The 115,343-nt window shown below is 73.5% G+C and carries 75 protein-coding genes (2 of these 75 only partly in view); 35 read left to right on the top strand and 40 right to left on the bottom strand.

Going from position 1 to position 115,343, the window contains the following annotated elements; translation table 11 throughout:
* Both kdpA and kdpF read right to left on the bottom strand, forming a co-directional pair.
* A protein-coding gene (kdpA, locus tag ABTY62_RS03650) for a potassium-transporting ATPase subunit KdpA (RefSeq protein ID WP_352127700.1) crosses the window boundary here: on the bottom strand, positions 1–931 show its 5' portion. The gene continues 734 nt to the left of window position 1, outside the view; 931 of the gene's 1,665 nt are visible here — the first part of the coding sequence; the start codon lies at positions 929–931; its stop codon lies off the left edge, out of view.
* Positions 928–1,020: a K(+)-transporting ATPase subunit F gene (gene kdpF / locus ABTY62_RS03645; RefSeq protein ID WP_311723175.1), complete on the bottom strand. Its 93-nt coding sequence runs from the start codon at positions 1,018–1,020 to the stop codon at positions 928–930. Before kdpF ends, kdpA begins: the two co-directional genes overlap by 4 nt.
* 303 nt (positions 1,021–1,323) lie before the next feature.
* On the opposite strand from kdpF, the gene ABTY62_RS03640 reads away from it, so the two are divergent.
* The 3 genes from ABTY62_RS03640 to ABTY62_RS03630 are packed head-to-tail and all read left to right on the top strand — an operon-like array spanning position 1,324 to position 4,925.
* The gene (locus tag ABTY62_RS03640; RefSeq protein ID WP_352127699.1) at positions 1,324–3,600 is read left to right on the top strand and encodes a DUF4118 domain-containing protein; all 2,277 of its coding nucleotides are present in this window, start codon (positions 1,324–1,326) and stop codon (positions 3,598–3,600) included.
* A 39-nt stretch (positions 3,601–3,639) separates the two neighbouring features.
* The gene (locus ABTY62_RS03635; protein ID WP_311723177.1) at positions 3,640–3,978 is read left to right on the top strand and encodes a PadR family transcriptional regulator; all 339 of its coding nucleotides are present in this window, start codon (positions 3,640–3,642) and stop codon (positions 3,976–3,978) included.
* Positions 3,975–4,925, top strand: a complete 951-nt coding sequence (locus tag ABTY62_RS03630) for an HAAS signaling domain-containing protein (RefSeq protein ID WP_352127698.1) — start codon at positions 3,975–3,977, stop codon at positions 4,923–4,925. Before ABTY62_RS03635 ends, ABTY62_RS03630 begins: the two co-directional genes overlap by 4 nt.
* A gap of 16 nt (positions 4,926–4,941) precedes the next feature.
* Here ABTY62_RS03630 and ABTY62_RS03625 read toward each other — a convergent pair whose 3' ends face one another.
* From ABTY62_RS03625 to ABTY62_RS03610, 4 genes are read right to left on the bottom strand one after another with little or no spacing between them, the layout of a single operon-like run.
* Positions 4,942–6,441 (bottom strand): AMP-binding protein, encoded by a 1,500-nt coding sequence (locus ABTY62_RS03625; RefSeq protein WP_352127697.1) that lies wholly within the window; start codon positions 6,439–6,441, stop codon positions 4,942–4,944.
* Complete coding sequence (locus ABTY62_RS03620) at positions 6,438–6,740, bottom strand: phosphopantetheine-binding protein (protein ID WP_352127696.1); 303 nt, start codon at positions 6,738–6,740, stop codon at positions 6,438–6,440. Before ABTY62_RS03620 ends, ABTY62_RS03625 begins: the two co-directional genes overlap by 4 nt.
* A 30-nt stretch (positions 6,741–6,770) precedes the next feature.
* Positions 6,771–7,799: a 3-oxoacyl-ACP synthase III family protein gene (locus tag ABTY62_RS03615; protein WP_352127695.1), complete on the bottom strand. Its 1,029-nt coding sequence runs from the start codon at positions 7,797–7,799 to the stop codon at positions 6,771–6,773.
* A 38-nt stretch (positions 7,800–7,837) separates the two neighbouring features.
* The gene (locus ABTY62_RS03610) at positions 7,838–9,205 is read right to left on the bottom strand and encodes an MFS transporter (RefSeq protein ID WP_352127694.1); all 1,368 of its coding nucleotides are present in this window, start codon (positions 9,203–9,205) and stop codon (positions 7,838–7,840) included.
* Between the two features lie 600 nt (positions 9,206–9,805).
* Here ABTY62_RS03610 and ABTY62_RS03605 point away from each other — a divergent pair.
* Positions 9,806–11,227: a helix-turn-helix domain-containing protein gene (locus ABTY62_RS03605; RefSeq protein WP_352127693.1), complete on the top strand. Its 1,422-nt coding sequence runs from the start codon at positions 9,806–9,808 to the stop codon at positions 11,225–11,227.
* Between the two features lie 20 nt (positions 11,228–11,247).
* Here ABTY62_RS03605 and ABTY62_RS03600 read toward each other — a convergent pair whose 3' ends face one another.
* From ABTY62_RS03600 to ABTY62_RS03575, 6 genes are all read right to left on the bottom strand, one after another.
* Positions 11,248–12,996, bottom strand: coding sequence for an acyl-CoA dehydrogenase family protein (locus ABTY62_RS03600; protein ID WP_352127692.1), 1,749 nt, complete (start codon positions 12,994–12,996; stop codon positions 11,248–11,250).
* Positions 12,993–14,633 (bottom strand): cytochrome P450, encoded by a 1,641-nt coding sequence (locus ABTY62_RS03595; RefSeq protein WP_352127691.1) that lies wholly within the window; start codon positions 14,631–14,633, stop codon positions 12,993–12,995. Before ABTY62_RS03595 ends, ABTY62_RS03600 begins: the two co-directional genes overlap by 4 nt.
* Positions 14,634–14,680: 47 nt before the next feature.
* Positions 14,681–15,451, bottom strand: coding sequence for an SDR family NAD(P)-dependent oxidoreductase (locus ABTY62_RS03590; protein WP_352127690.1), 771 nt, complete (start codon positions 15,449–15,451; stop codon positions 14,681–14,683).
* A 52-nt stretch (positions 15,452–15,503) separates the two neighbouring features.
* Positions 15,504–16,583, bottom strand: coding sequence for a guanitoxin biosynthesis L-enduracididine beta-hydroxylase GntD (gntD, locus tag ABTY62_RS03585; RefSeq protein ID WP_352127689.1), 1,080 nt, complete (start codon positions 16,581–16,583; stop codon positions 15,504–15,506).
* Positions 16,584–16,783: 200 nt separating this feature from the next.
* The gene (locus tag ABTY62_RS03580) at positions 16,784–23,320 is read right to left on the bottom strand and encodes a non-ribosomal peptide synthetase (protein WP_352127688.1); all 6,537 of its coding nucleotides are present in this window, start codon (positions 23,318–23,320) and stop codon (positions 16,784–16,786) included.
* Positions 23,317–26,598, bottom strand: a complete 3,282-nt coding sequence (locus tag ABTY62_RS03575) for a non-ribosomal peptide synthetase (protein WP_352127687.1) — start codon at positions 26,596–26,598, stop codon at positions 23,317–23,319. Before ABTY62_RS03575 ends, ABTY62_RS03580 begins: the two co-directional genes overlap by 4 nt.
* Before the next feature lie 277 nt (positions 26,599–26,875).
* Between ABTY62_RS03575 and ABTY62_RS03570 the strand changes: the two genes are divergently transcribed.
* Entirely contained in the window at positions 26,876–28,516 is a 1,641-nt protein-coding gene (locus tag ABTY62_RS03570) for an AMP-binding protein (RefSeq protein WP_352127686.1), read from the top strand.
* Positions 28,517–28,586: 70 nt separating this feature from the next.
* Here the strand turns inward: ABTY62_RS03570 and ABTY62_RS03565 are convergent, their stop codons facing one another.
* Positions 28,587–29,603 carry a ferritin-like domain-containing protein gene (locus ABTY62_RS03565; protein ID WP_352127685.1) on the bottom strand — a complete coding sequence of 339 codons (1,017 nt, stop codon included), beginning with the start codon at positions 29,601–29,603 and terminating at the stop codon, positions 28,587–28,589.
* Between the two features lie 204 nt (positions 29,604–29,807).
* Here ABTY62_RS03565 and ABTY62_RS03560 point away from each other — a divergent pair, with 204 nt between their 5' ends.
* The 7 genes from ABTY62_RS03560 to ABTY62_RS03530 all read left to right on the top strand — a co-directional run bounded on the left by ABTY62_RS03560 (position 29,808) and on the right by ABTY62_RS03530 (position 43,843).
* On the top strand, positions 29,808–30,599 hold the full coding sequence (locus tag ABTY62_RS03560; RefSeq protein WP_352127684.1) for a thioesterase II family protein: 792 nt from the start codon (positions 29,808–29,810) through the stop codon (positions 30,597–30,599).
* Positions 30,600–30,664: 65 nt separating this feature from the next.
* The gene (locus ABTY62_RS03555; RefSeq protein WP_352127683.1) at positions 30,665–31,624 is read left to right on the top strand and encodes a TauD/TfdA family dioxygenase; all 960 of its coding nucleotides are present in this window, start codon (positions 30,665–30,667) and stop codon (positions 31,622–31,624) included.
* Positions 31,625–31,854: 230 nt separating this feature from the next.
* Complete coding sequence (locus ABTY62_RS03550) at positions 31,855–38,229, top strand: non-ribosomal peptide synthetase (RefSeq protein ID WP_352127682.1); 6,375 nt, start codon at positions 31,855–31,857, stop codon at positions 38,227–38,229.
* Between the two features lie 34 nt (positions 38,230–38,263).
* The gene (locus ABTY62_RS03545; protein ID WP_352127681.1) at positions 38,264–39,427 is read left to right on the top strand and encodes a glycine amidinotransferase; all 1,164 of its coding nucleotides are present in this window, start codon (positions 38,264–38,266) and stop codon (positions 39,425–39,427) included.
* A 357-nt stretch (positions 39,428–39,784) separates the two neighbouring features.
* A complete protein-coding gene (gene fusA / locus ABTY62_RS03540; RefSeq protein WP_502997394.1) occupies positions 39,785–41,896 on the top strand; it encodes an elongation factor G in 2,112 nt (703 codons plus the stop codon).
* 146 nt (positions 41,897–42,042) lie between these two features.
* Positions 42,043–42,996 carry an ACP S-malonyltransferase gene (gene fabD / locus ABTY62_RS03535; protein ID WP_352127680.1) on the top strand — a complete coding sequence of 318 codons (954 nt, stop codon included), beginning with the start codon at positions 42,043–42,045 and terminating at the stop codon, positions 42,994–42,996.
* A gap of 34 nt (positions 42,997–43,030) precedes the next feature.
* Entirely contained in the window at positions 43,031–43,843 is an 813-nt protein-coding gene (locus tag ABTY62_RS03530; protein WP_352127679.1) for a M20/M25/M40 family metallo-hydrolase, read from the top strand.
* A 16-nt stretch (positions 43,844–43,859) separates the two neighbouring features.
* Here ABTY62_RS03530 and ABTY62_RS03525 read toward each other — a convergent pair whose 3' ends face one another.
* Genes ABTY62_RS03525 through ABTY62_RS03515 form a run of 3 tightly spaced genes read right to left on the bottom strand, consistent with a single transcriptional unit; the run spans position 43,860 to position 53,652 of the window.
* Positions 43,860–45,008, bottom strand: a complete 1,149-nt coding sequence (locus tag ABTY62_RS03525) for a hypothetical protein (protein ID WP_352127678.1) — start codon at positions 45,006–45,008, stop codon at positions 43,860–43,862.
* Positions 45,005–47,758, bottom strand: coding sequence for a right-handed parallel beta-helix repeat-containing protein (locus ABTY62_RS03520; RefSeq protein ID WP_352127677.1), 2,754 nt, complete (start codon positions 47,756–47,758; stop codon positions 45,005–45,007). The genes ABTY62_RS03525 and ABTY62_RS03520 overlap by 4 nt, the downstream gene beginning before the upstream one ends.
* Positions 47,755–53,652, bottom strand: coding sequence for a putative T7SS-secreted protein (locus ABTY62_RS03515; protein ID WP_352127676.1), 5,898 nt, complete (start codon positions 53,650–53,652; stop codon positions 47,755–47,757). Before ABTY62_RS03515 ends, ABTY62_RS03520 begins: the two co-directional genes overlap by 4 nt.
* A gap of 204 nt (positions 53,653–53,856) precedes the next feature.
* Here ABTY62_RS03515 and ABTY62_RS03510 point away from each other — a divergent pair, with 204 nt between their 5' ends.
* Together ABTY62_RS03510 and ABTY62_RS03505 are read left to right on the top strand one after the other, a co-directional pair.
* Positions 53,857–54,843, top strand: a complete 987-nt coding sequence (locus tag ABTY62_RS03510) for a hypothetical protein (RefSeq protein ID WP_352127675.1) — start codon at positions 53,857–53,859, stop codon at positions 54,841–54,843.
* Positions 54,844–54,862: 19 nt separating this feature from the next.
* On the top strand, positions 54,863–55,168 hold the full coding sequence (locus tag ABTY62_RS03505) for a hypothetical protein (RefSeq protein WP_352127674.1): 306 nt from the start codon (positions 54,863–54,865) through the stop codon (positions 55,166–55,168).
* Positions 55,169–55,243: 75 nt separating this feature from the next.
* Here ABTY62_RS03505 and ABTY62_RS03500 read toward each other — a convergent pair whose 3' ends face one another.
* The 5 genes from ABTY62_RS03500 to ABTY62_RS03480 all read right to left on the bottom strand — a co-directional run bounded on the left by ABTY62_RS03500 (position 55,244) and on the right by ABTY62_RS03480 (position 63,681).
* The gene (locus tag ABTY62_RS03500; RefSeq protein ID WP_352127673.1) at positions 55,244–59,842 is read right to left on the bottom strand and encodes an FtsK/SpoIIIE domain-containing protein; all 4,599 of its coding nucleotides are present in this window, start codon (positions 59,840–59,842) and stop codon (positions 55,244–55,246) included.
* 8 nt (positions 59,843–59,850) lie between these two features.
* Positions 59,851–61,353 (bottom strand): hypothetical protein, encoded by a 1,503-nt coding sequence (locus ABTY62_RS03495; RefSeq protein ID WP_352127672.1) that lies wholly within the window; start codon positions 61,351–61,353, stop codon positions 59,851–59,853.
* Positions 61,354–61,437: 84 nt separating this feature from the next.
* Positions 61,438–62,649: an MAB_1171c family putative transporter gene (locus ABTY62_RS03490; RefSeq protein WP_352127671.1), complete on the bottom strand. Its 1,212-nt coding sequence runs from the start codon at positions 62,647–62,649 to the stop codon at positions 61,438–61,440.
* A complete protein-coding gene (locus tag ABTY62_RS03485) occupies positions 62,642–63,103 on the bottom strand; it encodes a hypothetical protein (protein ID WP_352127670.1) in 462 nt (153 codons plus the stop codon). Before ABTY62_RS03485 ends, ABTY62_RS03490 begins: the two co-directional genes overlap by 8 nt.
* Positions 63,104–63,174: 71 nt before the next feature.
* Positions 63,175–63,681, bottom strand: a complete 507-nt coding sequence (locus ABTY62_RS03480; protein WP_311723213.1) for a helix-turn-helix domain-containing protein — start codon at positions 63,679–63,681, stop codon at positions 63,175–63,177.
* 594 nt (positions 63,682–64,275) lie between these two features.
* Here ABTY62_RS03480 and ABTY62_RS03475 point away from each other — a divergent pair.
* Together ABTY62_RS03475 and ABTY62_RS03470 are read left to right on the top strand one after the other, a co-directional pair.
* The gene (locus ABTY62_RS03475; RefSeq protein ID WP_352127669.1) at positions 64,276–65,097 is read left to right on the top strand and encodes a thioesterase II family protein; all 822 of its coding nucleotides are present in this window, start codon (positions 64,276–64,278) and stop codon (positions 65,095–65,097) included.
* A gap of 174 nt (positions 65,098–65,271) precedes the next feature.
* Positions 65,272–65,922, top strand: a complete 651-nt coding sequence (locus ABTY62_RS03470; RefSeq protein WP_352127668.1) for a TetR/AcrR family transcriptional regulator — start codon at positions 65,272–65,274, stop codon at positions 65,920–65,922.
* Between the two features lie 43 nt (positions 65,923–65,965).
* Here ABTY62_RS03470 and ABTY62_RS03465 read toward each other — a convergent pair whose 3' ends face one another.
* Positions 65,966–66,613, bottom strand: coding sequence for a TetR/AcrR family transcriptional regulator (locus tag ABTY62_RS03465; RefSeq protein ID WP_311723216.1), 648 nt, complete (start codon positions 66,611–66,613; stop codon positions 65,966–65,968).
* A gap of 242 nt (positions 66,614–66,855) precedes the next feature.
* Here ABTY62_RS03465 and ABTY62_RS03460 point away from each other — a divergent pair, with 242 nt between their 5' ends.
* The 3 genes from ABTY62_RS03460 to ABTY62_RS03450 all read left to right on the top strand — a co-directional run bounded on the left by ABTY62_RS03460 (position 66,856) and on the right by ABTY62_RS03450 (position 71,517).
* Complete coding sequence (locus ABTY62_RS03460; protein WP_352127667.1) at positions 66,856–67,620, top strand: SDR family NAD(P)-dependent oxidoreductase; 765 nt, start codon at positions 66,856–66,858, stop codon at positions 67,618–67,620.
* 154 nt (positions 67,621–67,774) lie between these two features.
* Positions 67,775–68,530: an NPP1 family protein gene (locus tag ABTY62_RS03455; protein ID WP_352127666.1), complete on the top strand. Its 756-nt coding sequence runs from the start codon at positions 67,775–67,777 to the stop codon at positions 68,528–68,530.
* Positions 68,531–68,691: 161 nt separating this feature from the next.
* Positions 68,692–71,517 (top strand): beta-L-arabinofuranosidase domain-containing protein, encoded by a 2,826-nt coding sequence (locus tag ABTY62_RS03450; protein ID WP_352127665.1) that lies wholly within the window; start codon positions 68,692–68,694, stop codon positions 71,515–71,517.
* A 49-nt stretch (positions 71,518–71,566) separates the two neighbouring features.
* Here the strand turns inward: ABTY62_RS03450 and ABTY62_RS03445 are convergent, their stop codons facing one another.
* The gene (locus ABTY62_RS03445; RefSeq protein ID WP_352127664.1) at positions 71,567–72,013 is read right to left on the bottom strand and encodes a hypothetical protein; all 447 of its coding nucleotides are present in this window, start codon (positions 72,011–72,013) and stop codon (positions 71,567–71,569) included.
* Between the two features lie 100 nt (positions 72,014–72,113).
* Here ABTY62_RS03445 and ABTY62_RS03440 point away from each other — a divergent pair, with 100 nt between their 5' ends.
* A complete protein-coding gene (locus ABTY62_RS03440; protein ID WP_352127663.1) occupies positions 72,114–72,914 on the top strand; it encodes a carbon-nitrogen hydrolase family protein in 801 nt (266 codons plus the stop codon).
* A 40-nt stretch (positions 72,915–72,954) separates the two neighbouring features.
* On the opposite strand, the gene ABTY62_RS03435 is transcribed toward ABTY62_RS03440, so the two are convergent.
* Both ABTY62_RS03435 and ABTY62_RS03430 read right to left on the bottom strand, forming a co-directional pair.
* A complete protein-coding gene (locus ABTY62_RS03435) occupies positions 72,955–73,440 on the bottom strand; it encodes an HIT family protein (RefSeq protein ID WP_352127661.1) in 486 nt (161 codons plus the stop codon).
* 26 nt (positions 73,441–73,466) lie between these two features.
* Positions 73,467–74,771 carry an SLC13 family permease gene (locus ABTY62_RS03430; RefSeq protein WP_352127660.1) on the bottom strand — a complete coding sequence of 435 codons (1,305 nt, stop codon included), beginning with the start codon at positions 74,769–74,771 and terminating at the stop codon, positions 73,467–73,469.
* A 188-nt stretch (positions 74,772–74,959) separates the two neighbouring features.
* On the opposite strand from ABTY62_RS03430, the gene ABTY62_RS03425 reads away from it, so the two are divergent.
* Positions 74,960–75,661: a FadR/GntR family transcriptional regulator gene (locus ABTY62_RS03425; RefSeq protein WP_352127659.1), complete on the top strand. Its 702-nt coding sequence runs from the start codon at positions 74,960–74,962 to the stop codon at positions 75,659–75,661.
* Positions 75,662–75,694: 33 nt separating this feature from the next.
* On the opposite strand, the gene ABTY62_RS03420 is transcribed toward ABTY62_RS03425, so the two are convergent.
* Entirely contained in the window at positions 75,695–76,270 is a 576-nt protein-coding gene (locus ABTY62_RS03420; protein WP_352127658.1) for a helix-turn-helix domain-containing protein, read from the bottom strand.
* A gap of 63 nt (positions 76,271–76,333) precedes the next feature.
* Here ABTY62_RS03420 and ABTY62_RS03415 point away from each other — a divergent pair, with 63 nt between their 5' ends.
* Positions 76,334–77,602 carry an alpha/beta hydrolase gene (locus ABTY62_RS03415; RefSeq protein ID WP_352127657.1) on the top strand — a complete coding sequence of 423 codons (1,269 nt, stop codon included), beginning with the start codon at positions 76,334–76,336 and terminating at the stop codon, positions 77,600–77,602.
* A gap of 14 nt (positions 77,603–77,616) precedes the next feature.
* Here ABTY62_RS03415 and ABTY62_RS03410 read toward each other — a convergent pair whose 3' ends face one another.
* Entirely contained in the window at positions 77,617–78,771 is a 1,155-nt protein-coding gene (locus ABTY62_RS03410; protein ID WP_352127656.1) for a Gfo/Idh/MocA family protein, read from the bottom strand.
* Between the two features lie 111 nt (positions 78,772–78,882).
* Between ABTY62_RS03410 and ABTY62_RS03405 the strand changes: the two genes are divergently transcribed.
* Positions 78,883–79,878 (top strand): LacI family DNA-binding transcriptional regulator, encoded by a 996-nt coding sequence (locus ABTY62_RS03405; protein WP_352127655.1) that lies wholly within the window; start codon positions 78,883–78,885, stop codon positions 79,876–79,878.
* Positions 79,879–79,906: 28 nt separating this feature from the next.
* Here ABTY62_RS03405 and ABTY62_RS03400 read toward each other — a convergent pair whose 3' ends face one another.
* Positions 79,907–80,812 carry an EamA family transporter gene (locus ABTY62_RS03400; protein ID WP_352127654.1) on the bottom strand — a complete coding sequence of 302 codons (906 nt, stop codon included), beginning with the start codon at positions 80,810–80,812 and terminating at the stop codon, positions 79,907–79,909.
* Between the two features lie 86 nt (positions 80,813–80,898).
* Between ABTY62_RS03400 and ABTY62_RS03395 the strand changes: the two genes are divergently transcribed.
* Positions 80,899–81,753: a LysR family transcriptional regulator gene (locus ABTY62_RS03395; RefSeq protein ID WP_352127846.1), complete on the top strand. Its 855-nt coding sequence runs from the start codon at positions 80,899–80,901 to the stop codon at positions 81,751–81,753.
* Positions 81,754–81,769: 16 nt separating this feature from the next.
* Here ABTY62_RS03395 and ABTY62_RS03390 read toward each other — a convergent pair whose 3' ends face one another.
* Positions 81,770–82,645, bottom strand: coding sequence for a LysR substrate-binding domain-containing protein (locus tag ABTY62_RS03390; RefSeq protein ID WP_352127653.1), 876 nt, complete (start codon positions 82,643–82,645; stop codon positions 81,770–81,772).
* 161 nt (positions 82,646–82,806) lie between these two features.
* Between ABTY62_RS03390 and ABTY62_RS03385 the strand changes: the two genes are divergently transcribed.
* The 3 genes from ABTY62_RS03385 (at position 82,807) to ABTY62_RS03375 (ending at position 86,634) form a co-directional block, all read left to right on the top strand.
* On the top strand, positions 82,807–83,985 hold the full coding sequence (locus tag ABTY62_RS03385; RefSeq protein WP_352127652.1) for an L-talarate/galactarate dehydratase: 1,179 nt from the start codon (positions 82,807–82,809) through the stop codon (positions 83,983–83,985).
* 108 nt (positions 83,986–84,093) lie between these two features.
* Positions 84,094–85,059: a 5-dehydro-4-deoxyglucarate dehydratase gene (locus ABTY62_RS03380; protein WP_352127651.1), complete on the top strand. Its 966-nt coding sequence runs from the start codon at positions 84,094–84,096 to the stop codon at positions 85,057–85,059.
* Positions 85,060–85,296: 237 nt separating this feature from the next.
* The gene (locus tag ABTY62_RS03375) at positions 85,297–86,634 is read left to right on the top strand and encodes a gluconate:H+ symporter (protein ID WP_352127650.1); all 1,338 of its coding nucleotides are present in this window, start codon (positions 85,297–85,299) and stop codon (positions 86,632–86,634) included.
* Between the two features lie 96 nt (positions 86,635–86,730).
* On the opposite strand, the gene ABTY62_RS03370 is transcribed toward ABTY62_RS03375, so the two are convergent.
* Positions 86,731–87,639: an oxidoreductase gene (locus ABTY62_RS03370; RefSeq protein ID WP_352127649.1), complete on the bottom strand. Its 909-nt coding sequence runs from the start codon at positions 87,637–87,639 to the stop codon at positions 86,731–86,733.
* Positions 87,640–87,768: 129 nt separating this feature from the next.
* On the opposite strand from ABTY62_RS03370, the gene ABTY62_RS03365 reads away from it, so the two are divergent.
* Positions 87,769–88,710, top strand: coding sequence for a helix-turn-helix domain-containing protein (locus ABTY62_RS03365; protein WP_352127648.1), 942 nt, complete (start codon positions 87,769–87,771; stop codon positions 88,708–88,710).
* On the opposite strand, the gene ABTY62_RS03360 is transcribed toward ABTY62_RS03365, so the two are convergent.
* The gene (locus ABTY62_RS03360) at positions 88,682–89,194 is read right to left on the bottom strand and encodes a peptidoglycan-binding domain-containing protein (RefSeq protein WP_352127647.1); all 513 of its coding nucleotides are present in this window, start codon (positions 89,192–89,194) and stop codon (positions 88,682–88,684) included. The two genes, ABTY62_RS03365 and ABTY62_RS03360, sit on opposite strands and share 29 nt — an antisense overlap.
* A gap of 130 nt (positions 89,195–89,324) precedes the next feature.
* Here ABTY62_RS03360 and ABTY62_RS03355 point away from each other — a divergent pair, with 130 nt between their 5' ends.
* Positions 89,325–90,245, top strand: coding sequence for a DUF2690 domain-containing protein (locus tag ABTY62_RS03355; RefSeq protein ID WP_352127646.1), 921 nt, complete (start codon positions 89,325–89,327; stop codon positions 90,243–90,245).
* On the opposite strand, the gene ABTY62_RS03350 is transcribed toward ABTY62_RS03355, so the two are convergent.
* From ABTY62_RS03350 to ABTY62_RS03330, 5 genes are all read right to left on the bottom strand, one after another.
* Entirely contained in the window at positions 90,181–91,101 is a 921-nt protein-coding gene (locus ABTY62_RS03350; protein WP_352127645.1) for a helix-turn-helix domain-containing protein, read from the bottom strand. The two genes, ABTY62_RS03355 and ABTY62_RS03350, sit on opposite strands and share 65 nt — an antisense overlap.
* Before the next feature lie 165 nt (positions 91,102–91,266).
* Positions 91,267–92,277 (bottom strand): LLM class flavin-dependent oxidoreductase, encoded by a 1,011-nt coding sequence (locus ABTY62_RS03345; RefSeq protein ID WP_352127644.1) that lies wholly within the window; start codon positions 92,275–92,277, stop codon positions 91,267–91,269.
* Between the two features lie 122 nt (positions 92,278–92,399).
* On the bottom strand, positions 92,400–92,618 hold the full coding sequence (locus ABTY62_RS03340; protein WP_311723238.1) for an MbtH family protein: 219 nt from the start codon (positions 92,616–92,618) through the stop codon (positions 92,400–92,402).
* A gap of 91 nt (positions 92,619–92,709) precedes the next feature.
* Positions 92,710–93,723, bottom strand: coding sequence for a Gfo/Idh/MocA family oxidoreductase (locus tag ABTY62_RS03335; RefSeq protein WP_352127643.1), 1,014 nt, complete (start codon positions 93,721–93,723; stop codon positions 92,710–92,712).
* A 32-nt stretch (positions 93,724–93,755) separates the two neighbouring features.
* Complete coding sequence (locus tag ABTY62_RS03330; protein WP_352127642.1) at positions 93,756–94,538, bottom strand: TIM barrel protein; 783 nt, start codon at positions 94,536–94,538, stop codon at positions 93,756–93,758.
* Between the two features lie 224 nt (positions 94,539–94,762).
* Here ABTY62_RS03330 and ABTY62_RS03325 point away from each other — a divergent pair, with 224 nt between their 5' ends.
* Entirely contained in the window at positions 94,763–95,917 is a 1,155-nt protein-coding gene (locus ABTY62_RS03325; protein WP_352127641.1) for a LacI family DNA-binding transcriptional regulator, read from the top strand.
* Here ABTY62_RS03325 and ABTY62_RS03320 read toward each other — a convergent pair.
* Entirely contained in the window at positions 95,865–96,803 is a 939-nt protein-coding gene (locus ABTY62_RS03320) for a fumarylacetoacetate hydrolase family protein (RefSeq protein ID WP_352127640.1), read from the bottom strand. The two genes, ABTY62_RS03325 and ABTY62_RS03320, sit on opposite strands and share 53 nt — an antisense overlap.
* A gap of 137 nt (positions 96,804–96,940) precedes the next feature.
* Here ABTY62_RS03320 and ABTY62_RS03315 point away from each other — a divergent pair, with 137 nt between their 5' ends.
* Both ABTY62_RS03315 and ABTY62_RS03310 read left to right on the top strand, forming a co-directional pair.
* Positions 96,941–97,324, top strand: a complete 384-nt coding sequence (locus ABTY62_RS03315) for a tautomerase family protein (protein ID WP_352127639.1) — start codon at positions 96,941–96,943, stop codon at positions 97,322–97,324.
* Positions 97,325–97,437: 113 nt separating this feature from the next.
* Complete coding sequence (locus ABTY62_RS03310) at positions 97,438–98,457, top strand: alpha/beta fold hydrolase (RefSeq protein ID WP_352127638.1); 1,020 nt, start codon at positions 97,438–97,440, stop codon at positions 98,455–98,457.
* A gap of 37 nt (positions 98,458–98,494) precedes the next feature.
* On the opposite strand, the gene ABTY62_RS03305 is transcribed toward ABTY62_RS03310, so the two are convergent.
* Positions 98,495–99,100 (bottom strand): GOLPH3/VPS74 family protein, encoded by a 606-nt coding sequence (locus tag ABTY62_RS03305; RefSeq protein WP_352127636.1) that lies wholly within the window; start codon positions 99,098–99,100, stop codon positions 98,495–98,497.
* Between the two features lie 237 nt (positions 99,101–99,337).
* On the bottom strand, positions 99,338–100,336 hold the full coding sequence (locus ABTY62_RS03300) for a D-cysteine desulfhydrase family protein (protein WP_352127635.1): 999 nt from the start codon (positions 100,334–100,336) through the stop codon (positions 99,338–99,340).
* 117 nt (positions 100,337–100,453) lie between these two features.
* Between ABTY62_RS03300 and ABTY62_RS03295 the strand changes: the two genes are divergently transcribed.
* Complete coding sequence (locus ABTY62_RS03295; RefSeq protein WP_352127634.1) at positions 100,454–102,871, top strand: glycoside hydrolase family 44 protein; 2,418 nt, start codon at positions 100,454–100,456, stop codon at positions 102,869–102,871.
* Between the two features lie 64 nt (positions 102,872–102,935).
* Here the strand turns inward: ABTY62_RS03295 and ABTY62_RS03290 are convergent, their stop codons facing one another.
* Positions 102,936–104,465 (bottom strand): glycoside hydrolase family 43 protein, encoded by a 1,530-nt coding sequence (locus tag ABTY62_RS03290; RefSeq protein WP_352127633.1) that lies wholly within the window; start codon positions 104,463–104,465, stop codon positions 102,936–102,938.
* Between the two features lie 169 nt (positions 104,466–104,634).
* On the opposite strand from ABTY62_RS03290, the gene ABTY62_RS03285 reads away from it, so the two are divergent.
* Both ABTY62_RS03285 and ABTY62_RS03280 read left to right on the top strand, forming a co-directional pair.
* Positions 104,635–106,371, top strand: a complete 1,737-nt coding sequence (locus ABTY62_RS03285) for a fatty acyl-AMP ligase (RefSeq protein WP_352127632.1) — start codon at positions 104,635–104,637, stop codon at positions 106,369–106,371.
* Between the two features lie 3 nt (positions 106,372–106,374).
* Positions 106,375–115,343, top strand: the 5' portion of a protein-coding gene (locus tag ABTY62_RS03280; protein WP_352127631.1) for an SDR family NAD(P)-dependent oxidoreductase. 5,677 nt of this gene lie beyond the right edge of the window; 8,969 of the gene's 14,646 nt are visible here — the first part of the coding sequence; the start codon lies at positions 106,375–106,377; the stop codon falls past the right edge of the window.

Genomic DNA, 115,343 nt, shown 5'->3' with positions numbered 1-115,343 from the left:
GGCCGGCCTGACTGCTGACGCTGTGCAGCTCGCTCGCGGTCACGATCGCGACCGAGGCCGCCCAGATCAGGGCCATGACCGCGACGATCACGTATCCCTGGCGGTCGTCCCCGACCATCCGGCCGAAGGTGCGTGGCAGGGAGAACGAGATCACCAGCAGCAGATAGATCTCCAGCCAGTTGGTGAAGGGGTTGGGGTTCTCGAAGGGGTGGGCGGAGTTGGCGTTGTAGAAGCCTCCGCCGTTGGTGCCCAGCTCCTTGATGACCTCCTGTGAGGCGACCGGGCCGCCGGTGAGGCTCTGGTGGTCCCCGGCGAGGGTCGGGATCGACTCGACGCCATGGAGGTTCTGGATCGTCCCGCCCGCGACCAGCACGATCGCGAAGACGAACGCGAGGGGCAGCAGCACCCGCAGCACGATCCGGGTCAGGTCCACCCAGAAGTTGCCGACCCGGTCGGTCTTCTCGCGGGTGAAGCCGCGGATCAGGGCGGCGACGACGGCGATGCCGACGGCCGCGGAGGCGAAGTTCTGCACCGCGAGCCCGGCCATCTGCACCAGATGGCCGAGCGCCACCTCGCCCGAGTACGACTGCCAGTTGGTGTTGGTGACGAAGGACGCCGCGGTGTTGAAGGCCTGGGCCGCGGGCATCGGCTCTCTGCCCAGCGACAGCAGCAGATGGTTCTGGAGCCGCAGGAACGCGTACAGAAAGAGGACGGACACCGCGGAGAACGCGAGCACGCCGCGCAGATAGGCCGGCCACCGCTGGTCGGCGTCGCCGTCCACGCCGCCGAGCCGGTAGACCAGCCGCTCGGCGCGCAGATGCCCGGGGGCGGTCAGGACATGGGCGAGGTAGTCGCCCAGCGGCCGGTACGACAGGGCCAGCGCGGCCACCAGCGCGAGGATCTGAAGCCACCCCGCGAGGGTGCCGTTCACGAGAACTTCTCGGGGAAGAGCAGCGCCACCACGAGGTAGACGAGGAGGGCCGCGGCCACGACGAGCCCGATGACGTTCTCGACGCTCACAGCCGCTCGACCCCCCTCGCCACCAGTCCGATGACGGCGAACACCGCGACGGTGACCGCGATGAACAGCAGGTCCGGCATAGGGGCACCACTCCGACCAGTCGTGAGGCGACGCCCCTTGTTAGCGCGCCCCCGATGCCAGGCCCGAGGACCTCGACGGTGCCTCGCCGTAAATCCGGCCGATGGAGTGAGCGCGCCGCGCCCCTCGGACGCCAGGGTGTCGCCGCGAGCGCACCATGGAGGTGCGGGGCGCGTGATCGCGCCATGTCGCAGAGCCGAGAGCAGAGCCGACAGGAGTCCGCCGATGGCCCGTGGACGGTTGCGGATCTATCTCGGGGCGGCCCCCGGGGTCGGCAAGACGTACACCATGCTCCAAGAGGGCCAGCGGCTGCGCTCCCTGGGGACCGACGTGGTCGTCGGACTGGTCGAGCCGCACGGGCGGCGCCCGACGGCGGCGCTGGCGGAGGGTCTGGAGACCGTGCCCCGGCGCACCGTGGTCCATCGCGGGGTGTCCCTGACCGAGATGGACCTCGACGCGGTCCTGGCCAGGCGACCCCAGGTCGCCCTGGTCGACGAGCTGGCCCACACCGATGTGCCGGGGTCGCGCAACGCCAAGCGGTGGCAGGACGTCGAGGAGCTCCTCGACGCGGGCATCGACGTCGTCACCACGCTCAACGTCCAGCACCTGGAGTCGCTGAACGACGTGGTGCGGCAGATCACCGGGGTCACCCAGCACGAGACGCTGCCCGACGAGGTGGCGCGCCGCGCCGACCAGATCGAGCTCGTCGATCTGCTGCCCGAGACGCTGCGCCGGCGTCTGGTGCACGGCGATGTCTATCCCCCGGACCGGATCGAGACGGCCCTCACCCACTACTTCCGGGTGGGCAACCTGACCGCGCTGCGCGAGCTGGCCCTGCTGTGGCTGGCCGACCGGGTGGAGGAGGGCCTCCAGCGCTATCGCGCCGAACACGGCATCACCGCCCCGTGGGAGACCCGGGAGCGCATTCTGGTCGGCCTGACCGGCGGCCCGGAGGGCGAGACCCTGATCCGCCGCGCCGCCCGGATCACCGGGCGCACCCCCGGCAGCGAGCTGCTGGCCCTCCATGTCGTGCCGGGCGACGGGCTCGTGCGGACCGACCCGGCCGCGCTGTCCCACCAGCGCGCCCTCGTGGAGTCGCTGGGCGGCGGCTATCACCAGACCACCGGCGAGGACATCCCCGAGGCGCTGCTCCAGTTCGCGAAGGCCGAGAACATCACCCAGATCGTGCTCGGCGCCAGCCGGCGCGGCAGGTTCTCGCTGCTGCTGCGGGCGGGCGTGGGGCAGCGCACCATCCACCGCTCGGGCCCCATCGACGTCCACATCGTCACCCACGAGGCGGCGGCGGGCGCCTCCGTGCCCCGGCCGCCCCGGCCGATCCGCGGCACCGGACCGGTGCGGTACTGGTCCGCGATCGCCGGGGCCGCGCTGCTGCTGCCGCTGCTGACCCTCGTCCTCACCGCGCTGCGCGGCACCCTCGGACTGCCCGGCGCACTGGTGCTCTACATGCTCGCCGTCGTGCTGACCGCTCTGGTCGGCGGGCGCCTGCCCGCGCTGCTCACCGCGCTCGCGGCGGCCCTGCTCACCGACTACTACTTCACCCCGCCACTGCACTCCCTGAAGGTCGAGCGCGTCGTGGACATCGTCGCGCTGGTGGTGTTCTTCGCCGCCGCGTGGCTGGTGGGCACCGCGGCGGGGGTGGCCGCCCGCCGTACCCACCAGGCCATGCGCGCGACGTCGGAGGCGCGGGCGCTGAGCCGGATGGCGGCGGCCATGATGCGCGGGGAAGCCCTGCCGACCCTGCTGGAGCAGGTGCGGGAGAACTTCTCCCTCACCGCGGTCAGCCTGCTCGAACGCGATCCGGAGCACGGCCCCGAGCCCCGCTGGTACGTCGTCGCCAGCGCCGGGGCACGGCCGCCGGAGCGCCCGTACGACGCGGACGTCGAGGCGCGCGTCGACGACCGGCTCACCCTGGCCGCCCGCGGCCGCGGCCTGAGCGACGACGACCGCAGCATCCTCGCCGCGTGTGCCACGCAACTCGGCATCGCGCGCACCCGGGGCGGGCTCGCCCGGGGCGCCGCGGGGGCGGAGCCCGAGGAGCCGGGCCGGCCGCGCGCCGGAGCTCTCTATCTGCGCCCGGTCGACCTGGACGAGGCGCTGACCGCGGCGCTCGACGACCTCGGCCCCGGCGGCCACTCCATCCTGCTGCGGCTGCCGGAACGGCTGCCCGATGTCATCGCCGACGCCGCCCTCCTCGCCCGGGTGCTGGCCACCCTGGTGGCCGACGCCCTGCGCCACAGCCCGCCCGACGCCACGCCGGCCCTCACCGCCGAGGTGGAGCCGGACCGGGTGACGGTCCGGATCTCGAGGCCGACCGCCGACGACGCGGCCGGCGCGCCGGCGGGGCGCGAGGGCGAGGGCTCCGCGCTGCGGCTGTCCCGGGATCTCGTCGAGGCCATGGGCGGCACCCTGGAGCACACCACCGACGGCGCCCCCTCGGTGACGATCACGCTCCCGACCTCGGCGCCGCACCCCGGCCCGTAGGGGTGACATTAGTGTGTGCCGCACAGTATCGTGTGACGTGTGTCCGTAGAAGATCTGACCCTTGCCCAGGCTCAGGAGCTTCGCCGCGGGACGGTCGTGCTGGCCTGCCTGGCGCTGCTCCGGAAGCCGAGTTACGGCTACGCGCTCCTGGAAACGCTCAACGACGCGGGGGTTACCGTCGACGGCAACACCTTGTACCCCTTGCTGCGCCGACTGGAGAAGCAGGGCCTGCTCACCAGTGAATGGAACACCGACGAGTCCAGGCCGCGGAAGTTCTACCAGGTCAGCCCCGATGGCTCCCGGGTCCGCAGCGGCCTGGTGCGCGAGTGGCAGGACCTCGTCGCCTCGATTTCACGACTTACGGAGGAAAGTGGATGAGTACGAGTGTGCTCACCGAACGCTATGTGCACGAGGTCGTCCGGCGGCTCCCGGCCGACCAGCGGGAGGACATCGCCGAGGAGTTGCGCACCACCATCGCCGACACCGTCGAGGGGCGCGGTCCGGCCGACCCGCGCGTGGCGGAGCGCGAGGTGCTCAGTGAGCTCGGCGACCCGGTCCGGTACGCCGCTCGGTACTCGGAGCGCCCGCTCGCCCTGATCGGGCCCGACCTCTACTCCACCTATATCCGGCTGCTGGTCACGCTGTTGTGCACCGTCCTGCCGGCGATCACGTTCGGGGTCGTCGTGCTGGATGTGCTGGACGACGACGACCTGGGCGCGGCGATAGGCGGCGGCATCAGCACGTTGTTCACGCTCGGCTGTCAGATCATCGCCGTGCTCACCGTGGTGTTCGGCGTGCTGGAGCGGGTCCGCCACCGCAAGGGCGTGGTCGACGCCGCCACCTGGACACCCGACGATCTGCCCGAGGTCCGGGAGCCGGACAAGGGCGGCGTCGCGGCCTGCGCCGCGGCGGTGTGGGTGACGCTGCTGTTCGGGCTGATCGTCTGGCAGCACACCGCCGAGCCCTACCGGATGGACGGCGCGGGCGGGGACGGCAAGCGGATCGAGGTGCTCGACCCGGGACTGTGGTCGGGCTGGATCTGGCCGATGCTCGCCGGGCTCGCCGGGCTCGCCGTGGTCCAGCTGGCCCGGGTGGCTGCGCGCGGCTGGACCATCCCGCTGGCCACCGGAAACGCCGTCGCCCAGGCGCTGTTCACGCTGCCCCTGGCCTGGGTCCTCTACCAGCGGGACTTCTTCAACCCGGACTTCCTCAAGGACGCCGAGACCCTGTGGTCGTCGTCGGACCAGGCCTATGCCGGGACGGCGCTGATCGTGCTCGCCGTGGGTGTGAGCGGAGTGTTCAAGAGCTTCCGCGCGGCGCGGTGACGTTCAGCGGTGACGTTCAGTGGGCTTCGGCGGCGAGCAGGGACTCCCTGATCCGATTCCGGTCGACCTTGCCGGTGGAGGTCCTGGGCAGCGGGTCGGTCACCGTCTCGATCACGCCCGGGATCGCCGCCCGAACCGTGCGCTCCGCGCAGTACTGCCGCAGGACCAGCACCCCCACGGAGCCCGGCTCGGCGAGGCGCAGCCGCGCGTGCAGACGGTGTCCGGCCACCGGGTCGGGGAGCGCGACGACGGCGGCCTCGGCCACCGCCGGGTGCTCCAGCAGGATGGACTCGACCTGCTGGGTGCTCACCTGGAAGCCCCGCACCTTCACCATGAAATCGGTGCGTCCGAGCACGCTGAGGGAACCGTCCTCGTGCCGGGTGGCGATGTCGCCGCTGCGGTAGTAGACGAGGCCGGGGACGCCGTCCGGGTGCGGGGCGAACTTCGCGCCGTTCGGCACATTCGCATAACCCGTGGTCTGGAACGGGGTGTTGACGAGGAGCTCGCCCTGTCCTGGGCCGGTCAGGGCGCGCCCGTCCGCGCCGACGATCAGCCAGCTCACACCGGGCAGCGGGCGGCCGATCGGCAGCGGGACGCGGACGGGCCGGTCGCGGTCCACCTCGTGGAGGAAGCTGTTGTTGGTCTCGGTGCAGCCGTAGTTGTTGTACCAGCGGGCGTACGGGAAGACGGCGGAGAGGCCGGCCAGCACCCGCGCGGGCATGCTGTCACCGGCGAAGACGAGATGCCGGGCCACCTCCAGCGGCTCCTCGCCGGCCGACGCCTCCACGAGCAGTTGGAAGAGCAGCGGCACGCCCTGGATCAGCGAGACGCGGTGGTCCGCCACCAGATCGCGCAGATAGCCGGCCGAGGCGCCCCGGTCGGGGTCGGCCAGCACGACGGTGCCGCCGTACGTCAGGGTGGTCCACACATCCAGCAGGCACAGGTCGAAGTTGAGTGGCGCGTAGTTGAGGACGGTGGTGCCCTCGGCGATCCCGAAGGTCTCGGCCCCCCACGCCGTGAACCGGGTGACCGCGCCGAACGACAGGGGCACGATCTTCGGGAGGCCGGTCGAGCCGGAGGTGGTGAGCATGAAGCCGATGGCGTCGTCGTCGACCGGGGCGGGCGGCAGGTGTTCCCCGGCGTCCCCGGACACCGCCTCCGGGTCCACCACCCGGTCGATCAGCGGGCCTTCGGCCAGGCCGAGCACGGCCTGGCAGCCCGCCTGCTGGTACAGCTCCTTCGCCGGTGTCTCGGGCAGTTCGTGGGACGGCAGCAGCAGGCGGCGGCCCGCCATCAGAGCGCCCAGCACCAGGGCCACCGCCCCGGGGGACTTGCGCATCCGCAGACCCACCGGCCGGGCGGCGTCCGGGGCGGCGGTCTCCACCTGGGTACGCGCCCGGCAGGCCATGGCGTACAGCTCGCCGTAACCGACCGCGCGGCCCTCCCAGATGAGTGCGGGGACGGTGGGCCGGGCGGCCGCGTGGCGCGCGAACTCCGTCACGAACGTGCGGGTCATGCCCGCCCCTCCCCGGCCGCCGCGCGCTCGGCCGTGATGCGGATGGCGCGCACCGAGCGGAAGCCCCGGGTGGTCAGCGCCTCGTCGGGGACGGCGACGCCATGGCGGTCGGCCAGCCATGCGGCGATCCGCAGCACACCGAGGCTGTCGATCACGGCGGTGGCCAGCAGGTCGTACTCCGCGTCGAGCTCGGCCGGGTCGACGCCGGGCAGAAACCGCTCGACGACGAAGGCGGCGATGTCGTCCTCGGAGACGGCGGGCGCGGTCGCCGGAGCGTCGGCGTGGGGCTGTGCGGGCATGGGGTTTCCCTCCACTGGTCGCTGACGTCCTCACACCTCGATGAGCGTGCAGAACCAGTGCATGCCCGGCGCTGCCACACCCACGAGGGCCACCAGATCCCCCGGCGACACCTCTCCGGCCTCGAGGTGCCGACGCAGACAGATCAGCTGGTCGGCGGCGCCCATGTGGCCCAGTTCGCGGGCGAGTCCGGCGTTGGTGCGCTCGATGGGGAGGCCGACCGCCTCGGCGGCCTCGCGGATCGTCTGCTGGTTGTCGTTGAGGTAGATGAGGCGGGAGAGCTGGGTGCGGCCCTTCCCCGCGCGGGCGAGGGCCTGGTCGACCACGTCCGCGATCCGCCCGCTGATCTCCTTCATGAACACCTGGAAGCGCTCGGGGTCGCGGCCGAAGTGGCGGAAGATCCCGGCCATCGGGTCCGCGTGCAGATCGGCCCGGCCCGCGGGCGGCAGCGGAGCGGCGGAGCCGCCGAACTCGACGCGGAAGAAGTCCGCGTACTCGGGGTTGGTGAAGTGGGCCGAGGAGAGCCGCCGCAGGCGTGGATGGCCACGCCGCAGCACGGCCGCCACGGCGCCGTCGCTGGCGATCGCGCCGTTGAAGTCCATCCGGTTGGTGTGCGCCTCGCTGGCCACATTGACCAGGGCCACCAGCACGGTGTCGGTGTCGGCCGAGAGGGCCATCGCGCCCGCCGCGTGGTCGAGCGCCACCGACCAGGCGGCGCACACCTGGGTCATCAGCACGGTGGGGGTGCCATAGGCGCCCAGCGCCCTGGCCACGGCCGCCGAGGAGTCCCAGCCCAGGTACTCGGGGATGTCGGAGTGGCCGACGACGATCAGGTCGATGTCGACGATGTCGAGCTCCGCCTCGGCCAGGGCCGACCTGGCCGCCTCGGCGGCGAGGTCGGTCGCGGTGACCCCGCCGGCCACCCGGTGGTAGGTCTCGTACCCGAGGGTGCCGACGACCTCGGGATCGGGTACGTACTCGGCCGCCGTCCCGGCCACACCACGGCGTTCGCCGAAGGCCGTGCCCGTCACGACGATGCCCATCTCCACTGAAGTGGCCACGTGTTGTCCCTTCGCTCCCACGGTGGGTGTTCACCGCTTCAGGGTCGAGCCCCGGCGTGCGGGTGATCGGGTTCGGGTTCGGACGGACGGCCGGCCGCCGGGGGCGGGGCCGGAAGTTCGGCCACCTCGGCCAGCGGGACATCCAGAACGCTCAGTTGGCGCCGGGCTGTGTGCAGCGCGATCGCCAGCAGGGCCATGGCCACGGCCAGGATCAGCACGGCCGCCTCCACCCCCAGGGCGTCGGCGAGGACCCCGGCCGCCAGCGGGCCGATCCACTGCATCGCCTGGAAGAAGAACTGGCCGGTCGCGGCGACCCGGCCCAGATACGCGTCCGGGACCAGCCGCACCTCGTACGACTCGATCACGACGTTCATCGGCACCATGCTGGTCATGCCGAACATCAGCACCAGGCCGATCTGCCACGGCTGGGGCACCAGCGCCACGACGGCGAAGGACGCCACGAAGACCCAGGCGGACAGCAGCAGAACCCGCCGCGCGCCCAGCCTCCGCATCAGCCACGGCCCCGCGACGGCCCCGATGACACCGCCGACGACCGCGAGCGAGGTCGCGACGCCGACCGCCGTCGGCCCGCCGCCGCGGTGCCGCACCAGCACGATGAACAGAAGGGTGAGCCCCTGCGCCACGGTGTTGAGCAGCGCCCCCCACGCGAGGGTGAACACCAGGTAGTCGCTGCGTCTGATCAGGCGGAAGCCGTCTCTCATGTCCGCGGCCAGACCGGTCCGCCGCTCGCTGTCGGCGCGCCGGTCCGGGCCGAGGGGGCGGCGGATGAGGAGCGAGCTCAGGGTGATGAAGACGAAGGAGACGGCGTCGAAGAGGAACGGGATCCAGCGGGCCATGGAGTACAGCAGCCCGCCGAGGGGGGCGCCCACGAGCTGGACCACCATGTCGCGGCCCATGCTCTGCGCGGTCGCGTCGGCGATCTGCTCCTTGGGAACGATCCGGCGCAGCACCGGCGTCGAGACGCCGATCTTCAGCCCGGCGGCCAACCCGCCGACCAGCGCCAGCGCGTCGAGCGCCAGGACCGATGGATCGCCCCGGTACACCAGCAGCGCGACGGCGGCCATCGAGGCCGCCTCGGCCAGGGGGACCAGACACAGGATGGCGCGGCGCGACACCCGGTCCGCCAGCGCTCCGCCCACCGCCAGGGTGGCGAGTTTGCCGAGCATGTGCAGGACGGTGATGGTGCCCGCCTGCGTCGCCGACCCGGTGGTGTAGAGCATGAGCAGGGGGAAGGCGAGCGTGGAGACGCTGGTGCCCAGCGTGGACAGGCCGTTCCCGGACCACCAGTACAGATAGTCGCGGTCGCGCCACAGCGACGGCGGGCTCCCCTGAGCGCTCTGTGTCTCCTCGGCCTTCTCGGGCCCCTCGGGACGTGACCGCGCCATCGTCTCCGCCCCCCTGTCCGTTCACCGTGTCGCCCGTCCGGGCCTGCGCAGTGGATCTCGCGCAGCATGCTGGTCGATGCGTCACGACGCGGGCCAGGCAGTACACCGGCAACTCACGGGGGAAATTGCCGCTCGTCGAGGGGGCAACGAAGGGAGCGCCGGGGAATGCGACTCTGCGATGGCGAACGAATGTTTTGGGAGCGCGGAATGCCGGAATGCCGAGATGTCGGGGCGGCGGGATGTCTCGATACAGCCGCATCGGCGGATTTGTCAACTAGTGGACAAGTGGCGCCTTCCTGTCAAGGCTACCACTCCCACTCGGGCGAGTTGTCGAGTAGGGTCCGGTTCTTGCCACACCGGAACACCCTGGAAGTCGCGCCAATTGGAACGATCCGATGTCACGCGGTCCGTGGTTCGGATTCGGTGCCCCTTGCTGCCCTTCACGGGGACGTCGTCATTGCGTGCGTGTGACTTATCGGGTTCCCGCGCATGCACAAGCGGGGAAGCGGGCCCATCCTTCGGGCCCCGGGTCAACGGGTGGCGCACGGTACGAGATGCGCAGGGGCAGCGCATGTGTCATCGCTAAGGGGGATTAACTCAATGGCAATTCCGAATGACTTCATGTCGTTCGACAGGACCGACACTCATCAGCTGCGGGACTTTCTCCTCAGTCAGCGCAGGATCTCCGGCTGGACGCAGGAGGAGCTCTCCGAGCGCTCCGGTGTCAGCGTGCGGACGATCCGTAATCTGGAGACCGGCTCCAATACCAACCCGCGCAGAACGTCGGTCGCACTGCTGCTCAGCGCCCTGGGCGCGGGGCCCGCCCCGCTCCCTGAGGCGGCTTCCTGGGGCGGTGACGACATGACGGTGGTGCCCGACCAGCACCAGCACGCGCAGCCGCACCGCACGGCCGAGCTCTCGCCGTGGCACGGCCCCCGGCCCCTGGGCGATCCATTAGTGGGCAGACAGACCGATATGCGCCACATCCTGGCTTCCGCGCAGCGCAGCCGGCTGGTCGTGGTCACCGGGCCCGGCGGTGTGGGCAAGACGCGGCTGGCCCTCGCGGCGGCGTCCCGGCTGCGCCCACTGTTCCGCGACGGGGTCGCGGTGGTCGAGTTGCACGACTGCCCGCCCGAACACCTCGACCCCGCTTACGCGGGAGCCGAGTTGACGCGCGTCACACGGGAATTCACCAACGAATCGGAATACTTGCCACGAAGGGTGCACAGCGGGCGAAGACTGCTCATCCTGGACGGCGCCGAACACGTCGCGCAGCAGACCGCCCGTCTCGCACGGCAGTTGCTCGACGAACATCCCGGGCTCCATCTGCTGGTCACCTCGCGCCGCGCGCTGGCCGCCAGCGCGGCCGAGACCTGGGAGGTCGAGCCGCTGCGCGTGGACGGGCCCAAGGGCCGCGACATGCCGGTGCCGAGCGCGGTGGAGCTTCTTCTGCGCCGGGTGCAGGCCGGGCTGCCGACCCTGGATCTCGCCCATCACCTCCCGATGGTCACCAGGTTGTGCCGGCTCCTCGACGGCGTACCGCTGGCCATCGAGATCGCCGCCCAGCGGCTCAGATCGCTGCCGCTGACCTCGCTCCTCCAGGAGGACACGCTCTTCCATCTGCTCGACCAGGCCGACACGGGGGGCCTGAGCGCCCATCGCACGCTGTCCGACAGTGTGCGATGGAGTTACGACCTGCTCCCCGCACCGCACCGGCAACTGCTGCGCGACCTGGTGGCCCTGCCGGACGGCTTCACGCTGGACGATGTGCTGACCGCGCAGCCGAGCCGCCGCCCGGACCTGGTGCGGGTGGCGCATCTGCTGGCCGAGCTCGTCGACGCCTCGCTCGTGCAGACCCACCGGGAGCGGCAGTACACCTACCGCGTGCACGCGCTGGTACGGCATGTGGTGACACAGCTGGAACGGCAACACCCCCAGCACACCGCCGCGTCCGCCGACGCCGGCACCGCCCGGTCGGCCGAGCCGCTGCCCCTGGGCCGCGCCGGCCGGCCCGCCGCCTGACCGGGGGCCGGCCATCCCGCTCAGCCTGCCGCCGTTCCGGCGGCTGCCTTGACGGCCCGGAGGGAGAAGTACTCCGGGCCGTCGAGGCAGGCGAACATCAGCTCCTCCAGCCACGGCAGCAGCGCCTCGTCCGGCTCGGCCGTGGGGTCGAGCCGCCACAGCAGCCGTTGCAACACGAGGACCAGCCATCCGGTGCCCCCGGCCCGGGTCCGCTCCTCCGCGAAGGAGTAGAGCCAGGTGTACAGGCACGAGGCGGCCGCGTGGTGGACGCAGTGCTCGGCGGCCCGGTCCTGACCGTCCGTCGTCGTCGCGTCGAGCGACTCTGCGGCGATCCGCGTGTAGAAGGCCGCGCGGCGCGCCGACAGCGCGTCAAGAACCTTGACGAGCGCGTCGGCCTCGGGCGGCGAGAGCTCGCGCTCCGCGATCAGCCGGGCCTCGGCCGCGGCCGGGCCCCACCCCCGGGTGATCTCGTCCTCGGTGGCGTTGGTCAGCCGCAGCGCCCGGCCCGAGGGGCGCCACACCGGGGCCTCCTCGGACCAGTCGAAGAGCGGGCGCAGCACGGCCTCCTGGCCGGGGGCGGGACGGTCGGCCACCCGGGCCACGGCGGGCAGCTGCGAGGCGATGCCATGGAGGTTGACGTGTGTGGTGCCCTCGAAGACGCTCGCGATCGCGTGGTCGCGCTGGAGCTTCTGGAAGGCGCCCGAGGCCACCCCTTCGCGCAGATAGCCGCGTGCCCCCAGGACCCGGGCGGCCTCCTGCACGACCTCCTCGCCCAGCGTGGGCACCAGGTACTTGACCACGGACGACCACAGGCTGAGCCGCGACGGGGCGACCGACAGCGAGCGGGCCACCGGCAGCGTCACGCACTCGGCGATCAGCAGGTCGAGGTGTGAGCGCACCAGGTGCCGCCGGATGACGGGGATGCCGTAGATCTCCCGCCCGTACAGCACCCGCTCCCGCGCGTGGCGCAGCGCGATCCGCAGCACCGAGTCCATGGTGCCGAGCGACAGCGCGCCGATCGCCGTGCGGGTGATCTGGAGCACCTGAAGGATCTGGGCCAGGCCCCCGCCGGGGCGGCCGAGCAGCGCGCCGGCGGGCACCGCGGTCCGGCGGAAGGTGATCCCGCTGAGGTCGTGGCCGCGCAGGCCCACGGTCCGCACGACGGGGTGGTTGTCCCAGTCCCCGGCCGCCAGCCGTCTCTTGTCGACCAGCAGCAGGGACGGGCCGACGCCTTCGACGGCCGCGTAGACGGTGAGGAAACGGCCCCGGGTGGCGTTGCCGACGGGCCACTTCTCCCCGGTGAGGACATACCCGTCGCCGTCCGGCGCCGCGGTGGTCTCATTGGTGCCCAGGTCGCTGCCGTGGTCGGGCTCGGACACCGCGAAACAGGCGAGGTCCCCGTCGAGGAGGCCCCGCGCCACCCGGGCCCGCTGCTCCTCCTCGCCCCACAGCCACACCGGGTTGACGCCAAGGAGCGCCGAGCCGAACATCACCGAGACCGTCAGATTGCGGCGGGCGAGCGAACGGGTCAGCAGGACCAGCTGTTCCAGGTTGCGCAGCCGGCCGCCGAACTCCTCGGGCACCAGAAAGCCGCTGAACCCCCAGGACCGGACCAGCTCCACCGCCCCCGGGGGCAGCTCGCCCAGCTCCTCGTGCGCCACCGTCTCCGCGTGGCTGAACGGACCGCCCGGTGCCGCCGGGTCGCCGAGCACCCGCTCGAAGTCCGCGGCCAGCGCGTAGGAGGGGCGGTCGGACGCCTCGTCGGTCATGCCGTGGGGGCCGCGGGGGCGTCGGCGCCGTAGCGGGCGAAGAGGGCGGCGACCTCGTCGTCGGGGGGCAGTTGCGCCCGGCCGCTCGCCACCTCGGTGGAGACGAACTCGATCACGTCCCGGACGCGCTCCAGTTTCATGGTCTCCTCGGGGGTCAGCGTCCGGAGGCCGTACAGGTCCTCCAGGTTGTAGCCGAGTTCCGCGAGCACGAGGGAGTGGAAACCGAGGTCGCCGACCAGCCGGTGGTCGAGCTCGACCTGGTCGAGCTTGCGCGGGGCGACCAGGCGGACCATGCCGCACACCACGGGGGAGACCGCTTCGGCGCCGACGGCGGCGGGAGTGTGAGTCATGTTTCCGACGGTAAGCGCGGCCGAGGACGCCTCCCAGGCAACGGGCCCGGCAAGCACTCGGCAACTCGGCGTGAGGACGACCGGCAGAGCCGACATGCCGCTCAGGAAGTTGGAGTACACATACCGCGGCGGGCCCGCCGGCTCGGCCTTGGCGACGAGTTGCCGCAGGCTCTCCAGCAGGGCCGTCAGCTCGGCGCGGGCCAGGAACGCGCCGAGGCAGAAGTGCGAGCCATGGGCGAACGACAGGTGTTTGTTGGGGCTGCGGGACAGGTCGAAGTCGTCCGGCCGGTCGAAGACCCGCTCGTCGCGGTTGGCGGAGGCCAGCCAGGTGACCACGATGTCGCCCTCCTCGACGAACCGGTCGTCCAGGAGGACGTCCCGGGTCGCGGTCCGGCCGCTGTGCAGCGCCGGGGTGGTCCAGCGCAGCACCTCCTCGACGGCCGGGGCGATCTCGGCCCGGCCGCCGGACAGCGCCCGCCACTGGTCCTCGCGCTCCATCAGCGCGTGCAGCCCGCCGACCATCGCGAAGCGGGTCGTCTCGTGTCCGCCCATGATGATGCTGTAGCAGTTGAAGACGATCTCCTCGTGCGTCAGCGGCCTGCCGTCGATCTCCCGGGTCACCAGGAGGCTGACCACGTCGTCGTACGGTGTGGCGCGGCGCTGCGCGGCCAGTTCCGAGAAGTAGAGCAGCAGGCCGTTCCGGGACGCCCAGGTCGCTTCCTCGGTGGGCGCGCCGTCCGCGGAGGACAGCGCGCCGGAGGTGAGGTCGATGATGTGCCGCCGTTCGGAGGCCGGGACGCCGAGCAGATCGCAGATGGCGGCGAGCGGGATGTGCGCGGCCACATCGGCGGCGAAGTCCACCTCGCCCCGCTCCACCGCCTCCTCGACCAGCGCGTGGGTGCCACGCCGGACGCTGTCGACCACCACCTCCAGGGAGCGCGGCGAGAACGGCTTCAGCAGGGCGCTGCGGAGCGCCTGGTGCGGCCTGCCGTCGGTGACGGCGAGCATCTTCCCGGCCGCCGAGTCGCCGCCCGCCAGCAGGGTGTCGAGCACATTGCCGCGCTCGGAGGTGAAGGTCTCGCTGTCGTTGAGCACCGAGACGACATCGGCGTAGCGGCTCACCACCCAGAACCCCGGGCCGCGCGCGGTCTCGGGCTGCCAGTGGACGGGGGCCTCGGTGCGCAGCCGGCGCCACAGCGGCCCCAGGTCGTGGTGGGCGTGCAGCAGGGGGTCGGCGAGATCCAGCTGGTCGGGCGGTTGTGGGGCGGGAGCCCGGCGGGTGTCCATGGCGATGTCCTCGGCTCGGCGGCGGCGGGGGGCGGGTGAGGGTGTGCTCAGCCCAGCGGCTTGGTGGGGCCGGGGAAGAACGCGGTGGTCGCCCCGGCGGTCTCGGCACCGTCCACCACGAACTGCTGGCCCGAGACGAACGACGCCTGCGGGGAGGCCAGGAAGTGGAACACGTCCGCGATCTCCTCGGGGAGGGCGTGGCGGCGGGCCGGGATGCGCTCGTTGACCTCGTCGAGCATGGCGTCGGTGTACTCGGCGCGCTGCATGGGTGTCAGCACCGCGCCGGGCGCCACACAGGCGGTCCTGATCAGCGGGGCCAACTCGACGGCGAAGGTCTGGCACAGCGAGGCCACCCCCGCCTTGCTGGCGTTGTAGTCCGCGTAGAGCGGATAGCCGCGGGAGCCGTTGACCGAGGCCGTCGCGAGCAGCACGCCCTCGCCGCGGCGCAGCATGTGCGGGACGGCGTGGCGCCACAGGGCGAGGACGCCCATCAGGTTGACGTCCAGGGTGCGCCGCGCGTCGTCCTCGGTGAGGTCGAGGATGCCGTGCCGGACGCTGATGCCCGCGTTGGCGATGACGACGTCGAGGGCGCCGCGCTCGGCGTGCACCTGGTCGACGGCGGCGCGGACGCCCGACCAGTCGGCGACGTCCAGCTCGATCCAGCGGACTTGGCCGCCGCCGTCGCGGGGGCCGTCCGCAGTGCCCGGGGCGGGCGGCTGGATGTCGAGGTTGACCACATGGTCGCCGGAGCGGGCGAACCGCTCGGCGGTGGCGTGGCCGATGCCGCTGGACGCGCCGGACACGATGACGGTGCGCATGGGGTGTGGCTGCCTTTCCGTGGAGGGCCGCGGGGCGGTGCCAGGACCGGTTTCAGACGATGACACGGGGGTGTTCCAGGGCGTATCCGCTGAGGTTGCGCCGCAGGTTGCGGCTGACGGTGAGCTTCTTGAGCCAGCGGTCGGTCCCGTCGTACCGCGGAGTGAAGGGGCGGCGGCCGTGCACGGCGCGGTAGTTGTCCACGACCAGCAGCGAGCCGGGGCCCACCGGGATCTCCCGCTGCACCCGCCGCAGTTCGTCCATGAGCCGGTCGAGGGCGGCCGCGGCCCCGGTGTCCTCGGAGGCCACGCGCATGAAGGGCCGGTCGATGCGCAGATACGGGTTGAGCCGGTCGCCGAACAGCACGGCGGTGGGCACGGGCCGGTCCGCCATTTCACGCAGCCTGGCCAGCGCGGGGTGGCGGGGCGCGGAGGCCTCCAGCTGCCGGATGTGTTCGGTGTCCGGCAGGATGTGGAAGCGCTCCTCGGCGAGCACCGTGCGGTCGTGTTCGCTCAGCCGGACATCGCGCACGGACGCCACGACGGTCGGCACCAGGTCCGGGTTGCGCAGGCCCAGCAGCAGCAGATAGTCGCAGCGGTTGGGGTGGAAGCCGTCCTCGGTGTGGAACTCCAGCAGGCTCTCGCTACCGTAGCCGCTCTGGCGCCGCTCGTCGCCGCGGATGGGCAGGATGTTCTGGATGATGCGGCCCTCCTGGAGGGTCGCCCAGCCGAACGGGTCGCCCAGCGCCAGCCCGCACATCGCCAGCCACAGCTCCTGCTCCCTGGCCGCCTCGCCTTCGATGGCCTCGCGCCAGTGGCCGGGGGTGGGGCCGATCCGGGCGTCGTCCACCGGGAAGCCGTGCACCAGGCACGCGGCCGTGCTCTCGGTGCGGCGGTAGGAGAGCAGGAAGCCGCGCAGCCCCGCGGGCAGCAGTTCCTCGGCCGCGTGGCCGCCGTCGTAGAACTCCGGCCGGTCGGGCGCCCCGTGGGCGTGCGCGAGCCGCGCGGCGGCGGCCCGCAGCTCGGCCGCTTCCTCGGCGTCGAGGTGGTATTCGAGCGGGGTGTCCGGGCTGTCGGGGACCGGGTCGGCCGCCTCCTGGCGGAGGGCGGCAACGGCTGAATAGGTGCTTGTCATGTCGATGGTCCTCCACCGGGTCGTGACCGCTCGGGTCGTCCGTCGTTCGGTCCTGTGCGGCCCGCGCACCGCTGCCGGGCCGCGTGGTGGTGCCTCACGGGGCCGACCGAGCAGGGTCCCGGCCGTGTTGGCCCAGTGGTCGTGCGATCGTGGTGTCCGGCCACCGCCGAAAGGGGGCTCCCCCGGCGGTGGCCGGTGGCTCAGACCGGCTCCTGCCAGTCCTCGGCGAAGGCGTCGAGTTCGTGCTGGTCCAGGGTGACCAGCGGCTCGTCCGGATCGGCCGCGCCCGTGTCCGCGTCCGGGGCGAGTTCCTTCACCGCCTCGGCGAGCGCCGCCACGGTCTTGTGGGTGAACACATCGCGCGGCGCCATGTCCAGGCCGTCGGCGTGGGCCAGGGTGACCAGCTTGACGGAGCTGATCGAGTCGCCGCCGAGGTCGAAGAAGCTGTCGTCGATGCCGACCCGCTCCACCTGGAGGGCCTGTGCGAACAGCGCGCACAGCCGCTCCTCGCGGGCGGTGCGGGGGGCTCGGCCGGCGGGGGCGCCGGAGAAGTCGGGGGCGGGCAGGGCGCCCCGGTCGAGCTTGCCGCTGGGCGTGACCGGCAGCCGGTCGAGGACGACCACGGCCGCGGGCACCATGTGGTCGGGCAGGGCGGCCGCGACCCGCCGGCGCAGGGCCGCGGGGTCGGGCCGGGCGCCGGCGGCCGGGGCGGCGTACGCCACCAGGCGCCGGCCGGCCGCGTCCTCGTGGACGACCACGGCCGCCTGCGCGACCGACGGGTCGTCGGCCAGCACCGTCTCGATCTCGCCGGGCTCGATCCTGAAGCCGCGCACCTTGACCTGCTGGTCCGCCCGGCCCAGATACTCCAGCGCGCCGTCCGGCGTGCGGCGCGCCAGGTCGCCGGTGCGGTACATCCGCGACCCGGCGGGGCCGAACGGATCGGCCACGAAGCGCTCCGCGGTGAGCGGGGCCCGGCGCAGATAGCCCCGCGCCAGCCCCTCGCCCGCCAGATACAGCTCACCGGGCGCGCCCGCCGGCACCGGCCGCAGCGCGCCGTCCAGCAGATGGACGCGCGCGCCCGCGACCGGATCGCCGAGCGGCGGTCTGGTCCGGCCCGTCAGCGGGCGGCTCATCGTCGCCATGACGGTCGCCTCGGTCGGGCCGTAGGCGTTGACCATGCGGCGGCCGGACGACCAGCGTTCGACCAGCTCGGGCGGGCACGCCTCGCCGCCCACGACCAGGGTGACCTCGGGCGGCAGTGCGCCCTCGGGCAGCACGGCCAGCGAGGACGGCGGCAGCAGCAGTGCGGTCACGCCGTGCCGGGCCACGGTGGCCGCCAGGGCCTGTCCCGGCAGCAGTGCGTCGGCGGGCGCGACGACCGCGCTCGCCCCGGTCAGCAGGGCGGTGGCGAGCTCCCACACGGAGGCGTCGAAGCTCGGCGAGGCGAACAGCAGCACCCGCTCGTCCGTGCGCAGCGCCAGGCCCGTGCGCTGCTGGGCGACCAGGGCGGCGATGCCGTGGTGGGGCACCAGCACGCCCTTGGGGCGGCCGGTGGACCCGGAGGTGTAGATGAGGTACGCGGTGTTGTCGGGCCGCAGCGGCGCCACCCGGTCGGCGTCGGTCAGGTTCGCCTCCGACAAGCCGTCGGTCAGCGCGTCGGCCCGCTCGACGGCCCGCGCGTCGGCCGGATCGTCGGGCCCGTCCAGGCACAGGGTCCGGCCGGCACCCGCCTCGGCCACCAGGCCGGCCGCGTCGGCGGTGGTCAGCACGAGGGCGGGCCCGGCGTCTTGGACGACCTGGCGCAGCCGCTCCAGCGGGTATCCGAGGTCCAGCGGAAGATAGGCGGCGCCGGCCTTGAGGACGGCCAGGACGGCGAGGAGCGAGCGGGCCGACTTGGGGATCGCGACCGCCACCACGTCCTCGGGGCCGACACCGCGGGCCACCAGCGCCCGGGCCAGCCGGTTGGCCCGCGCGTTGAGGTCGGCGTAGCCGATGGCCAGCGGCCCGTCGTACACCGCGACGGCCTCGGGCCGCGCCCGTACCCGCTCCTCGAAGAGCTCGGGGAAGGTGGCCGGGGCGGCCGTGTGCGAGGGGCCGTCGGCCGTGGCGCGGAACAGCTTGTGCTCCTGCGCCGTGAGCAGGTCGATCCGGCCCAGCGGCGCCGCCGGGTCGGCGACGAAGCCGTCGAGGACCTTGCTCACCCGGGTGAGGAGGGCCTGGCTCGCCTCTGCGGTGAAGAGGTCGGCGCGGTAGCTGAGTTCGAGGCTCAGCCGCTCGCCCGGCACCACGACCAGGCTGAGCGGATAGTGGGTGGCGCCGGGCACGGGCCGGTCGTCGACGGAGATCCGCAGGCCGGGGACGTGCTTCTGCACAGCTTCGCCATCAACGGGGGTGTTCTCGAACCCGACGACGGTGTCGAAGAGTTCGCCGAGGCCCAGAGCCCGCTGTAGTTCGGCGAGGCCCAGGTGCTGGTACGGGCCCAGCTCGGCCTGTTGGCGCTGGAGGTCGGCCAGGATCCGGACGAGCGGGCGCGCCGGATCGAGCCGCACCCGCACCGCCACGGTGTTCATGAGCAGGCCGACGATGTCCTCGGAGCCCGGCAGCTCCGGCGGGCGCCCGGCGCAGGTGGCGCCGAACACGATGTCGTCGCGGCCCAGCAGCTGGCCCAGCGCCGCCGCCCAGGCGCCCTGGATCACGGTGTTGAGGGTCAGGCCGGCGGCGCGTGCCGCGGTGGACAGCGCGGTGGTCCGCTCGGGGTCGAGGAGTTCGGTCGCCAGGTGGGGCACGGTCGCGGCGGCGGCCTCGGCGTCGGGGGCGACGAGGGTGGGCTCGTCCAGTCCGGCCAGCGCCTCGGTCCAGGCCCGCACCGCCCGTTCCCCGTCCTGGCCGTCGAGCCAGCGCAGATAGTCGGCGAACTGCACCGGCACCGGGCCACCCGCCTCGCCACCGCTCGCGTAGAGGGCGAACAGGTCGCGGAAGAACAGCGGCAGCGACCAGCCGTCCAGCAGCCCGTGGTGGTAGGACACCAGCAGCAGATGGTCGTCGGCGGCGAGCCGGACCAGGGTGACCCGCAGCAGCGGCGGCTTCGCGAGGTCGAAGCGCCGGAGCCGGTCCTCGTCGATCAGCTCGGCGAGGCGGTGGCGGCGCTCGTCCTCGCCGAGGGCCGAGAGGTCGGCCTCCCGCCACCCCACGCTCACCTCCTCGTGCACCGCCTGGACCAGACGGCCCGAGCTCAGGAGGGTGAAGGAGACCCGCAGGGCGCCGTGGCGGGCGACCAGCGCCCCGACGGCCTCGCGCAGCGCGGCGGGCGAGAGCGGGCCCTCGAGCCGTACGGGCGCCTGGGCGGTGTAGACGTCGACGCCATCGGCGGCCAGCAGGGCGTGGAAGTGCATGCCCTGCTGGAGGGGGGTCAGCGGCAGCACATCGGCGATCCGCCGGCCGCCCTCGGCCAGCTCCGCCCGCTCGGCGTCGCTGAGCGGGACCAGCGGCCCCGCGGGTGCGGTGTTCCGGCCCCGCGACTCGCCGCGCGGGCCGGTGTCCCGGGCCACCTCGGCGAGCCCGGCGATGGTCGGGTGGAGGAAGATGTCCTTGGTGCTGACGACCAGTTGGGCCCGGTGGGCGCGGGCCGCGAGCTGCATGGCGACGATCGAGTCGCCGCCGAGGTCGAAGAAGCTGTCGTCCACCCCGATTTGGGGGCGGCCGAGCACCTCGCGGAACACCTCGTGCAGCACCCGCTCCCGCTCGGAGGAGGGCGCCCGGTACGCGTTCGCGGCCTCGAAACTCGGCGCGGGCAGCGCCGCCCGGTCCACCTTGCCGTTCGGCGTGAGCGGCACCGCGTCGACCACCATGACGACCGCCGGGACCATGTACGCGGGCAGTCGGCGCGCCGTGAACTCGCGCAGCGCGGCCGGGTCGGGGCGGGCGCCGGGCGCGGGGCGTATGTACCCCACGACGCGCCGCGCGCCCGACGGGTCGGCGGACACCGCGGCCACCGCCTGCGCCACCGAGGGCGCCGCCGCCAGCGCGGCCTCGATCTCGCCCGGTTCGATGCGGTGGCCGCGTATCTTGACCTGGGAGTCCGCGCGCCCGCGGTACTCCACGACCCCGTCCGGACGGCGGCGTCCGAGGTCGCCGGTGCGATACATGCGGGCGCCCGCGGGGCCGAACACATCGGCCACGAAGCGCTCCGCGGTCAGGTCCGGGCGGCCCAGGTAGCCGCGGGCGACCCCGTCGCCCGCGATGTACAGCTCGCCGACCACCCCGTCCGGCACCGGACGCAGAAATCCGTCCAGCACATAGACCCGGGCGTTGTCGGCGGGCCGGCCGATGGCGGGCCCGCAGTCGCAGTCGCCGTCGCCATCGCCGTCGCCGTGCCAGAGCATCGCGTCGACCGTGCACTCGGCGGGGCCGTAGAGGTTGTACACCGACAGGCCGGGCACGCCGCGCAGTTCGGTCCACAGGTCGTCGCCGACCTCCTCGCCGCCGAGCGCCAGCACGCCGATCCGGTGCCGCTCCCCCGACGCCTCGAACATGCCCGCGGCCAGCATCTGGCGGGCGACGGACGGCGTGGTGTCGAGCACGTCGACCGCCGCCGCCATCGCGTGGTCGACCAGGGCCAGGGCGTCCCTGCGCACGGTGTCGTCGACGATGTGCAGCGCGTTCCCGGCGACCATCCACAGGAGCTGGCTGAACGAGGCGTCGAAGCCGAGCGAGTTGGTGAGCGCCGCCCGCAGCGGCCGGCCGCCCGCCCGGGCGCGCTCCGGTTCGAAGAAGTTCGCCCGGTGGCTGTGGAACATGTTGGCCAGGTTGCGGTGTTCGACGGCGACCCCCTTGGGGCGGCCGGTGGAGCCGGAGGTGTAGATCACATACGCCAGGTGGCCGGGCAGCGGCGGGCCGGGGCCTTCTCCGGCGCCCGGGTCCGTGGCCTCGTCGAGCGGTTCCGCCTCGTCGACCCGGAGCACGGGCACCCCTTCGGGCACCGTGTGCGCGGTGGCGGCGGTGGCCAGGACGAGGGCCGGTGCGGCCTCCGCGCAGATGGCCGTAATCCGTTCCAGCGGGTGCTCGGTGTCGAGGGGCAGATAGCCGGCGCCCGACTTCCAGACCGCCCAGATCGCCGTCACCGCGGCCGCGGTACGGGGCAGGGCGACGCCGACGAGCCGGTCCGGGCCCGCGCCGTGGGCGACCAGCAGCCGGGCCAGCCGGTCGGCGTCGGCGTCGAGCCGCTCGAAGGTCAGGGTGGTGGCGCCGTCGGTGACGGCCACCGCGTCGGGTGTCGCGCGCACCTGCTCCTCGAACAGCTCGGGCAGCGTCCGGTCGGGGTGCGCCACGCTCCGGCCGCTCGACGCCCGCAGGACGGTCCGCCGCTCGGCGTCGGAGCACAGCGGCAGCCGCCCGGCGGGCAGCTCGGGCCGGTCGGCGATGTCCCGCATCAGGGCGCACAGCCGGCGCAGCACCTCGGCCGCCGCCTCGCCGGTGCAGACGTCGTCGCGGTAGTTGAGTTCGAAGCGGAGCCGGGCGCCGGGGTGGACGGCCAGGCTCAGCGGGTAGTGGGTGCCCTCGAACGCGTCCTCGACGGCGTCCCGCAGCAGGGTCACCGCGAGCCCCTCGACCGAGGAGCCCTGGACGGCCTGTTCGACGGGGACGTTCTCGAAGGCGACGGTGGTGTCGAAGAGCTCGGTGGCGCCGACGGCTCGGTGAATGTCGGCGAGGCCCAGATACTCGTGCGCGGTCAGGGCCGCCTGCTCGCGCTGGATGCGGGCCAGCAGGTCCGCCACGGGCTCGGCCGGGTCCACCCGCACCCGGGCGGGCACCGTGTTCATCATCAGCCCCACCATGCGCTCGCTGCCCGGGAGCTGGGGCGGGCGCCCGGCGACGGTGTTGCCGTAGACGACGTCCCGCCGTCCGGTGAGCAGTGTCAGCAGCAGCGCCCAGGCGCCCTGGACCACGGTGTTGGTGGTGAGCTCCCGCGACCGGGCGGCGGCGGTGAGCCGTGCCGTCTCGGCTTCGGTCAGCTCGGCGACGACGCGCTGCTGGCCGCGGTCGGAGGTGCCGGTGCCCGACCCGCCCGCCACCAGCGTCGCGCCGTCGAGCCCGGCCAGCGCGCTCCGCCAGGCGCGCTCGGCCTCGGCGTGGTCCTGTGCGGAGAGCCAGCCGAGGTATTCGCCGAACGAGGGGGCGGGCTCCAGCCGTTCGGCGGTGCCGCCGTCCCGGTAGATGCGGAACAGGTCGGCGAGGACCAGGGGCAGCGACCAGCCGTCCAGCAGGATGTGGTGGTTGGTGAGCACGAGGACGTGCCGCTCGGGCGCCAGCCGCACCAGGGTGAACCGCAGCAGCGGCGGCCTGGTCATCTCGAACCGCCGGGAGCGGTCCTCGGCCAGCAGCCGGGCGAGCCGCGCCCGGACCTCGTCGGGGTCGCGGCCGGAGAGGTCGGCCTCCTCCCACGGCGGCTCGACCGCGCGGGCGACGGCCTGGACGGCCTCGCCCGAGCGCCGCCGCAGAAACCCGGCGCGCAGGCTCGCGTGGCGGGCCGGCAGGGCGAGGCAGGAGCGGCGCAGCACCTCGGTGTCGAGCGGGCCGGTCAGTTCCAGGGGGGTCTGCACGGTGTAGAAATCGACAGGGCCGCCGGGACCGCCGGGGCCTCCGCCTTCGGTGTCCCCCTCGTCGAAGAGGGCGTGGAAGAGGATGCCCTGCTGCAACGGCGAGAGTGGCAGCACCGTTTCCAGGGATGTCTGTTTCACCGTGTTGTCTCCCACTGGGCTTCGAGCTCGTCGAGTTCCTCCGCGTCGAGTTCCTCGGCGTCGATGCGCACCAAACTCTCGGCGTTCCCGGGTGTCGCGGCCTCCGGCCCGGTGTCCTGGGCCACTTCGGCGAGCTGGGCGATGGTCTTGTGGCGGAAGATGTCGTTGCTGGTGACGGCGAGGCCCGCCGCGTGGGCGCGGGCCGCGAGCCGCATGGCGACGACCGAGTCGCCGCCGAGGTCGAAGAAGCTGTCGTCCACGCCGATCCGGGGACGGCCGAGCACCTCGCAGAACACCTCCTGGAGCACCCGCTCCCGCTCGGAGGACGGCGCCCGGTACTCGTTCGCGGCCTCGAAACTCGGCGCGGGCAGCGCCGCCCGGTCCACCTTGCCGCTCGGTGTGAGCGGCACCGCGTCCACCACCACGACCACCGCCGGGACCATGTACGCGGGCAGCCGCCCCGCCATGAACTCGCGCAGCGCGGCCGCGTCGAGCCGGGTGGGCGCGGCCGGGTCGGTGTCCGCCGCGGCGACGGCGTAGCCGACCAGGTGTCTGATCCCCGGCCGGTCCTCGCGGACGGCCGCGACGGCCACGCCGACACCGGGCGCCCGGGCGAGGACGGCCTCGACCTCGCCCAGTTCGATGCGGTGGCCGCGCAGCTTGACCTGGCCGTCGGCGCGGCCCAGATACGTCAGCCCGCCCTCCGCCGTCCACCGGGCCAGGTCGCCCGTCCGGTACATCCGGGCGCCGGGCGCGCCGAACGGGTCGGCGACGAACCGCTCCGCGGTGACCCGGGGGCGGCCGAGGTAGCCGCGGGCGAGCCCGTCGCCGCTCAGATACACCTCGCCCGCCACCCCGGGCGGCACCGGCCGCAGCGCGGAGTCGAGCACCCGGAGCCGGCCGCCGGGGACCGAGTGGCCCATGGGCGGGACGGTCCGGCCGGACAGCGGCCCGGTCTGGGTGGCGATGACCGTCGCCTCGGTGGGGCCGTAGGCGTTGACCATGTGCCGCCCCGGGGACCAGCGGGCGACGAGTTCGGGCGGGCACGCCTCGGCGCCGACGACCAGATTGACGCCCTGGGGCAGGCTGTCGGGTGGCATGGCGGAGAGCGCGGAGGGGGCGAGCAGCAGGCAGTCGACCCCCAGTTCGGCCACGAGGCCGGCCAGCGGTGGCCCGGGCACCAGCCGTTCGGACGGGGCGACCACCGCGGCGGCGCCGGTGAGCAGCGCCACGCACAGCTCCCACACCGAGGCGTCGAAGCTCGGCGAAGCGAACTGGAGCACCCGGGTGTCCGGGGTCAGCCGGAGCAGGTCCTTCTGGTGTCGCAGCAGGGCGGCCAGGCCCGTGTGGGTGACGACGACGCCCTTGGGGCGGCCGGTCGAGCCGGAGGTGTAGATGACATACGCCGGGTGTTCCGGCCGCAGCGGCGCCCGGCGGTCGCGGTCACCGAGGTCGGTGTCGGTGTCGGTGGGCGCGTCGGCGTCGTCCAGATCCAAACCCAGATCCAGACCCAGATCCGGATCCAGATACAGCCGGGGCACGCCCGGGGCCCGCGTACCGTCGTCGGCCGCGCGGGTGGTCAGCAGGAGCAGCGGCTCGGTGTCATCGAGCATGGCGGCCACCCGCGCCCGCGGATAGTCGAGGTCGACCGGGAGATACGCGGCGCCCGCCTTCATGACGGCGATCACGGCCGTCAGCGCGGCGATCCCGCGCGGCAGGGCGACGGCCACCAGGCGCTCGGGCCCGGCACCCCGCTCGACCAGGGCCTTGGCGACACGGTTGGCGCGGGAGTTCAGCCCGGCGTAGTCGAGCGAACCCGCGGCGGAGATGACCGCGGGGGCGTGCGGGGTGCGGCGGACCTGCTCCTCGAACAGGTCCGGGAAGGTCCGCGGCGCGATGTGCCGCGCCGGCCTTGGGGGTCGGCCGACGGCGAGCGCCCGGCCGCGCTCGGCCGCCGTCAGAACGTCCGCCCGGGCGAGCGGGAGGTCCGGCGGGGCGGCCAGGAACCGGGGCAGGAACTCGCCGAACCTGGCCTGGTGCGCGGCCAGTTCGGCGGCGGTGTAGCGGTCGGGGTTCGCCTCGAACTCCACGCGCGCGCCCCGGCCGTCGGGTCCGGGGTGGCAGGTGATGTTGAGATCGGTGACCGGGCCGCCGGACAGCGCGGTCAGGCGCGCCTCCAGTCCGGTGAACGCGGTCTCGGAGCCCGACGGAACGATGTTCACCAGCACGCCGAACAGCTGCTCGTCGGTGCCGAGGAGGCGCAGGTCGCGGCGGAGTTCGTCGTACGGGTAGCGCTGGTGCGTGAGGAGTTCACCGAGCCGCCGCGCGACCTGCCGGACCAGCGCCGCCCGGCCCCCCGCCGGGCTGACGGCGAGCCGCAGCGGAAGGGTGTTGGACAGCATGCCGGGCACGTTGCGCGACCGGGCGCCGACGCGCGCGGTGACCGGGACGCCGATGGTGAGGTCCACGGCCCCGGTCATGCCCTGGAGATAGGCGGCGACCGCCGCCAGCATCGGCACCGTCCACGGGGCGCGGGCGTCCCGCCCGGCGTCCCGCAGCGCCCGCAGCTCGTCCGGGGACAGGGCCGTGGTCGCCGAGAACGCGCGCCCGGCGGCGCCCGTCGGCACCCCCGGGGCGAGCGAGACGGTCTCGGGCCGGTCCGCGAAGGTCCCCGTCCAGTACTCCCGGTCCGTGGCGTGGTCCTGGGACGCGCCGTACTCCGCCTCCTCGGCCAGGAGGTCCCGCAGCCGGCCCAGCGGCTCGCCGGCCGGCTCCGTCCCGGCGGCCAGGGCCTCGTAGACGGCGGCGATCCTGCGCGAGTGCAGCACCGAGCCGAAGGCGTCGGACAGGATGTGGTGGCTGCGCTGGTACCACAGATGGTGGTCGGCGCCGATCCGCATGAGCACATGCCCGGACAGCGCGTCCTCGAACAGGTCGCGCGGGGTGGCGCGGTCGCGGTCGACCAGCGCCCGGGCCGTCGCGAGGGGATCCGGCTCCCCGCCGAGGTCGAGCTGCCGCCATGTCGAGCGGCCGGGCGCGGCCGGCCGCTGGTACAGGCCGTCCGGCCGCTCCACCAGCTCGACGTCCCAGCTGCCGCTCTCCCCCTCCGCGCGGCGGATCGCCCGCCGCAGGAGCTCCCCGTCCACCGGTCCCCGAAGCTCCATGACGGCCACCGTGTTGTAGGCCGGGTTGTCGGGCTGGAGGCGCTGCGCGTGGAACACGCCCCGCTGGGCGGCCGTGAGCGGAAGCAGGCCGGGCTCGGTGTCGCGTGAAGTCATCGGGTTCGTAACCGCTCTCTCCTGCGCTCCGGCGGACCGCTCCGACGGACAAGGGCTCGAATCTCGGTCGAATGCTGCACCGGCCGCGCGGCCACTCACCAGGCAATCGACCGGCAATCGCGGTTGCTGGTCGAAATGCCGCCCGGCCGCGGGCGAGTTACCGGCCCCTTGCCTGGCGACCCGCGGGGCCCCGTGGCGAAGCTGTGCGGCAGCCGGGCACGGGGTCCGATCGGCCCCGGGACGTACCCGGCGTGGCCACTTGGAAAGGACGGGGACGTTGGGAAACCCGGACCGAGGCCTGCTCGACTGGCTGGACGAGGCGTCCGCCGAGCGTGGCCTGTACTACGCGAACCACGAGGACGGCTGGGACTTCTGGTCCTACCGCGACCTGGGCCGGCTGGTGCTCACCACGGCCGCCGCACTGCGGGCGGACGGCGTCCGGCCGGGCGATGTGGTGGCGCTGGTGCAGCGCTCCAGCCCGGGCTTCGTCGCCACGTTCTTCGGCGCCCTGGCCGCCGGCGCGACACCGTGCTCCATCGCCCCGCCGTTCGCCTATCAGCGGGCCGACGAGTACGAGAGGCACGCCGCCCAGCTGCTGGAGACCGTGCGCCCCGCCGCCGTCGTCTGCGACGACGAGTCGCTGGAGCGCATCCGCAAGGTCGCCGCCGAAGTGGGCCTCGGCGAGCCGGTGGTCTTCGACCGGCTCGTCGCGGACGCCGAGCCGCTGGAGCGGCCGCTGCCGCTCCCGAAGACGGCTCTGCTCCAGTTCACCTCGGGGTCGAGCGGCTTCTCGCGCGGGGTGCGGATCTCCGCCGAGGCCCTGCGGACCAACATCGGCGGGATGGGCGTCTGGCTGGGCTGCTCCCCTGAGTACCCCGCCGCCAGCTGGCTGCCGGTCCACCACGACATGGGCCTCGTCGGCTTTCTGCTGAACGTCGTCGTCACCGGATTCGACGGGTGGATGCTCCAGCCGGACGACTTCATCCGCTCGCCGCTGCGGTATCTGCGCTGCCTCAGCGACCGGCGCATCGTCCTGACGGCCATGCCCAACTTCGGCCTGTCGTACATCCTGCGCCGGGTGCGCCCCGCCGATCTGGAGGGGCTGCGGTTCGACGCCCTGCGGGCCGTGATCATCGGCGCGGAGCGGGTCGACCCGCGGGTGCTGCGCGACTTCCACGCGCTGCTGGGGCCGTACGGCCTCGACCGCGGGGCGCTGGTCCCCGCGTACGGAAGCGCGGAGGCGACCCTGGCGGTGACCGGTCTGCCCCCGGGCGAGGGCTGGACGACGGGACACCCCGGCAACGCTGACGACGGCGACGCCGCGTCCCTGGCCGGGACGGCGGTGGTCGGCTGCGGGCGTCCGCTGCCGGACCGGACGGTGACCGTCGTGTCCGAGGACGGCGCCGAACTCCCGGACGGGCAGGTCGGCGAGATCGTCGTCAGCGGGGTGTCGATCGCCGACGGCTATCTCGGCGACGCCGGTTCCGCCTCCGGCACCAGCCTCGGCGGCCAGGGGCTGTGGACCGGCGATGCGGGGTTCCTGCGCGACGGACAGCTGTTCGTGATCGGCCGGCTGGGCGACGGGCTCAAGGTCAGCGGGAAGATGGTCTTCGCGGAGAGCCTGGAGACCCTGCTGCACCAGCGGGGTGTGCCCGAGCGCCGGGTCGCCGTCCTCCTCGGGGTCCGCGACGGCACGCCCACGGGGGCGGCCGTGTTCGCCGGGGTCCGGCCCGAGTGGCGGCGGATCGCCCACGAGGTGCTGTCCGCGTGGCTCGGCGACGCGGAGCTGCTGTCCGTCGAGGTGCCCCAGGGCGGCATCGCGGTCACCTCCAGCGGAAAACCGCGGCGCCGCGTCATCTGGCAGGCGCTGTGCGCCGGCGTGCACGACGCGCAGACCCGGCCGTTGACCGCGGACTGACCCCGCGCGAACGCCCCGCTGCCCGGCGCACGGTGTGCGCCGGGCAGCGGGGCGTTGTCGACGGCCCGGGTCAGCGGCTCGTCATCACCTCGGGGCGGACCAGATTCTCCGCGAGCAGCAGTTCCTTCACCCGCTCCGACAGCAGGCCCAGCTGCCGGAGCACATGGATCACCTGCTGGAACAGCAGCTGCCGATAGGTGGCCATCATCGGGTTGGTCCGCGCGAAGCGCAGCCCCTTGTCCACGTCGAGGTCCATCCGCTCCCACACCTCACGGAGCATGAAGCGGCGGGACATCAGCCGGATGGACTCCAGCAGGAAGTCCTCGCGCTCACGGATCTCCGCCGTGGTCGCCTGCTCGTACGTGCCGGTGAGCGAGGTGACGCCGAAGGCGATGTGCCGGGCCTCGTCGCTCGCGACCATCTTGGTGATCTGCCGGATCAGCGGATCGCCGAAGCCGCTGCTGGCGAGCCTGAGCCCGGTGATCGCCAGGCCCTCCATGACCACCTGCATACCGAGGTAGACAATGTCCCACCGGGACTCCGACAGCACATCGTGGAGCAGCGTCCCGAGCCCGGGGTTGACCGGGTAGACGGTGCCCAGCTTCTCGTCCATGTAGCGCGCGAAGGCCTCGACGTGGCGCGCCTCGTCGGCCACCTGGGAGGCGGCGTAGGTCTTGGCGTCCATGTCGGGCACGGTCTCCACCAGCCGGGCGGTGGTCACCAGCGCGCCCTGCTCGCCGTGGAGGAACTGGCTGCACATCCACGCCTGGTACTCCCAGCGGAACCGGGTGAGCAGCTCGCGCGGCACCGGGCTGCCCTCGCCGACGACGAAGCCGGCCAGCCGGGCGCCGTTCTCCTCCGTCAGCTCGGCGCCGAACTGGACGTCGTAGTCCCAGTCGATGTCGGTCGAGGCGTTCCACTGAGCGGCCTTGTTCTTCTCGTAGAGGCTCCAGACACGGCTGTCACGCTTCCCGTAGTCCCAGTTCAGACACGCCTGAGTGAGGGATTCGACCTTCATCAGGTCCGCCTTCACGGCGTCCAGGACAAAGAGAGGCGAGTCGGCTGCCTCGTCAGGAACAGCGGTCATGGAAGTGCGATCCCCTCGGGCACAAGGGCGGGATGGTCGGCACGATCCTCATCGCGCGGGAGGCCCACCGGCCAGGCAGGCTCGGGGCAATTGGGCGGCAGACCGGTTGCCGGTCCCCGTGCCTGGCCAGGCCGCCCCCGGCGCCCCAGGATGGCCCGCCGGGGCCACCGCCCCGAGTGCGTGCCGGGCGACGAAAGGAGCGGGATGCGAACCCATGCCGCCGAACGAGCCTCCCACCCCGCGAGCACACCGGCGCACGGGGCGGACACTCCGTGGATCGTCGGCCGGGTGACCGCGCCCAGCGCCCGGCTGCGGCTGATCTGTCTGCCCCAAGCGGGCGGCAGCGCCGGGTCGTTCGCCCCCTGGCGGCTCGCCCCGCCCGACGGCATCGAGCTGGCGACGGTGGAGCTGCCGGGCCGCGGGGTGCGCAGCGCGGAGCCCGTGCCTGGCACGCTGGAGGAGCTGGCCGACGCCGTGCTCGACGGCATCTCGGACGAGTTCGACGACCTGCCGTACGCGCTGTTCGGCCACAGCTTCGGCGCGCTCCTCGGCTACGAGCTCACCGGCCGGGCCGCCCGGCGCGGCCTGCCCGCGCCCCGCGCGCTGCTGGTCTCCGCGTGCCGGGCGCCGCACGCCGCGGTGCCCAAGCGGATCTCGGACCGGGACGACCAGGGGCTGCTGGCCTGGCTGGAGGGGTTCGGCGGGTTCCCTCCCGGCCTTCGGGAGTATCCGTCGTATCTGAGCTACGCGCTGCGTACGGTCCGCCGCGACCTGGCCCTCGCCGAGGCGTACCGGAGCGTCGGGCCGGTGCCGGTGGGCTGCCCGCTGCATGTCCTCGGCGGTGCCGAGGACCCGCTGGTGGGCCGGGCCCAGCTGGAGCGCTGGCGCGCGTGTGCCTCGGGCGGCTTCACGCTCCAACTGCTGCCCGGCGGGCACGACTACCTCTTCGCCGACGCTCCGGCCGTGCTCGGCGCCGTCGCCGCGGTGCTCGGCTGACCGGTGGCGTTCTCACCGATTCCGGGGCACCGGCACCGGGCCCCTTCTCCAGGGAGTTGTGACGAGTGGACGAGCTGACCGGCATCACCGTGTTGCGGGCCGACGGCGAGCGGCTGGGGCCCTTTGTGCGCCGGCACCTCCCGGCGATCGACCGGGCCGTCGCCGAGACCGGCGTGGCCCTGATCCGGGGGGCGGACGCCGAGGGCGTCGGGGACTTCCAGCAGGCCCTGGACGGGCTCGGGTTCCGGCCGCTGGAGTACACGGAGCGCTCCACGCCGCGCAGCGAGGTGGGCGACGGGGTGTTCACCTCCACCGAGTACCCGGCGCGCGAGGTGATCCCGCAGCACTGTGAGTCGTCGTACGCCGGTGCCTGGCCGGGCCGGCTGGCCTTCTACTGCGCCACCCCGGCGGCCACCGGCGGCGCCACCCCGATCACGGATGTCGCGCGGGTGCTGGAGGACATCCCCGCCGAGGTGCTGCGCACCCTGGAGGCGCGGGGGCTGCGCTATGTGCGGAACTACGGCAGCGGCGTGGGCCTCGACTGGCGCGAGGCGTTCCAGACCGACAGCCGCGGCGAGGTGGCCCGGTTCTGCTCGGCCGGCGGGCTGGAGTGGGAGTGGCCGGAGGAGGACCGGCTGCGCACGGTGCGCCGGGCCCCGGCGACCCTCGTACACCCCCGCACCGGGCACCGGGTGTGGTTCAACCACCTGGTGCTGTTCCATCAGTCCTCGCTGCCGAAGGGGTTGCGGGCCGACCTGGTGGCGCTGTTCGGGGAGGACGGGCTGCCCAATGACGTCCTGTTCGGCGACGGGGGCCGGATCCCGGACGAGATGGTCGCCGCGGTCCGCGCGGCCTTCGAGCGCCGTGCGCGGCGCTTCGGCTGGCGGCGCCACGACCTGCTGGTGATCGACAACATGCGCTGGTCGCACGGCCGGGAGGCGTTCACCGGGGAACGCCGGGTGCTGGTCTCCATGTCGGACCTGATCACGAGGGCCGACCGGCCGGAGCCCGCCCTGCGCGGCTGAACCAGCACTGTTGGACGCCGAGTTGGACCGCGCGCACCGGCAACGTCGCCCGCCCGCAGGGCCGTCGGCGGGCAGGGAAGCTGCCGGTCGGCTGCCTGGCCCGCGCCACGGCCGCGCGAAATCATCGTGGCAGATGGCCGAAATCGGTCACTGCCCCTTGCCTCGCTCGCCCCTTCCTATGACCTGCCGCTCGCTTCGGCGCGCCGCCGACCGCTTCCGGGGAACCGACAGTGAACGAAGTGTCCCAGTCGCCGATCGAGTCCGTGCTGCCCCTCACGCCGCTCCAGGAGGGCATGCTCTTCCACGCTCTGTACGACTCCGAGGCTGCGGACGTCTACACCATCCAGGCCCCGTTCGAACTGCTCGGAGACGTCTCGCCGAAGGCGCTGCGCGCGGCCTGCGCCGCCACGCTCGCCCGCCACACCGTGCTGCGGGCCGGCTTCCGCCAGCGGGGCAACGGGCAGGCGGTGCAGCTGATCCGGCGGACCGTGCGGACGCCGTGGACCGAACTCGACCTCTCCGCGGATTCCGAGTCCGTACGCCGGAAGAAGCTGCTGTCCTTCCTCGAGGAGGAGCGGTCGCGCCGCTTCGACATGACGGCTCCGCCGCTGATGCGGTTCGCGCTGGTCCGCCTCGCCGAGCGCCAGTACGCGTTCGTCATGACGTACCACCACATCCTGCTCGACGGCTGGTCCCTGCCGCAGGTGCTGGCGGACCTGTTCACGCTCTACCACCAGAAGGCCGAGGGGGACGGCCCCGGTGCGGGCGACGGCGGGCTGCCCCCGGTGACGCCGTTCTCCGACTTCCTGCGGTGGCTGTCCCGGCAGGACCGCGCCGCCGCCCAGGAGGCGTGGCGGTCGGCCCTCGAGGGCCTCTCCGAGCCGACGCTCGTCGCCGCCGGGGCCCCGGCGGCGGGTGACGGGGAGATGCCGGGGCTGCTGCACATCACGCTTCCCCGGGACGCCACCGAGGCGCTGTCGGCGACCGCCCGCGGCCACGGGCTGACCCTCAACACGGTGATACAGGGCGTCTGGTCGCTGCTGCTGTCGCTGCTGACCGGGCGTGACGACGTGGTGTTCGGCCAGACCGTGCACGGCCGGCCGCCGCAGCTGCCGGGCGTCGACTCGGTGGTGGGCCTGCTCATGAACGCCGTCCCGGTCCGGGTGCGGATCGACCCCGCGGAGCCGATGGCCGCCCTGTTCGCCCGGATCCAGGACGAGCAGCTCGCGCTGGCCCCGCACCACCACCTCGGACTGACCGAGGTGCGGCGGCTGTCCGGTCTTGACACGCTCTACGACACCTCGACCGGCTTCGGTGACGTGCCCTTCGACTGGGCCTCGGTGCGCGACAGCGTGCCGGGACTACGGATCACCCCACTCGCGGAAGACACCGCGGACGGCACGGATGGCGCGGACGGCGCGGACGGGCAGGCGAACGGTCAGCAGGAGATCACCGGGGCCACCCACTACCCGCTCAGCGTGGTCGCCGTGCCCGGCCCTCAGCTGAGCCTGCACATCAGCTACCGCCGGGGCCTGTTCGACGCCACCCGCCTGGAGCTGATCCGCACCCGGCTGCGGCTGCTGCTCGACACCTTCGTCCGCTCCCCCGCCACCCCCGTCGCGCGCCTCCCCTGGCTCACCGGCGAGGAGCGCGCGCGGGTGCTGGGCGAGTGGGCCCACCGCCCCGGGGCGCGCCCGGCCGAGGCGTACGAGCGCGCCCGGGCGACGCTCCCCCAGCGCTTCGAGGCCCAGGCGTGCCGCACCGCCGAGGCCCCGGCCGTGGCCGACGCGGCGGGGACGCTCACCTACCGCCGGCTCGACGAGGCCGCCAACCGGATGGCCCGGCTGCTGCTGAAGCGGGGCGTGCGGCCGGGGGACCTGGTCGCGGTGGCGCTGCCGCGCGGCACCGATCTGATCGTGGCGCTGCTGGGGGCCCTGAAGGCGGGGGCCGGGTATGTGCCGGTCGACCCCGGATATCCGCCGGAGCGCGTCACGTTCATGCTCGCCGATGCCGCCCCGTCCGCAGTCGTCTGCGCGGACACCGGCCACCTCGTCCTCGCCACACACCCGTCGGCGGTGCCGCTCGCCGACCCGGCGGTGCGGGCGGAGCTGGCTGCGCTCCCCGGGCACGGCGTGGACGACGCCGAGCGTGGCGCCCCGATCCGCCCCGCCGACCGCGCCTATGTCATCTACACCTCGGGGTCGACCGGCCGCCCCAAGGGCGTGGCGGTGGAACACCGCACGGTCGACAACTACCTGGCGTTCGCCCGCGCCGCCTACCCGGGCCTGGCCGAGCAGGCGCTGGTGCACTCGCCACCCTCCTTCGACCTCACCGTCACCGGCATCTTCGGCCCGCTGACCTCGGGCGGGCTGGTGCGCGTCGTCGACCTGGACGACTTCGACGCGCCACCGGGGCCCGCGGGCGGGGCGCCCGCGTTCGTCAAGGCCACGCCCAGCCACCTGCCGGTGCTGGTCGCCTCCGACGGGCAGTACTCGCCGACGGGCCAACTCGTCCTGGGCGGTGAGCAGTTGACCGGGGAGGCGCTGGCCGCGTGGCGGGCCCGCCACCCCGGGGTGACGGTCGTGAACGAGTACGGCCCCACCGAGGCGACGGTGGGCTGTGTGGAACACCGCCTGGAGCCCGGGGATCCGCTGCCGCAAGGCGCGGTGCCGATCGGCCGGCCCGTCCCCGGTGCCCGGATCTATGTCCTGGACCCGTGTCTGCGCCCGGTCCCGGCGGGCGTCCCCGGCGAGCTGTACATCGGCGGTGAGGTGCTCGCCCGCGGCTACGTCGGGCGGCCGGGGCTCACCGCGGCCCGCTTCGTCGCCGACCCGTTCGGCGGTCCGGGCGCCCGGATGTACCGGACCGGTGACATCGCCTGGTGGCGGCCCGACGGCACCGCGGTCTACGGCGGCCGGGCCGACGACCAGGTCAAGGTCCGCGGCTACCGGATCGAGCTGGGCGAGATCGAGGCCGTGGTGGGGAGCGACCCCGCCGTCGCCCAGGTGGCCGCGTCCGTACGGGAGGACCGTCCCGGGGTGCCGCGCCTGGTGGCGTACGTGGTGGCGGCGCCCGGACGGGACGCCGAACTGGCCACGCTGGCGGAGCGGATGGCGGAGCGGCTGCCCGCGTATCTGCTGCCGTCGGCCTTCGTCACCCTGCCCGCGCTGCCGCTGAGCCCCAACGGCAAGGTCGACCGGGCGGCGCTGCCCGCGCCGGATCCGGTGCAGGGCACGGCGGCGCCCCGGCCCCAGGAGACAGGAAACAGTCAGGAGACCCGCTCGGACGCGGGAGCGGAGAAGGCCGCGGCGACGGAGGAGGACAGGGCGGCCACGCTGGTCGGGCTCTTCGCGCAGGTGCTGGGCGCTGACGCGGTCGGGGCCGGGGACGACTTCTTCACGCTCGGCGGCGACTCCATCACCGTGATCCAACTGGTGGCGCGGGCGCGCGAGGCGGGTCTGCGCCTCACCCCCAAACAGGTCTTCACCCATCGCACGGCCGACGCCCTGCGCGCCTTCCTGCGGCAGCAGGCGGGCCCGGCCCGGGCCTCGGCCCAGGCACCGGCGGCCGGCTCCCCCGCCGCTGACGAGGGGTCCGCCACCGTCCCCGCCATGCCGATCACCCGCCGGCTCCTGGAACACGGCGGCGCCATCGACGCCTTCCACCAGTCCACGCTGCTCCGGGTGGCGCCCGGGCTCGGCACCGACCGGATGGCCGCCGCGGTGCGGGCCGTGGTGGAGCGGCACCAGGCGCTGCGCGCCCGGCTGCGGGACGACGGGTCGCTCGCCGTGGCCCTGGAGGCCCCGGGCGGGCCACGCGCGGCGGTACGGCGGGTCGATGTGCGCGGCCTGTCCCCCGAGGCGCTGCGCCGCCGGATCTCCGCCTGCGCCGGGGAGGACGCCGACGCCCTCGCCCCGCGCGACGGCGTCATGCTGCGGGCCACCTGGTTCGACGGCGGCGAGGACCGGCCGGGGCGGTTGCTCGTCACCGTCCACCACCTGGCCGTCGACGCGGTCTCGTGGCACATCCTGCTGACCGATCTGTACTCCGCCTGGCAGAGCCGCCCCACGGAGCCCGCCGCCCCGGAGCCCGCCGCCCCGGTGCCCGTACCGCTGCGGGAGTGGAGCCACCGGCTGCGGGCCGAGGCGACGGCGCCCGACCTGCTGGACGAGCTCCCGTACTGGCGGCGGACCCTGCGCGCGGGCGGGATCCCGCTCACCGACGCGCGGCTCTCGCCGTCCCGGGACATCCACGCGACGGCCGGTGAACTCACCCTCACCCTCCCCGAGGAGCTGACCGCGCCGCTGCTCGCGGCGGTGCCCGCCGCCCTCGCCACCCACACCAGGGAGGTGCTGCTCACCGGCCTGGCGCTCGCCGTCGCCGCCTGGCGGCGCCCCGCGGCGGGCGGCGGCACCGCGGTGCTGGTCGATGTCGAGGGGCACGGCCGCGAGCCCCTCGGCGAGGACATCGATCTGTCGGGCACCGTCGGCTGGCTCACCTCGCTGTATCCGGTGCGGCTCGACGCCGGGATCGGCGACTGGGACCCGGACGGCGATCCGCCGCCCGCCCGCCTCGGCGAGGCCGTGCGCCGGGTCACGGCCCAGGCCGGGGAGGTCCCCCGGCGCGGGATCGGCTTCGGCCTGCTGCGCCATCTGAACCGGGACACGGCCGGCGAGCTGTCGGACTGCCCGGCCCCGCAGCTCGGCTTCAACTACCTGGGCAGGCAGGACGCCGCCACGGACGCGGACTGGAGCGTGGCCCCCGAGTCCGACGCGCTGCCCACCGGGGCCGATCCGCGGATGCCGATGACGCATGTCGTCGAGGTGAACGCGGCGGTCGAGGACGGTCCGGCGGGCCCGCGGCTGACCGCCCACTGGCTGTGGGCCCGCCGCCTGCTGACCGAGTCCGAGGTCGGCGACCTGGCCCGGCTCTGGTTCGCGGCGCTGCGCGCGCTGGTGGCGTACGGGACGAGCCCGGAGGCGCTCCCGGTGCCTGTGCTCCCGGTGGACGCGCTCTCGGCGGGCTCCGCGGAGCGGGACGAGGCGGAGGTGTCCCGGCTCGCCACCCGGATCGGCATGCCCGTCGCCGAACTGCTGCCGCTCACCCCGACGCAGGAGGGCCTGCTCTTCCACGCCCGGTACGACAGCGGCGATCTGGACGTCTACAACGTGCAGATCACCCTGGAGGTGCGGGGCGCGCTCGACGCCGAGCGGTTCCGGGCCGCCTGTGACGCCCTGCTGCGCCGCCACCCGATGCTGCGCGCGGGCTTTCTCCAGCGGCGGTCGGGGGAGCCGGTGCAGGTCGTCCCGGAGTCGGTCCGGATGCCCTGGCACACCCACGATCTGACCGGCCTGGACGCGCCGGAGCGGGAGGCGCGGCTGGCGGAGCTGCTGGAGGCCGACCGGCGGCAACGCTTCGATGTGGCCCGGCCGCCGCTGGCCCGATGCACCCTGATCGCGCTCGCCGAGGACCGGCGGACGCTGGCCCTGAGCATCCACCATCTGCTCGTGGACGGCTGGACCACCTCGCTGCTGCTGCGCGATCTGCTCGCGCTCTTCGACCACGGCGGCGACGGCGGACTGCCGGCCCCCGGCCACTACCCCGACCATCTGCGGTGGCTGGCCGCGCAGGACCGCGACGAGGCGCGCACCGCCTGGAGCGGCGCGCTGGCGGGCCTGACGGAGCCCACCCTGGTCTGCCCGGACCGGGACACCGCGCGGATCCGCGCTCTGCCGGAGCGCCTCGTGGTCGAGCTGTCCGAGCCGGACACCTCCGCGCTGCTGGAGGCGTCGCGCCGGGCCGGCGTCACGCTGAACACGCTGCTGCGGGCCGCGTGGGCGCTGTGCCTGCACCGGCACACCGGGCTGCGGGACCTCGTCTTCGGGGCCACGGTCTCGGGGAGGGAGGCCGAGCTGCCCGGGGTCGAGGAGATGGTGGGGCTGTTCATCAACACCGTGCCGGTGCGGGTGCGCCTGGATCCGGCCGAGCCGCTGGCCGCGCTGCTGACGCGGCTACAGGAGGAGCACGCCGACCTCCTCCCGTACCACCACCTGGCGCTGACGGACATCCAGCGGGCGGCGGGGCTCGGCACGCTCTTCGACACCTGCGTCGTCTTCGAGAACTTCCCCACGGCCGAGGCCCTGCCCAGCCCGGAGGACGGGCTGCGGCTGACGGACGTGGCCGGCCACGACGCCTACCACTACCCCCTCAAGCTGATGGTCGCGCCCGGACGGCAACTGCGCCTCGAACTCGGCCACCGCCCCGACCTGATCGACGCCGAGGACGCGCGGCGGATGGTCGCCCGGTTGCGGGAGCTGCTGGCCGGGCTGCCGACGGCGCTGGCGGACCCGACCGGGCGCTTCCTCGACAACGTCTCCACGCCGGCCGTCGAACCCGCCGTGCGGCGGCTGTGCGAGCTGATCGCCGAGGTGCTGGGACGCGAGTCAGTCGGGCCGGACGACGATGTGTTCGCCCTCGGCTGCGACTCGCTGACGGCGCTGCGCCTGGCCGGCCGGATCGAGGCGGAGCTGGAGCTGGAGCGGAGCGTCGAGGTCGCCACCGTCTTCCGCTGCCGCACCGCGCGGGCCCTCGACGACGCACTCTGACCCCGTCTTACGAAACAGGCAGGTGGACGCGCACATGCGATACCCGGCAGTCGTGAATTCGTCGGTCGTCAATTCATGGAACGAGTGGGATCCGCTCCAGGAGATCGTGGTCGGCTCCGCCGACCGGGCCTGTTTCGAGCCGACGGAGCCGGGCAGCCGGCCCGCGCTGCGCGACACCCCCGGCCTGCCGTTCCCCACCGGCCCGAAGTCCGAGGAGGCCATCGGGCAGGCCAACGAGGAACTGGACGGTCTGGTGGCCCTGCTGGAGTCCCAGGGGATCGTGGTGCGCCGCCCCCAGCCGTATGACTTCTCCGCCCCGGTCCGCACCCCGGACTTCGAGGTCGGCAACCAGTACTGCGCGGTCTGCCCGCGCGATGTCATGATCACCATGGGCAACGAGATCATCGAGGCCACCATGTCGCGCAGGGCCCGGTACTTCGAGTACCAGCCCTACCGCAAGCTGGTGTACGAGTACTGGAACGCCGACCCGCGCGTCGAGTGGACCACCGCGCCCAAGCCCTCGATGGGCGACGGGATGTACCGCGAGGAGTTCTGGGACTGGCCGCTGGAGAAGCGGCACGAGCGGATGCATTCCTTCGAGTTCTGTGTCGGCCAGGACGAGGTGGTCTTCGACGCCGCGGACATGAGCCGGCTGGGGCGGGACATCCTGGTCCAGGAGTCGATGACCACCAACCGGGCGGGCATCCGCTGGCTGAAGCGGCATCTGGAGCCACGCGGCTTCCGGGTCCACCCGGTCCACTTCCCGCTGGACTTCTTCCCCTCGCACATCGACTGCACCTTTGTGCCGCTGCGCCCGGGCCTGGTCCTCACCAACCCCGAACGGCCGCTGCGCGAGGGCGAGGAGAAGATGTTCCTCGCCAACGACTGGGAGCTGGTCGACGCCCCGCAGCCGGTCCTGGGCAATGACGAGATGCCGCGCTACTGCCAGTCCTCCAAGTGGCTCTCGATGAATGTGCTCAGCCTGTCACCGACCAAGGTCGTCTGCGAGGAGCGGGAGAAGCCGCTCCAGGACCTGCTGGCCAAGCTCGACTTCGAGGTGTTGACCGTGCCGTTCCGCCATGTGTTCGAGTACGGGGGCTCCCTCCACTGCGCCACCTGGGACGTACGCCGCGAGGGCACGCGCGAGGACTACTTCCCCGCGCTCCGGTACGAGCCACTCGTCCGGCCCACGGGCTGACCCACGTTCCAGCCCGTCGAAAAAACCGGGTGCCCCGCCCGCGCCGGCTTCTCTACACTCGCCACGAACCGCGCGCCATGCACCACATCACGGCGCGCGCCGTGACGAATGAGGGGAGTCGGCCGTGCGTGACCGCGCCGCTGTCGTCGTTCCTCCGTCACGCTACGAGGTGATCCTGGTGTCTTCGGACGCCCGGTGCCGGCTGCGCGGCCGGTTCCGGACGCCCGTGACGAACGCCTGACGTTTCCCTGGGAACCTCCCCGGGAGCCCCCCTGGGAGTTCCGCCCGGCCTGACCAGGCCGCTTCGTCCGGGAAATCGCGCCGCCCTTTTCTGGATCACTCCGAAAGGCCTCGGCCGTGCGTACCGACCTCAACCTCCGCCGTTATCCCACCAGTTCGCCCGCGAATCCGCTGACCGGCGTCCGCAACCTGGGCATCCTCGCCCATGTCGACGCGGGCAAGACCACCGTCACCGAGCGGATCCTGTACCTCACCGGGACCATCCACAAGCGGGGCGAGGTCCACGACGGCACGACCGTCACCGACTTCGACTCCCAGGAGCGCGACCGTGGCATCACCATCTTCGCGGCGGCGGTGAGCTGCGCCTGGGACGGCCACCGGATCAATCTGATCGACACCCCCGGGCACGTCGACTTCTCCGACGAGGTGGAGCGCTCGCTGCGGGTGCTGGACGGGGCGATCGCGGTGTTCGACGCCGTCGCCGGGGTCGAGCCGCAGAGCGAGTCGGTGTGGCGCCAGTGCGACCGGCACGGTGTGCCGCGGATCGCCTTCGTCAACAAGATGGACCGCGCCGGGGCCGACCTGGACGCGGCGGTCGAGTCGATCCGGGAGCGGCTGCACCCGGCCCCACTGGTCGTCCAGTTGCCGATCGGCGCGGAGGACGGGTTCACCGGGGTGGTGGATCTGCTCCGGATGCGCGCGATGGTGTGGCCGGACGGCCACGGCGCATGCGAGGAGGGCCCGGTGCCGGACGCTTTGCGGGAGGAGGCGCGGCGGCGCCGCCGGCTGCTGGAGGAGGCGGTGGCGGAGCTCCACCCGGGAGCGCTGGAGGAGTTCTGCGTCGAGTCGGCGGTCTCCACGGCGACCCTGGCCACCGCGCTGCGCGAGCTGACCCTCGGTGGCGAGGGCGTGGTGGTGCTGTGCGGCTCGGCCTACCGCAACCGCGGCGTCGAACCGCTGCTGGACGCCGCCGTGGCCTATCTGCCGTCGCCGCTGGATGTGCCGGCCGTGCGCGGCACCCGGGGCGACGCGGTGGAGGAGCGGGCCGCCGACCCCGGCGGGCCGCTCGCGGCGCTGGTGTTCAAGGTGACGTCGACCGCCACCGGGCGGCTGACCTATCTGCGGGTGTACTCGGGAACGATCGGCAAGGGAGAGGTGGTGTGGGACGTGGGCGCACGGCGCACCGAGCGGATCGGCCGCATTCTGCGGGTCCGGGCCGACCGCCACGCGGAGGTGGATTGGGCCGTGGCCGGGGACATCGTGGCGGTGATCGGGCCGAAGGCGGCCCGCGCCGGGGCCACGCTGTGCGCGCCGTCGGCTCCGCTGCTCCTCGAACCGCCCACGGTGGCCGACCCGGTCGTCTCCGTGGCGGTCGAGGCGCGCGGGCGCACCGACGCCGACCGGCTGGCCACGGCGTTGGCGCGGCTGGTCGAGGAGGATCCCTCACTCGCGGTCAGGACCGACCCCGAGACCGGTCAGACCGTGGTGTCCGGGATGGGCGAGCTCCATCTGGAGGTGGCGGTGGAGAAGCTGCGCCGCGCCCATGGGCTGGACGTCGCCGTGGGACGGCCGAGGGTGGCCTATCGGGAGACGGTCGCCCGCGGGGTGTCCGGGCTGCTGTACCGCCACGTCAAGCAGGACGGTGGCGCGGGCCAGTTCGCCCATGTCGTCCTCGACGTCGAGCCGCTGGGCGCCGCGCCGCCGGACGCTGTCGATACGGGTGGCGGCGCGGTGGACTTCGGGTTCCGGTCGACCGTCGTCGGCGGGCGGGTGCCGCAGGAGTACGTCCGGGCGGTGGAGGCCGGTTGCCGGGACGCTCTGGCCGAGGGTCCGCTCGGCGGTCACCCGGTGACCGGGGTACGGGTCACCCTGACCGACGGCGCCACCCATGCGAAGGACTCCTCGGAGATGGCGTTCCGTACGGCCGGACGGCTCGCGCTGCGGGAGGCGCTGCGCGCCTGCGCGATGGTGCTGCTGGAACCGGTGGTCGAGGTCACGGCCACGGTGCCGGACGACGCCGTGGGCGGGGTGCTCGGTGATCTGGCGGCGCGGCGCGGCCGGGTCTCGGGCACCGCCGCGCGGGCCGGCACGGCGGTCATCACCGCGACCGTGCCGCTGGCCGAGTTGTTCGGCTATGCAACCAGGCTGCGCGGCCGGACCCAGGGCCGGGGAACGTTCACCACCCGGCCCGCGGGCCACGCCCCGGCGCCCGCGCCGGCGTCCCGGTAGACCGGCGACGGCCCCGCCCCTGACGTGGGCGGGGCCGTACCGGCCGGGCCGGGCGGTGTGTGTCCTCGCCGTACGGCCCCCTGATGTCCGCCCTGGTCGTATCTTTGCGGTGTGCGCATTGCTTTCCCTCGGCAACGGAGGCTGATGTGAACAGAATTGCGTTCCTCTTCCCGGGACAGGGGTCTCAGGTACCCGGAATGGGAGGGGATCTCCTGGCGCGACATCCGGACCTGGTCCGCCCGTACTTCGACACCGCGGACGAGGTACTGGGCATTCCGCTGAGCCGGCTGTGCTTCGAAGGCGACCCCGAGGAGCTGCGGGACACCGCGGTCACCCAGCCGGCGGTGTATCTGGCGAGCCTGGTGTCCGCGGTCGTGCTGCGCGAGAAGGGCGTCGTCCCGGCCGCGGTGGCCGGGCACAGCCTGGGCGAGTACACCGCGCTGGTCTGCGCGGGGGTGCTCGACTGGGTGGACGCCCTGAAGCTGGTGCGCCGGCGCGGGGTGCTGATGTCGGAGGTGAACCGCCGCACCCCCGGCCGGATGGCGGCCGTCATCGGCCTTCCCTCCGACCGGGTGCGGGAGTTGTGCGAGGAGGTGTCGCGGGAGCGGGGGCTGGTGGTCGAGGTCGCCAACTACAACGCGGCGCGGCAGACCGTCGTCTCCGGCGTCGTGGAGGGGGTCGCCGAGGTGTCCCGCAGGGTCCGCGAGGAAGGCGCGAGCCATGTGGCCGAGCTGAAGGTCGGGGCGCCGTTCCACTGCTCCCTCATGGCGGACATCACTGCGGAGTTCGGCGAGCATCTGGACACGGTGGACCTCGCCACCCCCTCACTGCCCGTGGTGGCCAACGTGACGGCCGGATATGTGTTCTCCGGGGAGGAGGCGCGCGGGCTGCTGCGCCGTCAGCTCGCCGCCCCGGTGCGCTGGCAGGAGACGCTGGACCTGCTGGCCCGGGAGGAGGTGTCGGCGTTCGTCGAGGTCGGTCCCGGGCGCGTGCTCACCAACCTCAGCCGCGCCGGACATCCGCAGGTGCCCGCCATGACCGCGGGCACCGACCGGAAGATCGGCGAGGCGGTGGAGAGGCTGAGCCCGGCGCTGGTGTGACGGCCCGGCGGGCGCCCGGATCCGGGCGCCCGCCATGCCCTACATCGGCCCGCTCACACCGTCGCGGAGGGCGCTGCTCCTGCTGCGCGAGCTGGAACTGCCGCACCCCTCCGTGCGCCTGCTGCTCAACGGCGACGAGGAGATCGGCAGCCCGGCCTCCCGCCCGCACATCGAGCGGCTGAGCGAGGACGTGTCGGCCACGTTGGTCTTCGAGGCCGCGCAGGACGGGGCGCTGAAGACCGCGCGCAAGGGCGTCGGGCTGTTCGAGGTGACCGCGCACGGCGTCGAGTCGCACGCGGGCCTCGATCCGTACGCCGGGGCCAGCGCGATCCACGCCCTGGCCGAGGTCGTCCCGGCCATCGTCGCGCTCGGCTCCCATGAACACGGGACCACCGTGAACGTGGGGGTGATCAGCGGCGGCACGGGCCGTAACGTGGTCGCCGCCCGGGCGCGGTGCGGGATCGACATCCGGATCGCCGAGCCGGCCGAGATGGCGCGGATCGACGCCGCGCTGAACGCCCTCGCACCCTCCGACCCGCGGGTGCGGCTGACCGTCGGCGGCGAGTGGAACCGGCCGCCGATGGTCGCCCACGAGGCGTCCGTGGCGCTGTTCGCGCGGGCCGCCGCGATCGCGGCCGAGCAGGGCTGGGAGCTGCGGGAGACCGCGGTCGGCGGGGCGAGCGACGGCAACTTCGTCTCCGCCCTCGGCCGGCCTGTCCTCGACGGGCTCGGCGCGGTGGGCTCCGGCGCCCACGCGCGCCATGAGCACACGCTGCTCGACCAGCTCCCCGCCCGCACCGCGCTCACGGTCGGGCTGCTGAACGCCCTGGCGGCGGACGGAGGGTGAGGCGAGGGCCGCGGGGTCAGGTTCGGCAGGTGACCTTCATCTGGGCGGCCGCGTGATGGGCCAGGTTCCAGCCGGCCGACCAGTCGTCACCGCGGTCGAGCAGCTTGATGCCGATCTTGCCCTGCTTCACCGCGAAGCTGCCCACGTTCACCCACTGGGCTCGGTGGCCCGCCTGGTTGACGGTGAAGGAGTCGTACTTCGTGGTCCGGTCGAACGGGTCGGTGAGGACGTGGTACGTGGTGGGGTGACCCGCCACGTCACGGTCGTTGGGGCCCTTGGGGACGTACACCGACAGCTGGCAGCTCTTGGCCGAGGTGCCCGGCTCCCACCACCACATCACCCGGCTGTTGGCGTCCTTGGCCGGGTCGCCGGACATCGGCACGGAGGCGAACACGCCGTTGCAGCCGTGGCCCACATAGCCGCCACCGCCGAGGGAGTACCAGCCGCCGTCGCCGTCGGTGTAGCGGTTCTGCTCGTAGTAGCCGCCCTTCGGCGGGGTCGGGCAGCTCGGCCCGGCGTAGTCGGTGTAGATCACCTTGCTGCCGGTCGACTTGGGGGCGCCGCCCCCTCCCCCGCCACCGCCGCCGCTCGTGGCCGGGGCGTTGCCGCCACCGCCACCGGATCCGGAGGAGCGGTCGTCCCCGGACGCGGGCGGCGCCCCGGCGCCGCCGCCGTCGCCACCGCCTCCGCTCGTGCCGCCGTCCCCTCCGGTGCCCCCGCCGGAGCCGCCGCCGGAGGTGCCGCCGCCCGAACCGCGCTCGTCGCCGGTGCGGGGAGCCGCGCCGCCCTGCTCGTCCGCCCGGCCGGGCTTCGGGGAGGCGGAGGTGGTCCCCTCCCGGTCCGCGGTCTTGTGCCCCGCGGCCACGGTCCTGGTGGTGTCCTTCTCCTCCTCGAAGCTCAGCTGGGACACGCCCGCCGAGACCAGCACGACGGCGCCGACCGCGAGACCGGCGGTCACCGGCACCCCGACCACCGTGGTCCACACCCTGCGGCCCGGTGCCAGGCCGCGCAGCGGCACCCCGGCCCGCCGGGCGAAGGTGTCGGCGAACCCGCGCCGCTCCGTGCGCTCCCCGCCGTGTGTCTTGCCCTGTTCGTTGCGGCTCGGCTCGGACACCGCCGCCTCCTTCTGGGAGCTGTCGTTCGTCGATCGGGGTGCTGCGGTCATCGCGGTGACTCCGGCAGCTCGGGCACATCGAGTTCGGAGAGTGTCATCAGCTCGCTCTCCGAGGGGATTTCGATCTCAGACACCCGATACGCCTGCCGCTCCGTCATGGCCTGGAACACCTGCCGGGCGGAGCGGCCGTTGCCGAACCGGCCATCCCTGGGCAGGAGTTCGAAGTAGCCGGTGAGAGAGGCGCGGGCGGCGTCGGTCAGATCGTACTGGTGCGAGGCGGCGTGCCGCTCCACGATGCGCAGCAGCTCCTCGGTGTCGTAGTCCTCGAACATCAGCGTGCGGTTGAACCGGGAGGACAGGCCGGGGTTGGAGTCGATGAAGCGCTCCATCTCGTTCGGATAGCCCGCCACGATGACCACCACCGAATCCCGGTGGTCCTCCATCAGCTTGACCAGGGTGGCGATGGCCTCCTGCGCGAAGTCGTTGCCGCCCCCGCCCTGGGCCGGGGCCAGCGAGTACGCCTCGTCGATGAACAGCACTCCGCCCATGGCCTCCTGGAACACCCGCTGGGTCTTGGGGCCGGTGTGGCCGACGTACTCGCCCACCAGCGAGGAGCGGTCGGCCTCCACCAGGTGGCCGCGTTCCAGCAGCCCCACGGCGGCCAGGATCCGGCCGTACAGCCGGGCCACGGTGGTCTTGCCGGTGCCCGGGTTGCCCGCGAACACCAGATGGCGGCTCAGCGGTGGCGCGGCAAGCCCCGCGCTCTCCCGGCGCTGCACCGTACGCATCAGCTTGACCAGGGACGACACATCCTGCTTGACGCGGGCCAGGCCGACCAGCCGGTCCAGCTCGCCGAGCAGTTCCTCCAGGCTCTCCTCGGCCGCGGGGACGTCCTGCGGCGCTTCGGTGGTCGCGGACACCGGGGACTGCCCGCCCCCGGGCCCCGCGGGCTTCCGCACCGGCGCTCCCCCGGCGGTCTCCGGCGCGGGCCACCGCGCGGACTTCACCCCGACCGAGACGCAGTCCACCACCTCCGGCCGGGCGCCGGGCTCGGCGCTCAGGTCCTCGGCGGCGTCCCGGGCCCGGACCCGGAGCAGCGCGGGCGCGGCCCGCTCGGCCAGGTGCACCGCCGGGAAGCCGGGCCGGACGATGTCCAGGTCCTCGAAGACCCCGGCGCCGCCCTCGTCCACGATCAGGCCGTTCTTACCGGGCCTGACGATCCGTACGCCGGTCACCCGCGGCGCGGCCTCGCCCGCCACGACCAGCCCGGAGCCCGTCGCCTCCCGGACCTCGGTGTCGGTGACGCGCGCGGTGGCGCCCGTGGTGAACACCAGGCCCGCGGTGCCCGGCCGCAGGATCCGGCCGCCGGACACCTCCGCGTCGCCGCGGCCGAGGGTGATCCCGGCCCGCCCGGCGTCGGTCACCTCGCATTCGGTGAGCCGCAGCGGGCCGTCCGCCCCGGCCGTGACGCCGCCCAGACAGCGGGTGACGGCGAGCCCGGACGCCTCGGCGCGGGCCGCGCCCGCCAGGTCCAGGCCCGACATCCCGCAGTCGGCGAGGCGGGTGTCGGTGAGCGTCACGGCGGCCTCGTCGACCGCGTGCACCCCGTGCTCGGGGGTGTCCCCCGCCCGCACCCGGGTGAGCGAGGCCGCCGTCCGCCCGCCCAGGTGGACCGCACTGTAACGGCAGCCGGTCAGCTCGCTGTCGGCGAGGTCGACGGCCGCGGTGCCGGTGGCCAGCAGCCCGTTGGCGGCCGAGTCCCGTACGGTCACCTCGCGCCCGGTCAACCGGGCCGAGCCGTAGGCGCCGAGCGCCGTGGACCCGGTGCGTACGACCGTCACGGCGGCCAGCCGCACCAGGGCGCCGTCGCCCGCCGCCACGCCGGAGCCCGCGCAGTCGCGCAGCACGGACGCGGTGACCTGGAGCTGCGCCGGGCCGGTCACGCCGATCGCATCGGCCGCAGGGCCGGTCAGCTCGCAGCCGCGCAGCACGACGCCGCCGGTGGCGTCGTCGGCGTCGGGGGCTTCCGGCAGCGGTGAGCTGCCCAGCGCGCGGACCGCCTCGCCCCCGGCGTCCCGGATCCGGCAGTCCGTCAGCAGGGCCGCGGCCCGGTCCTCGGTGAGCAGCCCGCTGCGGCCGGGGCGGTCGACCAGGCAGCCGCGCAGCACCGCGCGGGCGTCCTCGCGCGCCCGGATGCCCGAGCCCGCGGCGGCCCGGATCTCGGTGCGCACCAGCTCCACTCGGGTGGTGCCGCCGACCACAAGCCCCGTGCCGTCGATGTCCGCCAGCACACAGCCGGTGAGGTGGACGGCGCCGGTGGTGCGGAGCAGCACCCCGGCCAGCGCGGCGCCGGACAGCACCGCGTCGGCCATGCTCAGCGCGGCGTCCCCGCGGACCTCCAGCCGCCCGTGCCGCACCCCGCCTCCCGTCCAGTCCGTGGCGCCGCCCGCGAGCAGCGCGGCGGGCTGGTCCGCGGCCGCGCCGCGCACGGTCACCCCGCGCAGCGTCAACCGGGCGCCGGGCAGCACCTCCAGGGCGGGCCGGCCGGGCGCGGGCGCGGCGAGCGTCACGGCGGCGCCCGGCGGCGGGCCGTCGGGCGCGGGCGTGTCGTCGCCGTCCGGGTCCGCCGCGACCAGCGTCACCCGTCCTTCGACGCGCACGGTCTCCTCGTAACGACCAGGAGCGATACGGATCTCGTCGCCGTCCGCCGCGTCCCGCAGCGCCGCGGCGATGGTCCCGTAGGGCTGGTGCCCATGCGCCGAGACCAGGCGCACCGGGGCGTCGAGGCCGATGGACGTCATGCGCTACCTCCGAACGGGCCGGGCGGCCGGGGTCCTCCGGGGCCTGGGGGCTGAAGCCGGTCCAGGTTCGCCTGGGCCTCGTGGAGCTCGGCCAGGGCTTCCCGCTCCGCGGCGTTGGCGCGTTCCAGCTCGCTCGGCCCGGAGCTACCCCCGGCCATCTGATCGGCGCGCGCCTCGACCGTCTGCCGCCACTCGGACGCCCGGTGCAGAGCCGTGTTGGCGTCCGCGACGGCCACCTCGGCGGCGGTCAGCGCGGCCGGGTCCACGGGCGGCGGGAGCTGTGGGAGCTGCGGGAGTCGCGGGACGGGCGGAGCGGGCTGCGCGGGGGGTCGGGTGGCCCGCGCCTTGCCCTTGCCCTTCCCCTTGCCCGGGGGCGCGGGGTCGATGGAGCCGTCCTGGTTGGAGCGGGGTCGCTTGGACGGCCCGGGTGCGTCGACGGACCCCGAGGTGTCCGCGCCACGCGGGCGTTTGGTCTTCGGGACGTTCCCGCCGTCCTGCCCGCCCCCGGCGCCGCGCCGGCCGCCCCCGCGCTTCGGGGGTGGCTGGTCGGGGACATGCGCCGACCAGCCGCCGCCGTCGGGGCCGGAGTTCCAGGTGAGCTCGAGGGTCGGTCGGCGGTTTCTGGCCGTGACCCCGACGGCCTCGACCGTGAAAGTGGTCCCGTCCCCGGCGGTGACCCGGATGTCCCGGCCGAGCGCCGCCGCGTACTGGGTGAGCAGGGCGTCCCGGGCCGGGTCGTGGGCGAGGGCGCCTCCTGAGGCGCGGAACGTCGCGAAGTCGGACGTCGGCGGGTGCAGCCTGCCGTTCACCAGCCGTGGGAAGAACCTCTCGACGTCGACGCCGGCGCCGTTGATCTGGTCCAGCATCCGGCCGAGCGAGTTGGCGCCGCCCTGGCGCAGGTCCAGGAAGGCCCGCTCGACCAGGTTGCGCATCATCTGGAGCGGCCGCAACGAGAGGTCCCCGGAGGCCTGGGCCGCCTGCTCGAGGGCGTGGAAGAAGGTGCCGGGGGGCGTGGGGAGCTGTCCGCGCGCCAGGTGTTCATGGTTGAAGTAGGACAGATGACGGGCGAGATAGCCCTCGTCGTGGCTGAGCGCGAGAGACTGCGCGGCCAGCCGCATCTGCTCGGGGTCGATGCCCGCGAACAGCCGCTGCCCGTCGCCGGGCACCCGGGCGGACACCGCGAGACCCACCCGGTTCTTGCCCACGATGCCCAGGCTGTCGTCCAGCGCCGCCGACAGGTCGGCGGCGAGCCGGGTGCTGGGCAGTTCGCCGGGCGGGTGGTGGACCGGCCACAGAGGGTCGTTCCACCTGCCTTCCCTGATGGTCTGTTTGAAGGTGTCTCGGAGCGGCTTCAGCTCGACGCCCTCGCGCACGGCCTGGCTGTTCTGGCCCGCGCCGAGCGCGTCGCGGCTGAACAGCCGGTCGAGGGGGTTCTTGAGACCCGCGTGGTCCTGCGGCAGCTTGCCGTCCTTGTACCAGGACTTCATCAGCCGGGACAGGTCGGTCTCGGTGGACGCCTCCTGGAACTTGGTCAGATACGACACGCCCCGGTGCGGCAGGGTGTTGTTCTTGGCGTGCACCTCGCGCAGGGTGCGCAGCTCGTCGAGCGTACGCGCCCCGATGTCCGCCGAGGGCGTGCGCAGCGACTGGTCGAGCTCCCAGGCGTTCAGCCGGTTGAGCCGTTCGCTCAGCTCGCCGAACTCGGCCCCGCCGAGACCGAACCGCACCCGGATCAGATCGTCGGTGAGCAGGGTCGCGGCGGCGTCCACGAAGAGGTTGGGTTCGGGGGCGTACGGCAGCTGCGGGTGGAGGCCGGTGAGCCGGTCGCGGACCCGCATGTCCTGCTCGATCCGGCGAATGAATTCCAGCCTCATGTCCTCCAGCGGCGGCCTGGGGTTCTTCCGCTCCTTCAGCGTCAGGTTCTCGAGCCTGGCCTGGGTCTCCTCGATCAGCCGGTCGGCGCTGCCGGGGGGCGGGAGCTCGGGCGCCCGGTAGCCGCCCGCCATCATCAACGGCCGCATCGGGTTGCCCACCTCGTGTCCGTCCTCCACGACCTTCAGCGCGCTCTCCCAGTACTGGAAGACGTGTTCGCCGCCGGGGACCAGGTGGGGGTAGTTGTCGAAGTCCATGATCGAGTGGTAAGGGTGCAGGTCGTCGGCCATCATCGAGCGGACCATGTGGCGGGTGGCCTGGCTGTCGAGCGTGAGGTTGCGCGCCGTCCCGTAGGTGAAGTGGCCGGCCGGGTACGGGCCGAGCGGTGTGGCCACCAGGGCCAGCGGATGTCCGAAGGTGGTCTGGCCGAGGGCGTTCGCGATGGCCTGGCGGACCGCGGGCAGTTCGGCGTGGAGGCCGTTGACCCCGATCACCACGCCGATCCGGCCGTCGAAGCCGTTGAGTTGGTGGGTGAGGGCGTTCAGGAAGCCCTGAAGGCCGTCGCCGAGCTGGTCGAACCGGACGATCGCGGTGACCACGAAGCCGAGTCGGCGCGGCTGGGTCTCGATGGCGCGGACCCAGTTCATGTAGTCCGCACCCGTCATGCCCGCGTGGCCGCCGTTCGCCAGCTGCATGAAGGCGTCGTTCACCATGGTGTGCGCCGGGGTGGCGCCACCCGGCACGGTGCCGGGCGGCGGCCAGACGTGGGAACCGCCGGTCGGGGCGGTGACGACCTGGCCGACCGGGGGCGCGTCCACGTCCATCGCGCCCGGCTCGGGGGTCTGGTCCGGCGCGGTGCCGCGTGGGGTGCCCGGGTCCGTGACGTCGGAGATGTCGTCCATGACATCGTCCATGGCGTCGGCGGCTTCGTCGGCGGTCTGGGTCTCCGGGGACGGCGGCGGCGTGTCGGCCATGGAGATGTCGGACGGGGAGGGAGAGTGCCGGGAGCCGCCCGGCAGTCCGCCCCGCTCGTGGAACATCTGGGCGGTGATGGCCCGCATCTGCTGGTGTGTGCTGCGCGCGTCGATGCCCAGACGGTCCAGCCGGGACTCGGCACCGTCGACGCGCGCGCGGGCCGCGCCGAGTTCGTCCAGCGCGCCGAGCTGGGCGGCGGACGGCCCGCGTGAGCCGCCCTGCCCCGGCGGGGGCGTGGTCAGCTCCACCTGCCGCTCGGCCCTGCCGAGATCGGACAGGGCGCGCTCGTACGACGCCCACGCGTTGAGCCGCGCGGCGGCCTCGGAGCCGCTGGTGCCGCCCATGATGAGCTGGTGGCTCTCCCGGATCCGCTGGTTGATGGCCGCCATGGGCGACAGCCCGCCGAACCGGCCCTTGCCCGGGGACGGCGGGGCGTACGGAGGCGGCATATCGCCCGCCGTCGCCTTCCGGTACGGCGGGGGCGGCTGCACCGCCGTCTCGCCCGTCTTGGAGAGCCCGGTGTGCGGCGCGGTGGTCTCGGGCGGGCGGCCGGGGTGCGCGACGAGGTCCAGTGCGTCCCCCGCCCCCTTGGCGCCCCCGCTCCCGGCGGCGTCGAGCGGGCCGCGCGCGGACACACCGCCGGGCGGCGGAGCCGACCGCGCGCTGAGCCCGCCCGCCGAGGACGCGGCCGGGGGCGGGGGCGCGGCGCGCTCGCCGCGCAGCAGGTCCATGGCCAGGTCGTGCGCGGCGGCGGCGGACAGCGGCTCCGGGACGCGGACGGCGCCGCCCGGCGGCACGGCGGCAGCGCCGACGCCGGTGCCGGTGCCGACCGGCGCGCCGCGCCCGGGCGCGCCCGGGGGCGCACTCGCCGCGCCCGCGTGCACACCCGCGGGCGCGGGCGCGGGCGCGCCCGGGGCGGCGTGGACGCCCGGGTCCGCGTGGGCCGCCGCGCCTGGGCCGTGCGCCCCGGTGCCCACCGGCGCCATGTGCGCCGCGGCGCCCGGCGCGTGGCTCCCGACAACGCCCGCGGGGGGCGTCGCACCGACGGCCCCGGCGGCCACCGGGCCACCGCCCACGACCGTGTGCGCGGCGCCCGGCGCGTGGCCCCCGACGACCCCCGGCGGCGGGGTCGCGGCCAGAGCGCCCGCGTGTGCCGTGGGCGCCGCCGCGCCGGTGGGCACCGGGGCGGTGCCCGCGACCGTGTGCGCGTCCACCGTCCGGGGGGCCGCGTCGCCGATCCGCAGGGTGATGCCGTCGCCCCGGATGGCGGTGACGGCGACGTCCCCATGCGCGAGGGCGTTCAGCTCGGGGAAGGTCAGATCGTTCAGCGCCTCGGCGTGTCCGACCGCGCCGCGCGCCATGGTGACCCCGTCGGACACGCCGCCGGCCGACACCACGCCGGGCACGGACTCCTGGCCGGTGTGGGACACCGAGGACGGGGTGTGGGCGTCGCGCAGCAGGTCGATGGCGGTGTTGCCGGGCAGCAGCAGATTGTTGTCCAGCCGCACGTGGCCGGCGGCGAAGTCCATCTGATGGAGCGTCTGGAGGCCGTGGCCGCCGGGCGCCGCGTGGGCGGCCGGGACGACCAGGCCGCCCGGGCTGGTGGTCATCCCGTGGGGCAGCGGCGCGGTGGTCAGGCCGTGGGACGCGCCGAGCCCCTGGGGCGTCAGGGCGCCCAGGTTGACGGTGGGCAACTCCGTCAGCGGGGTCAGCGGTACGGCCCCCAGGGTGCCCGTACCGAGGCCGCCGAGGTGGAGGCCGCCCCCCGGCAGAAACGCGCCGGGCGGCCGGATGAGCCCGGTGGGCACCAGGGCGCCGGAGCCGGTCTGCACCGCGGGAATGCCGTGCAGGGCCGCGTCCGTACGTCCCGCGTTGGCGAGCAGGGCGTGCAACTCGGGCTGGGCGATGCCGAGGACGCGCTCGCCGAAGGCGAGCCGGGCGGCGCCGCCGATGCCGAGGACGCTGAGCTCGGTGAAGTTCAGCGGGAGGAGGGTGGCGGCGCCGACCCGCGCGAGCCGCTGGAGATTGGCCAGCGAGTAGGCACCGGCCTTGGCCCAGGCGCCGGTCGAGGAGGCGGTGACGCGCGCCCAGTCGCTGCCGATCGCGCCGAGCGCGCTGTTCCAGCCGCCCTTCAGGGCGTTGCCGAAGCCCTTGCCCAGCGCGATGACGTCGATCTTGACCAACGGGGCGAGATGGGCGCCGATCACCATCGGGGCCACGACGATCTTGGGCAGGCCGGTGAGCGAGGAGAAGTGGCTGATCTGGCCGAAAAGGCCACGCCCCGCGCCGGTCAGGCCGCCGACAACGCCCTTGAGGCCGTTGCCGAGGCCCTTGATGATCGCGCCGATGTTGATGGCCTTGGTGGTGGGGAAGAGCACGCCGAGGAAGGCCAGACCGAGTTCGAGCCCGCTGGCCTTGCCCTGGCTGAAGTCCACGATGGTCTTGATGAGCAGCACGGCGTTCATGCCCCACGCGATGATGCCGAGGATGCCGCCGGTGAAGACCGCGATCACCGAGATGATGATCGTCAGCCACTGGAACGCCTCCCAGAACAGGTCGCAGTCGCTGACCGGCTGGACCATCAGCTCGCCCGCGTCATGGAGTTGCCGGCGCAGCTCGCCCGCGGCGTTGGAGACGTCGGTGCGGGCGTCCTCGGCGCGCTGGGTGAGCGGCTGCCGCTGCGGATCGTCCTCGGCCAGCCCCTGGGCGGTGGAGAGCGCCTGGTCGGCCTCGCCCTGAGCGGTCTCGACGGCGGTCGCGTAGACGCGGATGGCGTTTTCGGCCTTGCGGAAGGACTCCTCGACATGCCCGACGAAGTTGTACAGATGGCTGTCCACCATCTCGCGCAGCCGGTCGGCGGTGACGCCGATGAACCGCTGTCCGTCGCCCGCGGTGGTCTGGAGCTCGCGCAGCCCGGTGTTGATGACCCCGGCGGAGGTCGCCAGGTCGCGCATGGTGTCGGCGATGGTGTTCAGCATGGCGGGGTCACCCGGGACCGGGTCACCGCCGAGACCGAGGGCACTCCAGTCGCCGGGACGGGTCGGCACGCAGCTCCTCCCCCTGACGGTCAGCTGTGGTTCCGGCGCCTCATCGGTGGGCGCCTACACTGGCGTAGCGCACCGACGGGCGAAAGCGGTTCATTGGAATGAACGGTACGTCAGAGCTGGTTGATTCCTGAACCGGACCACGCTTTCGGGCCGTCGGCCACGGTGGAAATGTGTGCGCCGTAGCGAGCCGACCCAGGGGGGACCGTGCCTGACATCGTCGTCGATTACGAGCTGCTCAACCAGGTCGCGCAGAAGGCCAACAGCCTCAAGGAACAGGTCAAGCAGGCCCGGGAGGGCAATCAGAACTACACCACCGAGCAGGTGGGCGGGGGCGTCTCCTACGCCATCCAGGCGTACTACGAGGTCTGGAAGGGCTCGTTCAAGCGTTCCGAGGAGAAGCTGGAGAAGCTCCACAACCTGTACGAGGGCGTCGCGAAGGGCTGGGCCGACTGGGACTTCCGGCTGGCCGGGGAGGCCAGCAAGCAGGAGGCATCGCTGGCCGCGGATCTCTACCGCACGCAGAAGGAGATCTGGGACGACTGGCAGGAGGCGGTCGCCAAGGGGTACGTCGACCCCAACGACCCGCACGCGCCGAAGCCGCCGGGCGAGCGCGAGAGCCAGTGGTCGACCACCGACGGCCATGGCAACACCACCACCACGACCTACGAGTACGGCCCGGACGGCAAGCCCACCAAGATCACCACCACGATCACCACCAGCAGCGGGCTCACGTCCACCGACACCACCAACTACCACCCCGACGGCACGTACGACTCGACCGCCACCGATGTCTACGGCAACGTCACCACCACCACCGGCAACGCGCAGACCACCGAATCAGGGGACCACAAGAACACCACGGACACCTTCAGCAGCACCACCAAGACCCCGGACGGCAAGCAGTCCACCACCACCGGGACCACGACCTCGGACTACAACTCCGCCACCGGCCACCGGGACTCCACCACGACCTACACCACCACGGGGCCCGACGACGACGGCGAGGAACAGACCGTGCACGGCACGACCACGTCCTCGCTCGATGTGAACGGCCATGAGGTGATCGAGACGATCGAGGTCCACGCGGACGGCAGCGGCACCCGCACGGTGGAGACGGACGGCCGCAAGGAGGAGTGGACCAGCGACCACGCGGACCAGAACTCCGGCTGGGTCCCGAAAGAAGACGACTAGACAAGGCAGGAACCACACCATGCCCGCAGGCAACATCAACCTCGACTACGCCGAGATCATGCGCGTTTCCGGGGTCATGAACCAGGCCGTCAACGACATCAACCCGCATCTGCTGTCCACCAAGACCTCGGTGGAGGGGCTGCTGGACAACGGCCTGTTCATGCAGCAGAGCAGCCCGGCGATGAAGGCCTCCTACGAGAAGCTGACGGCCTCGCTCCAGCAGGCGGTGGAGAGCATCAACAGCTTCGCCACCCAGTTCACCAAGATCAAGGAGTCCGTCGAGCAGATGGACAGGGACATCGCCGCCAGCACCAACAACGGCTGACCCGGCGCCCGCCGGGCTCCCGCTTCACCGAGGAGCGGGAGCCAGGGTCGGTCCGGCCAGGGCGGTCCGGCCGGGTCAGCCGACGCCGTCGGACCGCAGCACCGTCTCCGGGACCAGCACCGACACCAGCGCCCCGGTCACCGGGTCCACGGTCAGCCCGCGCCCCGGCACCGGCCGCCCGCGCAGCAGGTCGTACGGGACCCGTACGCCCAGCAGATCGCCCTCGCCCGGCGACTGCGGGGACAGCAGCAGGCCCTTGCGGACCCGGCGGACCTGGCCGAGCCAGCCGATGCCCGCGGAGGTGAGGGTCTCGGCGGTGGCCGCCACCGCGAGCCCCTGGCCGCGGTCCCGCCCGGTCGACGCGATCTCCCGCAGCACCGAGTCGGCGGACGGCATCTGGGCCAGCAGGTCGGCGTCGTCCACCAGCACCACCACGGGGCCCGCCTCGGCCTCCAGCGCCTGCCGCACCTCGTCCGCGCCCGGGTCGGGCGACTCGATGACCACCGCCCGCGGATGCCTGCCCAGGCCCCGCAGCGGCGACTCGCGCGGGGTGAGCGCCACGACCCGCGCCCCGCCCGCCAGCAGCGACACCGCGAGGCTCGCCAGCGCCGTGGAGCGGCCCGCCCCGGGCGGCCCGCTGACCATGAACGACGGGGCGTCCGCCGCGAAGTCCACCCCGACCGGGCCGAGGTCGTCGCCGCCCACCCCGAGCAGCCCCCACAGCGGGCGGCGCATCCCGGTGGGCACCTTCTCGTAGGCGTCGGTGAACGTCACCCGCTTCGGCAGGCTCGCCACCTTCACCGGGCGCCGCGCCGCGGGCACCTCGCGGTCCCGGCGGGCGGCCTCGTCGCCGATCCGCCGCAGCGCCTCCGCCTGATCGCGCCCGGCGCCCGCCGCGCTCAACAGGGCCACCTGCACCTCGGTGGCGCTGCCGCCGCGCCAGCCGCGCCCCTGGGGCACCACGGCCGGGATCTGCTTGGCCGGGATCTGCGCCAGCATGTACTCGCTGCGGTCGGTCAGCCGCAGCAGCAGCCGCTCGTCGTTCAGCGAGGCCACCTTGCCGGACAGCAGGGCGCGTTCGGACGTGGCGATCACATGCAGGCCCATCGGGGCGCCCTCGCGGATCAGCGCCGTCAGCTCCTGCACCGGCCGCCCGCCGTCATGGTCGCCGAGCAGCGCGGTCAGCGAGTCCCAGCCGTCGATGAGCAGCACCGTGTGGGCGGGGCGCTCGGCGGGCGGCAGCAGCGAGCGCAGCTCGGCCAGATTCGCCGCGCCGTGCGAGGTGAGCAGCTCCTGCCGGCGCCCCATCTCGGCGATGAGCCGTGCCAGCAGCCGGTTCAGCCGCTCCAGGTCGGCCCGGGGCACCACCGCGCCGCAGTGCGGCAGATCGTTCAGCGCCGCCAGCGCGCCGCCCGCCGCGTCGATGCCGTAGAGGTGGACGTCGGCGCAGGAGTGACGGCGGGCCAGGGCGCCCGCGATGGTCCGCAGCGCCTGGGAGCGGCCCGAGCGCGGCGTGCCGATGATGTAGAGGTGCCCGAAACGGGAGAGGTCCAGCTCCAGCGGCTCCTGGCGCTGGGCGCCCGGCAGGTCGGCCAGCGCCCACGGCACCGGTGCGAGCCCGGCGCCCGGCCGGTCGGGGCGGACCGGAAGCTCCTCCAGGGTGATCGACTGCGGCAGCGCGGGCAGCCACGGGCTGGGCTGCTGCGCGATGGCGAGCGAGGCCGAGGCCTCGCGTACGGCCTCCACCAGCGCCGTCAGATCGGTGGGCACCTCATCGGCGCCCAGCGGCAGCGGGTCGTCCTCGGCCTCGTGCGCGGGGCCCGGCTCGGCCGCCGTGCGGCCCAGCAGCGACCAGGTCAGCTCGGCGGCCCAGACCATGGCCTCGGGCGCCTCGGCCTGGGCGGACCCGGCGGCGGCGTCAGCGTTGTCGTCCTGGCGCGGCGCGCCCACGAAGGCCGTCTGGAACGGCAGCACCGAGCGGTGGCCGATCCGGGCCAGCGCCCGGCCCGGGGTGGCGCTGGAGATCGTCACCGCGTCGTTGACCTCGAGCACGTCCTGGCTGTCCATCGCGTCGGTGACGCGCAGCGCGATCCGCAGATTGGTGTTGGCCCGGATGTCGGCGGTGACCACACCGGCGGGCCGCTGGGTGGCCAGCAGCAGATGCAGCCCGAGGGAGCGGCCGCGCTGGGCGATGCCGACCAGTCCGGGGACGAACTCCTGGACGTCGCGCGCGAGCGTCGCGAACTCGTCGATGACCAGCAGCAGCCGGGGCAGCGGGGCCATCCCCGGGTCGCGCCGCCGCATGGCCCGGTACTCCCCGTGGTCCTTCGCCCCCGCCTCCGCCAGCACCCGCTCGCGCCGGACCAGTTCGGCGGTCAGCGAGGCCAGCGCCCGCTCCACCAGATGGCTGTCGAGGTCGGTGACCATGCCGAGCACATGCGGCAGCCGTACGCAGTCCTGGAAGGCGCTGCCGCCCTTGTAGTCGACCAGGACGAACGTCATCTCGTCCGGCCGGTTGACCGCCGCCAGCGAGGCCACCAGCGTCTGGAGCAGCTCCGACTTGCCGGCGCCCGTGGTGCCCGCGATCAGCCCGTGCGGGCCGTCCTTGATCAGGTCGAAGGTGACCGGTCCGGTGTAGCCGACGCCCAGCAGCGCCCCGGTGGACGCCGGCCGCTTGGCCCAGCGGCGGGCCAGCTCCGGGGCCGTGGGCGGCTCCAGGTCCAGCAGCCCGAGCAGCCGCACCTGGTCCGGCAGGCCGTCCGAGCCGTCCGGTGTGACGTCCCGTACGGGCGCCAGCGAGCGGGCGATCCGCTCGCACCAGTCGGTGTCCACCTGGTCGGGGCGGATGCCGGTCACATCGGCGCTGCCGGTGCGGCGCACCGTCAGCTCGCGCGCGCCCACCGCGCAGACCGTGACGCACTCCTCGGGGAGCATCCGCTCCTCCTGGTCCAGGCAGATCAGGAACACCCGCACCGCCGGGCCCTCCTTGAGCACCTGGACCACGCCGGGCACATCGCGCAGCCGCCGCGCCCCGTCGAGCACCACCACCAGGTCCGGCTCGCTCAGCAGGGCTCCGCTCATCGCGGAGTCCCGGGCGCGCATCCGCGACCGGATGGCCGAAACCAGCTCGGAGACCCGGTTGGCGACGGTCTCGGGGTCGTTGCCGACCGTCACCGACGGGCCGCCGGAGCGCGCCACCGCCACCCCGCCGCGCCCGGGGCGCGCGTGCGGCAGCCAGCGCACCCACTCCCACGCGGACGCCCCCGCCATGTCCGTGAGCACGGTCACCCGTACGTCCCGGGGGCTGTGCAACACCACCGCCTGGGCCACCGCCCAGCGGGCCAGCGCCCGGGCCGCGTCCCGCTCCCCCGCGATGCCGACCACGCCGTCGGCGCACAGGTCGACCTGGACCGGCATGTCCGGGATCCGCCAGTTCACCGACCGGTGGTTGTCCTCCCGGGAGCTGTCGTCGATCGTCAGCAGGGAGGACTGGCCGACCGTCCCCACCCGCAGCGCCAGGTGGTCCGGGTGGCCGCGCCGCCGCTCCCACAGCCGGGCGCCGGGCCCGACCGCCCACAGCCCGGTGGTGGCCGGATCGGGCCCGGCGGCGGCCCGCAGCCGCCGCTCGCGCCCGACCTTCTCCAGGACGTCCGCCTCCAGCGAGGCGCGGCGCGCGCGGTAACTCGCCACCCCGGCCAGATACTCGCGCCGGCCACTGCGGCGGGTGGTCACATAGTTCGCGACGGCCAGGAACGGACTGAAGATCGCGAACATCAGATAGAAGTACGACCCGAGGAACGTCACCATGGCGATGCCGAGGAACATCGGCGCCACCACCACCAGCACCGGGATCGACCGCCGCGACGGCGGGGTCGGCGGTGCCGGGAGGACGAACCGCTCGGGCGTCAGCGGCGGAATGATCCTCGGCGGCCGGTTGAAGTCCAGATACGCGCCGTCGGCCGACGCCGTCACCGCCGCGTCGGCCTCGGTGGGCTCCGCGACCCGCAGCAGGTACTCCCCGAAGACCAGCTCGCTGTCCAGCGGCCACTCCCTCCAGCCGCGCGGCACCGGCTCATGCCGGTCGGCGTCCGGGTCCGGCAGCGGGGGCGGCGGAGCCGGCGGCAGCGGGGCGGCGTCGGCACGCGGCCGCTCGGGCGGCGGCTCGGGCGCCGACAGCGCCACGGCGGCGCCCGCCTGACCGGGGTTCAGCAGCACGCCGCCGTCCGGGCGGACCGTCACCCGGATCCCGGCGGACGGCACGTCGCGGCCCTCCAGCCGCACCGCGCTGCCGGGCTCCGGGCCCACCGTGTACGTACCGGGGCGGAGCAGCCATACGCGCCCCGCGCCCCGCCCGCCCACGAGCTGAAGCTCGACCTGGGGGCCGCGCGGCAGCCGCTCACCGTCGGCGGACCGCGACGGCGGCGGCAGTTCCTCGCGCGCCGGCCCGTACGCGCCCCCGTCCCCCGGCGCCGGAGCCCCGAGCCCCAGCCGGGCCCCGTCCCGTACGCCGGCCGCCGCCAGCGGCAGCTCGGCGGGCAGCTGCCGGTCCCCGAGGAACAGTTCGGTGCCCTCGGGGCCCGTGGCATGACCCATCTCGGCCAGACGGACGGCGACGGCCCGGGCGGTGGTGGTTCCGCTGGTGTCGAGCACGACGTCGCTGTCGGCAACGCTCACAAAAAGTCTCACGGCTGCGAAGAGGTCCGTTCGTCGGTCGTGCCTGATGCGGCGGAGACGCCACCGACCGACCGGGTGGGCGGCGCGGCGGGTGCGGGCTCGGCGAGATCGCCGTCGTCCTCGGGGACTCCGGCCGGGGCCGGGGCGGGCTCGGCCGTCCCGGCCGACCGGGCCTGCTCGGTTCTCTCAGGCTTCTCAGTGATGTCGGCTGCCGGGGACGGCCGTTCCCGTGCCGGTCCCGGGCGCTCGTCCGGCTCGGCGGCGTCGGGTTCGGCGAAGTCCGGCTCGACGCGCGGACGCGGAACGGGAGTCGGGGCTGGAGCCGGGGCCGGTTGCGCCGCCGGACGCGCCGGGGCCGGGGCGGGCTCGGCGAAGTCGGCCGCGAAGTCGGCGTCGGTCAAGGCCCCGTGGGGCCGGGCCGCCCCCTCGTCGGGCACGTCCCGCGGGACCGCGGCATCCGTCCGGGGCTCGGCGGCCGGCACCGCGTCCCGCACCGCCGCGCCGGGGCCCGGCAGGACGGTCCCGGCGGGCGGGCGCCGACGGCCACGGCGGATGGAGCGGGCGATGGCCCGGGGCAGGGCGGCGGACTCCAGGTCGAGGTGGAGACCGGGGGCCAGCAGGCGGCCGCCGGGCTCGAGGTGGAGCGTCCAGCAGGCGCCGGGGAAGCGGCCGCCGACCAGGGCCCGGAGGCGTCCGGCCGCGGTGAGTTCGGAGAGCCTGGCGGACTGCTCCGGGGTCGGGGACCAGCACACGACGACCGGGGTCACCGGGGCCTCGGCGGACAGGTCGGATTCCACCTCGTCGAGGAGGGCGTCGAGTTCCGAGCCGTGGTGGCGGGGGTGCACACCGCGGGCGACCAGGACCGGCGGGGCGTCCGGCAGCTGGTCGATCTGGGCGGCCAGGGCCTGCACCATCCCGCGCGCGGCGGGGGGATCGCCTTCGACGGCGAGGGCGGCGGGGCCGCGCAGCCAGTCCACGAGCACGGCGCCGGGCAGCCGTCGGTCGACGCCGAGGGCGAGCAGCAGGCGCTCCGGGCCCTCGGGCGCCTCGACCGAGGCGGCCTGGGCCGACCAGGTCCACTCCCCCGGGTCGGCGGCGGTCCGCTCCCAGGGCCCGGCGGGGGCCAGCGGGTCGCGCCCGGCGAGGATGACCCGGACCCGGTCACGGGCCGGGTTCAGCTGCACCGCCAGGGCGTAACAGCCGTCATCGGCGGTGGAGTCGGCGTGGTCGAGGGCGGCCAGCGCCCGGCCGGGCGCGGCAGGGTCGGTGAGGTAGCCGGAGAGGACCCTGGCCCAGCGGCGGTGGCGGCTGAAGACGCGGAAGGGCTCGGCGAACGCCCGTCGCGTCATGCGCACTTCCCAGACGATACGGCGGCAGGCGCCGCGTACCCCGCCCTGGGATCTGATCAACCGCGCGCTCAGCCAGACCAGCAGGGTGAATGCGGCGAGGAAGCCCAGGAGGATCAGCCAGGAGGCACGATCGGGCATGCCGAGGGCGAGCCATGTGTACACCGGAACCTCACGCTGGGAACGGGTCGGAAGAGCAAACGCTGAACGGCGTGTGACCGACCCACCATACGGGGCCGGGCGCCTGGTTCACTTCTCCGCCTCGGCCAGAATCCGGTCGATGAGGGGGCTGTCGAGTTGGCGGGCCACGGCGACCAGATGTCCGCGTTCGCCCTGCGGTGGTACGTCCGTTCCCGGCAGCCGTTCGCACGGCTGCCGCGGGGGACGCCCGGAACGCAGCGCCTCCAGCGCTCCCCTGATGCCCGCGGCCGCGGCCAGCGCGTCACGGTCCCGTGCGTCCAGGCCGTGTTTCTCGGTGAGGCGCCGCGTGGCGTTCACGATGTGCTGGGAGGTCCAGGGGCGCAGCGCGAGCTGTCCGTCACGGATCTCGTGGGTTCGGCGCAGGGCGTGGAACTCCCAGGCGGATCCGGAGGGTGGGCCGTGGAGGATGACGCCGGGGTCGGCCTGGGTCACGGTGGTCCACAGGGTCTCCAGCGCGTAGAAGTCACGCCGGCGCCGCCGCCGGGCCCGCACCGCGGCACGGGTCCAACCCGCAGACATGATCACTCCGCCGAGGGAGGCCAGCGCGGGGCCCACATCGGTGCTCAGGGTGTCCAGCGCGTCGGAGCCGAGCACCGCGCCGAAAATGGCCAGGACTTTGCACACGCCATAACTTCCGACGCAGACGCAGCCGATCACCAGGAGTCGGAGACTGGAGCGCAGGATCGGGTCGTGCACGTCCTTCAGGCGCCGGCAGCACACGCTCACCATCGACCACAGCGCCACTCCGAACGCCGCCTGGTACACCAGCAGGAACGCGAGCACGGGCGGGCGGTCCGCGAAGGTGGTGTCGAAGGTCAAGGGCCGCTCGTCGGGCGGCAGGTCGGCGGAGAGGAACAACGCCGCCATGACGGCGATGGCGGTGCCATAGCCGGGCAGGACGCGGCGCAGGGCGTCTCGCATGCCGGCCCCCGCGGCTGGTCGGCCGCCTCCCCCGGCGGCGAGTCGCCGAGGTGACCACAGCAGCGCCAGTGCGAGGATGCATCCGCAGCACGCGGTGATTCCGGTGTAGACGACGAGGGTCGCCAGATGGGGGACTCCGCTGACCTCCCCGATCCGCCGGTAGACCGTCGGGGCGGCGGCGAGGAAGCCGGTGCCGGCGAACAGAGCGCCCACGGCCATCAGCAGGAGGCTGGGGATCCGTTCGACCGCCCAGGCCAGTGCCTTGTATCCCGCCAGCCCGTACATGACGGCGCCGACGGCGAAGTAGCCGAGGGTGTGGATGTCGCCGGGGTCAGACATGGCGCCCCTCCCGGTGGATCAGGGACGGCGCGAGCCGCGCGGCCGGGCCGTCCACCGGGGCGAGGTTGAGCTGCTGGTAGAGCAGCGTGCCGATGGTCTCGGCCTCGTGTTCGGTGGGGTCGTCGTAGTGGGAGCGCCCCAGTACGCGGCGCACCACGGCGGGGTCGATGGCGTCGGGCCGGCGGATGTGACCGAGCAGCAGGTGCGCGAGTTCATGGCAGACGACCAGCAGTTGATGGGCTCGGCTGGTGTGCTTGGGGTAGTAGATGAGGTCCTGCGTCAGGTACTGCTCGTACCTGCCCGTCGGTTCGCCGGGGGCCACGTCCTGTTCGATCAGGCGCAGCGTCCGCCGGGTGCGGGCCTCATAGGCGGCGTGCAGTTCGGCGAGGGTCGGATGCGGCGGCAGTCCGAGCTCCCTCAACAGGGACCGGACGCGGCGCCGTTCTGACCGCATGCCCACGCTGTCGTCCTTTCCTTCGCCGCGCTGTCAGAAGGAAAGCACGGAGGGTTCGGAGGGTGGCCGGTTCACCACGGCTTTCTCTCACGGGACTTGTGCGGGCGGCCCACGGCGCGGCGCAGCTGGTCCACCAGGGCGTGGACGGTCTCGCGCATGTCGTGGGGCAGCACGGCGACGCCCTCGGCGATCTGACGGACCTGGTCGTCGTCGAACAGCTCGGTGTCCGCGGCCGCCGAGCCGCCGGCGGCGCGGTCGCGGTGGCCGACCGGCTCGCCGCGCCGCTCCTGTTCGATGGCGCGCAAGTGCCGCTCCACGTCGCGGGTGTAGCGGTCCTCGCCGGGGAGGAAGAAGTACTCCACGCGCACCCCGAACAAGGTGGCCAGCGCGACCGCCCGGTCCGCCCGGGGCACCGAGCGGCCGTTGCGCAGGTTGCTGATCTGGCTCACCGACATCCCGACGGCTTCGGCGATCTCACGCTCCGTGTACGGCCGACCCAAGTCCGCGGGGTAGATGACCTCTTGGAGGCGCTGAAGGCGTCGAGAGAAGCACTCCGCCGCGTCATGACGTCCTGACATCCGCGAACGTTCTCCGGGGTTCTGCTGCGGGGGCGACATACCCGTGGATCCTAAGCGAACCGCACAACGGCCAGGGCCGTTTCATCGGCGCCCGTTCCAGAAAACTGGAACCGGTCGACCCGGGATGGCCCCATATGGGGAAGATGCGGCCCTGGTCTGCCGAATTAGTTGACAGTACCGGCGGGCGTATTACAGGATCGGCTCGCTCGCACGGTCCGGAACCGACCAGCCGACGGGGGCAGGGGGGCGTCACCGGACAGTCGGGCACTGTGCGTCCAGGGCGGACGCACGGATCCGGGACGGGGCGGGGGGTTTCCAAGCCGCTCGGATATCCATCTCTCCTGCCCGCGTGGGAGCCGGGTCCAGGTCCTTGCCATTCGGCGCATCCTCTTAGTCCATCACGACTCCTGACCAAGCTGAGTGATGTTTCGGTAAAGGATTTTCCATGGCGCCGGACAAGACCTCCCGCGGTATGTGCCAAGCGAATTCACCGGCTGCCCGGATGAATACCGAGTACGGCTTGCCCGTATTACCCGCCGCCCGCCGCCCGGTCATTCATGGAATTGCGATACGTCCACAAACAGGGGGAATGGCATGCGCATCAGGATTGTCGACGGTCACCTCCTGATCGGCGACCCCCGGCTGCCACTGAGAGTGTTCCTCTTCCACTACGCGGGCGCGACCGCGCTTTCCATGCTCCCGCTCGCCCGGGCACTGCCGCCGGGGTGCGCCGCGGTCGCGTTCGAGCTGGACGGCCGGGGGGAGTTGGCCGACACTCCCCCGGCGCACAGCTTCGACGACGCGGTGAACCGGCTCTTCCCGGCGTTCCGCAGCTGGGTCGACCGGCCCGCCGTGGTGGTGGGACACGGTGTGGGCGCCCTCCTCGCCCACGCCCTGGTCGCGGAGCTGCCCGACGGGCAGCGCCACCACATCAGGGACGTGGTGCTCTCGGGGGCCCGGTCCCCGGTGACCACCGCGCGGGTCGCGACGCATCCGCGCGCCCCGTTCCTGACCAGGACGCGGGAGGAGCTCGCCGCGGAGCTGCGGCGCCACGGCGGCTGCCCCCCTGAGCTGTTCGACTATCCGCACATGCTCGACCTCGCGGTCACCATGCTCGGCCAGGATCTGCACCTCATGGACACGTACCACGAACCGGCGGCCGTGCCGCCGGGTGGCCGGACGGACTACCACGTGTGGTCCGGCCGCGGCGACCGGAGTCTGTCGGCGGCGGAATCGGAGCGGTGGCGGCTGAGCACGCCGTCCCCGCCGCAGCCGCGGGAGTTCGCCGGGGGCCATGTCTTCCTGTGCCAGGAGCGGCCGCCGGCCGCCGCCCTCCGGGAGCTGGTTGCCGCCCGGATCGCCGACATCGCCGATATCGCCGGCGTTCCGCCCTGTCCGGAGCGCGGCGCGGCCTGAGGATCCGAGGACCTGGGGAACGCACAGGAATTTAAGTCAGCTGCTTGACTAAAATGGGTGGGTGGGGTTGCGTAGGCTTTCCTCCCTGGAACCCGCTGTTGCGGTGGAGGACCCGCGGCGGCTCGAGGGACTGGCCGTCGCGGGGCGGCGCGAAGTCCCGGTGCGGTGGTGATCATGGCGGGCAGGACGGTACGGGCGGAACAGGTCAGCGCGACGCGGGAGCTCATCCTGACCGCGGCGGAGCGGCTGTTCGCCGAGCGCGGGGTGTACGCGGTGTCCAACCGCCAGGTCAGCGAGGCCGCGGGGCAGGGGAACAACGCCGCGGTCGGCTACCACTTCGGCACCAAGGCCGACTTGGTGCGCGCGATCGCGCGCAAACACGCCGGGGAGATCGAGCGGATCCGCGGCCGGCTGCTGGCCGGGATCGGCGACTCCGACGACATACGCGACTGGGTGGCCTGCCTGGTGCGCCCGGTCCCCGAGCATCTGGCGGAGCTGGGCAGCCCGACGTGGTACGCGCGGTTCTGCGCCCAGGTGATGACCGACCCGGCGCTGCACGAGATCATCGTCGAGGAGTCGCTGGCCTCCGCGTCGCTGCCGCAGGTCATCGAAGGGCTGAGCCGGTGCCTGCCCGATCTGCCGGCGGAGGTCAGCGCCGAGCGCGGCATCATGGCGCGCGAGCTCATCCTGCACATCAGCGCCGAGCGTGAACGCGCGCTCGCCGAGAACTCCCCCACGCCCCGCGCCACCTGGCACGACGCCGCCACCGGTCTGATCGACGCGATCGTCGGCCTGTGGCTGGCCCCGGTCACCGGCCGCTCCTGACCGCGGCGGGCCCTGCCGGGCAGGCACCCCGGCGGGCAGGGCCTCAGATGGCCAGGCCCTCGGTGGCCTTGAGCACCGCCCGCCGGAACACCTCGGCGTCGGCGGCCCCGTCCGCCTCCGCGGAGCGCCCGGCCCACTCCTCCGCGGCCACCCGCAGGGCCCCGTTGAGCATCACCGCCTTGAGCCTGGGCAGCAGATCCGCGGGGTCCGCTCCGGTGCGGGCGGCGATGATCTCGGTGAAGACGGGTTCGGCGTCGTGGTGGACCTGGAGCCAGACGGCGCGCAGCCCCGGCTCCCCGGGAAGCAACCCGATCAGCCGGCGCATCGCGGAGGGCACCTCCGACGGCTCGGCGGCCGAGGGCAGATCCCACTGGATCCCGTCGCAGAGGGGGCGGTCCGCGGGCCAGTCGCGCAGCCGTCGGGCCACGGCCTCCAGGCCGGCGGCCAGCAGCGGACGTACGCACTCCTCCTTGGAGGGGAAGTAGCGCCACAGCGTGCGGGGGGAGATACCGGCGGCGCGGGCGATCTCCTCGCCCGAGGTCGCCGCCACCCCGCGCTCGCCGAACAGCCGCACCGCCTCATGGGCGATCTCCAGACGGGTGGCCTCCTTGCGCCGCTCGGTCAGCGGCGGACGGCCGGTCGGCCGGGGGGTGCCGGTCGCCGCGGCGGCCCGCGCTCCAGGCTGTTTCACAGTGGTTCCCCGTTCCGCTGTTCGTGGGCGATGCCCGGTGGGTTCCCACCCTAACCAGCGGTTTCGGACCCCGCCGCGGTCGGCGACGGCCTCCGGACAACGCACCTTTTCGCCCCCTTTGGCCACTATGGCAGTCAGTGCCAAAAACATCTAGGGTGACCCGCGGGACGGGCGCACCACGGAGAGCCCGTCCCGTCCGTGCCGCATGCGGAGGAGCCGTATGCGAGGGAAGGGAGCCCCCTGTGAGCAGCATCGGCCTTCAAGGGCGCAGCGTCGTCGTCACCGGAGCGGGATCGGGGATCGGCCGGGCCACGGCGCTCGCCTTCGCCCGGGAGGGGGCGAAGGTACTGGTCGCCGACCTCGACCCGGAAGGGGCCGAGGGGGTCGTCGAGACGATCGCGGCCGAGGGGGGAACCGCCCGCGCGGTGGTCGGCGACCTCGCGGACCAGCAGGTGGTGGACCGGGTCGTGGGCACGGCCGTGGAGGCGTTCGGCGGACTGGACGTCCTGGTCAACAACGCGGGCATCATGGACCGTCTCTCGGCCGTCGCGGACACCGACGACGCCGAGTGGGACCGCGTCATGCGGGTGAACCTGACGGCGCCGTTCCTGCTGACCCGGGCCGCGCTGCCGCACATGGTGTCCGCGGGCCGGGGCTCGATCGTCTTCACCGCCTCCGAGGCGGGCCTGCGCGGCAGTGCGGCCGGCGCCGCGTACACCGTCTCCAAGCACGGGGTCGTGGGCCTGGTGAAGTCGCTCGCCGTGATGTACCGCGACCAGGGGATCCGCACCAACGCCATCGCCCCGGGCGGCACCGCGACCGCCATCCGGGTGGACGCCCGGCCCGGGGCCCATGGCCCGGCCGTGATCGGCGCCTACGCCGGCAACATCGGCAGGATAGCCACCGCCGAGGAGCAGGCCGCCGCCATCGTCTTCCTCGCCTCCGACGCCGCGGCCAACGTCAACGGCGTGGTCCTGCCCGTCGACAACGGCTGGTCCGCCGTCTGATCGAACCCAACTCCCCCGCACTCCACATTGGTTGACTCTTCACCCCTGCGCCATCTGTCGCCACTTGCGACTCCGTCGCGTGGCAGGATGCTGACTGGTGCATGCCAATACTGAACGGCCTGCCCCACACCCCCCGGTCCTTCAGGAGGACGCAGTGAAGAGAAGGTCGCGCATCCGCAAGGTCCCGCTCATCCTCGGCAGCGCCGTCGCGCTGGTCATCGCCTTCCCCGGCACCGCGCTCGCCGACCCCCCGAAGGCGCTGCCCGGTAACGCGGACGGCATGGAGCAGACGTTCCAGCCGGCCTTCGACTACGACACGGACGGCTGCTACCCGAGCCCCGCCATCGGCCCTGACGGGACTCTCAACGGCGGCCTCAACCCGTCCGGGAACCCCAACGGACAGTGCCATGACCAGTCCGACCTCGACAACACCAACGGCTACGCGCGCTACAAGTGCAACAACGGCTGGTGCGCGATCATTTACGGCCTCTACTTCGAGAAGGACCAGGCGACCATCGGCGGGCACCGCCACGACTGGGAACACGTCGTGGTGTGGGTGCAGAACAACCAGGCGCAGTACGTCTCCACCTCCGCCCACGGCAACTTCAACGTCCACACCCGCGACCAGATCCGCTGGGACGGCACGCACCCGAAGGTCGTCTACCACAAGGACGGCCTGAGCACTCACGCCTTCCGCGCCGCGAACTCCAACGACGAGCCGCCGGAGAACCACTACCACACCTGGCAGTTCCCCACCCTGGTCGGCTGGAACGGCTACCCCGCGGGGATCCGGGACAAGCTGAGCCAGGCCGACTTCGGCAGCGCCACCTTCGGCCTCAAGGACGGCAACTTCAACGCCCATCTCGCGAAGGCCAAGCCCTCCGGGATTCCGTTCGACCCCAACGCCTGACGGGCGGGGCCGGGGGCGGCACGGGCCGCCGTACCGCCCCCGGCCACCGGGACACCCGGATCACCTGAACCATTGACGCACTCTCAGCGGACCTCTACCTTTTGCTCGACCTCTCGAACTTCGTTCGACATCTCGGACAAGTATCCCTGGAATGAGGCCCGATGACCGCACCGCTGAGAAGGCGTGTCTTCCTCCGCACCGCGACGGGAGTGGCCGCGGCGCCCCTCGTGTCGGCCCTCGGCGCCGGTCCGGCGGTGTCCGCCGGATCCACGGGGTCCACCGCGGCTGCCCCGGCGGCGGTGGCGCGGCCCGTGCGGCCGTTCGCGCTCAAGGACGTCACGCTGCACGAGGGCCTCTTCGCCGCCAAGCGCCGGCTGATGCTCGACTACGGCCGCGGCTACGACGTCGACCGGCTGCTCCAGGTCTTCCGCGCCAACGCCGGGCTCGACACACGCGGCGCCGTCGCCCCCGGCGGCTGGGAGGGGCTGGACGGCGAGGCGAACGGCAACCTCCGCGGCCACTACACCGGCCACTTCCTCACCATGCTCGCCCAGGCGTACGGCAGCACCGGCGACGAGGCGTACGCGGCGAAGATCCGCACCATGGTCGGCGCCCTGACCGAGGTGCGCGAGGCGCTCCGCGGGGAGCCCAAGGCGCTCGGCGTGCCGGGCAGATTCGGTACCGCGGTGGAGCAACTCCGCGGCTCCTACCAGTACATCGACCTGCCCGCCGATGTGCTCGGCGGGTCCGGTGCCCTCACCCTGTCCGCCTGGGTCCGTCCGGCGCACACCGCCGACTGGGCCCGTGTCTTCGACTTCGGCAACGACACCACCCGCTATCTCTACCTGGCCGCGCGCAACGCCGACGGCGTCCCGCGGTTCGCCGTCACCACCGGTGGCCCCGGCCGGGAACAGGCGCTCGACGGCACCGCGCCACTGCCCCCGGACGAGTGGAGCCATCTGGCGGTGACCCTCACCGGCGGCACCGGCACGCTCTACGTCAACGGCACCGCCGTGCGCACGAACACCGAGCTGACCCTCACCCCCGCCGCGCTCGGCCCCCTGGCCCACGGCTGGCTCGGCCGTTCAGCCTTCCCCGGCGACCCCGTCTTCGCCGGTGCCTTCGACGAGGTGAACATCTGGTCGCGGGCGCTGACCGCCGCCCAGATCGCGGAGCTCCAGGACGCCCCGGCCGCCGGCACCTCGGCGGGCGCGGGCGATCTGGCCTCGTACGGACTGGACGAGAGCGCCGCCACCACCTTCGCGGACGCGTCCGGACACGGACGGCCCGCCACCCTGCGCCGCACCTGGGGCGGGCCGAGCCATCCGGGGTTCCTCGCCGCGTACCCGGAGACCCAGTTCATCACCCTGGAGTCGATGACGAAGGGCGACTACACGGTGGTGTGGGCGCCGTACTACACCGCGCACAAGATCCTGCGGGGGCTGCTCGACGCGTATGCCAACACCCAGGACGCCCGGGCGCTCGACCTCGCGAGCGGCATGTGCGACTGGATGCACTCACGCCTGTCCAAGCTGCCCCCGGCCACTCTCCAGCGCATGTGGGGGATCTTCTCCAGCGGTGAGTTCGGCGGGATCGTCGAGGCGATCTGCGACCTCCACGCGATCACCGGCAAGGCCGAACACCTCGCCCTGGCCCGGCTGTTCGACCTCGACCGGCTCATCGACGCCTGCGCGGCGGGCGAGGACATCCTCAGCGGGCTGCACGCCAACCAGCACATCCCCATCTTCACCGGGCTGCTGCGGCTGTACGACCAGACCGGCGAGGAACGGTATCTCAAGGCCGCGCGGAACTTCTGGCGCATGGTCGTCCCCACCCGCATGTACGCCATCGGCGGCACCAGCACCGCGGAGTTCTGGAAGGACGCCGGGGTCGTCGCCGGCACGCTCAGCGACACCAACGCCGAGACGTGCTGCGCGTACAACATGCTCAAGCTCAGCCGGGCGCTGTTCTTCCACCAGCAGGATCCGGCCTATATGGACTACTACGAGCGCACGCTCCACAATCAGATCCTCGGCTCCAAGCAGGACCGGGCCGACGCGGAGAAGCCCCTCGTCACCTACTTCATCGGCCTGCTGCCGGGGCATGTGCGCGACTACACGCCGAAGGCGGGCACCACCTGCTGCGAGGGCACGGGCATGGAGAGCGCCACCAAATACCAGGACTCGGTGTACTTCGCGGCCTCCGACGCCACCGCCCTCTACGTCAACCTGTACAGCCCCTCCACCCTGACCTGGGCCGACCGGGGCGTCACCGTCACACAGACCACCCGCTACCCGGTCGAGCAGGGCACCACGCTCACCGTCCGGGGCGAGCGGGCCGCCTTCGACCTCCGCCTGCGGGTGCCCGCCTGGGCGACCGACGGCTTCCGGGTCACGGTCAACGGGAAGCGGGTCCAGGGGACTCCGGTCCCCGGCAGCTACTTCACGGTGTCCCGGACCTGGCGCGACGGGGACACGGTCCGGGTCTCGATCCCCTTCCGGCTCCGGGTCGAGAAGGCCCTCGACGACCCGGCGACACAGACCCTCTTCTACGGCCCCGTCAATCTGGTGGCCCGCGACCCCGGCCGGGACCAGCTGCGGCTCGGCCTGTACCGCAACGCGGCCCTGTCGGGCGATCTGCTGCCCTCGCTCACCCCCGTACCGGACAAGCCGCTCCACTACACGCTGGGCGGGGTCGGGCTGGCGCCGTTCCACGAGGGCACCGAGGACCCCACCCACGCCTACTTCCGGCGGGCCGAGCCGGCTGTCGTCTTCGGCGGCACCGACTCCGGTGTCGCCAACCCGGTCAAGGCCGACGACACCACGCTCCTCGACGAGATCTGGGCCGCGGCCCCGTTCCCCACCAAGGCCGCACTCGTCCGGCAGGTGGCGGCCACGGTGGACGCGTGGGTGAGGGCCGGGCTGCTCGGCCGGGCCGAGGGCGAGGCCGTCGTACGCACCGCGCGCGACGCCTCGTACACCCCCTGACCCGCCGGCCGGCCGCCACGGAGGATCACCGGCGGATCACTTCGGCGGATCACTTCCGGCACACCGCCAGGCAGGGCCGCGTCCACGCCTGGCGGTCGCAGAGAAACCCCAGACCGATGCCGAGCAGCCAGGAGTCCTTCGCCAGCGGAAGCCCCTCCGGGGTGGGCAGGGGGCTGCCCTTCGGGTGCGTTCCGGGGGTGCGCAGATACAGCCCGACCAGAGCGCCGGCGAAGGCGGTGAGCCCGGCCCCGGCGACGGCGGTGGGCACCAGGGGCGACAGAAGCGCCGCGCCCAGAGTCACCTCGGCACAGGACAGCAGCCGGGTGAACCGATGCGGTGACATCCCGCGGAACCAGGGGTACGCCCCGGCCGCCATGCCATGGAGCCCCTGCTCGGTCTGCTCGTCGGCGTGGCGCTTGCCCAGGCCCGAGTGCAGGATGAGCACCCCGGTCGTGAGCCGGGGAGCGATGTGGTGGAGTCTCATCGGGGCGTACATGGCCTCTCCCTTCGCCGGAAAGCGGGTAACCGTCGGGTAACCCTGGTCACGAGGTGTATGCACGCCCCGCTCACCCGCCCGACAGAGAGGCCCACCCACCATGCGCATCGCACTGAGCCAGCTCACCACCGGCCCGGATCCCGAGCGGAACCTGGCCGTCCTGCGCGAGCAGACGGGCCGCGCGGCGGAGGCCGGGGCCCGTCTCGTGGTGTTCCCCGAAGCCACGATGGCCTGCTTCGGCACCTCTCTGACGTCGCTCGCCGAGCCGCTGGACGGGCCGTGGGCCACCGGGGTCCGGCAGATCGCCAAGGACTCCGGCCTGGTGGTCGTGGCCGGCATGTTCACCCCGGCGCCCGACGGCCGGGTGACCAACACCCTGCTGGCCACCGGCCCCGGGGTCGAGGCCTCCTACGACAAGATCCATCTGTACGACGCCTTCGGCTTCACCGAGTCCAGGACCGTGGCGCCGGGTTCGCGGGTGGTCACCTTCGACCTCGACGGCGTCCGGATCGGCCTGGCCACCTGCTACGACGTGCGCTTCCCCGAACTGTTCCGGGCCCACGCCGACGCCGGCGCGCAGCTCTCGCTGCTCCCCGCCTCCTGGGGCGCCGGACCGGGCAAGCGCGAGCAGTGGGAACTGCTGATCCGCGCCCGGGCCCTGGACGCCACGATGTGGCTGGCCGCCGTCGGCCAGGCCGACCCCGCCGCCACCGGCCACGCGCCCACGTCCTCCGCCCCCACCGGCATCGGCCACAGCGCCCTCATCGGCCCCGACGGCACCGTGCGACAACGGCTGGACGCGGCCCCCGCGCTCCTGGTGGGGGACGTGGACCCCGACGAGGTCACGTCCGTCCGGCGCACGGTGTCCGTCCTGGCCAACCGCAGGCTGGGCGGCGCATGAGCGCGTGGCGACCAGGCCGCGGCAACGCGCCCGCGCCCCCTCACCGGCGGGACCTCAGGCGTCGTACGAGCTGCGCGGCGGCCTCCTCACCGCCCCGTGGCGCCTGTGGCCACTCGTCGACGCGCGTCCACCAGAATTCCCGGGGCGTGCCGGGGTAGCGCGGCAGGAGATGCAGGTGCAGATGGGACACGCGGTCACCGATCACGGCCGCGTACACATGCTCGGCGCCCTCGACCTCCCGCAACGCCCGCGCGGACCTGGTGTTCCAGCGCCCCATGCGCTCGGCCTCCTCGTCGGTGAGGTCGGCGAGGCCGGCCGCGTGCCGACGCGGCTCCACGAGGAGGTGTCCCAGATAGACCTCCGCCGACTGCCCCGGAGCCCGCGGGGACACATGCGAGACCACCACCAACTCGTCCTCGTGCACCGGCCCTCCCGGCATCAGCGTGACATCGCGATGCTTCCGGCACACGAAGCAGTCCACAGGGCGCTCCTCAGGCGTCTCGGTCGCCCTCTGCGGCCTCGTCATGGTCGCCCTCCTCGGCTCGGGGCGGGTCAGCCCAGGCCCGGTACCACCATGGCCAGCCAGGCCACGACCGGGACCGTCGCCACCACCACGCCCCCGTACACCATCAGCTGGCGGAAGAAGCGGTCGCGGTCGACGTCGGGGGCGGCCGCGAGCACCAGGGCGCCGTTGGTGGAGAAGGGGCTGACGTCGACCACGGTGGCCGAGACCGAGAGGGCGGCGACCATGCCGACCGCGCCGATGTCGCCCTTGGCGAGGAAGGGGACGGCGAGGGGGATCAGCGCGCCCATGATGCCGACGGAGGAGGCGAAGGCGGAGATGACGGCGCCGATGTAGCAGAGCAGGAGAGCCGCGAGGAGGGGGACGCCGATGTCGCTGACGGCCCGGCCCGCGTAGTCGATGGTGCCCATCTCCTGGAGCACGCCGATATAGGTGAGCACGCCGCAGATCAGCAGCACCGTCGGCCACGAGATCTCGTTGGCCGCCTTCTTGCCGTCCTTGGGCCAGAACAGGCTCAGCAGCGCGGCGAGGGTGATCGCGGCGAGGCCCGCGTCGAGGTCGAAGACGAGCACGGCGACGACGAGGGCGACCAGGGCGAGGAGGGTCGCCACCCGGTCGGGGGTCAGGCCGCTCGCCGCCCCCTCGACGGCCGGGTCGTCGGCCGGGGCGTCGGCCGGCCGGGGCTCCGTTGTCGCGGTCGCGGTCGCAGTCGTGGTCGCGGTCGCGTGGCGTGGCAGCTTCAGGCCGCCGCAGACGACGAAGACGACGGCGGCGATGACCAGGTTGACCACCAGGCTGGCCAGGAAGAGCGTGATCTCGTTGCCGGGCAGCTTCTCCCGTTCCACGATCCCGTTCACGATCGAGCCGTAGATGCTGATCGGTGAGAAGCCGCCGCCCTGGGCGCCGTGCACCACCATGGCCCCCATCAGCAGTGGGCTGATGCCGTAACGCGCGGCGAAGCTCAGCGCGATGGGGGCGACGATCGCGACCGCGGCCGGGCTCACCGCGCCGATCGCGGTCAGGACACCGGTGATCGCGAACATCACCCAGGGGATCAGCGCCACCCGCCCGCGCACGAGTCTGACCGCGGCGTGGACCAGCCACTCCGTGGTGCCGTTGGCCCGGGCGAGGGCGAACAGATACGTCACGCCCACGAGGACCACGAAGAGGTCTCCGGGGAAGCCCGCGAAGATGCCGTCGGCGTCAAGGTCGGCGACCAGCTCTCCCACGCCGAACGCCGCTGCGAAGGACAGCGCGCCCATATTGACGGAGCGCGTGGTGGCCAGCACGAAGACCGCCACCAGCGCGATGATCGAGATGAGTTCGGGGGACAATGAGAGCTCCCGTCGCCAAGTGGCCAGTGGCGGAATCACGGTGGGCCCCACGGTGCGTCATAGTCAATACTGAGGAAGCAGATTGGCTCAGCCACTTGTCCAGTGAGCCAGTGGGCCAGTGCGCCGCTCGGCCACTGATCCGCTGGTCACCGGGACAGTAGGGGTCTCGACGCCGAGGGAGTGCCCGTATGACCGACGCACTGCGCCCGATGGCTCGCCAGCGTCTCTACCAGCAGGTGCTGGAGCGACTGCGCGCCTACGCCGCCGAGGGCGGCCTGCGCGCGGGCGACCGGCTGCCACCGGAGCGGGAGTTGGCCCGGCGGCTCGGGATCAGCCGGGCCTCCGTCAAGCAGGCCGTCGTCGTTCTCGAGGTGCAGGGCCTGGTGGAGGTCCGCCAGGGCGGTGGCACCTACCTGCTCAGGGACGAGCTCGACGCCGAGCCGGTGGAGCGGCTGGTCGAGCGGCGCCGCCGCCTCCCCGATGTGCTCGACGCCCGCGAGGCGCTGGAGACCAAGATCGCCGAACTCGCCGCCGAGCGCCGCACGGACGAGGATCTCGCCGCCATGGAGTCCGCCCTGGACTGGATGGAGGACGAGATCGAGTCCGACCGCCATGGCACCGAGGGCGACCGGCGGTTCCATGAGGCCGTGACGGCCGCCGCCCACAGCCCGCTGCTGGCCGAGTTCATGCGGTCCATCGCCGACCAGATCGGCGAGAGCCGCGCGGAGTCGCTGCGCCAACCCGGCCGCCCACGCCGCTCCCTGGCCCAGCATCAGCGCATCCTGGACGCGATCGTCGCGGGCAACCCCCGGGCCGCCGCCACGGCGATGCGGCGCCATCTGCGGACCGTCGCGCAGGTCCGCCTCCTGTCCTGGAACCCGGACGACTGAGCCCGGCCGCAGCCGTGGACGGGCCACGGCAGTTCACCCGCCGTCGGTGGCGGGGTCGGGGTCCAGGTCGGGGTCTGCGGACGGCTCCTCAGCCGGGAAGAGGATCGGGCTGAGCAGATAGCGGGCGCGGTCGCCCGTGGGTGTGTTGGCCAGCCGGGGCGCGATCGCACCCCGCAGCTCGCCGATCATCTCGTGGAGTTCGTCCCGGCTGAGCCACACCGCGTGCTGCCGGTAGCCGACCAGGTCGGCCGCCGGGTCGGCCCCCTCCCGGTCGAGATAGGCGTCGAACTCGGCGGCCAGGGTGGCCATCGCCGCGGCGAAGCCGCGCCGGTAGTCGTCGAGCGACAGCGACTCCATCATCTCGGCGTCGATCACCGCCCGCTCCTGGCGCAGCCGGTACCGGCGCTCGACCGCGCCGCGCACCCGCCGTTCCTCGGCGACTTCCAGGAGCCCCCCGTCCGCGAGCAGCTCGATGTGCCGGTAGACCGTGGCCTTCGAGACATCGGGGATCCGGGCCGACAGCTGGGCCGTCGACAGCAGTCGTCCCCCGCGCAGCGCGTGCACGATCCGCAGCCGTACCGGATGCGCCAGCAGCTCCAACGTGTCCATCGCCCAACGATCTCATATCTGCTACCTTTCGCAAAAATGAGAACGCAGGAAGGGGAGGCGGGGATGGCGACGGAAACCGATCCGGCGAAGACCGCCGTCGCGGTCGTGGAGATGGCGCGCGAGGGGTGCTTCGACGAGATCGCGCAGCGGTTCGCGCCAACGCTGCGCGCGGCCGTGTCCGCCGACGCGCTACGGCTCGCCTGGGGCATGGAGTTGGGCAAGCACGGAGCGGTCACCGCCATCGGGGACCCGGTGGCCGAGCCGCCCGGGGCGGGACGGGTCCGGGTGAGTGTCCCTGTGTCCTGCGAACGCGGGGGCCTCACCGTCGTCATGTCGGTCGACGACACCGGCAGCCTGAACGGCCTGCGGTTCGCGCCCGCGGCCACCGCGCCGTGGACGCCGCCTCCGTACGCCGCTCCGGAGCGGTTCGAGGAGAGCGCCGTGACGCTCGGCCACGCTCCGCTCGCCGTATCCGGCACGCTGAGCCTGCCGCGCGGGGACGGCCCGTGGCCCGGCGTGGTGCTGCTCGGCGGCGGAGGGCCGTTCGACCGCGACGGGAGCGCCGGGCCGAACAAACCGCTCAAGGATCTCGCGTGGGGGTTGGCGAGCCGTGGCGTGGCGGTGCTGCGCTTCGACAAGGTGACGTACGCCCACCCCGGACGGGTGGCGGACGACCACGACTTCACGATGGCCGACGAGTACGTGCCGCACGCGGCCGCCGCCGTCCGGACGCTCCAGGACCGGCCGGCCGTGGATCCCGGGCGGATCTTCGTGGTCGGCCACAGCATGGGCGGCAAGGTGGCCCCGCGGGTGGCGGCGACCGAGCCCTCGGTCGCCGGTCTGGTGCTGCTGGCCGCCGACGCCGAGCCGATGCACCGGGCCGCCGTCCGCGTGGCGCGCCACCTCGCCTCGCTGGCCCCCGGGCCCGCCGCGGACGCCGCCGTCGAGGCGCTCACGCGACAGGCCGCGGTGGTGGACAGCCCCGGCCTGTCGACCTCGACACCCGCGGAGTCGCTGCCGCTCGGCCTGTCGGCCGCGTACTGGCTGGACCTGCGCGGCTACGACCCGGTCGCGGCCGCCGCGGCCCTGGGCACACCGATGCTCGTGCTCCAGGGCGGCCGCGACTACCAGGTGACCGTCGCGGACGATCTCGCACGGTGGCGGGCGGGGCTCGCCCACCGCCCGGATGTGACGACGCGCGTGTACGAGGCCGACAACCACCTGTTCTGCCCGGGCTCGGGGCCCTCGACGCCCGCCGAATACGAATCCGCGCACCACGTCGACCCGGCCGTCGTCGCCGATATCGCCGAGTGGCTGTCGCCGCCCGCGTGAGCGTCGGACAGGGGCTAGGCCGGGCTCGCCCAGGTGCCCCGCTCGGCGGACCGGGCCATGGCGTCCAGCGCGGCGGCGCTGCGCACGGCGTCGTCCAGGGTGGCGCCGTGCGGCGTGCCCTCGGCGATGGAGCGCAGGAAGTGGTACGCCTCGATGACCTTGAGGTCGTCATAGCCCATGCTGTTCGCCGAGCCGGGCTGGAAGGCCGCGTACTCGCCGTGTCCGGGGCCGACGTACAGGGTGCTGACGGGCTGGTCCTGGTAGGCGTCGCCGCGGCTGACGCCGAGTTCGCCCATGCGGCGGAAGTCCCAGAGGACCGCGCCCTTGGTGCCGTGGATCTCGAAGCCGTAGTTGTTCTGCTCGCCGACCGAGACCCGGCTCGCCTCCAGCACGCCCCGCGCGCCGGAGGCGAAGCGCAGCAGACAGGACACGTAGTCCTCGTTCTCCACCGGGCCCAGCTCGCCACCGGCGGAGCGGGTGTGGCCGGCGGTGGCCCCGGTGGGGCGGGCCCGCTCGGGCACGAAGACGGCGGTGTCGGCGGCCAGCGACTCGATCTCGCCGAGTAGAAACCGGGCCAGGTCCACGCCGTGCGAGGCAAGGTCGCCCAGCACTCCGCTGCCGCCGCGCTCGCGCTCGTAGCGCCAGGTCAGGGCCCCCTCGGGGTGGGCGGCATAGTCGCTGAACAGCCGGATGCGGATATGGGTGACGGCGCCGATCTCCCCTGCGGCGATCAGCTCGCGGGCGGCGGCGACGGCGGGCGCGTTGCGGTAGTTGAAGCCGACGGCGCCCTGGACACCGGCCTTGGCCACGGCGTCCGCGACCGCGCGGGCGTCCTCGGCGGTCAGGCCGACCGGCTTCTCGATCCAGATGTGCTTGCCCGCCTCGGCCATGGCGGTGCCGATCTCGCGGTGCAGGAAGTTCGGGGCGGCGATGCTCACGGCCCGGACCCGGGGGTCGGCGGCGATCTCCCGCCAGTCCCGGGCCGCGGTGGCGAAGCCGTACCGTTCGGCGGCCTCCTCGGCGCGGCCGGGCACCTCGTCGGCGACGGCGACCAGTTCGGGCCGTACGGGCAGCTGGGGGAAGTGGTGCGGCACCCGGGCGTACGCCTGGGTGTGCACCCGTCCCATCCAGCCGAACCCCACGACGGCGACGCCGAGCGTACTCACCATGACTGCCCCTCTTTGGACCGTTCCAAAATGTTCCCGGCCCACACTGAAGACCATCTCCGCACCTGTCAATCCCTTTGACAACCCGACACGCGCTATGGAACGGTCCAGGCCATGAGACCACCGACGATCCGCGATGTCGCCGAACGCGCCGGAGTGTCGAAGTCGCTGGTCTCCCTGGTGCTGCGGGGCTCCGACCAGGTGCGCCCGGAGAAGCGGCAGGCCGTCCTCGCCGCCGTCGAGGAGCTGGGCTATCGGCCCAACGCCGCCGCGCGCAGCCTCAGCGAGCGGCGCACCCGCACCGTCGGGGTCCTGCTCAACGACATGCGCAACCCCTGGTTCGTGGAGCTGCTCGAGGGCCTCAACTCCCGGCTGCACGACTCCGGTCTGCGCATGCTGCTGGCCGACGGACACCTCAACCGGCGCCTCGGCGAGGACCTCACCCGTACCTTCACGGATCTGCGGGTCGACGGTCTGATCGCCGTCGGCACGCTTCCGGCCGCCGAGGCGCTGGCCACCGCGGCCGGGAGCGTGCCGACCGTGGTGGCGGGCGCCCGCGAGCCGGTGCTGCCCGGGGTGGACATCGTCGCGGGCGACGACGAGCACGGCGCGCGCCTTGCCACCGAACACCTCATCGGCCTCGGCCACCGGCGCATCGCCCATATCGCGGGGCCGGGGGCGGTCGGCGAGCTGCGCCGCCGCGGCTTCGAGGCGGTGATGCGCGAGCGCGGGCTGACCGGGACGGCGACCGTGGAGCAGGGCGACCTGACCGAGGAGGGCGGCTACCGGGCCACGGTCCGGCTGCTCAGCGCCCGGGAGCGGCCCACCGCCGTCTTCGCGTTCAACGACATAGCCGGTGTCGGCGCCCTGTCGGCCGCCGAGGAGCTCGGCCTCCAGGTGCCCCGCGACCTCTCCCTCGTCGGCTACGACAACACGTATCTCTCGCGCCTGCGCCATCTGTGGCTCACCACCGTGGACAACGCAAGCCACGACGTGGGCCGCCGCGCCGCGCGGTGTCTGCTCGAGCGGATCGCCGACCCCGCCCGCCCCGCCGAAGTGGTCCTCACCACCCCGGCCCTGGAAGTCCGCGGCACGACGGCGCGGCCGTAGCGGGCCGGTGGACCAGCGGCCCGTCCGGCTACCGGCTCGCCGGCTCCGCCTTGGCCCGGCCCATGATGCTGAGCGCGTTGGCGACGACGACGGCCCCGATGCCGGCCCACTCGATCCACCCCAGGCGCTGCCCGAGGACGATCCACCCGACCAGGGCGGCGAGCACGGGGTTGACGCTCATGAAGAGCCCGAAAGCCTGGGCAGGCACCCGGCGCAGGGTGAACAGGTCCGCGAGGTACGGCACGGCCGAGGAGAGGACCCCGGCGGCGACGGCGCAGCCGACGGCCGCCGCGGTCGGCGGCTGCCGGACGGCGAGGACGATGCCGACGGGCAGGAACATCAGGGCGGAGAGTCCGGCGGCGGCCGCCGACCCCTGCGCGCCGGGGATGCGTCGGCCGACGGTGCGGTTGAGCAGGATGTAGGACGCCCAGCAGACGGCGGCCAGCGCGGCCAGGCCCATCCCGAGGTAGTCGGCGGAGGGCCGCGGGCGCATCAGGGTGATGACGCCCGCCGCGGCCACGACCGCCCAGCACGCGTCCGCGCGGCGGCGCGAGGCGGCCAGGGCGATGGTGAGCGGGCCGAGGAACTCCAGGGTCACCGCCAGCCCCAGGCCGATCCGGTCGATGGCGCTGTACAGGGACAGGTTCATGGTCCCGAACACCAGGGCGAGCAGCAGCACCGGCCACCACTGCCGCCAGGTGAAGGTCCGCGGCCGGGGCCGGGCCACGGCGATCAGGACGACGGCGGCGACGTACTGGCGTACCGCGACGACGCCGAGGGGCCCGAGGACGGGGAAGGCGAGGGACCCGGTGGCGGCGCCGATCTGGTTGGACAGGCCGCTGCCCACCATGGTGGCCACGCCGGCCAGGCGCGCTCCCTCGGGCTTCGGCGCGGAGACGACCGGCGCGGGCCGGTGTGCGGAGGCTGCTCGCATGCCCCGATCCTGCGGCGGCCCGGCTCTTGCGCAAAATGCATCGACGGCGGGATCTATACGCTTGAGTCATGGATGAGGCTCGGGCCATGGATGTGGAGCTGCGGCAGTTGCGCTGCCTCGTGGCGATCGTCGACGAGGGCAGTTTCACGGATGCCGCCATCGCGCTCGGCGTCTCCCAGGCGGCGGTGTCCCGCACGCTGGCCTCGCTCGAGCGCGCTCTCGGCGCGCGGCTGCTGCTGCGGACCTCCCGCGAGGTGACGCCGACGGGGACCGGTCTGCGCGTGGTGGCGCACGCCCGGCGGGTGCTCGGGGAGGTGGACGGCCTGGTCCGGGAGGCGACCTCCGGCCACCGGCGGCTGCGGATCGGCTACGCCTGGTCGGCGGTGGGCCGCCACACACTGGCCTTTCAGCGCCGCTGGGCCCAGGCGCGGCCCGAGACGGAGCTTCAGCTGGTCCGCGTCAACTCCGCCACCGCGGGGCTGGCGGAGGGCGTCTGCGATCTGGCCGTGGTGCGCAGACCGCTGGACGACCGCCGCTTCGACTCCGCCATCGTGGGTCTTGAGCCGCGTCTGTGCGCCCTGGCCGCCGACGACCCGCTGGCCCGGCGCCGCTCGCTCAGGCTCGCCGACATCAGCGGGCGCACGCTGCTGATCGACCGGCGGACCGGCACCACCACCACGGAGCTGTGGCCGTCCGGCTCGCGTCCGGCGACCCAGGAGACACATGACGTCGACGACTGGCTGACCCTGATCTCCACCGGCCGCTGCGTGGGCATCACGGCGGAGTCCACCGCGAACCAGTACCCGCGGCCCGGCGTGGCCTACCGCCCGGTGCGCGACGCCGAGCCGATCGCGGTGCGGCTCGCCTGGTGGCGGGACGATCCGCACCCTGCCGCCCAGTCGGCGATCGAGCTGCTCACGGCGCTCTACCGGACGGGATGAGCTCCGCCGGCGGCGCTCACAGGTGGCGGAGCAGGGCGTGCAGGACCGGGTTGTCGTTGGTCTCGCGCCAGACGAGGTTGAGCTCCACGGGGTTGGGGGTGTCCAGCTCGACCGGCTTGAAGACGACGTCGGCGTAGCGCAGCCGCGCGGCGGCCTCGGGCACCAGGGACACCCCGAGGCTGCAATTGACCAGGGCCAGGATGCTGTGGACCTGGCTCAGGTACTGGGAGAAGACGGGGGCCACATGCGCCGCGCTGAAGATGCTGATCAGCAGCTCGTGGAAGTAGCGGGCCTCCGTGGGTGAGTACATCAGGAACGGCTGTCCGTCGAAGTCCGCCACCTGAAGCGGTCCCTCGCGCGCCGCCAGGGCGTGGTCGCTGGGCAGCGCCGCGAGCAGCCGCTCCCGCACGGCCGGGCGGGACCGCAGGTCCGGGCCGGTGACCGAGGGCCGGCCGAGCCCGAGGTCCAGCCGGTTCTGGGCCAGGGCCTCCAGCTGGTCGCGGGTGACCATCTCGTGCAGCACGATCTCCGCCCGGGGCATGGCCGTACGGGCGGTCTCCAGCAGCGTGCCGAGTGTGGAGTAGGCGCTGGCCGCGGTGAAACCGATGGCGATGCTCCCCGCCTCGCCGGTCGACACCTGCCGGACGGCGAGCGCCGCGTACTCGGACTGGCGCAGAATGCGGCGGGCCTCGGTCAGGAAGGCGCGCCCCGCGGGGGTGAGCCGCACCGAGCGGTTGGTGCGGTCCAGGAGCTGGACCCGCAGGTCGTTCTCCAGCAGCTGGATCTGGCGGCTCAGCGGTGGTTGCGTCATCTTGAGCCGCTCGGCGGCCCGGGTGAAGTGCAGTTCCTCGGCGACCGCCACGAAACTGGCGAGTTGAGCGAGAGTGAACAATGATGCTCTCCCTGTATCAGCGCATACAAATTTTAAGTTAGACGGAGATCAATCCACCACTTAGCGTCAAGGGGCGGCTGAGCGAGACACGCCCGCGACACCGCGACCGGGCCACCTCAGGGGCCGGTCGCCCCGCTCGCACCCACAGGGAACGCTAAGTAATGAGCAAACCGGAAACGACGGCACTTGCCGCGCAGCAGGCAGGCGAGGCGACCCTCGACAGGATCTCCTGGATCAAGCTGTCCTCGGTCACCCTTCCGCTGGCCACTCCCATCAGCGACGCGAAGGTCTTCACCGGGCGGCAGAAGCCGATGACCGAGGTGGCCTTCCTCTTCGTCGAGCTCGCCACCGAGGGGGGCCATCAGGGCATCGGTTTCAGCTACTCCAAGCGGGCCGGCGGCCCCGGCCAGTTCGCGCACGCCAAGGAGATCGCCCCGACGCTGCTCGGCGAGGACCCCAGCGACATCGCCAAGCTCTGGACGAAGCTGGTGTGGGCGGGCGCCTCCGTCGGACGCAGCGGACTGTCCACCCAGGCCGTGGCGGCCTTCGACATCGCCCTGTGGGATCTGAAGGCCAAGCGCGCCGGGCTGCCCCTGGCCAAGCTGCTGGGCGCCCACCGCGACTCGGTCCGCTGCTACAACACCTCCGGCGGCTTTCTGCACACGCCCACCGAGCAGCTGCTGGAGAACGCCTCCGCCTCGCTGGCGTCGGGCATCGGCGGCATCAAGATCAAGGTCGGCCACCCCGACGGCAAGGTGGACCTGGGCCGGGTGACCGCCGTGCGCGAACACCTGGGCGACGAGGTACCGCTCATGGTCGACGCCAACCAGCAGTGGGACCGGCCCACCGCCCAGCGCATGGGGCGCGCCCTCGAGGAGTTCGGGCTGATCTGGATCGAGGAGCCCCTCGACGCCTATGACGCCCGTGGCCACGCCGCCCTCGCGGCCTCGCTGGACACCCCGGTGGCCACCGGGGAGATGCTGGCCAGCGTCGCCGAACACTGGGAGCTGATCCGCAACGAGGCCGCGGACATCATCCAGCCCGACGCCCCGCGCATCGGCGGCATCACCCAGTTCCTGAAACTGGCCGCCCTCGCCGAACACCAGCACCTCCAGCTCGCCCCGCATTTCGCGATGGAGATCCACCTCCACCTCGCCGCCGCCTACCCGTACGAGCCGTGGGTGGAGCACTTCGACTGGCTGGAGCCGCTCTTCAACGAGCGCCTGCACATCAGCGACGGCCGTATGCATGTGTCCTCCCGGCCGGGACTCGGTATCACCCTCAGCGAGCAGGCACGGGTCTGGACACAGGCGGAGTGCGAGCTCGGCTCGCGCCCCTGAACGTACGCCTCAAGGAAATCGGGTCGCCCACCCATTGACCTGTTGGATGGGCCACCCTAACCTCCATTCTCATATCTAGACCAAATGCATGTATGTGGAGACGAGTTCATGACTCTGAACACGGCGGCCCAGGAAGTCGCGCAGCGGCTGCGTCACGGCATGGCGCGCGGCGTGCTGTCCTTCCCGCTCACCAGCTTCGGTGAGGACGGCAGCCTGGACCTGGCCGCCTATCGCGAGTATCTGACCGCTCAGCTGGACACCGAACCCGGCGCGGTGTTCCCCGCGTGCGGCACCGGAGAGTTCACCGCCCTCGACGAGGACGAGTACCGCCAGGTGATCACCACCGCGGTGGACGTGGCGGCCGGGCGCATGCCGGTGGTCGCCGGCATCGGCTACGGCTACGCGCAGGCGCTGCGCTTCGCCCGGATCGCGGAGGAGGCCGGCGCGGACGCCGCCCTGGTACTCCCCCACTATCTGCTCAAGGCCCCTCAGGACGGCCTGGTGGAGCAGGTGCGCCGGATCGCCGCCGGGACCCGGCTGCCCCTCATCGCCTACCAGCGCGACCAGGTGGCGTTCACCATCGACGGCCTGCGCCGGATCGCGGAGATCCCCACCGTCATCGGCCTGAAGGACGGCCACAGCGACCTGGACCGGCTCCAGCGGCTCACCCTCGCCGCGCCCGACGACCTCCTGTTCTTCAACGGGGCCGCCACCGCCGAGATGCAGGCCCGCGCATACGCCACCGTCGGCGTGTCCCCGTACTCCTCCGCCGTCCACGCCTTCGCACCCGAGATCGCGAACGCGTTCTTCACCGCGTTTCAGGACGGCGACGACGAGCGCATGGACCAGCTGCTGCGCGAGTTCTTCGTCCCGCTGGTCGAGCTGCGCGACCGGGTGCCCGGCTATGCCGTGTCCCTGGTGAAGGCCGCCGCCCGGCTGCGCGGCAAGCCGGTCGGCCCGGTGCGCGCCCCGCTCGTCGACCCCAGCCCCGAAGACCTGGCCGACCTGGAGAAGCTCCTGGCACACGGGCTGAGCCTCGTGGCCGACCGCCGGCCACTGAACACCGGCCACTGAACACCGGCCACTGAACACCGGCCGATAACGATCTGACACACCCATGGGACCCGGGCGGCCTCACACGCCGCCCGGCCCAGCCTCCCGCCGCAGCCTGCGACGAGGGCCCGACCGGCGTGGCCGTCGGCCATGACCGGGCCATCCCCCACATCTCCCTCCGCCCGGTCCGCACGTGTTCCAACCCGTCCAACGGACCGGATGCCACTTCCTGAGTGCAGTTCAAAGGGGAACTGACCCATGCCTCTTGTCGTAGTCGGAATCAGCGTCCTGGCGCTGCTCTTCCTGATGACCAAGGTGAAGCTGAACGGCTTCATCTCCCTCCTCCTCGTGGCCGTCGCCGTGGCGCTGGTCCGAGGCGTCCCGATGGAGAAGATCCCGGACGTCCTCGGCGAGGGTGTCGGAGGGCAGATCGGCGACACCCTGATCGTCGTCGGGCTGGGCGCCATGCTCGGCCGCGTCATGGGAGACTCCGGCGCCGCCCAGCGAATATCCGGCAAACTCATCGACGCCTTCGGCCTGCGCCGGGTCCAGGTGGCCATGGTGATCACGGCCATGCTGCTGGGCGTGACGATGTTCTACGAGGTCGCGTTCGTGATCATCGTGCCCGTGGCGTTCACCATCGTCCGGGTCACCGGAAAGAACCTGCTGTGGGTCGGGCTCCCGATGTCGATCGCCCTGTCCACCATGCACAGCTTCCTGCCGCCCCACCCGGGCCCCACCGCCGTCGCCGCCGCCTTCCACGCCTCCGTCGGACTGACGCTGTTCTACGGCCTGTTCTTCGCCATCCCGTTCGGAGCGCTCATCGCGCTGGTGTGGCCGCGCCTCCCGTTCGTCAGGAAGATGAACCCCACCATGCCCAAGGGCCTGGTCTCCGAGCGCACCTTCACCGAGGAAGAGATGCCCAGCATGGGCTGGTCCCTCTCGGTGGCCCTGGTCCCGGTGGTGCTGATCGCGTTCGCCGCGGTGTACGACATGGCGGTGTCCGAGTCCAACCCGGCCCGGCCCTTCATCACCTTCATCGGCTCCGCGCCGGTCGCCCTGCTGCTGACGCTGCTCCTGGCCATCTGGGCGTTCGGCCCGCGCATCGGCCGGTCGCTCTCCGAGGTCAGCGCGTCCTGCAACTCCGCGGCCCAGGCGATGGCCATGATCCTCCTGGTCATCGGCGCGGGCGGTGCCTTCAAGGGCGTCCTCGTCGAGGGCGGGATCTCCGACTACATCAAGGACGTCACCGAGGGCTGGAACATCTCGCCGATCATCCTGGCGTGGCTGATCGCCGTCATCCTCCGCATCGCCCTCGGATCGGCGACCGTCGCGGTCGTCACCGCCGCCGGTGTGGTGGAGCCGCTGGTCGCGGGCAGTGGAGTCCACCCCGAGATGATGGTGCTCGCCGTCTCCTGCGGTTCCATCGCCTTCAGCCACGTCAACGACCCCGGCTTCTGGATGTTCAAGGAGTACTTCAACCTCTCCGTCATCGACGCCATCAAGGCACGCACCACCTACACCACCACCCTCGCGGTCCTCGGTCTCGGTGGCGTCCTCGCCGTCGAAGCCTGCCTCGACGCCTTCGGGGTATAGCCGGCACGGCCGGCCACCCTCGAGTTCAGCCACGCGCGCCCGCTCCGACGCCGAATCCCTCCGGCGTCGGAGCGGGCGCGTTGCGGCGCGGCGTCCTCAGCCGCCGGACACCTCCTCGGCGTCCAGGGCGGACACCTCGTCGTCCGAGAGCCGCAACTCCGCCGCGGCCACGTTCTCCACGAGGTGGTCCGGGTTCCCGGTGCCCGGGATCGCCAGCACATGCGGCCCCTGGCGCAGCGTCCACGCCAGCCGGACCTGCGCGGGTGTCACCCCGTGCGCACGGGCGACGGCGAGCACCGCTTCACCGTCGGTCGCGCCCGCGCCCGCCTCGCGCCCCGCTCCGGCGATCGCGTAGAACGGCACATAGGCGATGCCCTGCTCGCCACAGGCCCGCAGGAGATCGCGCTCGTCGGCCGGCGCGCCGACGCCGTAGGCGTTCTGCACACAGACCACCGGCGCGATCGCCCGGGCCTCGGCCAGATGCTCGCGCGTGGCATTGGATATGCCCAGGTGGCGTACGAGCCCGGCGGTGCGGAGGTCGGCCAGGGCGCCGAAGTGTTCGGCGACGGAGCCGGATCTGCGGCTCGGCGGGACCCGCAGATTCACCACATCCAGGTGGTCGCGGCCCAGTTGACGCAGGTTCTCCTCGACCTGGCCGCGCAACTGCTCCGGTGTGGCCCACCACCACGCGCCCGACGGGTCCCGGCCCGCCCAGACCTTGGTGGCGATGACGAGGTCCTCCGGGTAGGGCGCCAGCGCGCGGTTGATGAGCTCGTTGGCGGACCGCAGCGACGAGAAGTAGAACGCCGCGGTGTCGATGTGGTTGACGCCGAGTTCGATCGCGCGCCGCAGCACGCCGATGGACCGTTCGCGGTCGCTCGGAGCGCCGAAGCCGAAGGCGGCGCTGCCCGTCAGTCGCATCGTCCCGAATCCGAGGCGGTTGACGGTCAGATCGCCGAGGTTCCAGGTACCCGCGGCCGCGGCGGTGGGTGTCTCTTGGGTCATGTTCGCTGGTGTTGTGTTGTCATTGGGCATGAAAAAAGCCTCCTCGGCGGATCGGATCCGCGACGAGGAGGCTCAGCGTCTGGTCACTAGTATAGCGGGCGGGCGACAGGTGGCGGCGGGAGGGGTGTCATGGCCCGATGGCGACCGCTGCCTGGTGATCTTCCGCCCCAGGCACGTCGGCTGGCCGAAGAGCTGAGGCTGCGCAAGGACCGCTCGAGACTGAGCCTGACCTCGCTCGCGGCCAAGACCGCGTACAGCAGCTCGTCCTGGCACCGCTATCTCAACGGGCGGGCGCTGCCGCCGTGGGAGGCCGTCGACGCGCTCGGCCGGCTCACCCGGGCGGACCGGGGGCTGCTCCGGGTGCTGTGGGAGTCCGCCTCGGACGCCTGGACGGCGGGGCAGGGCGCGCGGACCGAGCAGAGCGGGCAGACCGGGCAGACCGCGGGTGAGCCCCGAGAGCCGGAGGGGGCGCGGGGGTCCGATCGCGGGCCCTCGACCCCCGCCCGGCCGCGGCGCCCCTCCCGCAGGACGGCCGTCGGCGCCACGGTGGCGGTGTGCGGGCTGCTGGCCGCGTTCCTCGCGTTACTCGTCATACGTCCCTGGGGCGATGGTGTCCGCCCGCGGAGCGCACCGCCGGGAGCGCCCGAGGGCTCACCCGCCTGGCCGTGGGAGCTGCGCTCCCAGGGGAAGGGCCCCACGGGTACGCACTGCGCGGCCCGCTCGTGCCAGGGCCGGGATCCGTACCGGGAGGGATGCGACCGCGACAGCGTCACCGTCCACGCGCTGAGCGCTCACGGCCGGACCCTGCGCCTGCGGTACAGCCCGGTGTGCCGGGCCGTGTGGGCGGAGGTGGATCCGGCGGACGGTACCGGACAACTGCTGGCGGCCGCCGCGGGGGCCACGACGCAGACCGCGGCCCGGGGCGCGGCGCACACCGCCATGGTGGCGGCCGACCAGCACAAGGCGCGTGCCTGCGTGGTGGTGGCGGGGCAGCAGCTCGGCGTGACCGAGCACGACAGCTGGATCGGCCCCGTCGGCGCCGTCAGCGGCGACGGCACTGGACGAGGGTGACCGCGTCCCTCCGCAGCGCACGGAATCGGCCACCGTCGTACACCTCGTACGCGCCGCCGCTCGCCCGGCGCAGCGGCAGGTTCCGCTCCTCGCCCTGGTACACCGTCCACGGCGGGATCAGGGCGAGGCGCCGGCCGGCGAAACCGAAGGTCGCCCGGCCCACGATGCCGTCCGCGTCGAGCCCGTGGTTGCTCTGCCAGACCCGGGTCGCCTCGGCGGTCGCCGCGTCGTAGGCGCAGTTGACCCCGGACCGGGGCAGATAGCCGTCCGCCCACAGCACCGCCTGCCACATGCCCACCAGGTCGCTGCGCTCCACCCGTCCCCGGGCGAGCTGCGGTTCGTCCCGCCAGTCGTCGGCGAGCGCCCCTCCCCCGTCCACATACGACGGCGGGGGCGACGCGCGGCCGGGAGCCACGCCCAGCGTCAGCACCGCCGACATCGTGAGCACCGTGATCGTCCGTAACGCGACGCTGCCGCGCGCCATGCTCGTTCCTCCCCCAAACGGCATGCGGGCCTGACAGTTGGCGGAAAACAGCTTCTGTCCGACCTGCTTGAAGCCAGAGTGACGCAAAGAGGAGTATGCATCAGTCGAGGATCGGGGCTGGGATATAACCATGGCCGACTGGAAGTCCCTGCCGGACACCCTGGATCCGGATGTCCGCAACCTCGTGGAGCAGCTGCGCCGGTACAAGGACCGCAGCGGGCTGAGCCTGGCCGCGCTCGCGGAACGCACCCTGCACAGCAAGTCCTCCTGGGAGCGCTATCTCAACGGCAAGGCCCTGCCCCCGCGGCAGGCGGTGGAGTCCCTGGGCCGCGCCGTGGACGCCGATTCGGCCCGGCTGGCCGCGCTGTGGGAGCTGGCCGAGCGCGCCTGGAGCGGCCGCGAGGCGCCGGGTCGCCGCGCGCCGGCGGACTCCCCCGCGTCCACGGTCGCCACCGCGCCCGAGGCCATGTCACCCGACGCCACGCCGCCCGTCGGGCGCGCACCGGCCAGGAGGACACTCCTGACCGCGGCATCGATATTGGCCGTCCTGGCTCTGGGCGCCGCCGCCGTGTGGTGGTGGGGACCGGGCGACGAAGCCCGGCCGCGCTCCGCCTCGCCCTCCCACTCAGCGGCCGGGGAGTTGTACACCCACTGCTTCCAGGAGAGCTGCGCGGGCAAGGACCCGAAGGAGATGGGGTGCGCGGGGGACGCCTGGACCTCGGCCCTGACCAGGTTCCACGGCGTGTATGTGGAGTTGCGGTACAGCGACTCCTGCAAGGCGGCGTGGTCCCGCATCAGTTGGGGACACCCCGGTGACATCGCGAAGGTGGTGGCGGCCGAACACGCCTCGTACCAGGACAAGGTGCACTACGACACCGATATCTACAGCCCCATGGTCGCGTCCGCCACTCCGTCGGAGGCCAGGGCGTGCACCGTCCTCACCTCGGGAGCACACGACTGCACCAAGCCGGGCGGTTCGGCACACCTCACCGATGCGCCCGAGCCCCCCGCCTCCGATACTCCGCGGGGGACAGTCCGTACGCACGCTTGAACGCCCGCCCGAACACCGCCGCGTCCCGGAACCCCCAGCGCCCCATGATCCGGCCGACGCTCTCGGTGGCGAGGCCGGGGCTGAGCAGATCGGCCCGGCAGTGCTCCAGCCGCCGCTCCCGGATATAGCCCCGGACGGTCTGCTCGTCCTGCTGGAAGAGATGGTGCACATAGCGCAGGGAGATGTGATGCGCCCTGGCGATGCCGAGCGGTGTCAACTCCGGGTTCGCCAGCCACAGGTCGACATAGGTCTTGATCTCGTCCAGCAGGGTGGCCTGGCGCGACCGCGACCGTGCGGGGTCCCCCAGGTCGGCCACGCCGCTGAGCAGGGCGACCGTCAGATCGACCACCGCCGACCCCAGCCACAGCGCCTGCCGCGCCTCGACCAGCGCCGCCTGGGTGGCGAGGCCCTCGATGAGGTCGGACAACAGCGCCCCCGCTCCGCCCGACGACGGCAGGGGGCGGGCCGTCAGGGAGCACGCCACCCGGGCCGGGGCCGGCACCGTCCGGCACGGGAGGCACACCGCCACGGCCCGCGCCGACGGCGTCCCCCGTACCGTCATGGCCGACGCGGTGTCCGGCGGGGCCCACAGGGCCAGCTCCCCCGGGGCCAGGCGGACCGCGTCGTGGCCACCGCTCAGCGTGAGCGGCCCGCCCGAGGCCAGTACCACCTGCCACGTCTGTGCCGTGCCCGGCGCCGCGGCGCTCCACCGTACGCCGGGCCCCGCGGGCGGCCCAGGCGGGCGCAGCACCAGCAGGCGCGCCGGGCCGAGGTCCAGTTCGGTTCGCTCGCCCGACAGGAGCCGGCCGATCGCGGGTGCCGCCCCTGACCGCGTGTCGTGCGTGGTGCCGTGCATCGTGGCGCTGTCCTTCCGTCCCGTCCCCTCGCTCCGACTGAGCTTGGGGCCGGGTCCCGGCAGTGGCCACCGTTGCCGGACAGCTGAGCTGAAAGAGGGACGTCCACCGCCCTGACCTGCGGGGATGTGGGACACCACGACAATCCCGCGGGACGCGGGACGCGGTCACCCGCCGTCGGCGAGCCCCGCGATCCGGGCCAGCCCGCGATGGGAGGCGATCAGGGCGTCCCGGTCGTAGGTGCTGGTCGTGACCATGATCTCCTGGGCGCCGGTCTCCTTGATGACCGTCTCCAGCTCCTCGGCCACCTGCTCCTCGGTGCCGTGGATATGGCCGCGCAGGGCCGACTCGTAGCGGTCCCGCTCCTTCGGGCTCATGGTCCGCCGCTCGATCTCCTCCGCCGCGGCGAGCGGCGGGAACGTGCCGTGGGTGCTCGAGTACGCGATGGCCCACGCCTCGGGGACCAGCAGCCGACGGGCCAGCTCGGGGGTCTCGGCGACGGCGACGGTGCCCGCGGCGACGACATACGGCTCGTCGGCCCACGCGGAGGCGCGGAAAGCGGCGCGGTAGTGGTCGATCGCGCGCAGCAGCTTCTCGCGGCCTCTGAGGTCGCCGATCACCAGCGGAAGCCCGGCCTCGGCGGCGATCGCCGCGCCCTCGCCGGTGGCCAGCACATACGGCGGGACGCGCAGCCCCTCGGCGGGGCGGGCGTGGACGCGGGTCGGCGAGGTGCCCTCGAACCAGCCGAGGAGTTCGGCCAGCTGCCCCGCGAAGTCGTCGGCGTCGTCCTTGTCCCGGCCCAGCGCCCTGCGCACGCCGTCGGTGAAGCCGACCGAGCGGCCCAGGCCCATGTCGATCCGCCCGGGGAAGAGGGACTCCAGCACGCCGAACTGCTCGGCGACCACGAGCGGTTGGTGGTTGGGCAGCATCACCCCGCCCGTGCCCACCCGGATCCGGTGTGTGGCGGCGGCGATCGCGGCGGCCAGCACGGTCGGCGCCGAGCCCGCGACGCCGGGCACGCCGTGATGTTCGGCGACCCAGATCCGGTGGTAGCCGAGCCGCTCCGCCTCCTGAGCCAGGCGCACGGTGTCGCGCAGCGCCTGCGGACTGCCGTGTCCCTCCCGGATCCGCGAGCGGTCGAGGATCGAGAACCGGGTCGAGGCGATCAATGAGCTCACATGAGGTTCAACGCCTGGCCGGCCCCGGCATTCCCGCCACGCCGAGGCCCGGCGCCGAGACGATCCCGGGGCGCTCCCCGCCGAGAGCGCCCCGGGATGCGGCGAGGTCGAGTTGCGCCGACTCAGCTGTTCGCGTCGGCCATGGCCTTCACCAGACTGGCCGGACGCATGTCCGTCCAGTTCTCCTCTATGTACGCCAGGCAGGCGTCCCGGGTGTCCGCCGACTTGGCGACGGTCCAGCCGGCGGGTACCTCAATGAATTCCGGCCACAAGGAATGCTGGCCCTCGTCATTGACCAGCACGAGGTAAGTGCCGTCCGGGTCTTCGAACGGGTTGGTCATGGGTGTGCCTTTCCGTCGTCCGTCGGTGCACTTGGCAACGTACCCGGCGCGGGCCTTGATGATCGGGCGTCCCGGAAAAATCACGGAGCGGTCATTCGCCGACGCGGACCGGTCCGCCCGTCGTGACCGAGCGGATCGCGGCGAGGGCGATGGACAGGGCGGCGCGGGCGTCCTCGCCGGTGACGGAGGGGGCGCCGCCACTGCGCACCCGGTCGGTGAAGTCGGCGAGCTCGGCCACATAGGCGTCGCGGAAGAGGTCCTGGTCGTAGGTGACACAGTCGGCCGCGATGCCGTCCGGGCCGTAGGCGGTCAGGTGGCTGCGGCGGATGTCGCCCATGGTGAGCATGCCGGCCGAGCCGAAGACCTCGCCGCGGACGTCATAGCCGTATACGGCCTGGAAGTTGGCCTCGGCGGTGGCGAGCGCGCCGTTGTCGAAGCGGATGGTGACGACGGCGGTGTCGAGCAGGCCGCGGTCCTTGTAGTCGGGGCGCACCAACGCGTCGGCCATGGCGAAGACCTCGACCGGTTCGGCGCCGGGGTTGAGGAAGCGGAGGGTGTCGAAGTCGTGGATGAGGGTCTCCAGGAAGATCGTCCACGGCGGGATGGGCGCGGGGTCGGCCAGCTTGGGGTCCCGGGTGAGCGAGCGCAGCAGCTGCGGAGTGCCGATGTCACCCGCGACGATCTTGTCGTGGGCGGCGCGGAAGCCCGTGTCGTAGCGGCGGTTGAAGCCGACCTGGAGGAGCACGCCCGCGTCGGCGGCGGCCGTGATGGCTTGGTCGGCCTCGGCGAGGCTGACGGCCATGGGCTTCTCGCAGTAGATGGCCTTGCCCGCCCGGGCCGCGGCCTCGACGAGGCCGGCGTGGGTACGGGCCGGGGTGGCGATGACCACCGCCTCGACCCCGGGGTCGGCGAGCAGCTCCCCGATCTCGGTGTGGGCCGTGGCGCAGCCGAGCCGGTCGCCGAGGCGCCGCGCTGCGCCCGGGGCCGGGTCGGCGACGGCGGCGAGCCGGACACCGGGAAGGCGGTGGGCGAGGGTCTCGGCGTGGAACGATCCCATCCGACCGGCGCCGATGAGACCGACGGGGAGGGGGTGTCGCGTGGTCATGCGGGTGCTCCGTACGTCCGTAGGGGGTGTGGTCAGAGGGTGAAGGCGGAGCGGAAGCGCTCCAGGGCGAGTTCGCTGTCGTCGGAGGCCCAGGCCTCCATGGCGACCGTGCCGTCGTACCCGAGGGCCGCGAGGGTGCGTGCCACGGCCGGGTAGTTGATCTCCCCGGTGCCGGGTTCGCGGCGGCCGGGTACGTCGGCCACCTGGATCTCGCCGATCAGGCCAAGGCCATGGGCCCGGCGGACCAGCTCGATCAGGTTTCCCTCGCCGATCTGCGCGTGGTAGAGGTCCAGGTTCATGCGCAGCCCGGGGCGGTCCACGGCGGCGACCAGGGCCAGGGTGTCGGCGGCCTTCGCGAACGGCACACCGGGGTGGTCGACGGCGGTGTTGAGGTTTTCCAGGGTGAAGGTGACACCGGTGCGCTCGCCCAGCTCGGCGAGGCGGGTGAGGGTGCGGTGGGCGGCGCTCCACATCTCCCCGGTGGCCTCGCCCGCCACCGGCGCCACCGGCAGGCCTTCGCCGTCCAGGCCGGTGCCGTGCAGATTGAGCCGGGGACAGCCGAGCAGCCCGGCGGCCTTCACCGACTCCTCGGCGGTGCGCAGGAGTTCGGCCGCTCCGTCCTCGTCCGTCAGGCTGCCGCGGAGGTAGCCGGTCATCGAGGAGAACACCGCGCCCGTGCGCTCGAGGGCGGCCAGGTCGTGTCGCGTCCAGTCCCAGATCTCGACCTGGAAACCGGCGTCGTGGATGCGCCGCGCCCGCTCCTGGATCGGCAGATCCCGGAAGACCATCTCGGCGCAGACCGCCAATGTGTACATCGCTGCTCACCTTCTTTCGAGCTAGAACGTTCTAGCCGTGGGGCAGCAGTACGCCAGCCGCCGGGCGGGCGTGTCAAGAGGTGTCCGCGGCAAAATCGCTAGAACGTTATAGCCATCGCGGGGGTCGGCAGCCACTCCCTTGGGCTACGATCGACGGCCGGGGGCCGAAACCTCGGCCGACCCGACCCGACCCGACCTCGACCGCGACACCAGGGAGACCTCAGGTGCCACCGACGCCGGCCACCCCTCACGGGAAGCGCCCCACCCTCGCCGATGTCGCGGCGCGGGCGGGCGTGTCGACGGCGCTGGTCTCCATCGTGATGCGCGACGCGAAGGGCGCCGGCGCCGCCACCCGCGAGCGGGTGCTCGAAGCCGCGCGCGAGATCGGCTACCGGCCGGACGCCCGGGCGCGGCTGCTGCGCAGCCACCGGTCCCATCTCCTCGGGGTGCAGTTCGGACTCCAACACCCCTTCCACTCCGACCTGTTGGAGAGCATCTACGCGGTGGCCGAGCCGGCCGGGTACCAGATCGCGCTGAGCGCCGTGGCCGCCGGACGCAGCGAGCAGCACGCCACCGAAACCCTGCTCGCCGACCGCTGCGAGGCCCTGATCCTGCTCGGCCCGCAGGCGCCGGCCGCGCGGCTGGCGGAGCTCGCCGCGCAGTTGCCGGTGGTCTCCGTGGCCCGTCGGCTGCGCGGGTCCGCCCCGGGCGTGGAGGTCGTACGGACCGCGGACGACGAGGGCGCGCGGCAGGCCGTGGACCATCTGGTGGCGCTCGGCCACCGCGACATCGCCCATATCGACGGCGGCCGGGCGCCGGGCGCCGCGGACCGGCGCCGCGGCTACCGCACCGCCATGCAGCGCCACGGCCTCGCCGACCACGTCCGGGTCCTGCCCGGCGGCCTGACCGAGGCGGACGGCGCCACGGCCGCCCGCGAACTCCTGGCCGCCGACCCCCGGCCCACCGCCGTCCTCGCCTTCAACGACCGCTCCGCCACCGGCGTCCTCGACATCCTCCTCCGGGCCCGGGTGTCCGTCCCCGACGAGATCTCCGTCATCGGCTTCGACGACACCCATCTGGCCCGCCTGGCCCACATCAACCTCACCACCGTCGGCCAGGACATCCCGCGCCTCGCCGAACTCGCCGTCGGCCGGGCCATCGCGCGCCTGGAGGGCGCGAACACCTCGAAGGAGAGCGCGAGCACCTCGAGGGAGAACACCACCGAGGACGCCCGGGGTGACGACACGCTCCGCGCGGAAGCCGTCGTCGCCCCCCGCCTCGTCATCCGGGGCACCACGGCCGGGCCCGGCCGCTCCCCCGGCGGGATCAGCCCGGGGAGCAGTGGCTCCGGTGCGCACGGCGCGTCAGCGGGTGGCTGATCGCCTCCACCAGCCAGTCCAGTTCGGCCTGACCGGCCCGTACCGGGTTGCGCAGCGTGCCGACGCCGTCGATGGATATCTCCACCATGTCCCCGGCGCTCAGCGTGAAGTCGAGCGCGGGCACGATGCCGGTGCCGGTGGACAGCACGGCGCCGTCGGGGAAGGGCTGGGAGCGCCACAGGTGGTCCACCAGCCCCCGCGGGGTGCGGTGGAACGCAGCGGTGGAGGCGGCGCCCCGGTAGACCGCCTCGCCGTCGCGCCACACCACCATGGCGATGTCCAGCGCGTCGGGCGCCGCCACCTCCCAGGCGGGCACGATGCCCGAGGACACCGCGGCGCTGCCGGCGTAGATCTTGGCCTGGGGAAGGTAGAGCGGGTTCTCGCCCTCGATGGACCGTGAGCTGACATCGTCGGCGACCAGGTAGCCGACGGTCTCACCGTGCCGGTTGAGGACCAGCGCCAGCTCGGGCTCGGGGACGTTCAGCTCGGAGTCGTTTCGTACGGCGATCGGCTCGCCGTCGGTCACCACCCGCCAGGGCTGCGCCTTGAAGAACAGCTCCGGGCGCTCGGCGTCGTAGATCCGCTCGTAGACCGACTGCTCGGTGCTCTCCTCCACCCTGGCTTCGCGGGAGCGTTCGTAGGTCACCCCCGCGGCCCACAGCTCCATCAGCCCGTCGAGCGGCGGCAGCAGCAGGACGTCCCGCTCGTCGACGGCGACCGGGCCGGCGGCGGTCTCCTCGACCAGGGCACGCAACTCGGCCGCGGGCAGCCGCAGCAGCTCGGCGACGAGCGGCGCGCCGGCGAAGGCCCGGATCGCGCCGGTGTCGTCGGCGACTCCGGTCCGGACGGTCTCGGTGTCGTCGGCGAAGCGCACGATGCGCGTCATATGGCGTCCTCTTCCTGTGGCGACAGTGTGATCGTCCTACCCACGGAAGCGGAATGCGACCGCCCGACCCGCATCACCCCCGTTCTGTACCTACTAGTATGTACGATCACCGCCGCCACGAGAGGAGCACCGCCGACATGCCATTCGTCCGCATCGACGCCCTGGGAGCCGACAGCGATCGGCTCGACGCGCTCGGCCGCGCCGTGCACGACGCCATGGTCGAGACCATCGGCTTCCCGCCCGACGACCGGTTCCAGGTCCTGACCGGCCACGACGGCACCAGCAGCGCCCTGCGCTACGACAACCACCTCGGCATACAGCGCGACGACGGCATCGTGTACATCGCGATCACCATGCGCTCCGGGCGCCCACCCGCACAGAAACGGGCGCTCTACCGGCGGATCGCCGAACTCGCGCACGCGTACGCGGGGACCGAGCCGCGGAACGTGTTCATCGTCCTCACCGAAAACGAGTCGATCGACTGGTCGTTCGGCCACGGGGTGGCGCAGTACGACACCTGACGCGGCATCGAGCGTCACCGGCTTGACCGGTGACGCACTCCCGTGCCAGAGTCCTGCTCACGGCACGCTGCGTCACGCCCTGTGGCAGCGGGATGACGGCGGAGGGGACTCGGATGTTCAACAGGCGGAGCTTCGGCAAGATCGCGGGCGCGGGCGCAATCGGCGCGTCGATCGCCGGCCGGGCCACCCCGGCGTCGTCGGCGCCCGCGCGGCCGCACACATCCTTCGACTCGCTCAAACAGATCAAGGCCGGTGTGCTGAACGTCGGCTACGCCGAAGCCGGCCCCGCCCATGGCCCGGCAGTCATCCTGCTGCACGGCTGGCCGTACGACATCCACAGCTACATCGACGTCGCTCCGCTGCTGGCGGCGCGGGGCTACCGGGTGATCGTCCCGTATCTGCGCGGCCATGGGACGACGCGCTTCCTCTCGAGCCGGTCCTTCCGCAACGCCCAGCAGTCGGTGATCGCTCTCGACATCATCGCCTTGATGGACGCGCTCAGGATCGAGAAGGCGGTCCTCGCCGGATTCGACTGGGGGTCACGGACGGCCGACATCATCGCGGCGCTCTGGCCGGACCGCTGCAAGGCCCTGGTCTCCGTCACCGGCTATCTGATCACCAACCGGGACGACAACGAGCAGCCGCTGCCACCGAAGGCCGAATGGGCGTGGTGGTATCAGTACTACTTCGCCACGGAGCGAGGGCGGCTCGGTCTCGAGAAAGAGGAGTACCGGCGCGACCTGGCGCGGCTCGTCTGGACGTTCAACTCGCCGACGTGGGGCTTCGACGACGCCACGTTCGACCGGACCGCCGCCGCGTTCGGGAATCCGGACTACGCCGCCATCGTGATCCACAACTACCGCTGGAGGCTGGGCCTCGCGACGGGCGATCCGCGCTACGACGGCCTGGAGGAGCGGCTGGCCCGACGCCCCGTCATCGGCGTGCCCACGGTCACCCTCGACGGGGAGCGCGACCCCTTCACCCCCGCCGGGGACGGCGCGATGTACCGGGACAAGTTCTCGGGCCCGTACGCGCACAGGACCCTGAACGGCATCGGCCACAACGTGCCCCAGGAGGCGCCGGAAGCCTTCGCCGAGGCCGTCGTCGAGGCCGACACCCTCCCCCGCCGCTGACCGTCGGGAAACCGCCGCCCACCGCGCCGGACCGGGCCTAGTCGCCCCGCCAGATGTTGTCGAAGGCCGCCTGCTCGATGGCTCGCCGCTGGCGTACGGCTTCCAGCTCCATCACCGCGTCACTGACCGCGGCCAGCACGGTCACCACCGCTTCGTCGGCCACCTCCGCCGCGTCTCCCGTCGGCTCCTCGCGGATGCCGACGGCCGCCGCGAGGGTGGCGAGCACGGGCTCGCCCGACGCCCAGCGGTCCTCCGCGCGGCGGCGGGCGGGCGAGTCGGCCAGGGCGGCCCGGCCGGCCCCGAAGGGCGCCCAGCGGTGGTGCCGCCTGGTCACCTCCCCGTCCTGCTCCAGCGAGGCCATATAGGCTGTGGACAAGTCACGGCCCCTGCGCCACAGCCAGTCGTCGACCAACTCGTACGGCGCCTCCCGGTCGAGCGACGACGCGGCCTCGTCCAGCAGACGGTCGGGCATCGTCAGCCGCAGGCCCGGCACGACGCGGTCGCCGTCGAGGGTGAGGGCCTCGGCACCGAGGAGGTCGATCATCTCGGCTCCCGCGAGCGCGAGCGAGAGGTCCCCGCGCTCCACCGGGCGGTCGGGCACCGTGTCCAGGGCGACGATCAACAGGTCCCGCGGTGTGGTCATGAGTGGCTCCACGTCAGAGGCATCGGTGGCCGTACGTCGCTGAGCAGCCGCCCCGTGAACGGTGTCGGTGTCCGGCGAAGGAGTTCCCCGTACCCGGCCGACTGTAGCGCGGCTCGGCCACGGGTGGTCCGACCGGAGCGCGGCGGTTCCCACCGGTATGGACGTCTGTCCCGGGCCGTCCCGGGGCGGTGTGCTACGCGCCCTGCGGTAACCGCCCGTGTGGGCACGGACGGTGCGTCATCCGGCGTCGGTCACGGCTGACCGGGCGCGCCGCAGGGCCTCGGGATGTCCGAAGAGTCCGGGCAGGCCACCGGTGTGCAGAAACACCGTGCGTTGGCCGGGGCGCACGTGGCCGTCGTGGACGGCCGCGATGAGACCGGCCAGGGCGCGGCCGGTGTAGACGGGGTCCAGGACGATGCCCTCGGTGCGGGCGGCGGTGGTCATGGCGGCCATGACCGGGTCGGTGAGCGCGGAGTAACCGGCCCCGACCTGGTCCAGGCGCAGCCGCAGCCCGTCAGCCGTCCGGCGGTCGCCCGGCCCGCCGTCGGACAGGCCGTCGACCAGCGCGCCGACGGTCTGTTCGGGGTCGGCCACGGCGCCGCAGTGCACTCCCAGGACCCGCTCGGCGCCCAGGGCGTGGACGAGCCCGGCCATGGTGCCGCCCGAGCCGAGCGCCACGACGACGGTGGACAGGTCGGGGGCCTGCTCCAGGAGTTCCCGCCCCGCCTCGGCGTAGCCGCGGGCGCCCAGCACACTGGAGCCACCGAAAGGGATGACCGCGGGGCGGGCCCCCTTCGCGCGCAGGTCCTCGGCCACCGACGCCACGGCCGCCGCCAGCCCCGCCTCGCCCACCTCTCCGGCCCACACGACACGGGCGCCGAACAGGCCGTCGAGCACGATGTTGCCGGTCATCCCGGCGCTCGGCGCGCCGGCCAGCACCAGCACCACGTCCATGCCCAGCCGGGCGCCGGCCGCGGCCGTCAGCCGGGCGTGGTTGCTCTGCGCGGCTCCGCTGGTCACCAGCGTGGTGGCGCCCTCGGCGCGGGCCGCGCCCGCCGTCCACTCCAGCTTGCGGACCTTGTTGCCCCCGCCGCCGAGGCCGGTCAGGTCGTCGCGCTTGACCCACAGGTCGTCAGGGGCCAGTCCGATCGCCCGGGCCAGCCGGGGCGCGGCCTCCAGCGGAGTGGGACGGCTCATCAGGCGGGCCCGCACGGTTTCCGGTTGCTCTTCGGGCATGGCTACCGCCTTCGCTGCGCTCTTCGGTCCAGACGGTTGACAGTACCCCGGACCTCACTGACCATGTGAAAGCCGTGGGAGCGCTCCCACTACCCCGTTCAGAAGGAGATCATGCGCATGACTCCGAGAACCGCGCTGGTGGCCGCGGTGCTGCTGGTGGCCGGCGCCGGTCTGGCCGACCCCGTCCCGGCGAGCGCCTTACCGGACGAGGGGGCGCGGCCCGCCGCCTCCGCCGCCGCGGAAGGCCCCGCGCTCACGGTCGACGCCACCACCGGGCGCCACGCCATCGACCCGCACATCTACGGGATCAACTTCGCCGAGGAGGCGCTGGCCAAGGAGCTGCGACTGCCGGTACGGCGATGGGGCGGAAACGCCACGACCCGCTACAACTACAAGCTCGACGCCTACAACGCGGGCTCCGACTGGTACTTCGAGAATCTGTACTACGAGAACGGCACCGCCCAGCTGCCGGACGGCTCGGAGGCCGACAAGTTCGTCGACCAGAATCGCCGTACCGGCACCGACACCATCCTGACCGTGCCGATGATCGGCTCGACGACGGCGGCCCGCAACGCCGCCTGCGGCTTCAGCATCTCCAAGTACGGGCCCCAGAAGGGCAGCGACGCCCAGTGGCGCCCGGACTGCGGCAACGGTGTGAAGACCGACGACACCAACGTCACCGGAAACGACCCCGCCGACACCAGCGTCGCCGCCGGCCCGGAGTTCACCAAGGGCTGGGTGGAGTACCTGAACCGCGCCTACGGGTCCGCGGACGCCGGCGGGGTGCGCTTCTACGACCTCGACAACGAGCCCGACCTGTGGTTCACCACCCACCGGGATGTGCACCCGGCCGGCACGGGCTATGACGAGATGCGTGACAGCACCTATGCCACCGCCGCCGCGATCAAGGACGCCGACCCCGGCGCGCAGACCCTCGGCCCGGTCGGCTGGGGCCTGAACTCCCTGATCTACTCCGGCCTCGACCAGAAGACCTGCAACGAAAAGGGCGGCGACTGCTGGTCCAACCCCCCGGACCGGGCGGCCCACGGCGGGCAGCAGTTCGCCCCCTGGTACCTCCAGCAGATGAAGGCCTACGAGCAGAGCCACGGCCGCCGCATCCTGGACTACTTCGACAACCACATCTATCCGCAGCAGTCCGGGGTGTCCAGCGGCAACGACGACCCGGCCACCCAGGAGCTGCGGCTGCGCTCCACGCGACAGCTGTGGGACCCCACGTACGTGGACGAGAGCTGGATCAACCAGCCCGTCCAGTACATCCCGCGCATGCGCTCCCTGGTCGACGAGAACTACCCGGGCACCAAGCTCGCCATCACCGAGTACAACTGGGGCGCGCTGGACCACATCGACGGCGCCCTCGCGCAGGCCGATGTGCTCGGCATCTTCGGACGTGAGGACCTTGACCTGGCCACCCTGTGGTCCCCGCCCAAGTCCACCGACCCCGGCGCCTACGCCTTCCGCATGTTCCGGAACTACGACGGCAACGGCGGCTCGTTCGGCGACACCGCGGTCCGGGCGGCCAGCGCCGACCAGGAGAAGCTCTCGGTGTACGCGGCCGAGCGCGACAGCGACCACGCGCTCACCGTGATGGTCGTCAACAAGACCACCGGGGATCTGACCGCCCCGGTGTCCGTGACCGGCCGCACCGGACTGGCCGGCTCCGCGCAGGTCTACCGCTACGGCCAGGACGACGTCACCTCGATCAAGCACCTGGCCGACCAGCCGCTGACCGACGGCGGGTTCACCGCCACCTTCCCCGCGTACTCCATCACCGAGTACGTCCTGCCCGCCGGTTCGTCCGAGGCGCGGCCGCCCACCGCACCCGGCACCCCGACGGCCGGCGCGGTCGGCTCGGACCGGGCCACCCTGTCCTGGGCCGCGTCCACCGCCGGTTCGTCCCCGGTATCGAGCTACCAGGTGTACTCCGGCGACCCCGCGGGCGCCGCCCCGGTCGCCACGGTCGACGCCCCCGCCACGAGCGCCACCGTCACCGGGCTGTCCCCGGCCACCGCCTATACCTTCCGCGTGGTGGCGAAGGACACCGCGGGCCGCAGCTCGCCGCCGTCGGCCCCGGTGCGGCTGACCACCGCCACCGCCCCGGCCGCCACCTGCACGGTCGACTACCGGGTGAGCAACGACTGGGGCTCCGGCTTCACCTCGTCCGTCACGATCACCAACAAGGGCCCCGCCCTGAACGGCTGGCAGCTGGGCTTCTCCTTCACCGGCGGCCAGAAGGTCGCCCAGGGCTGGAACGGCACCTGGAGCCAGAGCGGCACCCAGGTCACCGTCAAGGACGCCGGCTGGAACGCCGCGCTGGCCACCGGCGCCTCCACCACCATCGGCTTCAACGGCACCTACACGGGCACCAACCCGGCGCCGCGCGACTACACCCTGAACGGCAAGTCCTGCACCGTCCCCGGCACCGCGGCCGCCGCGCATATCGCGGCCCCGACCGGGCACGCGCCCGGCGCGAACGCCGTGCGCGGGCACACCGTACGCGGGCACACGACCCGCTGAACCACCCCCGGTGAGCCGTGTTCCGGGGCCCGTGGACACCCGTCCGCGGGCCCCGGGCGCCGCGTCAGTGGGGGTCGGCGGCGGTCGGCCGGTAGTCGAACCAGTCGAAGGCGGCGCTGCCTTCGGTGACATACATGCCGATCACCCGCCCGGTGAAACCGCCGCACACCTCGGTCGACAGATAGCGGCCGTCGAGTTCGGCCAGCCGCACGGGTTCGGGCCGGTCGAGCCAGAAGGCGATCGCGTCCGGTCCGCCCGGACGCACGCCGAGCGGTTCGCCCGCCGCGTCCCCGGCGGAGGTGACGGAGGGGGCCGGTATGTCGCCGGTGCGGACCTCGACGGCCAGGGTGAGCGGGCCCGGCGCCACCGGGTGCCGCGCCACGCACTGGCGCAGCGGGCCGATCCGGGCGATCACGCTCACCTCTCCCCCGCCGACCTCCAGGTCGTAGTGGTGCGCCTCGTCCAGGCGCACCGAGAGTCCGGCGCGGGCCCGGCCGGGGTCCAGGCGCACCGTCACCCGGCAGTCCGGGTGCTGCTGGCGGCGCCCGATGAAGGTGTGGCCCGGGCGGTCGAGGGTGGCCCCCGTCGCGGTCAGCGTCAGCCACCCCGGCCGGTCGCGCAGGGACCAGGAAGCGGCGGGGCGGCCGCGCGGGGAGATCCAGCGGGGCGCGAGCGCCGGGCCGTCGAAGTCGTCCCGGGGCGGCTCGGGGTCGAGCGGCCGCCAGGCGGCCGGGGCGGGGTGGCGTTCCCGTACGGGCCCGGCCTCGGGCCAGCCGTCCACCCATCGCACGGGGGTCAGAAACGTCTCCCGGCCCAGGACGTGGTAGGCCGGGAAGAAGCCACGGGGGCGGGTGGCGAGCAGCAGCATCCACCAGGTGCCGTCGGGCGCGGACACCAGGTCGGCGTGGCCGGTGCTCTGGATCGGCAGGTCGGTGCTGCGGTGGGAGAGGATCGGGTTGGCCGGGGCGGCCTCGTAGGGGCCGCGCGGCGAGCGGGCGCGGGCGATCGAGACCGAGTGGCCGCGCTCGGTGCCGCCCTCGGCGAGCATGAGGTACCACCAGTCGCCGACGCGGTACAGGTGCGGGGCCTCGGGGTGCTGGAGGCCCGTCCCGGACCACACCGGCCAGGGGCCCTCCAGCACGGTGCCGGACACGGGGTCGATACGGGCCACTTGGACGCCGGAGACGGCGCACCAGCACGAGCCGTCCTCGTCCCAGGCGAGGTCGGGGTCGATGCCCGGCAGATCGATCCAGACCGGGTCCGACCACGGCCCCTCGGGCCGCTCGGCGGTCACGAGGAAGTGTCCTCGGCCGCTGACATTGGTGGTGATCATGTAGAAGCGGCCGTCGTGGTGGCGGATGGTCGGCGCGTAGATCCCGCCGGAGGCCGGTGTCCCGTCCGGCAGCTCCAGCTGTCCCGGCCGGTCCAGGACGTTGCCGATCTGCCGCCAGTGCACCAGGTCCCGGCTGTGGAAGAGGGGCACGCCCGGGAAGTACTCGAAGCTCGAGCACACCAGGTAGTAGTCCTCGCCCACTCGGCACACGCTGGGGTCGGGGTGAAAGCCGCCGATCACCGGGTTGTCGTACATCCGCATGCGAAGCGCTCCTTCGGGAGGTCGAGAGCGGGGGGGCGGCCACGCGGCAGGTGATGTCCCACCGTAACCCCGGCGGGCGCCGGGGTTACGGTCCTCCGTCCTCGGACCCGCGTCCACTCCGTGGGACTGCCCCCTTTTGTCCCGGTCTCCCGGCCCTACTCTGAGCCGCATGTCTGACTCGCTGGTCAACGTGATGCTCACTCAGGAGGAGCGGCAGCCCGACCGCATCGCCTATCGCTACCTGGCCACCGGGAACTGTGACGGAGAGATCCAGGAACTGTCGTACGGGCGGCTGGGCCGGCGCTCCCGGGCCATCGGCGGCCTGCTTCAGGAGCGCGGCCTCGCGGGCTCCCGGGCCCTGCTGCTGTACCCGCCCGGCGTCGAGTTCATCTGCGGCTACCTGGGATGCCTCGCGGCGGGGGTCATCGCGGTGCCGGGCGTGCCCCCGCAGGGGCGGTCGCAGAACCACCGGGCCCTGACCCGGATGAAACGCCTGATCGCCGACGCGGACGTCAAGGTGATCCTGGGCGGCCGGCAGGTCATGGCGGCCCTGGACGGCATGGAGGAACACCTTCCCCAGCTGGCCGACATCGCCCGCGTCGTCACCGAGGACCTACCCGAGGAGGCGGAGAACACCTGGCGCGCACCCGACATCGGCCCGGATTCGGTCGCGTTTCTCCAGTACACGTCCGGCTCGACCTCGGCTCCGCGTGGCGTGACCGTGACGCACGGCAACCTGATGGACAACCAGCGGGTGCTCACACACGGATTCGGGCACTCCCCCGACGCGCTCGCGGAACATGACGGGGATCTCTTCGTCAGCTGGCTGCCGGTGTACCACGACATGGGACTCATCGCTCCCGTGCTCAACACCCTCTACCTGGGCGGGACATCCACCCTCTTCTCCCCGCTGCACTTCCTCCAGCGGCCCGAGCGCTGGCTGACCGCCATCTCCCGGTTCCGCCCGCACACGAGCGGGGCGCCCAACTTCGCGTACGAGCTGTGTCTGCGGCACGCCACGCCCGAGCTCCTGGACGGCCTCGATCTGCGCCCGTGGCGGGTGGCGTTCAACGGCGCCGAGCCGGTGCGGGCCGCCACGCTGCGGCGGTTCTCCGACACCTTCGCCCCGGCGGGCTTCCGGCGTGCGGCCTTCCTGCCGTGCTACGGGCTCGCGGAGGCGACGCTGATGGTGAGCGGCAGCGCCGTGGACGCGCCGCCGACGCTGATCGGCAGGGCCGGCCCCGGGGCGCGGACCGAGCCCGAGCCCGTGGACGCGGAGCTGGTGAGCTGCGGCCGGCCCGGTCCCGGCATGACCCTGGTGATCGTCGACGGTGAACGCCAGGAGGAGTGCCCCGAAGGCGAGGTCGGCGAGATCTGGATCGCCGGCGCGAGCGTCGCCCGGGGCTACTGGCGCAACGCCCTGGCGACCCGCGAGGTGTTCCGGGCGTCCCTGAAGGACGGCAGGAGCGGTTTCCTCAGGACGGGCGACCTGGGATTCCTGCGGGATGGGGAGCTGTTCGTCACCGGCCGGCTCAAGGACCTGCTGGTGATCGACGGACGCAACCACTACCCCCAGGACCTGGAGCTCTCGGCCGAGCTGTGCCACCCCGCGCTCCGGCCCGGCTGCACCGCCGCGTTCTCCGTCGAGGACGGGGCGCTGGGCGAGCAGCCGGTCGTCGTCGCGGAGGCGGCGCCGGAGGCCGCGCCCGAGTTCGACACGATCACCGCCCTGATCCGCAGCACCATCGGCGAGGCCCACGGCCTGTCGGTGCGGGATGTCGTCCTGGTCAGCCCCGGCACCATCCCCAAGACGTCCAGCGGCAAGATCCAGCGCCGCGCCTCCCGGGCGGCATATCTCGAAGGGACGCTCGCCGTGGTCGGCTCCTCCAACGGCCCCACGGAATAGCCCATGTCCGCGAGGAACTTCACCGCCGCCTCCCCCGAGGCCGTCCGGGCGTGGCTGACACAGGCCGTCGCAGACCGCACCGGGCTCGACCCGCTGCGGGTCGAGGCCGACCGGCCGATCGCCGAATTAGGCCTGGGCTCGCGCGATCTGGTGGCTCTGGCCGTGGGCCTGTCCGAGCGGATCGGCCGTGAGCTGGACCCCTCCCTGCTCTACGACCACCCCACCATCTCCTCGATCGCCGAAGCCCTGTCGGCCCGCAAGAGCCGCGTGTCCGTGGCCCGTCCGCCCCGGGTGCCGGGGGCGCCGGACGACATCGCGATCATCTCGATGGCCTGCCGCTTCCCCGGGGGCGCGGACGACCCGGAGGGGCTGTGGCGGCTCCTGGACTCGGGCAAGGACGCCATCCGCGAGGTCCCGGCGGGCCGTTGGGACACCCGGGGGCTCTACGACCCGGATCCGGAGGCCACCGGCACGGCGTACACCCTGCGGGGCGGGTTCCTCACCGACATCGACCGCTTCGACGCCGCGTTCTTCGGGATCGCGCCGCGCGAGGCGGCCGCGATGGACCCCCAGCAGCGGCTGCTGCTCCAGACCTGCTGGGAGGCGGTCGAGCGGGCCGGGATGGTCCCCAAAAAGCTGGGCGGCAGTTCCACCGGCGTCTATCTCGGCCTGTACGACAGCGGGTATCTGGCCTCGGCCGGTCTCGGGCAGTTGGACGGGCACGTCGGCACGGGCGCGGCGGCGAGCGTCGCCTCCGGCCGGCTCGCCTACGCGCTGGATCTGCGGGGCCCGGCCGTGACGGTCGACACCGCCTGCTCCTCCTCGCTCGTCGCCCTGCACCTGGCCGCGCGCGCCCTGGCGGGCGGCGAGTGCGACCTGGCCCTGGCGGGCGGCGTCACGCTGATGGTCACCCCGCGCGGCCACGTCGAGTTCAGCCGGCTCCGCGGGCTGTCGCCCACCGGGCGGTGCCGGCCGTTCTCGGCCGACGCGGACGGCGTGGTGTGGGCCGAGGGCTGCGGCCTGGTGGTGCTCAAGCGGCTGGCCGACGCGCGGCGGGACGGCGACCGGGTGCTCGCGGTCGTCAAGGGCTCCGCGATCAACCAGGACGGCCGCAGCCAGGGCCTGAGCGCCCCCAGCGGCCCGGCGCAGGAGCGGGTCGTACGCGCCGCCCTGGACGCCGCCTGCCTCGAACCGCACGACGTGGACTATGTGGAGGCGCACGGCACCGGCACCCTGCTCGGCGACCCCATCGAGGGCCGCGCCCTCGCCGCCGTCTTCGGGCCGGGCCGCCCCGCCGGCCGGCCGCTGGGCGTGGGGTCGCTGAAGTCGAACATCGGCCACGCGCAGGCCGCGGCGGGGATCGGCGGGGTCATCAAGACGGTGCTGGCGCTGCGGCACGAGCGGCTTCCGGCGTCGCTGCACGCCGGGACGCCGACCGAGCGGGTCGACTGGGCGGGCGGCGGCCTGGAGGTGTACGGCCGGGTGCGCGCGTGGCCGCGCGGCGAGCGGGTGCGCCGCGCCGGGGTGAGCGCCTTCGGGATCAGCGGCACCAACGCGCATGTGGTGATCGAGGAGGCGCCGGAAGACCTGGCTCCGCCGCCGCGGTCCGCCGGTGACGAGCGGCCGGAGGCGACGCTGTTCCCGCTGTCGGCCCGCGCTCTGCCCGCCCTGCGCGGACAGGCCGGCCGGCTCCTGGACGCCCTGACCGCCGAACCGGCCCCGCCCCTGCCGGCCGTCGCCGCGACGCTGGCGCATCGCCGTACGCACTTCGAGCGGCGCGCCGTGGTCGTGGCGCGCCACCGCGACGAGTTGCTGAGCGGGCTGCGCGGGCTGGCCGCCGGGCGGCCCGGCGAGGAACTGGTCGTGGGGCCGTCGGAGCCGCTGCCACCGGGGAAGCTGGCCTTCGTGTTTCCCGGCCAGGGCGCGCAGTGGGCCGGGATGGCCCGTGATCTGCTGGCCGGCTCCCCGCTGTTCGCGGACGAGCTCGACCGCTGCGAAGCGGCCCTGCGCCCGCACACCGGCTGGTCGGTCGCGGCCGTGCTGCGCGGCGACGCGGACGCGCCGCCCCTGGAGCGGGTCGACGTCGTCCAGCCGGTGCTGTTCGCCGTCATGGTGGCCCTCGCGGCGGTGTGGCGGGCCCGCGGGGTGCGGCCGGACGCCGTGGTGGGGCACAGCCAGGGCGAGGTCGCCGCGGCCTGTGTCGCCGGGGCGCTCGGTCTGCACGACGCGGCGGCCGTGGTGGCGCTGCGCAGCAGGGCCCTGACGGGCGTGGTGGGGAGCGGTGCCATGGCCGTGGTGGCCCTGCCGTCCGCGGAGGTCGAGGCCCGCCTCGCGGAGCTGGGCGGGGCGGTGTCCGTGGCGGCCGTCAACAGCGGCCGGTCGACGGTGGTGGCCGGGGAGGTGGCGCCGCTGGAGTCCCTGCTGGCCGGCCTGGAGCGGGAGCGGGTGTTCACCCGGCGGCTGGACGTCGACTACGCGTCGCACAGCCCGCGGGTCGAGCCCGTGCGCGAGGCGATCCTGGGCGACCTCGACGGCATCGTCACGTATCCGGCGTCCGTCGCGTGGTATTCGACGGTGTTCGGCGAGCCGGTCGGCGAGGAGCTGGAGGCCGACTACTGGTACCGCAATCTGCGCGAGCCGGTGCGCTTCGCCGCCACCGTGGAGCGCATGGCGGCCGACGGATACCGCTACTTCGTCGAGCTCAGCCCGCATCCGTCCCTGATCACCGCCCTGCGGACGGTCGCCGAGGACACCGGCCACGAGCTGGTCGCCGTCGGTTCCCTGCGGCGCGACGAGGACGGGCCCGGCTGCCTGGACCGGGCGGCGGCCGAACTGCATGTCCACGGGCGGGAGATCAACTGGTCGCGCCTGGTCGCCGACGGAGCGTGGGCCGAGCTGCCGACGTACGCGTGGGACCGGCAGCGGCACTGGACCGAGCCCGAGAGCTCGGCCGGAGCGTCGGGCCTGCTCCCCCGCGCCGGGCATCCGCTGCTCGGGGTCCAGCTGCGGTCGCCGGACGCGACGCGCTGGACGTTCCGGGGCGAGTGGTCCCGCGCCACGGCCGAGTGGCTGCCCGACCACGCGGTGTTCGGGCAGGTGGTGGTCTCGGGGACGACCGTGGCGGAGCTGTGCCGGGCGGCGCTCGCGGTGGCCCGCCCCGACCGGCAGGACGACGTCGCCGACCTGCTGCTGCTCGCGCCCCTGACGCTGCCCGCCGCCGGCACGGTGGAGGTGTCCGTCGAGGTCGTCGCGGCGGACGCGCGGGCCGTGCCCGAGGTCCTGGTGCACAGCCGGCCGCGCGGGCGGGAATCCGAGTCCCCGGAGTGGACGCTGCACGCCACCGCGTCGGCCGGCGAGCCCGCCACCGGCGCCGCCGGCCCGCCACCGGTATGGCCGGAGGCTTCGGAGCCGTGCTGGGGACCGGACACGTATGCGCGGCTGGCGGAGGCGGGCCTCGGCTACGGTCCGGCGTTCCAGGGTGTCCGGTCGGCGGTGCGCGTCGGCGAGGGCGAGGTGCTGGCCCGGCTTTCGCTGCCGCCACGGGCTCGCGACGTGGCGGACCCGTATCCGGTCCATCCCGCCCTGCTGGATGCCGCGTTGCACGTGGCCGCCGCGTTCGACACCTCCGGCCGGGTGCTGCTGCCGGTCGCCGTCGACCGGTGTGCCCTGCCGCCGGGCGGTGCGGACGACCTCACCGCGTCCGTGCGGCGCACCGGCGGCGCGGGGACGGATGTCACGCTGGATGTGACGCTGTGGGACCCCGACGGCCTTCCGGCGGGGCGCCTGGAGGGCGTGCGGCTGCGCGCCGCCGACCCGGCGGATCTGCGGGGCGCCTCCGAGAGCGCCCGGCATCTGTACGAGGTGGCGTGGACGGCCGTGGCCACCGAGGCCGGGCCGACGGACAGCACACCGCCACCGGGCGACGGCTGGACCCTGCTCGGCGACCCTTCGGACGAGCGGGTGGCGGCGGCCCTGAGGAGTCTCGGCCCGGCGGGAACCGGGGTGCGTACGGCCGACGCGGTGGACACCGTGCCGGAGGACACCGACACGCTGGTCAGGTTCTGGCCGCTTCCCGGTTCCGAGTCGGAACCCGCTCTGTACGCCGAGGAGTTGGCGGCCGTCGGACTCGCCGAACTGCGGGCCCTCCTCGCCCTGCCGCGCGACCGGGCGCCGTCACGGGTCGTCTGGGTGACGCACGGCGCGGTCGCGGCCGACGGCGACGACACGGTGCCGGGCCTCGCCCAGTCCGTGCTGTGGGGCCTGGCCCGCGGCGCGCGCACCGAACACCCGGAACTCGGGCTGAGCCTGGTCGACCTCGAAGGACCCGGCCCCTGGCCCGCCCTGCCCGCCGCCCTAGTGGACCCCGAGCCGGAAATCGCGGTCCGCGGCGGCAGGTTGCACGCGCCGCGGCTCGTACGCGCCCGCGCCGGTGACGACCTCAGGGTCCCGGCCGACGACTGCTACGAGCTGGCCGGACCCCCGGATGCGGCGCCTCTCGGCGACCGGTCGGACCTTGAGCTGCGCGCCGTGCCCCGGCCGGAGCTGCCGCCCGGCCGGGTGCGGATCGAGATGCGGGCGGGCGCGGTGCCCGGCGCCCGGGGCGCGCTGTCCGAGTGCGCCGGTGTGATCACAGAGGTCGGCGCGGGCGTGGACGGGCTGTCGCCGGGCGAGCGGGTCCTCGCCCTGGCCGATACGGCGCTGGGCTCCCAGGTGGTGGCCGAGGCTCGGCTGGTCGCAGTGATCCCGGACGAGCTGCCGTTCACCGTCGCGGCGTCCCTCCCCCTCGCGTACGCCACCGCCCATCACGCCCTGTGCGATCTCGCCGCCGTCCGGCCGGGCGAGCGGGTGCGCGTCGCGCCGGGCACGGGGGCGCCCGGCGTGGCGGCGGCCCGGCTCGCGGAGGCGCTCGGGGCCCGGCTCGTCCGGGACGCCGCAGAGCCGGCGGATGTGCTGCTGGTGGCGGCCGAGGGCGAAGGGCACCCCGGGGCCGCGCCGGGCGGCAGGGCGGTCGTCCTCGGCTCGTCCGACAACGACCGCTTCGACAACGACCCTTCCGACGACGGCCTTCGCGAACGGCTCGGCGAGGCCCTGCGAGCGGTCGTGGCGCTGATCGGCTCCGGCCGCCTCCGCCCGCCGCCGCCCCAGGTGCTGCCCGTCACCGCGGCACGCGAGGCCGCGCGCCGGCGGGCCGCGGGCCGGGCCCCGGTCGTCCTGGAGCTGGGCGGCCGCGCCACGGTGGTGCCCACCGACGGCACGGTGCTGGTCACCGGCGGTCTTGGCGCGGTGGGTGGGCGTATCGCGCGGTGGCTGGCCGAGAGCGGCGTCCCGCGGCTGCTGCTGACGTCCCGTCGGGGCCCCGTCGACCCGCGCCGCGCCGAGGTCACGGCGGAGCTGTCCGCACTCGGCGCCGAGGTCGAGGTGGTGGCGTGCGACGTGGCGGACGGGGCGGCCCTCGCCGAACTGCTCGGCCGCATCGGCCGCGAGCTGCCGCTGCGCGGCGTCGTGCACTGCGCGGGCACGCTGGCCGACGGGGTGCTCGCCGAGCAGACGCCCGAGCGGCTCGCGGAGGTGCTGCGCCCCAAGGTGGCGGGGGCGGCCAACCTCCACCGGCTCACCACCGGCACACCGCTCGCCCTGTTCCTGCTGGTGTCCTCGGCCGCCGGGGTGGTGGGGAACGCCGGGCAGAGCAACTACGCGGCCGCCAACGTCTACCTCGACCAACTGGCCCACCACCGGCGGGCATCGGACCTGCCCGGCCTATCGGTCTCCTTCGGGGCCTGGTCGGGGGGCGGACTCGCCGCCGAACACGCCGACCTGGAGCGCATGGCCCGGTCCGGCTACCGCGCCCTGACCCCCGATCAGGCCTGTGAGCTGGTCGAGCTCTCCCTGTCGCGCCGGGCCCCGCATCTGGTCGCCTGGGCCCTGGACCGGTCGCGGCTGCGTGACACCTTCGCCCGTGACGGCGGCCCGGCCGCGCTGTGGCGCACGCTGCTGCCCGCGCCACGGGCCGACCGTGACGGCGCCGCCTTGGCGGACCGGCTCGCCCGGCTCCCGGAGGCCGAGCGCGCCGAACGGGTGCTGTCCCTGGTCCGCGAGGAGGCGTCCCGGGTCCTGGGGCTGCGCTCGCCGGACGCCATCCGCCCCGGCCGGCCGCTGCGCGAGCTGGGCCTGGACTCGCTCATGGCCGTCGAGCTGCGCAACCGGATCGGGGCCCGGCTCGGCGCCCGGCTGACGGCCACCGTGCTGTTCGACCACCCGACGACGGCCCGGCTCGCGGCACATCTGCTGGACACCGTGGTCGCGTCGGGCACGCCTGCCGCCAGGCGGCCCGCGACCGGCGCCCCGCGGGCGCGCGGCGCGGCCGACGAACCGGTGGCCGTGGTGTCCATGGCCTGCCGGCTGCCGGGCGGCGTGGCCGACCCCGAGGCGCTGTGGGAGCTGCTCGCCGACGGCCGCGACGCGGTCGGGCCGTTTCCGGCGGACCGATGGGACGTCGGGTCGCTGTACGACCCCGACCCCGATGCCCCGGGCAAGACCTACGCCAGGGAGGGCGGGTTCCTCCGGGACATCGACGCCTTCGACGCGGGGTTCTTCGAGATCACCCCGCGCGAGGCCGCCGCGATGGATCCGCAGCAGCGGCTGCTGCTGGAGACGGCGTGGGAGGCGCTGGAGCGCGCCGGGATCGTGCCGGCCGAGCTCGCGGGCAGCACCACCGGTGTGTACGTCGGCATGTTCGGCAGCGACTATCTGGCCGGCTCCCGGCTCGACCAGCTGGACGGCTATGTCGGCACCGGCTCCGCGCTCAGTGTGGCCTCGGGCCGGCTGGCCTACGCCCTGGGGTTGCAGGGCCCGGCCCTGACCGTGGACACCGCGTGTTCCTCCTCGCTCGCCGCGGTGCACCTGGCCGCCCAGGCGCTGCGCTCCGGCGAGTGCGACCTGGCGCTGACCGGCGGTGTGACGCTGATGGTGACACCGCAGACGTTCGTGGAGTTCAGCCGGTTGCGGGGGCTGTCCCCGACCGGCCGCTGCCGGTCGTTCTCCGACGAGGCCGACGGCGCGGTCTGGGCCGAGGGCGCGGGGATGGTCGTACTCAAGCGGCTGGGCGACGCGCTTCGCGACGGCGACGAGCTGCTCGCCGTGTTGCGGGGCACCGCGGTCAACCAGGACGGTCGCAGTCAGGGGCTCGCGGCGCCGAACGGCCCGGCCCAGGAGCGGGTCGTCCGCCGGGCCCTGGAGCTGTCCGGCCTCGCGCCCGCGGACATCGACTACGTGGAGGCGCACGGCACGGGCACCACGCTGGGCGACCCGATCGAGGCGGGGGCCCTGTCGGAGGTGTTCGGCGCCTCCCGGCCACAGGGCCGCCCGCTGTATCTGGGCTCGCTGAAGTCGAATCTCGGTCATCTACAGGCGGCTTCGGGCATCGCCGGTCTGGTCAAGGTGGTGCTCTCGCTGCGCCACCAGACGCTGCCGCGCACCCTGCACACCGCCCGGCCCAGCCGCCATGTGGACTGGGACAGCAGCGGGCTGCGGCTGCTGCGGGAGCCGGTGGCCTGGCCGTCGGGCGCGCGGCCGCGGCGGGCGGGGGTCAGCGCGTTCGGGATCAGCGGCACCAACGTCCACGTGGTCGTGGAGGAGGCGCCACCTCAGGCCCCACCTCCGAACCCGGTTCGGGCCCAGCCCAAGGGGGCCGAAGCGGCCCCGGGGCGGCGGCTGTTCGTGGTGTCCGCGCGCAGCGACACCGCCCTGCGCGGCCAGGCCGCCCGGTTCGCCGGACACCTGGCCGCCCTCCCCGCCGACGGACCCGCCCTGCCGGACATCGGCTATACGCTGGCCCGCCACCGTAGCCACTTCGAGCGGCGCGCGGCGGTCGAGGCCGGCGACCGGGCCGAGCTGCTGGCCGGTCTCGACGCCGTGGCGAGGGGGGAGGCTCGGCCCGGTGTGTCGCTGTCGCCGCCCGGGGCCGCGCCCGCGGGCAAGGTGGCGTTCGTCTTCCCCGGGCACGGCGGGCAGTGGCCGGGCATGGGCGTCGAGCTGATGGCGGGCTCGGAGGCGTTCCGGGAGGAGCTGGCCCGCTGCGACGAGGCGATCGCCCGACACACCGGCTGGTCGGTGGGCGCGGTGCTGCGCGGCGAGGCGGGCGCGCCCGGTATGGAGGAGACGGATGTCCTCCAGCCGGTGCTGTTCGCGTTCAACGCCGCGCTGGCCGCCGCCTGGCGCTCCCTGGGGGTCGTCCCCGACGCGGTGGTCGGCCACAGCCTGGGCGAGCTCGCCGCCGCGTACGGCGCGGGCGCCCTCGCCCTCGACGACGCCGCGGCCGTGGTGACCCGGCGGGCCCGTGCCGTGGTGCCGCTGGCGGGCCGGGGCGGGCTGCTGTCCGTGGAGCTGCCGCGCGCGGAGGTCGAGCGGCTGCTCGCCTCGTATCCGGACCGGCTGTTCGTGGCGGCGGTCAACAGCGGGCGGTCCACCACCGTCTCCGGCGACCTCGACGCGCTGGCCGGGCTGCGACGGCGGCTCGACGCGGAGGGGGTGCCCGCGCGCCGGCTGTCGGCGGCGTTCGCCTCCCACAGCCCGCTGATGGAGCCGCTGCGCGAGGAGCTGCTCGGTGCGCTGGCCGGTGTCCGGGGGGTACGGACGCCCACCCCGCTGTACTCGACGGTGCTGGCGGAACCAGTCGCCGGTGAGCGGCTGGACGCCGACTACTGGTACGCGAATCTGCGGGAGCCGGTCCGGTTCGCCGACACGGTGCGGCACATGCTGGACGACGGCTGTCGGTACTTCGTGGAGCTGAGCCCGCATCCGTCGCTCGGCGCTTCGATCGAGTCGGTGGCCGCCGAGGCCGGGATCGACGCGGTGAGCGTCGGCTCGCTGCGACGCGACGAGGCGGGCCCGGACGGGCTGCTGCGCGGGCTGGGGCGGCTGTACGGCGCGGGGCACACGCCCGACTGGTCCGTCCTGTTCTCGGCGGGCCGCCG

It is taken from the genome of Streptomyces sp. NPDC097640, from assembly GCF_040302705.1.
GTDB lineage: Bacteria > Actinomycetota > Actinomycetes > Streptomycetales > Streptomycetaceae > Streptomyces.
The sequence above is the reverse complement of the archived record's forward strand: the minus strand, read 5'-3'. Positions and strand labels throughout refer to the sequence as shown.

Bases quoted from the DNA above. Each gene is read 5' to 3' on its own strand.
- ABTY62_RS03625 (WP_352127697.1), bottom strand. From the start codon at position 6,441: ATGACCCGCACGTTCGTGACGGAGTTCGCGCGCCACGCGGCCGCCCGG.
- ABTY62_RS03470 (WP_352127668.1), top strand. From the start codon at position 65,272: ATGGCGGGCAGGACGGTACGGGCGGAACAGGTCAGCGCGACGCGGGAG.
- ABTY62_RS03300 (WP_352127635.1), bottom strand. From the start codon at position 100,336: ATGCCCGAAGAGCAACCGGAAACCGTGCGGGCCCGCCTGATGAGCCGT.
- ABTY62_RS03505 (WP_352127674.1), top strand. From the start codon at position 54,863: ATGCCCGCAGGCAACATCAACCTCGACTACGCCGAGATCATGCGCGTT.
- ABTY62_RS03395 (WP_352127846.1), top strand. From the start codon at position 80,899: ATGGATGTGGAGCTGCGGCAGTTGCGCTGCCTCGTGGCGATCGTCGAC.
- ABTY62_RS03290 (WP_352127633.1), bottom strand. From the start codon at position 104,465: ATGCGGATGTACGACAACCCGGTGATCGGCGGCTTTCACCCCGACCCC.
- ABTY62_RS03380 (WP_352127651.1), top strand. From the start codon at position 84,094: ATGACTCTGAACACGGCGGCCCAGGAAGTCGCGCAGCGGCTGCGTCAC.
- ABTY62_RS03385 (WP_352127652.1), top strand. From the start codon at position 82,807: ATGAGCAAACCGGAAACGACGGCACTTGCCGCGCAGCAGGCAGGCGAG.
- ABTY62_RS03610 (WP_352127694.1), bottom strand. From the start codon at position 9,205: ATGGCGCGGTCACGTCCCGAGGGGCCCGAGAAGGCCGAGGAGACACAG.
- ABTY62_RS03295 (WP_352127634.1), top strand. From the start codon at position 100,454: ATGACTCCGAGAACCGCGCTGGTGGCCGCGGTGCTGCTGGTGGCCGGC.
- ABTY62_RS03485 (WP_352127670.1), bottom strand. From the start codon at position 63,103: ATGCGGTCAGAACGGCGCCGCGTCCGGTCCCTGTTGAGGGAGCTCGGA.
- ABTY62_RS03315 (WP_352127639.1), top strand. From the start codon at position 96,941: ATGCCATTCGTCCGCATCGACGCCCTGGGAGCCGACAGCGATCGGCTC.
- ABTY62_RS03545 (WP_352127681.1), top strand. From the start codon at position 38,264: ATGCGATACCCGGCAGTCGTGAATTCGTCGGTCGTCAATTCATGGAAC.
- ABTY62_RS03565 (WP_352127685.1), bottom strand. From the start codon at position 29,603: ATGACCGCTGTTCCTGACGAGGCAGCCGACTCGCCTCTCTTTGTCCTG.
- ABTY62_RS03520 (WP_352127677.1), bottom strand. From the start codon at position 47,758: ATGACGTCCATCGGCCTCGACGCCCCGGTGCGCCTGGTCTCGGCGCAT.
- ABTY62_RS03490 (WP_352127671.1), bottom strand. From the start codon at position 62,649: ATGTCTGACCCCGGCGACATCCACACCCTCGGCTACTTCGCCGTCGGC.
- ABTY62_RS03445 (WP_352127664.1), bottom strand. From the start codon at position 72,013: ATGTACGCCCCGATGAGACTCCACCACATCGCTCCCCGGCTCACGACC.
- ABTY62_RS03425 (WP_352127659.1), top strand. From the start codon at position 74,960: ATGACCGACGCACTGCGCCCGATGGCTCGCCAGCGTCTCTACCAGCAG.
- ABTY62_RS03590 (WP_352127690.1), bottom strand. From the start codon at position 15,451: ATGCGCACCGTCATCGTGTCCGGCGCGTCCAGCGGCATCGGCCACGCC.
- ABTY62_RS03310 (WP_352127638.1), top strand. From the start codon at position 97,438: ATGTTCAACAGGCGGAGCTTCGGCAAGATCGCGGGCGCGGGCGCAATC.
- ABTY62_RS03355 (WP_352127646.1), top strand. From the start codon at position 89,325: ATGGCCGACTGGAAGTCCCTGCCGGACACCCTGGATCCGGATGTCCGC.
- ABTY62_RS03595 (WP_352127691.1), bottom strand. From the start codon at position 14,633: ATGGACACCCGCCGGGCTCCCGCCCCACAACCGCCCGACCAGCTGGAT.
- gntD (WP_352127689.1), bottom strand. From the start codon at position 16,583: ATGACAAGCACCTATTCAGCCGTTGCCGCCCTCCGCCAGGAGGCGGCC.
- ABTY62_RS03575 (WP_352127687.1), bottom strand. From the start codon at position 26,598: ATGACTTCACGCGACACCGAGCCCGGCCTGCTTCCGCTCACGGCCGCC.
- ABTY62_RS03440 (WP_352127663.1), top strand. From the start codon at position 72,114: ATGCGCATCGCACTGAGCCAGCTCACCACCGGCCCGGATCCCGAGCGG.
- ABTY62_RS03410 (WP_352127656.1), bottom strand. From the start codon at position 78,771: ATGGTGAGTACGCTCGGCGTCGCCGTCGTGGGGTTCGGCTGGATGGGA.
- ABTY62_RS03365 (WP_352127648.1), top strand. From the start codon at position 87,769: ATGGCCCGATGGCGACCGCTGCCTGGTGATCTTCCGCCCCAGGCACGT.
- ABTY62_RS03340 (WP_311723238.1), bottom strand. From the start codon at position 92,618: ATGACCAACCCGTTCGAAGACCCGGACGGCACTTACCTCGTGCTGGTC.
- ABTY62_RS03305 (WP_352127636.1), bottom strand. From the start codon at position 99,100: ATGACCACACCGCGGGACCTGTTGATCGTCGCCCTGGACACGGTGCCC.
- ABTY62_RS03480 (WP_311723213.1), bottom strand. From the start codon at position 63,681: ATGTCAGGACGTCATGACGCGGCGGAGTGCTTCTCTCGACGCCTTCAG.
- ABTY62_RS03620 (WP_352127696.1), bottom strand. From the start codon at position 6,740: ATGCCCGCACAGCCCCACGCCGACGCTCCGGCGACCGCGCCCGCCGTC.
- ABTY62_RS03335 (WP_352127643.1), bottom strand. From the start codon at position 93,723: ATGACCACGCGACACCCCCTCCCCGTCGGTCTCATCGGCGCCGGTCGG.
- ABTY62_RS03475 (WP_352127669.1), top strand. From the start codon at position 64,276: ATGCGCATCAGGATTGTCGACGGTCACCTCCTGATCGGCGACCCCCGG.
- ABTY62_RS03435 (WP_352127661.1), bottom strand. From the start codon at position 73,440: ATGACGAGGCCGCAGAGGGCGACCGAGACGCCTGAGGAGCGCCCTGTG.
- ABTY62_RS03350 (WP_352127645.1), bottom strand. From the start codon at position 91,101: ATGCACGGCACCACGCACGACACGCGGTCAGGGGCGGCACCCGCGATC.
- ABTY62_RS03420 (WP_352127658.1), bottom strand. From the start codon at position 76,270: ATGGACACGTTGGAGCTGCTGGCGCATCCGGTACGGCTGCGGATCGTG.
- ABTY62_RS03405 (WP_352127655.1), top strand. From the start codon at position 78,883: ATGAGACCACCGACGATCCGCGATGTCGCCGAACGCGCCGGAGTGTCG.
- ABTY62_RS03320 (WP_352127640.1), bottom strand. From the start codon at position 96,803: ATGACGCGCATCGTGCGCTTCGCCGACGACACCGAGACCGTCCGGACC.
- ABTY62_RS03640 (WP_352127699.1), top strand. From the start codon at position 1,324: ATGGCCCGTGGACGGTTGCGGATCTATCTCGGGGCGGCCCCCGGGGTC.
- ABTY62_RS03560 (WP_352127684.1), top strand. From the start codon at position 29,808: ATGCGAACCCATGCCGCCGAACGAGCCTCCCACCCCGCGAGCACACCG.
- ABTY62_RS03330 (WP_352127642.1), bottom strand. From the start codon at position 94,538: ATGTACACATTGGCGGTCTGCGCCGAGATGGTCTTCCGGGATCTGCCG.
- ABTY62_RS03375 (WP_352127650.1), top strand. From the start codon at position 85,297: ATGCCTCTTGTCGTAGTCGGAATCAGCGTCCTGGCGCTGCTCTTCCTG.
- ABTY62_RS03360 (WP_352127647.1), bottom strand. From the start codon at position 89,194: ATGGCGCGCGGCAGCGTCGCGTTACGGACGATCACGGTGCTCACGATG.
- ABTY62_RS03450 (WP_352127665.1), top strand. From the start codon at position 68,692: ATGACCGCACCGCTGAGAAGGCGTGTCTTCCTCCGCACCGCGACGGGA.
- ABTY62_RS03630 (WP_352127698.1), top strand. From the start codon at position 3,975: ATGAGTACGAGTGTGCTCACCGAACGCTATGTGCACGAGGTCGTCCGG.
- ABTY62_RS03415 (WP_352127657.1), top strand. From the start codon at position 76,334: ATGGCGACGGAAACCGATCCGGCGAAGACCGCCGTCGCGGTCGTGGAG.
- ABTY62_RS03605 (WP_352127693.1), top strand. From the start codon at position 9,806: ATGGCAATTCCGAATGACTTCATGTCGTTCGACAGGACCGACACTCAT.
- ABTY62_RS03370 (WP_352127649.1), bottom strand. From the start codon at position 87,639: ATGACCCAAGAGACACCCACCGCCGCGGCCGCGGGTACCTGGAACCTC.
- ABTY62_RS03285 (WP_352127632.1), top strand. From the start codon at position 104,635: ATGTCTGACTCGCTGGTCAACGTGATGCTCACTCAGGAGGAGCGGCAG.
- ABTY62_RS03530 (WP_352127679.1), top strand. From the start codon at position 43,031: ATGCCCTACATCGGCCCGCTCACACCGTCGCGGAGGGCGCTGCTCCTG.
- ABTY62_RS03525 (WP_352127678.1), bottom strand. From the start codon at position 45,008: ATGACCGCAGCACCCCGATCGACGAACGACAGCTCCCAGAAGGAGGCG.
- ABTY62_RS03400 (WP_352127654.1), bottom strand. From the start codon at position 80,812: ATGCGAGCAGCCTCCGCACACCGGCCCGCGCCGGTCGTCTCCGCGCCG.
- ABTY62_RS03600 (WP_352127692.1), bottom strand. From the start codon at position 12,996: ATGACCGACGAGGCGTCCGACCGCCCCTCCTACGCGCTGGCCGCGGAC.